Source organism: Cupriavidus sp. P-10, from assembly GCF_003402535.2.
GTDB lineage: Bacteria > Pseudomonadota > Gammaproteobacteria > Burkholderiales > Burkholderiaceae > Cupriavidus.
Map to the genome: position 1 here is coordinate 1,881,757 of NZ_AP025171.1, position 115,343 is coordinate 1,997,099.

The 115,343-nt window shown below is 68.8% G+C and carries 87 protein-coding genes (1 of these 87 running past the window's edge); 40 read left to right on the forward strand and 47 right to left on the reverse strand.

Going from position 1 to position 115,343, the window contains the following annotated elements; translation table 11 throughout:
- The 3 genes from CTP10_RS25480 to CTP10_RS25490 all read right to left on the reverse strand — a co-directional run.
- Positions 1 to 582 carry the 5' portion of a URC4/urg3 family protein gene (locus CTP10_RS25480; protein ID WP_116321481.1) on the reverse strand. 741 nt of this gene lie to the left of the window's left edge, so 582 of the gene's 1,323 nt are visible here — the first part of the coding sequence; its start codon is at positions 580 to 582; its stop codon lies beyond the left edge, outside the window.
- Positions 579 to 1,817 carry a GTP cyclohydrolase II gene (locus CTP10_RS25485; protein WP_116321482.1) on the reverse strand — a complete coding sequence of 413 codons (1,239 nt, stop codon included), beginning with the start codon at positions 1,815 to 1,817 and terminating at the stop codon, positions 579 to 581. The genes CTP10_RS25480 and CTP10_RS25485 overlap by 4 nt, the downstream gene beginning before the upstream one ends.
- A gap of 233 nt (positions 1,818 to 2,050) precedes the next feature.
- The gene (locus CTP10_RS25490) at positions 2,051 to 3,160 is read right to left on the reverse strand and encodes an acyltransferase family protein (protein WP_116321483.1); all 1,110 of its coding nucleotides are present in this window, start codon (positions 3,158 to 3,160) and stop codon (positions 2,051 to 2,053) included.
- A 252-nt stretch (positions 3,161 to 3,412) separates the two neighbouring features.
- Here CTP10_RS25490 and CTP10_RS25495 point away from each other — a divergent pair, with 252 nt between their 5' ends.
- A complete protein-coding gene (locus CTP10_RS25495; RefSeq protein WP_116321484.1) occupies positions 3,413 to 4,354 on the forward strand; it encodes an amino acid ABC transporter substrate-binding protein in 942 nt (313 codons plus the stop codon).
- 193 nt (positions 4,355 to 4,547) lie between these two features.
- Positions 4,548 to 4,853, forward strand: a complete 306-nt coding sequence (locus tag CTP10_RS25500) for an amino acid ABC transporter permease (RefSeq protein WP_116321485.1) — start codon at positions 4,548 to 4,550, stop codon at positions 4,851 to 4,853.
- A gap of 70 nt (positions 4,854 to 4,923) precedes the next feature.
- On the opposite strand, the gene CTP10_RS25505 is transcribed toward CTP10_RS25500, so the two are convergent.
- Positions 4,924 to 5,826 carry a hypothetical protein gene (locus CTP10_RS25505; protein ID WP_116321486.1) on the reverse strand — a complete coding sequence of 301 codons (903 nt, stop codon included), beginning with the start codon at positions 5,824 to 5,826 and terminating at the stop codon, positions 4,924 to 4,926.
- 565 nt (positions 5,827 to 6,391) lie between these two features.
- On the opposite strand from CTP10_RS25505, the gene CTP10_RS25510 reads away from it, so the two are divergent.
- The 8 genes from CTP10_RS25510 to CTP10_RS25545 all read left to right on the forward strand — a co-directional run bounded on the left by CTP10_RS25510 (position 6,392) and on the right by CTP10_RS25545 (position 15,161).
- A complete protein-coding gene (locus tag CTP10_RS25510; protein ID WP_116321487.1) occupies positions 6,392 to 8,128 on the forward strand; it encodes an ArnT family glycosyltransferase in 1,737 nt (578 codons plus the stop codon).
- A gap of 19 nt (positions 8,129 to 8,147) precedes the next feature.
- Entirely contained in the window at positions 8,148 to 8,519 is a 372-nt protein-coding gene (locus CTP10_RS25515) for an EamA family transporter (RefSeq protein ID WP_029049238.1), read from the forward strand.
- 63 nt (positions 8,520 to 8,582) lie between these two features.
- On the forward strand, positions 8,583 to 9,767 hold the full coding sequence (locus tag CTP10_RS25520; RefSeq protein ID WP_116321488.1) for a DegT/DnrJ/EryC1/StrS family aminotransferase: 1,185 nt from the start codon (positions 8,583 to 8,585) through the stop codon (positions 9,765 to 9,767).
- Positions 9,746 to 10,741 (forward strand): glycosyltransferase, encoded by a 996-nt coding sequence (locus CTP10_RS25525; RefSeq protein WP_116321489.1) that lies wholly within the window; start codon positions 9,746 to 9,748, stop codon positions 10,739 to 10,741. The genes CTP10_RS25520 and CTP10_RS25525 overlap by 22 nt, the downstream gene beginning before the upstream one ends.
- A complete protein-coding gene (locus CTP10_RS25530; RefSeq protein WP_116321490.1) occupies positions 10,741 to 11,676 on the forward strand; it encodes a formyltransferase in 936 nt (311 codons plus the stop codon). Before CTP10_RS25525 ends, CTP10_RS25530 begins: the two co-directional genes overlap by 1 nt.
- Positions 11,673 to 12,725 carry a bifunctional UDP-4-keto-pentose/UDP-xylose synthase gene (locus CTP10_RS25535; protein WP_271815730.1) on the forward strand — a complete coding sequence of 351 codons (1,053 nt, stop codon included), beginning with the start codon at positions 11,673 to 11,675 and terminating at the stop codon, positions 12,723 to 12,725. Before CTP10_RS25530 ends, CTP10_RS25535 begins: the two co-directional genes overlap by 4 nt.
- A gap of 13 nt (positions 12,726 to 12,738) precedes the next feature.
- The gene (locus CTP10_RS25540; protein WP_116324085.1) at positions 12,739 to 13,644 is read left to right on the forward strand and encodes a polysaccharide deacetylase family protein; all 906 of its coding nucleotides are present in this window, start codon (positions 12,739 to 12,741) and stop codon (positions 13,642 to 13,644) included.
- A gap of 146 nt (positions 13,645 to 13,790) precedes the next feature.
- Positions 13,791 to 15,161, forward strand: coding sequence for an IS4 family transposase (locus tag CTP10_RS25545; protein WP_271815731.1), 1,371 nt, complete (start codon positions 13,791 to 13,793; stop codon positions 15,159 to 15,161).
- 64 nt (positions 15,162 to 15,225) lie between these two features.
- Here the strand turns inward: CTP10_RS25545 and CTP10_RS25550 are convergent, their stop codons facing one another.
- From CTP10_RS25550 to CTP10_RS25565, 4 genes are all read right to left on the reverse strand, one after another.
- Complete coding sequence (locus tag CTP10_RS25550) at positions 15,226 to 17,595, reverse strand: heavy metal translocating P-type ATPase (protein WP_116321829.1); 2,370 nt, start codon at positions 17,593 to 17,595, stop codon at positions 15,226 to 15,228.
- Between the two features lie 114 nt (positions 17,596 to 17,709).
- Positions 17,710 to 18,120 (reverse strand): VOC family protein, encoded by a 411-nt coding sequence (locus CTP10_RS25555; RefSeq protein WP_116321828.1) that lies wholly within the window; start codon positions 18,118 to 18,120, stop codon positions 17,710 to 17,712.
- A 120-nt stretch (positions 18,121 to 18,240) separates the two neighbouring features.
- Positions 18,241 to 19,689, reverse strand: a complete 1,449-nt coding sequence (locus CTP10_RS25560; RefSeq protein ID WP_116321827.1) for a heavy metal sensor histidine kinase — start codon at positions 19,687 to 19,689, stop codon at positions 18,241 to 18,243.
- The gene (locus tag CTP10_RS25565) at positions 19,686 to 20,387 is read right to left on the reverse strand and encodes a heavy metal response regulator transcription factor (protein ID WP_116321826.1); all 702 of its coding nucleotides are present in this window, start codon (positions 20,385 to 20,387) and stop codon (positions 19,686 to 19,688) included. Before CTP10_RS25565 ends, CTP10_RS25560 begins: the two co-directional genes overlap by 4 nt.
- A gap of 207 nt (positions 20,388 to 20,594) precedes the next feature.
- Here CTP10_RS25565 and CTP10_RS25570 point away from each other — a divergent pair, with 207 nt between their 5' ends.
- Positions 20,595 to 21,035, forward strand: coding sequence for a hypothetical protein (locus CTP10_RS25570; protein WP_199414662.1), 441 nt, complete (start codon positions 20,595 to 20,597; stop codon positions 21,033 to 21,035).
- Positions 21,036 to 21,123: 88 nt separating this feature from the next.
- Here CTP10_RS25570 and CTP10_RS25575 read toward each other — a convergent pair whose 3' ends face one another.
- Positions 21,124 to 21,438, reverse strand: coding sequence for an H-NS family nucleoid-associated regulatory protein (locus CTP10_RS25575; protein WP_116321825.1), 315 nt, complete (start codon positions 21,436 to 21,438; stop codon positions 21,124 to 21,126).
- 283 nt (positions 21,439 to 21,721) lie between these two features.
- Here CTP10_RS25575 and CTP10_RS25580 point away from each other — a divergent pair, with 283 nt between their 5' ends.
- Positions 21,722 to 21,997 carry a hydroxyquinol 1,2-dioxygenase gene (locus CTP10_RS25580; RefSeq protein WP_116321824.1) on the forward strand — a complete coding sequence of 92 codons (276 nt, stop codon included), beginning with the start codon at positions 21,722 to 21,724 and terminating at the stop codon, positions 21,995 to 21,997.
- Positions 21,998 to 22,025: 28 nt separating this feature from the next.
- Here the strand turns inward: CTP10_RS25580 and CTP10_RS25585 are convergent, their stop codons facing one another.
- Both CTP10_RS25585 and CTP10_RS25590 read right to left on the reverse strand, forming a co-directional pair.
- Positions 22,026 to 22,913: a 3-keto-5-aminohexanoate cleavage protein gene (locus CTP10_RS25585; protein WP_116321823.1), complete on the reverse strand. Its 888-nt coding sequence runs from the start codon at positions 22,911 to 22,913 to the stop codon at positions 22,026 to 22,028.
- Positions 22,910 to 23,887: a 3-hydroxyacyl-CoA dehydrogenase family protein gene (locus tag CTP10_RS25590; protein WP_116321822.1), complete on the reverse strand. Its 978-nt coding sequence runs from the start codon at positions 23,885 to 23,887 to the stop codon at positions 22,910 to 22,912. The genes CTP10_RS25585 and CTP10_RS25590 overlap by 4 nt, the downstream gene beginning before the upstream one ends.
- Positions 23,888 to 24,111: 224 nt before the next feature.
- On the opposite strand from CTP10_RS25590, the gene CTP10_RS25595 reads away from it, so the two are divergent.
- Both CTP10_RS25595 and CTP10_RS25600 read left to right on the forward strand, forming a co-directional pair.
- Complete coding sequence (locus CTP10_RS25595; protein ID WP_116321821.1) at positions 24,112 to 25,050, forward strand: LysR family transcriptional regulator; 939 nt, start codon at positions 24,112 to 24,114, stop codon at positions 25,048 to 25,050.
- A complete protein-coding gene (locus CTP10_RS25600) occupies positions 25,047 to 27,290 on the forward strand; it encodes a cation:proton antiporter (protein ID WP_116321820.1) in 2,244 nt (747 codons plus the stop codon). Before CTP10_RS25595 ends, CTP10_RS25600 begins: the two co-directional genes overlap by 4 nt.
- A gap of 230 nt (positions 27,291 to 27,520) precedes the next feature.
- Here the strand turns inward: CTP10_RS25600 and CTP10_RS25605 are convergent, their stop codons facing one another.
- Complete coding sequence (locus tag CTP10_RS25605; RefSeq protein ID WP_116321819.1) at positions 27,521 to 28,192, reverse strand: GntR family transcriptional regulator; 672 nt, start codon at positions 28,190 to 28,192, stop codon at positions 27,521 to 27,523.
- A gap of 3 nt (positions 28,193 to 28,195) precedes the next feature.
- A complete protein-coding gene (locus CTP10_RS25610; protein ID WP_116321818.1) occupies positions 28,196 to 29,950 on the reverse strand; it encodes an IlvD/Edd family dehydratase in 1,755 nt (584 codons plus the stop codon).
- A 259-nt stretch (positions 29,951 to 30,209) separates the two neighbouring features.
- Here CTP10_RS25610 and CTP10_RS25615 point away from each other — a divergent pair, with 259 nt between their 5' ends.
- The 3 genes from CTP10_RS25615 to CTP10_RS25625 all read left to right on the forward strand — a co-directional run bounded on the left by CTP10_RS25615 (position 30,210) and on the right by CTP10_RS25625 (position 32,637).
- The gene (locus CTP10_RS25615) at positions 30,210 to 31,256 is read left to right on the forward strand and encodes a Bug family tripartite tricarboxylate transporter substrate binding protein (RefSeq protein ID WP_116321817.1); all 1,047 of its coding nucleotides are present in this window, start codon (positions 30,210 to 30,212) and stop codon (positions 31,254 to 31,256) included.
- Positions 31,257 to 31,438: 182 nt separating this feature from the next.
- Positions 31,439 to 32,317, forward strand: coding sequence for an NAD(P)-dependent oxidoreductase (locus CTP10_RS25620; protein WP_116321816.1), 879 nt, complete (start codon positions 31,439 to 31,441; stop codon positions 32,315 to 32,317).
- Positions 32,318 to 32,460: 143 nt separating this feature from the next.
- Entirely contained in the window at positions 32,461 to 32,637 is a 177-nt protein-coding gene (locus tag CTP10_RS25625; protein WP_029046952.1) for a glycine zipper 2TM domain-containing protein, read from the forward strand.
- 102 nt (positions 32,638 to 32,739) lie between these two features.
- Here the strand turns inward: CTP10_RS25625 and CTP10_RS25630 are convergent, their stop codons facing one another.
- Together CTP10_RS25630 and CTP10_RS25635 are read right to left on the reverse strand one after the other, a co-directional pair.
- Positions 32,740 to 33,576 (reverse strand): glycosyltransferase family 2 protein, encoded by an 837-nt coding sequence (locus tag CTP10_RS25630; protein ID WP_116321815.1) that lies wholly within the window; start codon positions 33,574 to 33,576, stop codon positions 32,740 to 32,742.
- 28 nt (positions 33,577 to 33,604) lie between these two features.
- Entirely contained in the window at positions 33,605 to 33,865 is a 261-nt protein-coding gene (locus tag CTP10_RS25635; protein ID WP_116321814.1) for a phosphopantetheine-binding protein, read from the reverse strand.
- A 487-nt stretch (positions 33,866 to 34,352) separates the two neighbouring features.
- Between CTP10_RS25635 and CTP10_RS25640 the strand changes: the two genes are divergently transcribed.
- From CTP10_RS25640 to CTP10_RS25680, 9 genes are all read left to right on the forward strand, one after another.
- Positions 34,353 to 34,952 carry an acyl carrier protein gene (locus CTP10_RS25640; protein WP_442875141.1) on the forward strand — a complete coding sequence of 200 codons (600 nt, stop codon included), beginning with the start codon at positions 34,353 to 34,355 and terminating at the stop codon, positions 34,950 to 34,952.
- Between the two features lie 22 nt (positions 34,953 to 34,974).
- Complete coding sequence (locus CTP10_RS25645) at positions 34,975 to 36,696, forward strand: AMP-binding protein (protein WP_116321812.1); 1,722 nt, start codon at positions 34,975 to 34,977, stop codon at positions 36,694 to 36,696.
- A complete protein-coding gene (locus CTP10_RS25650) occupies positions 36,690 to 37,667 on the forward strand; it encodes an LpxL/LpxP family acyltransferase (RefSeq protein WP_116321811.1) in 978 nt (325 codons plus the stop codon). Before CTP10_RS25645 ends, CTP10_RS25650 begins: the two co-directional genes overlap by 7 nt.
- A 101-nt stretch (positions 37,668 to 37,768) precedes the next feature.
- Positions 37,769 to 38,365, forward strand: a complete 597-nt coding sequence (locus tag CTP10_RS25655; protein WP_116321835.1) for an outer membrane lipoprotein carrier protein LolA — start codon at positions 37,769 to 37,771, stop codon at positions 38,363 to 38,365.
- A complete protein-coding gene (locus CTP10_RS25660) occupies positions 38,362 to 40,845 on the forward strand; it encodes an MMPL family transporter (RefSeq protein WP_116321810.1) in 2,484 nt (827 codons plus the stop codon). Before CTP10_RS25655 ends, CTP10_RS25660 begins: the two co-directional genes overlap by 4 nt.
- Positions 40,842 to 41,726: a polysaccharide deacetylase family protein gene (locus CTP10_RS25665; RefSeq protein ID WP_116321809.1), complete on the forward strand. Its 885-nt coding sequence runs from the start codon at positions 40,842 to 40,844 to the stop codon at positions 41,724 to 41,726. The genes CTP10_RS25660 and CTP10_RS25665 overlap by 4 nt, the downstream gene beginning before the upstream one ends.
- 50 nt (positions 41,727 to 41,776) lie before the next feature.
- Complete coding sequence (locus CTP10_RS25670; RefSeq protein ID WP_116321808.1) at positions 41,777 to 42,979, forward strand: beta-ketoacyl-[acyl-carrier-protein] synthase family protein; 1,203 nt, start codon at positions 41,777 to 41,779, stop codon at positions 42,977 to 42,979.
- Between the two features lie 9 nt (positions 42,980 to 42,988).
- Positions 42,989 to 43,789: a beta-ketoacyl synthase chain length factor gene (locus CTP10_RS25675; protein ID WP_116321807.1), complete on the forward strand. Its 801-nt coding sequence runs from the start codon at positions 42,989 to 42,991 to the stop codon at positions 43,787 to 43,789.
- A gap of 2 nt (positions 43,790 to 43,791) precedes the next feature.
- Complete coding sequence (locus CTP10_RS25680) at positions 43,792 to 44,286, forward strand: hydroxymyristoyl-ACP dehydratase (RefSeq protein ID WP_116321834.1); 495 nt, start codon at positions 43,792 to 43,794, stop codon at positions 44,284 to 44,286.
- Positions 44,287 to 44,304: 18 nt separating this feature from the next.
- Here the strand turns inward: CTP10_RS25680 and fahA are convergent, their stop codons facing one another.
- From fahA to CTP10_RS25700, 4 genes are all read right to left on the reverse strand, one after another.
- Positions 44,305 to 45,567, reverse strand: coding sequence for a fumarylacetoacetase (fahA, locus tag CTP10_RS25685; RefSeq protein WP_116321806.1), 1,263 nt, complete (start codon positions 45,565 to 45,567; stop codon positions 44,305 to 44,307).
- Between the two features lie 25 nt (positions 45,568 to 45,592).
- Positions 45,593 to 46,912 carry a homogentisate 1,2-dioxygenase gene (hmgA, locus tag CTP10_RS25690; protein WP_116321805.1) on the reverse strand — a complete coding sequence of 440 codons (1,320 nt, stop codon included), beginning with the start codon at positions 46,910 to 46,912 and terminating at the stop codon, positions 45,593 to 45,595.
- A 46-nt stretch (positions 46,913 to 46,958) separates the two neighbouring features.
- Positions 46,959 to 48,662, reverse strand: a complete 1,704-nt coding sequence (locus tag CTP10_RS25695; RefSeq protein WP_116321804.1) for an FAD-dependent oxidoreductase — start codon at positions 48,660 to 48,662, stop codon at positions 46,959 to 46,961.
- Positions 48,663 to 49,118: 456 nt separating this feature from the next.
- The gene (locus tag CTP10_RS25700; protein ID WP_116321803.1) at positions 49,119 to 49,502 is read right to left on the reverse strand and encodes a helix-turn-helix domain-containing protein; all 384 of its coding nucleotides are present in this window, start codon (positions 49,500 to 49,502) and stop codon (positions 49,119 to 49,121) included.
- Positions 49,503 to 49,839: 337 nt separating this feature from the next.
- Between CTP10_RS25700 and CTP10_RS25705 the strand changes: the two genes are divergently transcribed.
- The 3 genes from CTP10_RS25705 to CTP10_RS25715 all read left to right on the forward strand — a co-directional run bounded on the left by CTP10_RS25705 (position 49,840) and on the right by CTP10_RS25715 (position 51,967).
- Positions 49,840 to 50,445, forward strand: a complete 606-nt coding sequence (locus CTP10_RS25705) for a TetR/AcrR family transcriptional regulator (protein WP_116321802.1) — start codon at positions 49,840 to 49,842, stop codon at positions 50,443 to 50,445.
- Positions 50,446 to 50,588: 143 nt separating this feature from the next.
- Positions 50,589 to 51,623 (forward strand): alpha/beta fold hydrolase, encoded by a 1,035-nt coding sequence (locus tag CTP10_RS25710; protein ID WP_116321801.1) that lies wholly within the window; start codon positions 50,589 to 50,591, stop codon positions 51,621 to 51,623.
- A 14-nt stretch (positions 51,624 to 51,637) separates the two neighbouring features.
- Complete coding sequence (locus CTP10_RS25715; protein ID WP_116321800.1) at positions 51,638 to 51,967, forward strand: DUF2917 domain-containing protein; 330 nt, start codon at positions 51,638 to 51,640, stop codon at positions 51,965 to 51,967.
- A gap of 139 nt (positions 51,968 to 52,106) precedes the next feature.
- On the opposite strand, the gene CTP10_RS25720 is transcribed toward CTP10_RS25715, so the two are convergent.
- From CTP10_RS25720 to CTP10_RS25755, 8 genes are all read right to left on the reverse strand, one after another.
- The gene (locus CTP10_RS25720) at positions 52,107 to 52,448 is read right to left on the reverse strand and encodes a DUF3325 domain-containing protein (RefSeq protein WP_116321799.1); all 342 of its coding nucleotides are present in this window, start codon (positions 52,446 to 52,448) and stop codon (positions 52,107 to 52,109) included.
- Positions 52,432 to 54,057 carry a PepSY-associated TM helix domain-containing protein gene (locus CTP10_RS25725; RefSeq protein WP_233528274.1) on the reverse strand — a complete coding sequence of 542 codons (1,626 nt, stop codon included), beginning with the start codon at positions 54,055 to 54,057 and terminating at the stop codon, positions 52,432 to 52,434. Before CTP10_RS25725 ends, CTP10_RS25720 begins: the two co-directional genes overlap by 17 nt.
- Entirely contained in the window at positions 54,054 to 54,377 is a 324-nt protein-coding gene (locus CTP10_RS25730; protein ID WP_147316254.1) for a hypothetical protein, read from the reverse strand. The genes CTP10_RS25725 and CTP10_RS25730 overlap by 4 nt, the downstream gene beginning before the upstream one ends.
- 69 nt (positions 54,378 to 54,446) lie before the next feature.
- Positions 54,447 to 56,642 (reverse strand): TonB-dependent siderophore receptor, encoded by a 2,196-nt coding sequence (locus CTP10_RS25735; protein WP_158577704.1) that lies wholly within the window; start codon positions 56,640 to 56,642, stop codon positions 54,447 to 54,449.
- 179 nt (positions 56,643 to 56,821) lie between these two features.
- Positions 56,822 to 58,240, reverse strand: a complete 1,419-nt coding sequence (locus tag CTP10_RS25740; RefSeq protein WP_116321796.1) for a lysine N(6)-hydroxylase/L-ornithine N(5)-oxygenase family protein — start codon at positions 58,238 to 58,240, stop codon at positions 56,822 to 56,824.
- Between the two features lie 24 nt (positions 58,241 to 58,264).
- Positions 58,265 to 59,368 (reverse strand): GNAT family N-acetyltransferase, encoded by a 1,104-nt coding sequence (locus CTP10_RS25745; protein ID WP_116321795.1) that lies wholly within the window; start codon positions 59,366 to 59,368, stop codon positions 58,265 to 58,267.
- Positions 59,369 to 59,400: 32 nt separating this feature from the next.
- Positions 59,401 to 61,092, reverse strand: a complete 1,692-nt coding sequence (locus CTP10_RS25750) for a cyclic peptide export ABC transporter (protein ID WP_233528273.1) — start codon at positions 61,090 to 61,092, stop codon at positions 59,401 to 59,403.
- On the reverse strand, positions 61,089 to 64,295 hold the full coding sequence (locus CTP10_RS25755; protein WP_158577703.1) for a non-ribosomal peptide synthetase: 3,207 nt from the start codon (positions 64,293 to 64,295) through the stop codon (positions 61,089 to 61,091). The genes CTP10_RS25750 and CTP10_RS25755 overlap by 4 nt, the downstream gene beginning before the upstream one ends.
- A gap of 261 nt (positions 64,296 to 64,556) precedes the next feature.
- Between CTP10_RS25755 and fhuF the strand changes: the two genes are divergently transcribed.
- Positions 64,557 to 65,315, forward strand: a complete 759-nt coding sequence (gene fhuF, locus CTP10_RS25760) for a siderophore-iron reductase FhuF (RefSeq protein WP_158577702.1) — start codon at positions 64,557 to 64,559, stop codon at positions 65,313 to 65,315.
- A 21-nt stretch (positions 65,316 to 65,336) separates the two neighbouring features.
- Here the strand turns inward: fhuF and CTP10_RS25765 are convergent, their stop codons facing one another.
- The 4 genes from CTP10_RS25765 to CTP10_RS25780 all read right to left on the reverse strand — a co-directional run bounded on the left by CTP10_RS25765 (position 65,337) and on the right by CTP10_RS25780 (position 85,020).
- Positions 65,337 to 71,390: a non-ribosomal peptide synthetase gene (locus CTP10_RS25765; RefSeq protein ID WP_116321792.1), complete on the reverse strand. Its 6,054-nt coding sequence runs from the start codon at positions 71,388 to 71,390 to the stop codon at positions 65,337 to 65,339.
- Positions 71,391 to 71,425: 35 nt separating this feature from the next.
- Positions 71,426 to 74,539 (reverse strand): non-ribosomal peptide synthetase, encoded by a 3,114-nt coding sequence (locus CTP10_RS25770; RefSeq protein ID WP_158577701.1) that lies wholly within the window; start codon positions 74,537 to 74,539, stop codon positions 71,426 to 71,428.
- Positions 74,532 to 83,810: a non-ribosomal peptide synthetase gene (locus CTP10_RS25775; RefSeq protein WP_199414660.1), complete on the reverse strand. Its 9,279-nt coding sequence runs from the start codon at positions 83,808 to 83,810 to the stop codon at positions 74,532 to 74,534. Before CTP10_RS25775 ends, CTP10_RS25770 begins: the two co-directional genes overlap by 8 nt.
- 127 nt (positions 83,811 to 83,937) lie before the next feature.
- Positions 83,938 to 85,020, reverse strand: a complete 1,083-nt coding sequence (locus CTP10_RS25780; protein WP_199414659.1) for a TauD/TfdA family dioxygenase — start codon at positions 85,018 to 85,020, stop codon at positions 83,938 to 83,940.
- A gap of 263 nt (positions 85,021 to 85,283) precedes the next feature.
- Here CTP10_RS25780 and CTP10_RS25785 point away from each other — a divergent pair, with 263 nt between their 5' ends.
- The 4 genes from CTP10_RS25785 to CTP10_RS25800 are packed head-to-tail and all read left to right on the forward strand — an operon-like array spanning position 85,284 to position 88,542.
- On the forward strand, positions 85,284 to 85,490 hold the full coding sequence (locus CTP10_RS25785) for an MbtH family protein (RefSeq protein ID WP_116321790.1): 207 nt from the start codon (positions 85,284 to 85,286) through the stop codon (positions 85,488 to 85,490).
- A complete protein-coding gene (locus CTP10_RS25790; protein WP_158577700.1) occupies positions 85,487 to 86,329 on the forward strand; it encodes a thioesterase II family protein in 843 nt (280 codons plus the stop codon). Before CTP10_RS25785 ends, CTP10_RS25790 begins: the two co-directional genes overlap by 4 nt.
- Positions 86,316 to 87,107 carry a 4'-phosphopantetheinyl transferase family protein gene (locus CTP10_RS25795; protein WP_116321788.1) on the forward strand — a complete coding sequence of 264 codons (792 nt, stop codon included), beginning with the start codon at positions 86,316 to 86,318 and terminating at the stop codon, positions 87,105 to 87,107. Before CTP10_RS25790 ends, CTP10_RS25795 begins: the two co-directional genes overlap by 14 nt.
- Before the next feature lie 10 nt (positions 87,108 to 87,117).
- Positions 87,118 to 88,542 carry a diaminobutyrate--2-oxoglutarate transaminase gene (locus CTP10_RS25800; RefSeq protein WP_116321787.1) on the forward strand — a complete coding sequence of 475 codons (1,425 nt, stop codon included), beginning with the start codon at positions 87,118 to 87,120 and terminating at the stop codon, positions 88,540 to 88,542.
- A 167-nt stretch (positions 88,543 to 88,709) separates the two neighbouring features.
- Here CTP10_RS25800 and aliA read toward each other — a convergent pair whose 3' ends face one another.
- The 4 genes from aliA to badH all read right to left on the reverse strand — a co-directional run bounded on the left by aliA (position 88,710) and on the right by badH (position 93,188).
- The gene (aliA, locus tag CTP10_RS25805; protein WP_116321786.1) at positions 88,710 to 90,350 is read right to left on the reverse strand and encodes a cyclohexanecarboxylate-CoA ligase; all 1,641 of its coding nucleotides are present in this window, start codon (positions 90,348 to 90,350) and stop codon (positions 88,710 to 88,712) included.
- A 67-nt stretch (positions 90,351 to 90,417) separates the two neighbouring features.
- Positions 90,418 to 91,566: a cyclohexanecarboxyl-CoA dehydrogenase gene (gene aliB / locus CTP10_RS25810; RefSeq protein WP_116321785.1), complete on the reverse strand. Its 1,149-nt coding sequence runs from the start codon at positions 91,564 to 91,566 to the stop codon at positions 90,418 to 90,420.
- Positions 91,567 to 91,593: 27 nt separating this feature from the next.
- Entirely contained in the window at positions 91,594 to 92,376 is a 783-nt protein-coding gene (gene badI, locus CTP10_RS25815; RefSeq protein WP_116321784.1) for a 2-ketocyclohexanecarboxyl-CoA hydrolase, read from the reverse strand.
- 44 nt (positions 92,377 to 92,420) lie between these two features.
- Positions 92,421 to 93,188, reverse strand: a complete 768-nt coding sequence (badH, locus tag CTP10_RS25820) for a 2-hydroxycyclohexanecarboxyl-CoA dehydrogenase (RefSeq protein WP_116321783.1) — start codon at positions 93,186 to 93,188, stop codon at positions 92,421 to 92,423.
- 139 nt (positions 93,189 to 93,327) lie between these two features.
- Between badH and CTP10_RS25825 the strand changes: the two genes are divergently transcribed.
- Together CTP10_RS25825 and CTP10_RS25830 are read left to right on the forward strand one after the other, a co-directional pair.
- The gene (locus CTP10_RS25825) at positions 93,328 to 93,849 is read left to right on the forward strand and encodes a MarR family winged helix-turn-helix transcriptional regulator (protein ID WP_116321782.1); all 522 of its coding nucleotides are present in this window, start codon (positions 93,328 to 93,330) and stop codon (positions 93,847 to 93,849) included.
- A 252-nt stretch (positions 93,850 to 94,101) separates the two neighbouring features.
- Positions 94,102 to 94,395 (forward strand): GYD domain-containing protein, encoded by a 294-nt coding sequence (locus tag CTP10_RS25830; RefSeq protein ID WP_116321781.1) that lies wholly within the window; start codon positions 94,102 to 94,104, stop codon positions 94,393 to 94,395.
- Between the two features lie 93 nt (positions 94,396 to 94,488).
- Here the strand turns inward: CTP10_RS25830 and CTP10_RS25835 are convergent, their stop codons facing one another.
- The 7 genes from CTP10_RS25835 to oxlT (CTP10_RS25865) form a co-directional block, all read right to left on the reverse strand.
- Positions 94,489 to 95,505: a zinc-binding alcohol dehydrogenase family protein gene (locus CTP10_RS25835; protein ID WP_116321780.1), complete on the reverse strand. Its 1,017-nt coding sequence runs from the start codon at positions 95,503 to 95,505 to the stop codon at positions 94,489 to 94,491.
- 234 nt (positions 95,506 to 95,739) lie between these two features.
- Positions 95,740 to 98,556, reverse strand: coding sequence for a formate dehydrogenase subunit alpha (fdhF, locus tag CTP10_RS25840; RefSeq protein WP_116321779.1), 2,817 nt, complete (start codon positions 98,554 to 98,556; stop codon positions 95,740 to 95,742).
- A gap of 9 nt (positions 98,557 to 98,565) precedes the next feature.
- Positions 98,566 to 100,275 carry an NADH-ubiquinone oxidoreductase-F iron-sulfur binding region domain-containing protein gene (locus CTP10_RS25845; RefSeq protein ID WP_116321778.1) on the reverse strand — a complete coding sequence of 570 codons (1,710 nt, stop codon included), beginning with the start codon at positions 100,273 to 100,275 and terminating at the stop codon, positions 98,566 to 98,568.
- A gap of 181 nt (positions 100,276 to 100,456) precedes the next feature.
- A complete protein-coding gene (gene oxlT / locus CTP10_RS25850; protein ID WP_116321777.1) occupies positions 100,457 to 101,776 on the reverse strand; it encodes an oxalate/formate MFS antiporter in 1,320 nt (439 codons plus the stop codon).
- A 641-nt stretch (positions 101,777 to 102,417) separates the two neighbouring features.
- A complete protein-coding gene (locus CTP10_RS25855; protein ID WP_116321776.1) occupies positions 102,418 to 102,636 on the reverse strand; it encodes a hypothetical protein in 219 nt (72 codons plus the stop codon).
- Between the two features lie 137 nt (positions 102,637 to 102,773).
- Entirely contained in the window at positions 102,774 to 103,697 is a 924-nt protein-coding gene (locus CTP10_RS25860) for a LysR family transcriptional regulator (protein ID WP_116321775.1), read from the reverse strand.
- A gap of 233 nt (positions 103,698 to 103,930) precedes the next feature.
- The gene (gene oxlT, locus CTP10_RS25865) at positions 103,931 to 105,271 is read right to left on the reverse strand and encodes an oxalate/formate MFS antiporter (RefSeq protein ID WP_116321774.1); all 1,341 of its coding nucleotides are present in this window, start codon (positions 105,269 to 105,271) and stop codon (positions 103,931 to 103,933) included.
- Between the two features lie 212 nt (positions 105,272 to 105,483).
- Between oxlT (CTP10_RS25865) and CTP10_RS25870 the strand changes: the two genes are divergently transcribed.
- The 4 genes from CTP10_RS25870 to CTP10_RS25885 all read left to right on the forward strand — a co-directional run bounded on the left by CTP10_RS25870 (position 105,484) and on the right by CTP10_RS25885 (position 108,330).
- Entirely contained in the window at positions 105,484 to 106,425 is a 942-nt protein-coding gene (locus CTP10_RS25870; protein WP_116321773.1) for a LysR family transcriptional regulator, read from the forward strand.
- Positions 106,426 to 106,544: 119 nt separating this feature from the next.
- A complete protein-coding gene (locus CTP10_RS25875) occupies positions 106,545 to 106,850 on the forward strand; it encodes a LysR family transcriptional regulator (protein WP_116321772.1) in 306 nt (101 codons plus the stop codon).
- Positions 106,851 to 107,088: 238 nt separating this feature from the next.
- A complete protein-coding gene (locus CTP10_RS25880; RefSeq protein ID WP_233528272.1) occupies positions 107,089 to 107,685 on the forward strand; it encodes a hypothetical protein in 597 nt (198 codons plus the stop codon).
- Positions 107,686 to 107,742: 57 nt separating this feature from the next.
- Positions 107,743 to 108,330 carry a TetR/AcrR family transcriptional regulator gene (locus tag CTP10_RS25885; RefSeq protein WP_116321771.1) on the forward strand — a complete coding sequence of 196 codons (588 nt, stop codon included), beginning with the start codon at positions 107,743 to 107,745 and terminating at the stop codon, positions 108,328 to 108,330.
- A gap of 15 nt (positions 108,331 to 108,345) precedes the next feature.
- On the opposite strand, the gene CTP10_RS25890 is transcribed toward CTP10_RS25885, so the two are convergent.
- The 5 genes from CTP10_RS25890 to oxc form a co-directional block, all read right to left on the reverse strand.
- Positions 108,346 to 109,350, reverse strand: coding sequence for a Bug family tripartite tricarboxylate transporter substrate binding protein (locus tag CTP10_RS25890; RefSeq protein ID WP_116321830.1), 1,005 nt, complete (start codon positions 109,348 to 109,350; stop codon positions 108,346 to 108,348).
- Positions 109,351 to 109,425: 75 nt separating this feature from the next.
- Positions 109,426 to 111,012 carry an AMP-binding protein gene (locus tag CTP10_RS25895; protein ID WP_116321770.1) on the reverse strand — a complete coding sequence of 529 codons (1,587 nt, stop codon included), beginning with the start codon at positions 111,010 to 111,012 and terminating at the stop codon, positions 109,426 to 109,428.
- A gap of 271 nt (positions 111,013 to 111,283) precedes the next feature.
- Positions 111,284 to 111,721, reverse strand: a complete 438-nt coding sequence (locus CTP10_RS25900) for a PAS domain-containing protein (RefSeq protein ID WP_116321769.1) — start codon at positions 111,719 to 111,721, stop codon at positions 111,284 to 111,286.
- A 150-nt stretch (positions 111,722 to 111,871) separates the two neighbouring features.
- Positions 111,872 to 113,122, reverse strand: coding sequence for a formyl-CoA transferase (gene frc, locus CTP10_RS25905; RefSeq protein WP_116321768.1), 1,251 nt, complete (start codon positions 113,120 to 113,122; stop codon positions 111,872 to 111,874).
- Between the two features lie 55 nt (positions 113,123 to 113,177).
- Positions 113,178 to 114,917, reverse strand: a complete 1,740-nt coding sequence (gene oxc / locus CTP10_RS25910) for an oxalyl-CoA decarboxylase (protein WP_116321767.1) — start codon at positions 114,915 to 114,917, stop codon at positions 113,178 to 113,180.
- Positions 114,918 to 115,343: the final 426 nt, after the last annotated feature.

Consider the following 115,343-nt stretch of genomic DNA (forward strand, 5'->3'; position numbering starts at 1 on the left):
ATCGGCGCGCAGCGGGTCGCCGGGCGCCGCGGAGAAGCCGCCACGTGCGAACAGGTCGAAGCTGGCCACGCCCAGCCCTTCGGAGCGGGTCAGCACCAGGTCGCTGGCCGGGTCGCGGTAGCGCCAGTCGGGTCCCGCGCCGGCGTCGAGCAGTACGCTCGGGATCACCAGGTCGATGCCGATGCGCGCACGCTCTTCGCGGTGCTCTGGCCCGCTCATGGCGGCGCGCTCGCACAACACATGCCAGCGGTCGACGCGCTGGTCGACGCAGCCGCTCTCGAAGTGGCGCCAGCGGCTGTGGTAAGGCACCTGCAGGTCCGGATAGCGCTGCCGGATGGTGCTGGCCACGTAATCGGCGATCGCATGGACGCGATCGGGGTGCCAGGTAAACAACTCGGACGCGCCGCTGGCCACGTGCTCGGTGACCGCCGCGCAATGCGTGCGCACGGCTTCAGCGCACAGCAGCGCGGAAGCGGGGTGCCCTTCCGGCACAGGGCTGAGCCAGCCCCCGCCCGGACGCATTTCCTCGCCTGCTCCCCGACGGTCCATGCCGCCACGATCCTCTTCGGGATACATTGTCATTCGTTCAACCCCCTGCCCTTTGCCAGGGCGAGTTCATCGGCATCCGGCGGCGTGTAGTGCGTAAAGTAGCCGGCCGCCACCTTGGCGTCGATCTCGACACGGGCGTCCGCCGGGATCAGGGCTTCGGGAATCGCCACCTGCTCGACCACCTCGATGCCCTGCGCCACCAGCGCGCCATGCTTCATGTTACTCATCGACGCCCAACGGTCGATGCGGCGGATGCCCAGCCAGTGGAACACATCCGGCATCAGTTCCTGGAAACGCATGTCCTGCACGCCTGCCACGCATTCGGTGCGGGCGAAGTAAGTCTCGGCGCGATCGCCGCCCGCCTGCCGCTTGCGGGCGTTATAGACCAGGAACTTGGTCACCTCGCCCAGCGCGCGGCCTTCCTTGCGGTTGTAGACGACCAGCCCGACGCCGCCCTGCTGCGCCATCTCGATGCACACCTCGATGCCATGTGCCAGGTACGGGCGGCAGGTACAGATGTCTGACCCGAATACGTCGGATCCGTTGCATTCATCGTGCACGCGGCAAGCCACTTTGGTCTCGGTCTTGCCGAGTTGGCTGACGTCCCCGAAGAAGTACAGCGTCATGCCGCCGATGGGCGGCAGGAACACTTTCAGGTCGGGCCGCGTGACCAGTTCCGGGAACATGCCGCCGGTCTGCTCGAACAGGCCGCGCCGCAACGCGCTTTCCTTGATGCCGAACCGCGCCGCCAGCCCCGGCAGGTGCCAGACCGGATCGACCGCCGCCTTGGTCACGCGCACGTCGCCATTGGCGTAGAGGATGCTGCCGTCCGGCTTCAGCCGGCCGGCAGCCATCGCCGATATCAGCTCGGGCATATTGATATGCGCGCGCGTGACGGCGATGGTCGGGCGGATATCCACGCCCGCCGCGATACGGTCCGCGAAGACGGAGGAAACGAGGTGGCCCCAGGGATCGAGCGAGACGATCTTTTCCGGATCGGCCCACTGCGGGTGCGGGCCGATGGCCTCGGCGGGTGCCGTATCGGTCAGGTCGGGGCGATGGTCGCGCTGCAGCGAGCCGGAGGCAACCGCCAGTGCGCGGTAGATGGCATAGGCGCCGGCGTGGGTGCCGATCACGTTACGTTGCGCGGGGTTCGCCAGGCTGGCAATCACGGGGCCGCGTTCGGCGGCGGTGGGTGCACCCCAGTGAATCGGCTCGGCGGGCTTGTCGCGGCGCGCGTGCGAGGTGAGGACGATATGGTCGGACATGGCACCCTCGGTTCCCGGTGGAATCCTGACCAAATGGTCAGGTTTACGATTCCATACTAGGCAACGTTCATGCCATCGCCCAATGCCGGTTTACGCGAGTTTTGCCGCGCACTGTATGGCGCCGTACGCAAGCGGGGCGGCGCGCATGCACGCATGGCGTGCCGGGGACATGACGCCGACGGTGCGCGCGCACCAGCACGAGGCAATCTGCCGGGCGCGCAGGCTTGCAAGGCTTACATAGTAGGACGGCTCGCCGAGCCGCGTGCGTCCGACAGCCAGACCCACGCCGCGCGCAGCGCTGCCAGCGGGCTTGCGCTTTCCACGTAGCGATGAAAGAGCGCGCCGGCAACGTTGCTCAGCGCCCACGCCGTCGCCATGCCCAGCGCGTTCAGCACCGGCTGCCCCGGCGCAAGGTTCGACACCAGCGCATTCACCAGCAGGCACACCGGGAAATGCACCAGGAAGACCGAATAGGAAATGCGGCCGAAGAATCCGACCACATGGCCGCGCGGCCAGCGCTCCATCCAGCCACCGCGGCGTGCGACCGCCAGCAGCAGCGCGGTAGCCAGCGCCACGGCGATTCGCAGCCGGAAATCGACGATCAGCGCCGCCAGCGCCACCGCGCCGAGCACCAGCAGCGGCATGGCCGAACGGCCCGGGTTCGAGGCCCACCACGCCAGCGTGCCCATGCCATAGGCGCCAAAGAAGTACACCGCCCAGATATCCCAGGCGGCATCACGGTTGAACCAGAACAGCGACGCGACCGCCAGCAGCGCAACCACGCCGATGCCGGCCGCGGCGCCCGCCTGCGCCTCGCGCGGCGCAAAGGTGCGAGCCGCCCACAGCGCCATCAGCAGCAGGCCGAACAGTTGCAGGTCGATCGCGACGTACCAGACACCGGCCGACAGCGCATCGACATCGAGCACGTTATGCAGCAGCGTGAGGTGCGCCAGGAACTGCATCAGGTGCGGCGGGGCCGGAATCGATTCATGGATCATCCATTGCCGCGCCAGCGCGGCGCCGGCAATGCTCAGCAGCAGCGCCGCGGCGAAGGGCACGATCAGCTTGAGGTAACGGCGCCACAGCATCGCCAGCGGATGCTCGCGGATTTCCAGCCGGCCGTGCGGCGCTAGGCTGCGCGCGGCCAGGAAGCCGCTGATCACCAGGAACACCTGGACCGCGATGCGGGCGTAGTCATACAGCCAGTCCACCAGACCCGGCGCGAGACGGTAGGCCGTGTCGGACATCGGGCCGTAGAAGGCGAGATGGTGCAGCACGATCAGCTGGGAACTGACCGCCTTGAGCGCGTCGATGCAGGGCAGGCGTGACGGACGGGGGCTCATTATTCTTGGAGTCTGACAAAGCGCACGAAAGGCGCGATTCTACCTGTTTGCTCTGATTGACATGTGGCGTCACATCCACAAATTGCGGATTGGTTACACACTTGCCGCGATTGTTGCCGACTCTGCTCACTCTGAAAGTCATGTCTCAACAAGGAAGCATTTGCTTATGACGACTTTGTCCTTCACCCATCGAAGGACCGGGTATACCCTAGCGACTTTGCCGCACCATCGGCCAGCTACCCGGTTTCCCGAATGTCCGTCTCCGTCCTGTCTTCCCTGCTAACCCGCTTGTCCCGCGCCCGTCGCCCGCTGGCGGCGCTCGCCTTCGGCGTCATCGCCTCCGCGCTGATGCCGGCTGCCGCCAATGCCCAGTCGCAAACGCCCGTGCTCGACAAGATCCGCGATTCCGGCACCATCGTGCTGGGCTATCGAGAATCGGCGCTGCCCTTTTCCTTTGCCGACGACAAGGGCCAGCCGGCTGGCTACGCGGTCGAGCTGTGCCTGCGCGCGGCGGAAGCGGCGCGCCAGAAGCTGGGCCTGAAAGACCTGAAAGTGCGCTGGATGCCACTGACGCCGCAGAATCGCATTCCCGCGGTGGTCAACGGGCTGGTCGACCTCGACTGCGCTCCCAACACCAATTCGCTCGAGCGCCAGAAGCAGGTGGCCTTCAGCGTCTCGCACTACGTCTCGACCGTGCGCATGCTGGTCCGCGCCGACTCGGGCATCCGCTCGTTGGGCGACCTGCGCGGCAAGAACGTGGTCACCAGCGCGGGCTCGACCGGCGACCGCCACGTGCGCCGCCTGAAGGACCAGTACGGCTACCACGACGTCTACGCCAAGGATCATGGCGAGTCGTTCCTGCTGCTCGAGTCCGGCCGCGCCCAGGCCTTCGTGATGGATGACGTGCTGCTGGCCGGCCTGCGTGCCCGCGCCAAGGATCCGTCGCAGTACGTGATCGTCGGCCCGTCGCTGTCAATCGAGCAGAACGCGCTGATGCTGTCCAAGGCCGATCCGGAATGGAAACGCCTGGTCGACCAGACGCTCGCCACGGCCTTCACCGGGCCGGACGTGATCGCGCTGCAGAAGCGCTGGTTCCAGCAGCCGATCGGCAGCCGCGGCATCAACCTGGCGCTGGCACCGTCCGGCGAGGTGCGCGCGGCCTGGAAGCATCCGTCGGACGCCGTCACCGAGTAGCCCGGATTTCGCCAAAAAGGCCCCGGCCGCAAGTGGTCTGGGGCCGCAATTCAGGGTTTCCATGAGAGTGCCGCGCCGGGCAAGCCCCAAGTTGACAGCGACAAACGATGTTGGCGACACTGGCCTGAGCCATCCCTGCGTGGGACAGGCCACATACACGACCGCCCGACGGCGGCATTTCTCAGGAGAAACCATGAACAAGTTTGTCGCCACCGCGATCGCGCTCTGCCTTGGTGCAGCCTCGCTGGCCGTTCACGCGCAGGCAACCGGCAAGAAGCAGTTCGATACGTATTCCCAGGGTGCCAAGTCGGGCGAGAAGTTCGACCCGTACTCGCAGGGTGCCAAGGCCGGCGACAAGTTCGACCCGTACAGCCAGGGCGCGAACAAGAGCACGCGCAGCGACCTGAACCCCGCCGCGCCGGCCGCGGAGCCCAAGCCGGCCAAGAAGTCCTCCAAGCAGAAGGCCAAGAAGAAGACCCCGGCGCCGGCTGCCAGCTGAACCGCAACGGCTGTCCAGAAAAAAACCCGCCTCGGCGGGTTTTTTCCATCCTGGCCAGGCCAACCGCTGCCTAGGGAGCCTGCGTATCGCGTTCCAGCGCGGTGACGTCGATGCGCTGCACATTGCCATCCTGCCGGACCTCCGTGCGCAGCACGAAGGCGTCGGACGGACAGTACCAGTCGGTCACATGCATCACCGACGGTTCGACCTGCACGACTTCCTCGCCCACGATCACCGGCCCCAGCGACGTCCGCTTCTCATAGGTGATAGGCAAGCATTCCTTGCGCCCCATGACGGTCTCGATCATCTGGCGGCGGCCAACCTGGCGCGAGCCGATATGGATCGACGCATGCAGCGCGCGCATGGTGCTGACCACTTCATCGGAGCCAAGGGGGTAGACCCTGAGCGAGACGCTGGACTGAAACGTCTCGCCGTCGAGCATGCTGCCTTCGCGCAGGTCCATGCCGGCGTAGTTGAAAACGCCCTTACCCCGGAACGAGGCTTCGCCGTACATGCGCGCATAGCGCGCGCGGGCATTGATGACGGCATGCTGGCTTTCGATGCTGGTCTGGTCATTCGGCGTGCGCCGGTCGATCACGACCTCATGCACCTGCTCCATGATCACCGGCGGCCCCATCAGCGCCGACATTGCGGACTTGGAGCTGACCGTCAGCTGCGCGCGGCAACCGGATGCGCTGCGACCGACGTCGCGCAGCGTCATGCGGATCGACATCGGCAACGCGCCGTCGCCCTCCATCTGCACATGCGAGCCGGAGCGGAACCAGGGGGCGTTGCACAGCACGGCTGCCGCCGACGCTGCCATCTGGGTGGCAGCCACCTGCGCGGCGGCGCTGACTGCGGTCGCTGCCGCACCGCCGGTTGCGGCCGGCTGTGCCCCCGCCGGCATGGCCAGTACCATGCCCGCGACCGCGGCGAAGCTTGCCAGCCGGTATTGCTGCGCCTTTGTCTTCACATGAATCCCTGTCTAGAATGACCTGGCGCCCCCGAAATCGCGCCCGGCCTGCCAGGCCCGCCTGGCCACTCAGATTATTCGTGTTTTTCGGGTAAGTGGCTATCTCGCTGACCCTTGGCGTAGCTTGCGCCACCATCCGTGACCGCCGGGTTTTTCTCGTGTACCGGCCCGCACGTGGGCCCAGAGGGAGGTTCCATGCTGATCGGCGTTGCGTTCCGCCTGCGCCGCGCGCGTCCGGCCGCCGCCGGCATGCGGGCGGCCTGAACGCCACCCGGCAGCCCGGCTGGCCCTGCCGGCGGCGGACTGCCGCCCAAGCCCTCGCGCCTGACGGAGCACCCCTGCCGCCGTGCTACCATTGCCCGCCGCGCGTGCCCCCGCGGCGGCTGTGGCGTCCCAGGCGCCTGGCAGCGGCCATCGGCGCAGTCATCCCGCAGCGCTGCCGCCTGGATCTGACAAAGCCGCCAGCGGCTGTCCACCAACGGACGGCGCAAAGCGTTGTGATGGCTTCCCGTCATCGTGCACCCACGCAAGACCATCCCAAATCGTGATGTTTTCCAGGAGCTCTATGCGTAGTTCATCGACCTCGCGGTATGCCGGGCTGTCCGTTGGTACCACCACCAGTGCTGTCGTGCTGGTCAGCCTCGCGATCCTGCTGGTCTGGTTCGGCACGCTCGACATGCGCCACCTACTGCGCTCGGACGAGGGCCGCTACGCCGAAATCGCCCGCGAGATGTTTGTCACCGGCGACTGGGTGACGATCCGCTACCACGAACTCAAGTATTTCGAGAAACCTCCCTTCCACCTGTGGGTGACCACGCTGGCCTATACGCTGTTCGGCGTTGGCGACTGGCAGGCGCGCCTGTGCGTGGCGCTGTCCGGCATGGTCGGCCTGGCCATGACCATGCTGGCCGCGGCGCGCTGGTATGGGCAGCGCGTGGCGCTGCTGGCCGGACTGGCACTGGTGGCGGCGCCGATGTGGAATGTCGCCGGGCATTTCAATTCGCTGGACATGACCCTGGCCGGCGCGATGGCGTGCGTGCTGGCCTGCATGCTGCTGGCGCAGCACCCCGACGCCACGCCCGCGGCGCGGCGCAACTGGATGCTGGCGTGCTGGGCCGCCATGGGTGTGGCGGTGCTGGTCAAGGGACTGGTCGGGCTGGCGTTGCCGGGCCTGGTGCTGGTGGTCTACACGCTCGTCACGCGCGATTTCGGCCTGTGGCGCAGGCTGCATCTGCTGGCCGGCGCGGTAGCGCTGCTGGCCGTCACCGTGCCCTGGTTCTGGCTGGTGTCGGTGCGCAACCCTGAATTCCCGCATTTCTTCTTTATCCACGAGCACTGGCAGCGCTACACCTCGCACGTGCACCAGCGCGAAGGCGCGATCTGGTTCTTCGTGCCGCTGCTGCTGGCGGGCTTCATGCCCTGGCTCGGGCTGGTGCCGCAGATGTGGCAGGCGGTGCGCGAGCGCGCCGGCGTCGCGCGCGGCACTTCGCCGCGGCCGTTCCAGCCCGCGCTGATGGCGGCGCTGTGGGCCGTGGCGATCTTCGTGTTCTTCAGCCTGTCGGGTTCCAAGCTGCCGGGCTATATCGTGCCGATCTTCCCGGCGCTGGCGCTGCTGGCCGGCGTGGCGCTGGACACGGTCACGGAACGCACATGGCGCTGGCAGGTCAATGCCATGATTGCGCTGGGCGTGGTCGGGCTGCTGGCATGCCCCTTTGTCGCCATGCTGGACAAGCCGAGCACGCCCAACGCTGTCTACCGCGAATTCACGCTGTGGATCGGCATTGCCTTTGCCATCATGCTGGCCGGGGCCGTGGCTGCGCGGCGGGTGCTGCGCACGCGCGGCGTGTTCCCCAGCATCGTGGTGTACGCGCTGGCAATGTTCGCCTGCTGCACGGTGGCGCTGCGTGGCCATGAAGCAATGGGCCGGCCCAGTTCCGGCGCGGACCTGGTGCCGGCGATCAATGCCGTGCTGACGCCGGCTACCCCGCTTTACAGCGTGGGCATGCTGGACCACACGCTGCCGTTCTACCTGCGCCGCACCGCCATCATGGTCGCGCATCGAGACGAACTCGAATTCGGCATCGGCCAGGAGCCGCGGAAGTGGATCCCGACCATCGACGGCTTTATCTCGCGCTGGCAGGACGGCCAGCGCGCGGTGGCGATCATGATGCCCGATACCTACGAGGCCCTGGCCGCGCGCGGCGTGCCGATGCACCGGATCGCCGGCGACCGCCGACGCGTGGCGGTCGCCAACTTTGCACTGCCGGGCGAAGCCCCGCACGCGCCATCCCAAGGACACTAACCCTGCACGACCCGGCGCCATGACGCTTTCGACTTTCCTGTTTATCGTTACCGGCGTGCTGCTCAATGCAGCCGCCCAACTGCTGCTCAAGGCCGGCGTCAACGCCATCGGCGCGATCACGCTGGACCGCGGCACGCTGCTGGTCACGGCGCTGCGCGTGCTGACGCAATGGCCGGTGCTGGCCGGCCTGACGCTATATGTCGTCAGCGTTGGCGTGTGGATCGTCGGGCTGTCGCGCGTGGACGTTTCGGTCGCCTACCCGATGCTGTCGCTCGGCTACGTGGTCAACGCGCTTGCCGCCTGGTGGCTGTTCGGCGAGATGATCGGCCCCTTGCGCGTGGCCGGCATCCTGCTGATACTGGCTGGCGTCTTCCTGATCGCCCGCTCCTGACCTGGCCGCCCGGCGCCTTTGCCCTATTCCCTCCGATCGGGACCGATTTTTCTTTTCACGCCCATGACTGCTTCCGCTGCCGCCAACCAGCCCGAATTCCTGCCTTTTGTCCGGCCCGAGATCGATGCCGCGGCCATTGCCGATGTCGGCAAGGTGCTGGCCTCCGGCTGGATCACCTCCGGGCCGAAAATGCAGGCCTTCGAGGCCGCGCTGTCGGACCTGTTCGGCGGGCGCCCCGTGCGCACCTTCGCCAACGGCTCGGCGACGATGGAAATCGCGCTGCGCATTGCGGATATCGGTCCCGGCGATGAAGTCATCACCACGCCGCTTACCTGGGTCGCCACCGCCAACGTGGTGGTCGCGGTCGGTGCGCGCCCGGTGTTCGTCGACATCGACCCGCGCACGCGCAACCTCGACCTGGACGCGGTCGAGGCCGCGATCACGCCGCGCACGCGCGCGATCATGCCGGTGTACCTGTCGGGCCTGCCGGTCGACATGGATCGCCTCTACGCGATCGCCCGCAAGCACGGCCTGCGCGTGATCGAAGACGCGGCGCAGGCGATCGACTCGCGCTGGCAGGGCCAGCGCATCGGCGCCATCGGCGACCTGGTCAGCTTCAGCTTCCAGGCCAACAAGAACATCACCACCATCGAGGGCGGCTGCCTGGTGATGAACACGCCGGAAGAAGCGGTGCGTGCCGAACGCCTGCGGCTGCAGGGCGTGATCCGCACCGGCATGGACGGCATGGACGTGGAAGAGCCGGGCGGCAAGTTCAACCTGACCGACGTCAATGCCGCGGTGGGCCTGGCGCAGCTTGCCAGGCTCGATGCCATTACCGCGCGCCGCGCCGAACTGGCCGAGGCCTACTTCCGCTGCGCTGCCGACCACGGGCTAGCCGGACTGGGCATCGAACTGCCGCAGCCGCTCGACGCGCAGGCAGCCACCACCAACTGGCACATGTTCCAGGTGGTGCTGCCGACCGGGCGCATCGAAGGCGGGCCGGCACAAGCGCGCCAGAAGGTCATGGAAGCCATGCGCGAGCGCGGCATCGGCACCGGCGTGCACTACCCGCCCATCCATCTTTTCACCTACTACCGCTCGCTTGGCTGGCGCGAAGGCATGCTGCCGCACGCCGAACGCATCGGGCGCGGCATCGTCACGCTGCCGCTGTTTCCCGCGATGCAAGCCACCGACGTCGAGCGGGTCTGCGCAACCCTCAGCGAAACATGCAAACGTCTCTCCAAATGAGCCCGGTCGAAGTTTCGGTCGTCATTCCGGTCTACAACGAAGAAGACGGGCTGCAAGCCCTGTTCGACCGCCTTTATCCGGCGCTGGATGGCCTTGGCGCCTCGTACGAAATCATCTTCATCAACGATGGCAGCGTCGACCGCTCGGCGGCGCTGCTGGCCGCGCAGTTCCACAAGCGCCCGGAAGTGACCCGGGTGGTGCTGTTCAACGGCAATTTCGGCCAGCACATGGCCATCCTGGCGGGCTTCGAGCATACCCGCGGCAAAATCGTGATCACGCTGGACGCAGACCTGCAGAACCCGCCGGAGGAAATCCCGCGCCTGGTCGACGCGATGCGCGCCGGCCACGACTACGTCGGCACCATCCGCCGCCAGCGCAACGACACGGCGTTCCGCCGCTACGCGTCGCGCGCGATGAACCGGTTGCGCGAGCGCATCACCAAGATCCGCATGACGGACCAGGGCTGCATGCTGCGCGCCTATGACCGCAACGTGATCGACACCATCAACGCCTGCCGCGAGGTCAACACCTTTATCCCGGCGCTGGCCTACACCTTCGCTTCGAATCCCATCGAGATCGAGGTCGGCCACGAGCCGCGCCATGCGGGCGAATCGAAGTATTCGCTGTACCAGCTGATCCGCCTGAATTTCGACCTGGTGACCGGCTTCTCGATCGTGCCGCTGCAGTGGTTCTCGGCAATCGGCACGATCCTGTCGCTGTTCTCCGGCGTGCTGTTCGTGATGCTGCTGCTGCGCCGCTTTGTACTGGGCTCGGAAGTGCAGGGTGTGTTCACGCTGTTCGCCATGAACTTCTTCCTGATCGGCATCCTGCTGTTTGGCGTGGGCCTGCTGGGCGAGTACGTCGGCCGCATCTACCAGGAAGTGCGCGGCCGCCCGCGCTACCGCATCCAGGCGGTGCTGGAAAAAGCTGGCCCGGCTCACGCCGCACCGGCCCGCACGGGCCTGGAGCCATGATGCGCGCCGTCGTCTTTGGCTACCACAATGTCGGCGACCGCTGCCTGCGCGTGCTCCATGCGCGCGGCGTGGAAGTGGCGCTGGTCATCACGCACCGCGACCGTGCCGACGAGAACATCTGGTTCCGCCGTGTTGCGGACACCGCCGCGGAGCTGGGCCTTCCTGTTATCTACGGCGAGGACCCTGCCGATCCCGCGGTCGCGCAGGCAGTGCGCGATGCGCGTCCGGACGTGATCTTTTCCTTCTACTATCGCGCGATGATTCCGCCGGCGGTGCTGGCGCTGGCCCCTGGCGGCGCCTTCAACATGCACGGCTCGCTGCTGCCGAAGTATCGCGGCCGCGTGCCGGTGAACTGGGCGGTACTGCACGGCGAGACCGAGACCGGCGCCACGCTGCATGCGATGGAGGCCAGGCCCGACGCCGGCTATATCGTCGACCAGACCTCGGTGCCGATCCTGCCGGACGACACCGCCGGCGAAGTCTTTGAAAAGGTCACGGTGGCCGCCGAGCAGACCCTGTGGCGCGCGTTGCCGGCGATGCTCGCCGGGCAGACGCCGCAACGTCCCAACTTGCTCGCCGAAGGCAGCTATTTTTCCGGGCGCAAGCCGGAAGACGGCCGCATCGACTGGAGCCAGCCGGCCGCCACTGTCTACAACCTGATCCGCGCGGTCGCGCCGCCCTATCCCGGCGCGTTCACCGAGGTGGCCGGAGAGCGCTTTGTCGTGGCGCAGGCGCGCCGCCTTCAGGCTGGCCCCGCGAACGCCGCCTGCGGGTTGCCGCCCGGCCTGCACGTGCATGACGGCAAGATCGTGGGCCTGTGCGGAGATGGCGGCATGGTGCTCGTGACCGGATTGCTGGCGCATGACGGATCGCCCGTCACGCCCGATGCCTTTTTCCAGATTCTCAAAAAACAAACCAACGAGGAAAACCGATGAAAAAGGTCCTGATTCTCGGCGTCAACGGCTTCATCGGCCATCACCTGACGCGCCGCATCCTGGAAACCACGCCGTGGGAGGTCTACGGCATGGACATGAACACGGACCGCCTCGGTGACCTCGTCGACCACCCTCGCATGCACTTCTTTGAAGGTGACATCACCATCAACAAGGAGTGGATCGAGTACAACATCCGCAAGTGCGATGTGGTGCTGCCGCTGGTCGCCATCGCCACGCCGGCCACCTACGTGCGCCAGCCGCTGCGCGTGTTCGAGCTGGATTTCGAGGCCAACCTGCCGATCGTGCGCGCCGCGGTCAAGTACGGCAAGCACCTGGTGTTCCCGTCGACCTCCGAGGTCTACGGCATGTGCAGCGATGAGGAGTTTGACCCGGAAGCCTCGCCGCTGGTCTACGGCCCGATCAACAAGCCGCGCTGGATCTACGCCTGCTCCAAGCAGCTGATGGACCGCGTGATCCACGCCTACGGCATGGAGCAAGGCCTGAACTACACGCTGTTCCGGCCCTTCAACTGGATCGGCGCGGGTCTGGACTCGATCTTCGAATCGAAGGAAGGTTCATCGCGCGTGGTGACGCAGTTCCTCGGCCATATCGTGCGCGGCGAGCCGATCAAGCTGGTCGACGGCGGCGCGCAGCAGCGTGCGTTCGCCGATATCTCGGACGGCATCAGCGCGCTGATGCGCATCATCGAGAACCCCAACGGCATCGCCAGCGGCAAGATCTTCAATATCGGCAATCCGGCCAACATCCACTCGGTGCGCGAGCTGGCCGAGATGATGCTGAAGATGGCGGGGGACTATCCCGAATACGCCGAGGAGGCGCGCAAGACCCAGATCGTCGAGACCTCGTCGGGCGACTTCTACGGCAAGGGCTACCAGGATGTGCAGCACCGCGTGCCGAAGATCGACAACACCATCGACGAGCTGAGCTGGAAACCCGAGGTGAACATGGAAGCATCGCTGCGCCGCATCTTCGAGGCCTATCGCGGCAAGGTGGTCGAAGCCCGCACGCTGGTCGACTCGGCCAACTGAGCGCGCACCGCAGATGGCACGCATTGCCCTCAAGGTCGACGTCGACACGCTGCGCGGCACGCGCGAAGGCGTGCCGAAACTGCTGTCGATGCTGGCCGCCGCGCAGGCACAGGCCACGTTCCTGTTCAGCCTCGGGCCCGACCATACCGGCTGGGCGCTGCGGCGCGTGTTCCGGCCCGGCTTCCTGAAAAAGGTGTCGCGGACCTCGGTGGTGTCCAACTACGGATTGCGCACGCTGATGTACGGCGTGCTGTTGCCGGGCCCGGACATCGGGCGCAAGGGCGCGGCGGAAATGCGGGCGGCCCGCGCCGCCGGCCACGAGTGCGGCATCCACACCTGGGACCACGTCTACTGGCAGGACAACGTGCGCGAGCGCGATGCGGCATGGACCCGGCGCCAGATGCAGCAGGCCTTTGCGCGCTACACCGAGGTCTTCGGTGAGCCGCCTGCGACCCACGGCGCCGCCGGCTGGCAGATGAACGAGGATGCGTTCCGGCAGATCGACGACTGGGGCATGGCCTATGCGTCTGACGGGCGCGGCACGGCGCCTTATATCCCCACCATCGACGGCGTGCCGTGCCGCCACGTGCAGATGCCAACCACGCTGCCGACGCTGGACGAACTGATCGGCACCGACGGGCTGACCGAAGACAATGTCCATACCGCGCTGCTGAAGCTGACCGAAGGCCCGGGCGACCATGTCTTCACGCTGCATACCGAGCTGGAAGGCGGGAAGCTTGCGCCGGTGTTCGAGCGACTGCTGGCGGGATGGCGCGCGCAAGGGCACGAACTGGTGTCGATGGCGGCGTGGTATCGGGGGCTGGAGCGGAGCGGGTTGCCGCAGTTGCCGGTGACCTGGGGGGAGATTCCGGGGCGCAGCGGGGAGTTGATTATTCAGCCCCAAGTGGTATCGCGCTGAGCCCCAGCGAACGCCGTCGGAACCAGGCTCCCCTCTCCCGCCTGCGCTTACCTTTACCCACATCTCGATAGGAGAGGTTGTAAACCGGATTGGACGGTGTTAACTTCAGGCGAAGTTGTTAATCATTGGTGGCGACTTTGCCTGATATGGAAGACCTAGAAGACTGGGCCGGCGACGAATTCGGTGGCGCACAATTGGGCGATGCGCGTCGCACGCAGCGCCTTGTGGCATTGGCGCGCGGACTGGCGCAAAAAGCCCATGTTTCGTTCCCGCAGGCCTTGAGTGGTGCCCAACTCAAGGCGGCATATCGCTTCTTTGATAATGAGGCGGTCGACCCGGACGGAATCCTGGCGAGCCACGTCACGCAAACCGTGGGTCGCATGCAGCAGGTACCTGCCGTATTGGCGGTGCAGGACACCACGGAATTCAATCTGGCAAATTTGCCCGCGACTGAGAGGCTTGGTCACGGCACGGGCGGCAATTTGCACGGATTCATGTTGCACAGCGTGCTGGCGGTGACGCCTGAGGGCCTGCCACTGGGCGTGTTGAGCATGAAGACGTGGGTGCGTGCGCCGCAAGCATCGGGCAAGGCCGGGCAGCGCCGGGCGCTGTCCATTCGTGACAAGGAAAGCGTGAAGTGGCTGGAGGGGCTGGAATGCCTTGAGCCGCTCAAGATGCAGTGTCCGGACACGCACCTTGTTGCCGTCAGCGATCGCGAGGGCGATGTGTACGACGTGTTCCTGGCGCCGCGCCCAGCGGGGGTGGACTGGTTGGTGCGGGCCGCCTGGAATCGAGGCGTGGACCACCCAGAGAAGTATCTGTGGGAGACGGTTGCTGCGGCTCCTGTACTTGGAGAGACCGTATTGCACGTGCCCAGGAGCGGCGCCAGGCAGGCGCGTAGCGCCCGACTGGCTTTGCGTTGTGTGCCCGTCCAACTGCGACCACCGCGCAGCCGCGGTGCAGAGGATCTACCGAGTCTCGAAGTGTTTGCCATTCACGCGCTGGAGATCGAGCCGCCCCAAGGCGTTGAGCCGCTCGAATGGATGTTGCTCAGTTCGATGCCCACCCAAACGCTGGAAGATGTGCTCGAGCGGCTGAGCTGGTATGCCCGGCGCTGGACCATTGAATCCTGGCATCGTGTCCTGAAAAGTGGCTGCCAGATCGAAGCCCGGCAGTTCGGGACGCTGGAGCGGTTCCTGCGGGCCACGGCGCTGTTCGCCGTGATCGGCTGGCGCATTATGTACGCGACCATGCTGGGCCGGCTCGAAGCCGATATCCCTTGCTCGGTGCTACTGCAACCGCTCGAATGGCGGGCCTTGTACTGCCGCACGCACGGCACAACCAAGCCACCGGAAGAGGCGCCAAAACTCAGCGACGCGGTCCTTTGGATCGCCAAGCTCGGTGGCTACCTGGGTCGCAAAAACGACGATCCCCCGGGAGCCACCGTCCTCTGGCGCGGCTTCCTCGCCCTGCACGAAATCACCGAAATGTATCGGATCTTCCAGAAAGACGAGTAAGCCGCCAGAAGTTGTGGGTAAAGCTCAGCGCCTGCGGGAGAGGGGAGCAAACCCGCGGGAGCACTTAGTCCCTGCTGCTGGCTGCCCCCACCCGCAGCCCATTGAACACCACCAGCAAGCTCGCGCCCATATCGGCGAACACCGCCATCCACATCGTCCCCATCCCCATCACCGTCAGCGCCAGGAACACCGCCTTGATGCCCAGCGCGAGCGTGATGTTCTGCACCAGGATGCGCGAAGTGCGGCGTGACAAGCGGACGAATTCAGGGATCTTGCGCAGATCGTCGTCCATCAGCGCCACGTCGGCCGTCTCGATGGCAGTGTCGGTGCCGGCCGCGCCCATGGCGAATCCAATATCGGCACGCGCCAGCGCCGGCGCGTCGTTGATGCCGTCGCCGACCATGCCGATGCGGCCACCGCGCGCGTGCGCGGCGTCGGCCAGCGCGGCGATGCCGTCGGCCTTGTCCTGCGGCAGCTGGTTGCCGCGCGCCTCGTCGATGCCGACCTCTGCCGCAATGGCCTGCGCGGTATGCGGATTGTCGCCCGACAGCATCAGCGTCTTCACGCCGAGCGCATGCAGTTCGGCAAGCGCCTGCCGGCTGGTCTGGCGCACGGTGTCGGCCACCGCAAAGAGCGCCAGCGCGGTGGCGGCGCCGTTGTCTTCGACGCGCGCCAGCAGCACCACGGTCTTGCCTTCGCGCTCGATCGCTTCCAGACGTGCCTCCAGCGCCGGCGAGCAGGCGCCCAGGTCATGCACCAGCCGGTGGTTGCCGAGCTGGTACTCCACGCCCTGCACCTTGCCGCGCGTGCCGCGCCCGGGGAGCGCCTCGAAATCGTCCACCGGCATCGTTGCGATGCCCTCCCCGGCCGCCGCGGCGGCGACCGCGCGCGACACCGGGTGGTCCGAGCGCGCAGCCAGGCTGGCCGCAATCGCGCGCGCCTGCAGCGGCGCGTCGCCCAGCAGCGCGTGGTCGGTCTGCACCGGCTTGCCGTGCGTGATCGTGCCGGTCTTGTCCAGCGCCACCCAGGCCAGGTGCCGGCCCTGCTCCAGGTAGACCCCGCCCTTGACCAGGATGCCCCGGCGCGCGGCGGCGGCCAGGCCGCTGACGATGGTCACTGGTGTGGAGATGACCAGCGCGCACGGGCAGGCAATCACCAGCAGCACCAGCGCCTTGTAGATCCAGTCGGCCCAGCCTCCGCCCGCCAGCAGCGGCGGCACCACCGCGACGGCCAGCGCGATCGCGAACACGGTGGGGGTATAGATGCGCGCAAACTGGTCGACAAAGCGTTGCGTCGGCGCGCGGCTGCCCTGCGCGGCTTCCACGGCGTGGATGATGCGCGCCAGCGTGGAGTCACTGGCGGGCGCGGTGACGGCGTATTCCAGCTCGCCCGACTGGTTGATCGAGCCGGCGAAGAGCGGATCTCCCTCGGCCTTGTCGACCGGCACGCTTTCGCCGGTGATGGGCGCCTGGTCCAGCGCGGACTGGCCGCGCACGACCTTGCCGTCCAGCGCCACGCGCTCGCCGGGGCGCAGCCGCACCAGCGCGCCAACGGCCACGCTGGCCGCCGACACCGTTTCCCAGCTGCCATCGTCGCGGCGCACCGTCGCCTGCTCCGGCGCCATCGCCATCAGCCCGCGGATCGCATTGCGCGCGCGGTCCAGCGAGGCGGCCTCGATGCGCTCGGCCAGCGCGAACAGCACCATCACCATCGCCGCTTCGGGCCACTGGCGCAGCAGCAGCGCGCCGGTGACGGCGATGCTCATCAACGCATTGATATTGAGGTTGCCGTTGCGCAGCGCGATCCAGCCCTTGCGGTAAGTGGTCAGGCCGCCCAGAGCCACCGCCGCCAGCGCCAGCGCGGCCGGCAGCCACGGCAGGCCGAGCGCCAGCCATTCGGTCACCTCCGCGCCGACCGCGGCCACGCCGGCCAGCGCCAGCGGCCACCACGGCTTGCGCGCGGTGGTCTCCGGCAGCACCTCCTGCGCGGCCCCGGCGTCGAGCGGCACCGCCTGCATGCCGAGACTGCGGATAGCCGCGACCACCGGCTCCGGCGATGCCAGCGTGTGGTGGACCGTCAGGATCCGCTGGATCAGGTTGAACTCCAGCGCCGCCACGCCGGCCATATTGCCCAGCTTGTTGCGGATCAGGGATTCCTCGGTCGGGCAGTCCATCGCGTCGATGCGATAGGCGGCGCTGCGGGCGCCGGCCGGTACCTCGACCGGCGCGGCTGTCGCGGGCGGTGTCAGGGCGATCGTCGACGCGCAGCCGCCACCGCAGCAGGCGGGCGCCGTGGCGGCCGGAGCCGCGTGCGCGTGTCCGTGCCCATGGCCGTGATCGTGATCGTGGCCATGCTCATGGCGGTGTGCGGAGTGATCGTGCCCCGGGCCGGAATGATCCCGGGGCAGTGCGTCTTCAGGTGACGTGCGAGCCATTTCTTGTTGTTCGCGCTGGTTTAACCTGATGACATTGAAGACCCTGTAGCGGCTACAGAGTCAAGCGCGCCAAGGCGCGCAGGGGGCGCGCAAGTGCTCGCCTCAATGCTCGCCTCAGTGCTCGCAATTGACCATCCACGACATGCCGAATCGGTCGACGAGCATGCCAAAGCCTTCGGCCCAGAAGGTCTTCTGGTACGGCACCACCACCTGCCCGCCCTCGGCAAGCCCGTTGAAGATGCGCTCGCCCTCTTCCTTGCTGACCGCGCCGACCGACAGGCTGAAGCCGCTGAAGGCCGGGCGCTCACCCGGGCGGCCATCGGAAGCCATCAGCTGGGTCTCGCCGAACTGGATATTGGCGTGCATTACCTTGTCCTTCCAGTCTTCCGGGATCTGCATGCCCTGGTCCGGCGGCGCCTCCTTGTAGCGCATCGCGAATGTCACCTGCGCGCCCAGCACCTTGCTGTAGAACGCCACCGCTTCGTCGAAGCGGCCGCCAAAATCCAGATAGGGTTGCACCTGCATGTCACTCTCCTTGTGGGTTGCCATCCTGGTTGCCTACCGATGCGCCGGCCGGGGTTGCCGCTGCCGGCACGCGCGCCATTATGCGCGCGTGCCGGGCGCATGCAAGCGCAGCGGGCCGCCTCAGGCCACCGTGGCAGGAGCCTGCGCCGCAGCCGCCGCGCCTTCCGCCGGGAATTGCAGCGAGAACACCGTTTCGCCGTCGACGCTGCGCACGGTCACGCTGCCGCCATGCAGCCGCATGATGGTGTCGACGATCGCCAGCCCGAGACCGGTCGAGGTGGCAGAATTGCGGCGCGACGGGTCGGCGCGGTAGAAGCGACCGAAGATATGCGGCAGCGTTTCCGGCGGGATCGCCGGGCCCGCATTGCTGACGCGGATGCAGGTGGTGGCGCCTTCCGGCGCGGGGACGCGCGTGGCATCCACCTGCACCGTGCTGCCCGCGGGCGCGTGGCGCAGCGCGTTGTCGAGCAGGTTGGTGACGGCGCGCCGCAGCAGCGTCTGGTCGGCCTGCACCGGCGCGTGTCCGCTAACCGCCAGCGCGACGTCGCGGTCGGCCGCAACCGCCTCGAAATACTCGGCCATCTTGTCGAGCTCTTCACGCGCGTCCAGCGTGCGCACGCCCAGGGCCACCTGCGCATGGTCGGCACGCGCCAGGAACAGCATGTTCTCGATCATGCGCGCCAGCCGCTCGTACTCTTCCAGGTTCGATTCAAGCAGCGTCTCGTATTCCGCCACGCCGCGGCTTTGCGCCAGCGTCACCTGGGTCTGGCCGATCAGGTTGCTGATGGGCGTGCGGAAATCGTGCGCCAGGTCGGCCGAGAATTCGGACAGCCGCGAAAAGCTGTCCTGCAGCCGCGCCAGCATGTCGTTGAGCGCGGCTGCCAGCTCGCGCAGCTCGGCGGGCGCGCTGCCCACATCGAGCCGCGTGGCGAGCCGGCTGGTGGTCACCGCGGCCGCATCCGTTGCCATGCGCCGCAGCGGCCGCAGTCCGCGTCGCGCCAGCACGAAACCGAGACCGGCGGCCACCGCCGCGCCGCATAGCGTCGCCCACAGCAAGCGGTAGCGGTATTCGCGGATCAGCGCCACGCGGTAGCCGGCATCGCGCAGCACCACGATCTCGACCGCCTTGTCGGAATCGCCCAGCTGGCCCAGCGCGGCAATGCCGCGCGAAGGCACGCCATTGCGCGGATGCCAGGTCTGCAGCATGTCTTTCTCGGGCTGCGTGGTGGCCGGCAGCACCCGCAGCGGCGGCACGGATTCATTGCGCGGGTTGAGCGTGACCAGCGGCTCGCCCTGGCGCGAGCGCACCACCAGGATCAGCCCTTCATGGCCCATGGCGATATCGGCGAAGCGGTGCGTATCGGCGCGGATCTCGGCCTCGCTGCGCACTTCGCGCAACAGGTGGCGTACCAGCAGCACTTCCCCCACCAGCTCGCTTTCATCGCGGCTTTCGAGCTGCGCGGACAGCGCGCTGGACAGGTAGGCGGCCACGCCGACCAGGATCACGGCCGTGGCCAGCCCGTACGCCAGCGCCAGCCGCGTGGTGATGGACGACGGCAGCCGCATCATGCCTCGGCCGGCCGGTAGCCATCGCTGTCCTCGCCATCGTCGAGCACATAGCCCATGCCGCGTCGGGTGTGGATCAGCTTGCGCGGGAAGGGGTCGTCGACCTTGGCGCGCAGGCGCCGGATCGAGACATCGACCACATTGGTATTGCTGTCGAAATTGACATCCCATACCTGCGAAGCGATCAGCGAGCGCGACAACACCTCGCCGCGGCGGCGCGCCAGCAGGTACAGCAGAGCAAACTCCTTGGAGGTCAGGTCGATCTTCTGGCCGGCGCGCACCACGCGGCGGCGGATGGCATCGATCTGCAGGTCGGCCACTTCGATGAATTCGCTTTCGCGCAGCGGTCCGCGGCGCAGGATGGTGCGGATGCGCAGCACCAGTTCCGCGAACGCGAACGGCTTGACCATGTAGTCGTCGGCGCCCAGCTCCAGCCCCTTGAGGCGGTCGGACAGCTCGTCGCGCGCGGTCAGGAACAGCACCGGCGTGTCGCGCTCGCGGCGCAGCTCGCGCAGTACCTGCCAGCCGTCGAGGTTCGGCAGCATGACGTCCAGCACGATCAGGTCATAGGGATGCTCGCGTGCGTGGGCCAGGCCGTCGACGCCGTCGCGCGCCAGGTCCACCACGAAGCCGGATTCGGTGAGGCCCTTGAGCAGGTAATCGCCCGCCTTGGGTTCGTCCTCGACAATCAGGATACGCATGTGTCAGTCACTTTCCGGCGGCACCAGTGCCGCCATGGCGTAACGCTAGCCGAGGATGGCCGAAAATGGTCAAAGATTTCAGAAATGTCATCGGAAACGCGGCATTTATCGGGTAATTGCCAGTAAAATGCGCGTTGACCGCCGACCCTCCCCGATGGTTCCCCTGCGCACACGCGCTTTCCCGTCCGCTTTGCCTTCGCCCGCCTGATGAAACGCCTGCCGCGCCTGCCGAATTCCCTGCTGCTGTCGCTTGCCCTGATCGCGCTGCCCCTGTCCGGCGCCGCCGCGGCCGTGACGACCGTATGCAGCGCGGTGCAGGCCGCGGGATTGTCGCTGCCGGAACGGCATGTGGCGGCCAAGATGGAAGCCGAAGCGGCACTGGGCGGTGGCGGCGATGGCAGCTGCCGCGGTGCTGCCGTGCAGGTGATGGTCGAACCCGGCGGGCACGGCGCGCCGCTGCAACTGCAGGACGCCGGCTCGCCCCAGCCATCGGAAGACGACGCCGCGACGCTGCCCGCCCCGCCTGCCGCCGCAATGGGCGAGCTGCCGGAACTGCCGCCCGAGGTGATGGCCCACTGGGCGCATGTGGCGCCGATGGCAACGCCGGCCGTAATCAACGACCTGCTGCATTTCGCCACGCGCTGCTGACGCGCTGGCCGCGCCGCATCGCGCGCGGCGTTCCTGTTTTCTCCCCGATTTGACTGCCACGCAGCGCCACTGGCGCTGCGCATGCGGCCTATTCGACGCGGAAAAAATCGATCGACTGCCCCGCGTTGACCGCGCGCTGCAGCCAGTCGGGGTATTCGCCCTCGCCATCCCAGCTCTGCCCCATGGCATTGCGGTAGAGCGGGCGCGGTGCGCCATTGGTTTTGGCGCGGACAACATCGGCGCCGGCCTCGGGCGCGGCCTTAACTGGAGATTCCACTGCAGGCGCCGGAACGTTGTCAAAGCATCCCGCGGCGACCAGGTCGTCAAGCGTCAATGCATGACGATCCATTTGCTCGTGGATCCAGGCCACCGCAGCGAGTTTGGCTGAATCAGACTCGGACATGACTATCGTGAGAGGCCCGCTGCATTTCCGCGGGCAATGAAGACCGGCGATGGAACCGCGGGCCGGTCGGATAGCCATGATTCTACAACCTTTGCCGGCGCTGCCGCGATTTGCGCGTACGGCGCAGTGCATTTCCTCGAAATTGCCATGCGCTTGCCGAGCAGGAAAATGCTGCATGACGGCAATGTCATGTAGGCGTCATGCTGGCGTGGATGGCGAGTGCCTAGACTTCTCTCTACCGCCGCTCCACCCCGGGGCCGGCACTCTTATGGAGAAGCGATCCATGCAAGCACTCAGGCAAGTCTTTGTCGCCACCGCTTTGGTTGCGACCGTGGTCGGCACCGCGCAAGCTGCACCGCGCAGCGTCGATCCGTTCAGCGACGGCGCACGCAGCGTCCACGGCACGCGCAGTTCGTTCACCGACGGCGCACACACGGCCACCGGCACCCGCAGCAGCTTTACCGACGGCGCGCACACCGCCACCGGCCCGCGCAGCACGTTCACCGACGGCGCGCACAACCCGAACGGCCCGCGCGACAGCTTCAGCGACGGAGCCTGATTCCCGCCGCCCGCCACGCGGGATTGCATCAGCGCACCGCGCCGTAGATACGGCGCGCATCCGCGGCGTCGGCGATCGGCCGGCCCAGCGTGAGCCCGCCCTGCACGGCCTGCGCCACCAGCGCGGCGTTGCCGGGCGCGCGGCTGCCATCGCGCAGCAGCAGGTTGTTCTCGAAGCCCACCCGCACATGGCCGCCAAACGCGGCGGCCGCGGTCACGCAGGCATTCTCTTCGCGGCCGAAGGCACAGATCGCCCACGGCAGCGCATCCTCGCTTTCCGCGGCCACCTGCAGGAACGGCAGCAGGTCGTGCGGCGATGAAACCTGCCCCGCCGAATAGCGCCCCAGCACATACAGCAGCGACCACGCCCCCGCCGGCACCAGCCCGCGCTCACGCAGCGCATGCCAGCGCCGCACGTCGGCCGCGTCGTACAGGATGACCTGCGTCATCACGCGTTCGCGCGCCAGCCAGGCAAAGAACGCGGCCAGCTCGCTTTCCGGGATCTCCGGCACGGCCACTTCACGCAGGCCCACCGACACGGCTTCGGGCCGCAGTTCGCGCACCATCGCCATCTGTGCGGGTGCCTTGTACACGCCGGCGGCTTCGCTGGTCACCTGCACCAGCAACGAATCGCCGACAGCCTGCTTCACGGCGGCCAGCGCATCGCGGTAGGCCTGCGCGTCGAGCGAATGGCGGCCCTGCGCGTCACGCACATGCATATGCATCATGGCTGCGCCGGCATCGACACAGGCGCGCGCTTCCTGCGCCAGCGCCGCGGCGGTCAGCGGTACGGCGGGATGGTCGGCGGCCTGCTTGTAGGCGCCGTTGGGCGCGACCGTGACGATCAGCGGCGAATCGGCCAGCGCCACGCGGGCGGCGGCCGAAGGTGTCGAGGCGGACGGGTTGGCTTGGGTCATGGCTGGATCTCGGGCAATTCAGGGGCGATCAGGTCAAGGCCGGCGCGCAGCAGGCGGTCGTAGCGCGCGCGCTCGGCGGCAATGGCTTCGGGGCTCCAGACATAGAAGCCCTCGCCGCGCTTCATGCCGTGGCGGCCGTCGGCGGCGCGCTCGGCCAGGCAACGCGCCGGATGGTCGTCGTTGCAGAAACTCGGGTACATGGTGGCACCGGCGGCGGCATGCACGTCGATGCCGGCATGGTCGCGCTGCAGCACCGGGCCCGCGGCCAGGAAGCGGAAGCCGAAGCCAAAGCGCACCGCCGCATCCACGTCCTCGGGCGAGGCAATGCCGCGGTCGATCAGGCTGAAGGCCTCGCGCGACAGCGCGTGCTGCAGGCGGTTGGCGAGGAAGCCCGGCAGGTCCTTGCGCACTTTCACCGGCACCATCGCGCAGCGGCGCATGAACGCGATCAGGGCGTCGGCGCAGGCTTCGTCGCTGTCCTCGCCCATCACCACTTCGACCAGCGGCACCAGGTGAGCCGGCATGAAGAAATGCAGGCCGAGCATGCGCTCGCGCGTATCCAGCCCGGCGCCGATCGCGCTGATCGGGAAGCTGGAGCTGTTGCTGGCGAGCACCGTGTCCGGCCGCGCGCGCCGGACCAGTTTGGCGAACAGTTGCTGCTTGGATTCCAGCCGCTCGGGGATGCATTCGATCACAAGGTCGACCGTGGCCCAGTCGACTTCGTCGAGCGAGGCGGCCACGGACAGGCCGCCGGCGCCTTCGGCGCGGCCAATGGTGGCCAGGTTGTCGCGCACCCGCTCGGGCAGCGCGGCGCCGCGCGTGGCGTCGGGCTCGATCACGGTGGTGCGGCACAGGGCACGGGTCAGCACCACGGCGACATCGGCGCCCATGGTGCCGCCGCCCACCACCACCGCATGGGCGGCGCCAGGGCGGCCCGGCAGGCTGGCGGTGACCGGTTCGGTCGGATTCGGCATAGGTTCTCCGGGGAAATCCTGCGGGATGGATGGGCTGCCCGGCGGCCACAGTTGCGCGCCGGACAACGGAATCCCGGCAGTGTAGAGAACTCGCTTTGATTGATGAAGTCGATTCTATGGATAAAATGATCCACAAATCAGATCAATTGCACGACACGGCACGATCCGACCTGTCGTGATCTCATGTTCTCCGCGGCGCACACCGCGCCCGTCACTGCCCGACCATGAAAATCAACCTGTCGATGCGAGACATCGAGACCATGCTGGTGCTCGGCCGCACGCTCAACTACCGCCAGGCCGCCAGCCAGATGCACCTGTCGCAGTCCGCCCTGTCCACGCAGATCCTGCGCATCGAAGAATCCCTCGGCGTGCGCCTGTTCGACCGCACCACCCGCACCGTACGCCTGACCGCCGCGGGCCAGGTCTTCATGCAGCAGGCCGCGCTGCTGCAGGCGGCCTTTCGCGGCGCCATCGACGCCGTCACCGGCATTGCCAGCGCCGAGCGTGGCCAGGTGGCCGTGGCCGCGCTGCCGTCGCTGGCGGCCCGCCTGCTGCCGCGCGTGCTGATGGCCTACCACCGGGCACGCCCGGAAGTGGCGCTGAAGGTCATCGACACGCTGTCCGGCCCCGCCTTTGACCTGGTGCGCGCCGGCGAGGTGGACTTTGCCCTGACCGCGGCCGATCCCCAGCAGGCCGACCTGCACTACGAACCGTTGTTGTCCGACCGCTTCGTGCTGCTGATCCCCTTGGCGCACCCGATGGCGCGCAGCAGCGGCCCGCTGCGCTGGGCCGATACCGCCGCTGCGCCGCATGTGTCGATGACGCACCCCAGCAGCGTGCGCCAGTACGCTGAATGGGCCTTCCTCCAGAACAAGATCCGTTTCCAGCCTGTGTTCGAGGCCGAGCACCTTGCCACCATCGCGGCCATGGTCGAATGCGGCTTCGGCGTGGCGGCGCTGCCAGAAATCGCGGCCGGCACCGTGCGCCAGCCCGGCATTGTCGAGCGGCTGCTGACCGCGCCGGTGACTGAGCGCTCGATCGGGCTGGTGACCTCGCGCAACCGCACGCTGTCGCCCGCGGCCGCCGAACTGGCGGCCGCGGTTCGGGCGCAGCTGGCGCATCCCGACGCGACCAGCGCCGCTGCCGCGGAGGCCGGCGCATGAGCATCATCGTCGACATCCTGATCCTGGCCGGCGCGCTGCTGGCCATCGTCGCGGTGGTGCAGGTCGCCGCCGCGCGGCTGGTGCTGCCGGAATCGACGCTGCTGTCGGCGATCGGCATCGCCATCGGCGCGGGCTACGTCGCCATCGACGCCGCCCATCCGGACTTCGCGCGCCACTTCCTGCATCCGCTGATCGACCCGGCGCTGCCGCCCGAGGCCTACCTGTGGATCTTCCTGCCGCCGCTGCTGTTCCACGCGGCGCTGACCGCCGACGTGCGCAGCATGCTGCCCGATGCGGCGCCGATCCTGCTGCTCGCCGTGGTGGCGGTGGTGGTGGCCACCGTGATGATCGGCGTAGCCACTGCCGCGGCCAGCGGCATGCCGCTGGCGGTGTGCCTGCTGCTGGGCGCGGTGGTCGCCACCACCGACCCCGCCGCGGTGATCGCGATCTTCCGCGACGTGGGCGCGCCCGCGCGGCTGATCCGGCTGGTCGAAGGCGAGAGCCTGCTGAACGACGCCGCCGCCATCGCCATCGTCGGCGTGCTGGTGGCGATGCTGACCGGCCACGGCGCGCAGGCGACGCTGGGCGCGGGGCTGCGCGAACTGGCGTGGTCGTTCGTCGGCGGCGTGCTGTGCGGCGTGCTGGCCGGGCGGTTGCTGTCTGACCTGCTGCCGCGGCTGGCCGGGCTGGCCATGGCGGAAAGCGCGCTGACGCTGGCACTGCCCTACCCGCTGTACCTGCTGGCCGAACAGGCGCTGGGCGTGTCGGGCGTGGTCGCGGTGGTCTGCGCCGGCCTGATGGTCAGCGCGCTCGGGCCGACGCGCCTGAACCCGCCGAACTGGCGCCACCTGCGCATGATGTGGGAGCAATTCGCGGGCATTGCCGGCGCCATGGTGTTCCTGCTGGCCGCCGTGCGGGTGCCGTCGCTGCTGGCGGGCGTGACGCGCCACCACGGGTTGTTGCTGCTGATCCTGGTGGCCGCCGCGCTGGCAGCGAGGCTGGTCACGCTGTTCGGGCTGCTGCCGCTGCTGTCATGGATGCGCGCGAGCGCGCCCATCGACAATGCTTTCAAGCTGGCCATCGCCTGGGGCGGCCTGCGTGGCGCGGTCACGCTGGTGCTGGCGCTGGGCATTGCCGAAAACACCAGCCTCACGTATGAAGCACGCCACTTCGTCGCCATCCTGGCCACCGGCTTCGTGCTGGTGAGCCTGCTGCTGAACGGCACCACGCTGCGCAGCCTGATCCACCGGCTGGGGCTGGACCAGCTGTCGCCACAGGAGCGCGCGCTGCAGCAGCAGGCAATCCGGCTTTCGACCGAGGAAGTGGAGGCCATGCTGGCGCGCGTTGCCGACTCGTTCGACCTGCCGCCGGCCGCCGCGCGCGACGCCGCGCAGCATTACCGGCACGGCATCGAGCTGGGCTCGGCCGAGTTTGATTTCAATACCGCGCTGTCCGAACGCGACCGCCTCACCATCGGCCTGGTCACGCTGGCCACGCGCGAACGCGAGCTGATCCCGGAGTACGGCGACGGCGTGATCTCGGTGGCCAACCTCGACGCCATGATGCGCAACACCACGCAGATGATAGATGCCGCGCGCGAGCAGGGGCGCATTGGCTACAACCGCGCGGCGCGCCACATCCTCGACTATCACGTGGGTTTCCGCGTGGCGCTGTTCCTGCATCGCCGGCTGTCGATCGACCGTCCGCTGGCGCGCGCGCTGGCTGACCGCTTCGAGTTGCTGATCTGCCGCCAGACGGTGCTGGACCGCCTGCGCCGCTACAACCGCTCGATGCTGACGCCGGTGTTCGGCGCACGCATGGCGACGGTGCTCGACGGTGTGCTGGAGGACCGCTTCCAGGCCGCCGGCGAAGGGCTGGCCGACATGCGCGAGAAATTCGGCGATTACACCGAAGCGCTGGAACGGCGGCTGCTGATGCTGTTCGCGCTGCGCAAGGGCCGGCTCTCGCTGGAAACGATGCGTGAAGAAGCGGTGATTTCCAAGCAGGCGTTCAACCAGATCGCCCAGGCGATACAGCAGGCATGGCAAGCCAACCTGGTACGTCCGCCGCTGCGCGGCGTTCAGTCCGGAAGCCGCCAGGTCAGGCCCGGCACGCAGCCGGGCCCCCAGGCTTCAGGAAGGGTCTTTGGTACGGGTACGCGAAACGGCCATCATGATGCCGAGGCCGAGCACGATCAGGCAGGCAATGCCGATATAGACGGTCGCGAGGCCGGCCGTTGACATCGCCCACGCGATGCCGCCGACCAGGACCAGCAAGCCAATGATGTATAGCGCGAATGACATGAATCGGCTCCTTGCGGTGGTGACGCTGCTTCCAATGTAGGCAGCGCCACGCGCGCAAGGGATAGGACGATGGCGGACGACGGCGTAGGCGGGTTCTGACGTCGCTGTGATGCCGTTGCCACGCGGCGGTGGCGGCGACGCGGTCCGGCTGCGCTGTCGGGCTCCATTCAGGCAGCGCCCCGGGCCTGCTCTGCGGCGAGATAGGCATCGCGCGACGGCAGCAAGTGGCGGCGGCACAGGTCGACCAGCGCGTCGCGGTCGCCCTGCTGCAGCGCCTCGATCATGGCCCAGTGTTCCTGCCGCGCCCGCTCGCGGTAGGCCGCGGCCGCCAGCGTGCCGAAGCGGATCGGGTGGGTGCGGCGCGCATAGTCGCCGATGGCCTGCTGCAGCACGGCATTGCCAGTCAGCGCGAACAATTCGCGGTGGAAAGCCTGGTTGACGCGAAACACCGCACGCGCCTCGCCGGCGGCCACGGCCGCGTCATGCTGCTTCTGCACCGCGACCAGCGGCGCCAGCCGCGCGGCCGGCACCGGCAGGTCGATCTGCGCGGCGGCATGGCATTCCAGCATTTCGCGCAGTGCGTACAGTTCCAGCACCTCGCGCGCGGAGAACGCGCGCACCACCGCGCCGACGTTGCGCTTGCGCTCGACCACGCCGATCGCCTCCAGTCCGGCCAGCACCTGCCGCACCACATGCCGCTTGAGGCCGAAGCGCGCCATCAGGTCGTCCTCGGTCAGCCGCTCGCGCGGATGCAGTCGGCCGAAGACGATGTCTTCCTCCAGCGTGTCGACCGCCTGCTGCACGGCCCCGGCGTCGGCCTGTGGGGAGATGTCGTGCATGGCTCAGCGCTGGTGCGGCACGGAATCGATTGTCTGCGTCGCGCGCAGGAAATCGAAGTCGACGCCCTGGTCGGCCTGCGTCACGGTTTCCAGGAACAGCTTGCGGTAGCCGCGCTCGGCGCGCGGGCGCTCCACGGGCTGTGCCGCGGCGCGGCGGGCCAGTTCGGCGTCATCGACCAGCAGCGTCACTTCGCGCTCGCGCACCGACAGGCGGATGCGGTCGCCGCTCTGCACCAGCGCCAGCGGACCGCCGATGGCCGCTTCCGGCGTCACGTGCAGCACGATGGTGCCGGCCGCGGTGCCGCTCATGCGGCCATCGGAGATGCGCACCATGTCCTTGACGCCGGCGCGCGCCAGCTTGCGCGGGATCGGCATGTAGCCCGCTTCCGGCATGCCGGGCGCGCCGGTGGGCCCGATGCGCTTGAGCACCAGGATATCGTCGGCCTTGACGTCGAGGGCTTCGTCGTCGATGCGCAGCGCCATGTCCTCGGCGTTCTCGAACACCACGGCGCGGCCCTCGTGCTCCATCAGCACCGGATCGGCGGCGGACTGCTTGATGATGGCGCCGCCCGGCGCCAGGTTGCCGCGCAGCACGGCCAGGCCGCCGGCCGGGTAGATAGGGTCCGCCGCGGTGCGGATCACGTCCTGCGCGAAGGGCGGCGGCGCCGCGTCGAGTTCTTCGCCGAGCGTGCGGCCGGATACGGTCAGCGTGTCCAGGTGCAGCAGCGGGCGCAGCTCGCGCAGCAGCGTCGCCATGCCGCCCGCCTTGTGGAAATCCTCCATGTAGTGCTGGCCCGAGGGCTTGAGGTCCACCAGCACCGGCGTCTCGCGGCTCATCCGGTCCAGGCCCGCCAGGTCGATATCGATGCCGAGGCGGCCCGCGATGGCGGTCAGGTGGACGATGCCGTTGGTCGAGCCGCCGATCGCCAGCAGCACGCGCAGTGCGTTCTCGAACGCCTTGCCGGTCAGGATGCGGTCCGGCGTCAGGCGCGCCTTGGCCATCGCCACGGCCGTGGTGCCGGTGCGCTCGGCCACGCGGATGCGGTCGGCTGTCACCGCGGGCGCCGACGCCCCGCCCGCCACCATCATGCCGAGCGCCTCGGTCACGCACGCCATGGTGCTGGCCGTGCCCATCACCGAACAGGTGCCGACACTGGCCACCAGCTGGTTGTTGACATCGGCGATCTCGGCGGCATCGATCTCCTCCGCACGAAAACGGCCCCAGTAACGGCGGCAGTCCGTGCATGCGCCCACGCGCTCGCCGCGATGCGCGCCGGTAAGCATCGAGCCGGTCACCAGCTGGATCGCCGGCACCCCGGCGGAGGCCGCGCCCATCAACTGCGCCGGCACGGTCTTGTCGCAGCCGCCGATCAGCACCACCGCGTCCATGGGCTGCGCGCGGATCATTTCCTCGGTGTCCATCGACATCAGGTTGCGCAGGTACATGCTGGTCGGCGCGGAAAAACTCTCATGCACCGAGATGGTCGGGAAATCCACCGGCAGGCCACCCGCGAGCATCACGCCGCGCCGGACCGCATCGATCAGCTGCGGCGCGTTGCCATGGCAAGGGTTGTAGCTGCTGCCGGTGTTGACGATGCCGATCACCGGCCGCGACAGCGCGTCGTCGGTATAGCCCGCGCCCTTGATGAAGGCCTTGCGCAGGAACAGCGAGAAGCCGGTGTCGCCATAGTTGGTCAGGCCCTTGGCCAGGCCTTGCGGCCGGGCTGCGTCGGGCTTGCTGGGATCGTTGGCGGACATGGTCTCTATCTCCAATAAGATTATTGATAATCGATGGCCAGAAGCTTAGCGGCCAATGCAGGCGCGGCGCAAGCCCGGCACCGCGGTGGCTTAATTAATTTGAATTTCAGATCAGTCGATAGAAAAACACGACTTCATCAATCAAGAGGCGCGGCCTACACTTGGCCCCGATAACGAGCCGGGCGTCATCCGCCGGCGGCCACCCGCCGCCCGCCGATCCCATCCCATTCCAACGATTCCCCGGCACAGGAGACCCCACATGCCTGGCATTTCGCCCACGGCCTCTCGCGCCATCACTGCGCCGCGCCACACCCTTCACCGCACCCCTCGCCGCTCCATCCTGGCCGCTTCGCTTGCGTTTGCCGGCATGCTGCTCGCCCCGTTGTCGGGCTTGGCCGCGGACGCCTATCCCGCCAAGCCGATCCGGCTGGTCGTGCCCTACCCGCCCGGCGGCGCCACCGACGTGATCGGCCGCACGCTGGCCCAGCGCCTGTCCGCCTCGCTCGGCCAGCAGGTCGTGGTCGACAACCGTGCCGGCGCCGCGGGCAATATCGGCGCCGAACTGGTCGCCAAGTCGCCAGCCGACGGCTATACCCTGCTGATGGGCGCGCTCACCAGCCACGCCATCAACGCCGCGCTGTACAAGAGCCGTGTGCCGTACGACCTGGAGAAAAGCTTCGCGCCGGTGTCGATCGTCGGTACGGTGCCGCTGGTCTTCGTGGTCAATCCTTCGGTTAGCGCCAGCACTCTGCCGCAACTGGTCTCGCTGGCGAAATCCAAACCCGGCGCCATCACCTTCGCCTCGGCAGGCAACGGTTCGCCGCAGCATCTGGCCGGCGAAATGTTCAAGCGCATGGCCGGCGTGGAAATGCTGCATGTACCGTACAAAGGCAGCGGCCCGGCCATGACCGACCTGATCGGCGGGCAGGTGCTGAGCATGGTCGAGACCGTTCCCGCGGCCCAGGCCTACGTCAAGAGCGGCAAGATCCGCGCCCTGGCGGTGGCTTCGTCCGAGCGCGTCAACGCGCTGCCCGACGTGCCGACCGCCACCGAAGCCGGGCTGAAGGACTTCGAAGTCAGCTCGATGTTCGGCATCGTCGCACCGGCCGGCACGCCGGCGCCGGTGATCGACCGGCTCAGCGCCGACCTGAAGAAGATCCTGGCCGAGCCGGAGGTGCAGGCCACGCTGCTCAAGCAAGGGGCGATTGCCTCCTGGACGACGCCGGCGCAGGCGAGCACGCGGATCAAGGCGGAGGTGGGCAAGTGGAATACGGTGATCCGGGAGGCGGGGGTGAAGCCGGAGTAGGGATTCCGATTCACCAGTGATACAGGGGCATAGATGCCTCCTTAGTCACCCTGTTATGCCCCCTGTTCCGCCCTGCTGTATCTGTGCCCCGCCTGCTCTCGCCCGTATACTCTGGGGCCGGGCGCGGCCTAGCCCCGCGCCCTCACCGATTCCCCAAACAAATCAAGCAACGGAGCAGCAGCATGCGTGTCGCATTTCTCGGCCTGGGCGTCATGGGTTTCCACATGGCCGGCCACCTCGCCGCCAAGGGGCACGAGGTCACGGTCTACAACCGCACCGCCGCCAAGGCGCAGGCCTGGGTCGAAAAGTTCGGCGGCAAGGCGGCAGCCACCCCGGCACTGGCCGTGCGCGACGCGCAGGTGGTGTGCTCCTGCGTCGGCAACGACGACGACCTGCGCGCGGTGCTGACCGGCCCTGACGGCGCCTTCTTTGGCGCGCCCAGCGGCTGCATCTTCGTAGACCACACCACCGCCAGCGCCAATGTCGCGCGCGAACTCTACGCAGTCGCCAGCGAGCGCGGGCTGCATTTTGTCGACGGCCCCGTCTCCGGCGGCGAAGTCGGCGCGGAGAAAGGCATCCTGACCATCATGTGCGGCGGTGATGCCGACGTCTACGCGCGCGCCGAGCCGGTCATCGCCGCCTACGCCCGCGCGGTGACCCGCATCGGCGAGGCGGGCGCCGGGCAACTGGCCAAGATGGTCAACCAGATCAGCATTGCCGGCCTGATCCAGGGCCTGTCCGAGGCCATCGCCTTCGGTGAGCGCGCCGGACTGGACATGCCGCTGGTGCTTGACGTCATCAGCAAGGGTGCCGCCGGCTCCTGGCAACTGGAAAACCGCGGCCCCACCATGATCGACAACAAGTTCGATTTCGGCTTCGCGGTGGACTGGATGCGCAAGGACCTTGGCCTGTGCCTGGACGAGTCGCGCCGCAACGGCGCCGCGCTGCCGGTGACGGCGCTGGTCGACCAGTTCTATGCCGACTTGCAGCAGATGGGATGCGGCCGCGCCGACACATCCTCGCTGATCAAGCGCCTGCGCCAGCACGCCAGGGAAGCCTGATGTAGCGGCCGCGTCTCCTGCCGTCGTCCGATTCCTACAGCGATTTCGGCGCGTGCCGGAAGGGCCGCGGGCCGGCCCGTGCCTAAGCTGGACGCATGGGCCCGTCCATCGGGGCCGGCCCGGCAACGATGCAGGAGACCATCATGTGGAAACTCGCAGGCGCGCTCCTGATAGGCGCAAGCATGGCGTTGGCTGGCTGTACCGCGGCGGGCGCAGTGGCCGGCGGTGTGGCAGGCCATGAACTGACTGACGGCAGTACGGCCGGTACCATCGGCGGTGCCGTGGTTGGCGGTGTGATCGGGCACGAGCTGGGCAAGTAACAGCGTCGCGCTGATGGGAAACTGATGGGAAAGCAAGAAGGCCGCATTGCGCGGCCTTCTTTGCTGGCCGCCGGTACGTTGCTGGCCATCCGTACGCCGGATTCAGCGCAGGTGCCGGGGAGCAGCCTTGCCGGAAACCCGCAAGCGCCGCCACAGCAGCACCGGCAGCCGCACCAGGCAACCCGCCAGCAGCCGCAGGTGCATTCCCGTCAGCAGCAGGTTGTCACGCAGGTAGCGGAAGTGCGAGACGCCGCCTTCGCCCCGCGCAAAATAGCGGACCGGCGCGGCCACGTTGATCGGGCGGACACCACGCCAGCACAGGCGGACCGCCGCTTCGGGATCGAAGTCGAAGCGGCGCATCCAGTGCGTCTCGCGCATTACCGCGCGCAGTGGCGCGATGGGGTAGACGCGGAAACCATAGAGCGAATCGCCGATCCCGGCCCACAGTGTCTCGACATCGGTCCAGAAATTGGACATGCGCCGCCAGTAGACCCGTTCGCGGGGAGCACTGGCGTCAAATACCGGGCGGCCCAGCACCATCGCGTCCGGCTCGCGCTGCGAGATGGCCATGAACTCGGCGATCAGGTGGGCGGGGTGCTGGCCGTCCGAATCCATGACCAGCACATGGGTGAAGCCTTCGGCCGCCGCGGCTTCGATGCCGTGCAGCACAGCCGCTCCCTTGCCCTGGTTGGTGGGCAATGCCAGCACGCGCAGCGCGGGGTCGGCGGCGGCTTCGGCCTGCAACCAGTGTTCGCTGCCGTCGGTGCTGCCATCGACCACAACCCACACTGGAGCCCAGGCGGCGCGCGCCGCCTGCAGCGTGCCGCGCAGGCGCGTGCCGGGGTTGTAACTGGGGATCAGAACCAGATGGGAACGCTGCGCTGCATCGGCGTCGGCGTCGGGAGCGGACGCCGGGTGCGGCGTGGCATGCTGGGGCATGTCGCGCTCGGGTTCCCGGATAGCGTGCTCAGCTGGCGCGCTGCGCCGCGACGTAGGCGGCGAGGCTGCCGAGCGACGCGAAAATGGTCTTGTTGTCGGGGTTGTCCGAACGCAGTTCGACCCCGTACTTGCGCGACACCAGCAGGGCAATCTCCAGGATGTCGATGGAGTCCAGCCCGAAGCCTTCGCCATAAAGCGGCGTCTCGGCAGTGACGTCCTCCAGCCGCAGGTCTGCGATGTCAAGTTCGTCGATGATCAGGCGGGCGAGTTCGGTTTCGAGTTCGGTCATGTTGCAAGAGAGGGGCCGCCGCGGCACGCTGCCGGGCCGGATCGTCCCGGCGCGCCGTGGGGGCCAGCCGATGCTACCAAAGGCCCCGGTGGCGGGCTAGCCGAGAGAACTTTGGTAACAACATCAGCAGGGCTTTGGGGAATCCTGGCACCGCGTACAGGGTCTTTTAAGGTATAAAGCGTTCGCTTCGCAGCCCGACGCACGGTCAGCGGGCCCAGGTCCCGCTGACGTAAAGGGGCCGTAAAGGTACCGCGCGAAGCGCCGTTTGCTACACATGATAACGACACCAATGATGTCCTCGAGCCAACCTTCTTCACACCACGCCCGCGCCCGGCCCGTCAAGGACGCGCGGACCACTGCGACTGGCACGCCGCAGGCTCCGGCCGTGGGCCGCGGCCGCGGTTGGCTCGCGGGGGTCGCCGGGTTCGTCGCCTACGAATGCGGGCTGCATTATGCCGCCCATCGGCCGGGAGCAGAAGTCGCCGCATTGTTCCTGGGTGTCCTCCCGTTCCTTGCGCTTGGTTTCCTGGCCGCGCTACGCACGGCCGGGCGCAAGCCGGCGCTGTTTGCCCTGGTCGCCGCGTGCGCGGCGCTCTGGCTCTGGCGTGCCCCGCTGTCGCACCATTTCGGCTGGACTTACCTGCTGCAGCACGCCGGCGTCAACGTCGCGCTTGGCGTGATGTTCGGCCTGACCTTGCGCGACGGCCGCACGCCGCTGTGTGCACAGATCGCCGCGGCGCTGCATGGCGACCTGACGCCGGCGCACGCCCGCTATGCACGGCGCGTGACGCAGGGCTGGACCCTGTTCTTCGCCGCCATGGCCGGCGCGTCCACGCTGCTGTTCGTGCTGGCCCCGGTGGCAACGTGGTCGAACTTCGCCAACCTCGGCACGCCTTTGCTGATCGCCGCGATGTTCGCTGCCGAGGCGGCATGCCGCCGCATCGCCTTCCCCGACATGCGCCATGGCGGCCTGCTCGATGCGGTGCATGGCTACCGCGCCGTAATGGCGGCCCGGGCGGCCCGGGCAGCCCGGGCGGCCCGGGCCTCCCGCGCCGTGACCCCGGCCGCCACCGGGATGCCGCGCTGACGCGCGCCGCACCGCATCCGCCATGACTGCGATCCCGCTCGTCGCGCACACCTCCCCTGCCGCCATCCTCGCGTGGGTGCAGGGCCGGCCCGTCACCATGGGCAGGTTCCTGGCCGACGTGGCACAGCTTGCCGCCGCGCTGCCGGCCGGCGGCCATGTCTTCAACGCCTGCACCGACCGCTACCATTTCACCGTCGGCCTGTGCGCCGCGCTGCTGCGGGGCAAGGCCACGCTGCTGCCGTCGTCGCAAACCCCCGAGACGGTACGCCAGCTAAGCGCATTCGCGCCGGACGTCTTTTGCCTGCAGGACCAGCCGGCCGCACCGATGGCGATGCCGGTGTTCGACTACCACGAGGGCCTTCCCGTGGCAGCGGTCTCGGATGCCGACGCACGCGCCGATGTGCCGCTGATTCCTGCCGACCGGGTGCTGGCCTACGTCTTCACGTCCGGCTCGACCGGCACGCCGGTGCCCCACCGCAAGACCTGGGGCGCGATGGCCCGGGGCGCGCGTGCCGCGGCGCAACGGCTGGGCCTGGGCGACGGGCGCGAATGGACCCTGGTCGGCACAGTGCCGCCACAGCATATGTTCGGCCTCGAGGCCACCGTCATGCTGGCGCTGCAGGGCGGTGCCGCGCTGGCATCGGCACCGGCGTTCTATCCGGCTGACGTCCGCGACGCACTGGCCGCGGTGCCCGCGCCGCGCGCGCTGGTCAGCTCGCCGGTACACCTGCGCACTCTGGTGCAGGCGGACATGGCCATGCCGGCCGCCGACCTGATGCTGTGCGCCACCGCGCCGCTCGGCCGCGAGCTTGCGGCCGCGGCGGAAGCCCTGTTCCACGGCCCGCTGCGTGAAATCTACGGCAGCACCGAGACCGGCCAGCTTGCCACCCGCCGCACCGCGCAGGAAGACATCTGGACGCTGGTGCCCGGTGTCCGCCTGCTGCCGCGTGCGGCGGATGGCGGAGAAGACAATATGACATGGGCCGATGGCGGGCATATCGAACAACCGGTGCCGCTGGGCGATGCCATCGAACCGCTGGATGCCGGGCACTTCCTGCTGCACGGCCGCAAGGGCGACCTGCTCAATATCGCCGGCAAGCGCACCTCGCTGGGCTACCTTGACCACCAGCTCAATGCCATCGACGGCGTGCAGGACGGCGCTTTCTTCATGCCCGGCGACAGCCACGAAGGCGATGCACAGGGCCACGTGGTACGGCTGGTGGCAGCCGTCGTCGCGCCGGGCGTGGCGTCGGCCACGATCCTGCAGGCCCTGCGCGAGCGCATCGACCCGGCCTTCCTGCCGCGGCCACTGCTGTTCGCCGAACGCCTGCCGCGCAATGCCGCCGGCAAGCTGCCGCGCGACGCGCTGGCAGCGCTGGTGGCGCAGCTGTGCGGCGCCCGCGACGGCGCGCCCGCGCTGCCCGCCTTTGTCATCGACGCCGCCCACCCCGCCATGGCCGGCCATTTCCCCGGCAATCCGATCGTGCCCGGCGTGGTGCTGCTCGACCATGCCTTGCTGGCCCTCGGCTCAGCGCTGGGGCGGCCGCTGGTGCCCACACAGGCCGGGACCATCAAGTTCCTGAGCCCGGTGCGCCCCGGAGAACGGGTGGAGATCGAACACGACACCGAGCCAGCCACGGACGGCAGCGAACGCTTGCGCCTCACGCTGCGCAGCGCGGGACGCGAAGTGGCCAGCGGCACGCTGCAACTGCGCGGCTCCACGCCGGAGGGCGCGCCATGCTGACCTGGCTGTGGAAACGGCAGGCGCCGGTGGCGACCACGGACTGGTCCCGGCGCGAAGAACGCAGCAACATCCCGCTGCTGCGCATCATGACGTGGATCTCGCTGGCGCTGGGCCGGCCGTTCGGGCGCGTGGTGCTGCGCTTTATCGCAGCCTATTTCACGCTGTTCTCGCCAGCGGCGCGCCATGCCTCGCGCGCCTACCTGGACCGGGCGCTGGGCCGCGAGGCCAACTGGATCGACGGCTACCGGCATGTGTTCACCTTTGCCTCGACCATCCACGACCGCATCTACCTGCTCAACAGCCGCTTCGACCTGTTCGACATCCGCCTGCATGGCGAAGGCTTGCTTGAAGCCGCCATGGCGCGCGGCCGCGGCGCGATCCTGCTGGGCGCGCACCTGGGCAGCTTCGAGGTCGTGCGCGCACTCGGCCGGCAGCATCCGGACATGGAAGTCGCCATCACCATGTACGAGGAAAACGCGCACAAGCTCAACGACGTGCTGCAGTCGATCAACCCCGCCATGCGCCAGGACGTGATCGCGCTGGGCCGCTTCGACACCATGCTGCGCGTGCGCGACTACCTCGACCGCGGCTACATGATCGGCATGCTGGCCGACCGCACCTTGTCGCAGCGCGCCACCGATCCGGTGCAGCAATGCGACTTCCTCGGCGCGCCCACCGGCTTTCCGACCGGGCCGCTGCGCATGGCCGCCATGCTGCGCCGGCCGGTATTCTTCATCACCGGGCTGTATCGCGGCGGCAACCGCTACGATGTCCATTTCGTGCCGCTGGCGGACTTCTCGCAAACCGGGCGCGGCCAGCGCGAAGCCGCGGTGCAGTCGGCACTGGACGGCTACGTGCGCCTGCTGGAGAAATTCAGCCGCAAGGCGCCGTACAACTGGTTCAACTTCTATGACTTCTGGCACGCCGGCCCGCCGCTGTCCGAGCAGCCGCCGCCGGGCAACGAGCCATGAGCCATGACTTCCCGAGCGTTTTGAAAGCCTTCAACCCTGACCCGATCTTTTCCGCCAGGCGCCTGGCACGTCCGCTGCTGCCTTTGCTGCTGCCCTTGCTGATGGCAGGCGCTGCGTTCGGCATCGCGATGCCAGCCAGCGCCGCGGCACCCTCGCCAGCCGCGCCTGCCGCGGGACAGGCAGCACCCGCCTTCGGCGTCGACCAGCTGATGTCCACGCTGGCGCAGCGCAAATCGGGCCGGGTCCGCTTCACCGAGACCAAGTACATAGCGATGCTGGCCAAGCCGGTGCAGTCTTCCGGCGAACTGCTCTTCACCGCACCAGACCACCTGGAGAAGCGCACTCTATCGCCCAAGGCCGAAAACATGGTGCTCGACGGCGACATGCTGACGGTGGAACGCGACGGCAAGCGTTTCACCATGCCGCTGCAGAACTACCCAGAGCTGGCGGCCTTTATCGAAAGCATCCGCGGCACGCTCGCCGGCAACCGCCACACGCTGGAGCGCTACTACAAGCTCGGCCTCGAAGGCCGTGCCAGCCGCTGGACCTTGACGCTGACGCCGGCGGACTCGCGCATGGCGGCGGTCGTCAGCCAGGTGCGCATCGACGGCACCCAGGATGCGCTGGACCGCGTCGAGATCCGCCAGGCCGACGGCGACCGCTCCGTGATGACGATCCGCCCCGCCGGCCGCCCATGAGCGCAGCCCCCAACACCCCTCCCTCGCCCCCCTCGCCCCCCTCGGCACCGCGGCGCTTCACGCTGCCCGGCGCGCGCCTGGCGCTGGCGCTGTGGCTGGTCGCGCTGCTGGCGTGCGCGGCGGTCATCAGCCGCACCAGCTTCACCGCCGACCTGTCCGCCTTCCTGCCGCGGCTGCCCAGCGCCGAGCAGCAGTTGCTGGTCAGCCAGCTGCGCGACGGGCTGGTGTCGCGGCTGATCCTGGTCGGTATCGAAGGCGGCGACGCCGATGGCCGCGCCGCGGTCTCGCGCTCGATGGCGGCGCAGTTGCGGCGCGATCCGCGCTTCACCGCGATCCAGAACGGCGAGCCGTTGAACCAGGACGCCGACCGCAAGTACGTCTACGGACACCGTTACCTGCTCAGCCCGGCGGTCACGCCGGAGCGCTTCAGCGAGCACGGCCTGGCGCGCGCCGTGAATGATTCATTCGAGCTGCTGGCCTCGTCGGCCGGCCTCTTCACCAAGGCGCTGCTGCCGCGCGATCCCACCGGCGAGGTCGCGGCGATGCTGACGCAGCTCGACGCCGGCCAGCGCCCGCCGCTGCATGCCGGCGCCTGGGCCTCGCGCGACGGCAAGCGCGCGGTGCTGCTGGCGCAGAGCGCGGCCGCGGGTTCGGACACGGATGCACAGGCGCAGGCCATCGACGCGATCCGCGATGCCTTTGCCAAGGCCGCGGCTAACGGCCCTTACCAGCTCGCGATGACCGGCCCCGGCGTCTTCTCCGTCCAGTCGCGCGACACCATCCGGCACGACGTCGAGCGCCTGTCGACCATCGGCGTGGCCATCATCGTCACGCTGCTGCTGGCGGTCTACCGTTCGGTGCCGCTGCTGGTGCTGGGACTGGTGCCGGTGCTGAGCGGCGCGCTGGCCGGCATCGCCGCGGTCAGCCTGGGTTTTGGCGGCACCGTGCACGGGCTCACGCTGGGTTTCGGCACCACGCTGATCGGCGAGGCGGTCGATTATTCGATCTACCTGTTCGTGCAGTCGGCGCAATACACGCGCAACGGCCAGCGCGACAACCGCGCCTGGCTGGGCGGGTTCTGGCCCACGGTGCGGCTGGGCGTGCTGACCTCGGTCTGCGGCTTTGCCTCGCTGCTGCTGTCGGGCTTTCCGGGACTGGCGCAGCTCGGGCTGTATTCGATTGCCGGCCTCGCGACCGCCGCACTGGTGACGCGCTTCGTGCTGCCGCAGCTGGTGCCTGCCACGCTGCACCTGCGCGACGTGACACCGCTGGGGCGCCGCCTGGCGTGGCTGGCCGACCGCGCCCATCGGCTGCGCTGGCTGGTGCTGCTGCTGGTGGTCGCCGCGAGCGCCGTGCTGGCAACACATCGCGGCACCCTGTGGGGCCGCGAACTCGCCGCGCTGAGCCCGGTGCCGGCAAGCGACCAGGCTCTCGACGCCTCGCTGCGCGCCGACCTGGGCGCGCCCGACGTGCGCTTCCTGGTGGTGCTGTCCGGCCCCGACCAGGAAAGCGTGCTGCAAGGCGCGGAGCGCGTGGCCCGCGAACTCGACCCGCTGGTCGCGCAGAACTTTATCGGCGGCTACGAAACCCCGGCGCGCTACCTGCCCAGCGATGCCACCCAGCGCGCGCGCCAGGCCAGCCTGCCGCCGCCCACCGAACTGGCGCAGCGGCTGCGCGCGGCGATCGCCAGCCAGCCGGTGCGTGCCGACCTGTTCGCACCGTTCCTGGCCGAAGCCGAGCAGGCGCGCACCGGCCCTCTGCTGCGGCGTGAAGACCTGCGCGGCACCTCGATGGCACTGGCGGTCGATGCGCTGCTGGCGCATCGCGACGGGCGCTGGAGCGCGACGCTGCCACTGCGGGCCCCGGCCACGGCGGCGGCGCATGCCGGGCATGCCGGCGACGGCGTCGACAGCGCCGCGGTGCGCGCCGCGGTCGCCCGCGCCGACGTGCCCGATACGCTCTTCGTCGATCTGAAAGGCGAGTCCGATCGCCTCTACGGCGGCTACCTGCGCGAGGCACTGCTACTGTCGCTGGCGGGCCTGCTGGCCATCGTGGCGCTGCTGGCGATCGCGCTGCGCTCGCCGCGCCGCGTGGCGGCCACGGTACTGCCGCTGGCGGCCGCCGCGGTGGTGGTGCTGGGCGGGCTGGCGGCGCTCGGCCAGCCGCTGACGCTGCTGCACCTGGTGGGGCTTTTGCTGCTGGTGGCGGTGGGCTCGAATTACGCGCTATTCTTCAACGGCGCGGCAGCGGGCCAGTCCGGCGCGGTCAATTCCCCGCACACGCTGGTCTCCCTGCTGCTCGCGAACCTGACGACGGTGGCTGCCTTCGGGCTGCTGGCGCTGTCGAGCCTGCCGCTGCTGCAGGCATTCGGCCTGACGGTCGGGCCTGGCGCCATCCTGGCTCTGTGGTTCTCGGCCATCCTGGCGCGCCCCTCGGCCGCCGGGACCGCTGCGACTGGACAGGCCGGGAGTACGTCATGAACCGATTCTCCGCATCCGCCGGGGCCTTGCGCGACACACCGCCAAGCCGCCCCTGGCGCCCCACCCCGCTGCTCTATGGTGCCGCCGCGGTCCACGTGGCCGGCATCGGCGCCATGCTGGCGCATCCGGGCAGCATGATTCCAGCACTCGCAGGCATTGCAGCCACGCACGCGGCGCTGTGCGCCGGCGGCCTGTGGCCGCGCAGCACCTGGCTGGGGCCCAACCTGCTGCAGTTGCCGCCGACGGCACAGGATTGCGTGGCGCTGACCTTCGACGATGGCCCCAATCCGGCGCTGACGCCGCGCGTGCTCGACCTGCTCGACCAGCACGGCGCGCGCGCCACCTTCTTCTGCGTCGGCGAACGCGCAGCGGCGCATCCGGCGCTGGTGCGGGAGATCGTGCGCCGCGGCCATGCCGTGGAGAACCACAGCATGCATCACCGGCTGCACTTCTCCATCTTCGGGCCGGGCCGGATGCTGCGCGACATCAGCGCCGCCCAGCAGGTGCTGGGCGACATCACCGGGCAGGCGCCGCGCTTCTTCCGCGCGCCGGCGGGGCTGCGCAACCCGTTCCTGGAACCGGTGCTGTGCCGGCTCGGGCTGCAACTGGCGGCGTGGACGCGGCGCGGCTTCGATACCCGTTCCGGCGACATCGCGGCGCAAGTGTCCCGGCGCCTGACCGGCAAGCTCGCGGGCCGCGACATCCTGCTGCTGCACGACGGCAATCCCGGCGTCGATCCCGCCGGCAATCCGCACTGCACCGCGGCACTGCCAGGCCTGCTTGCCGCCATCGACCGAGCGGGGCTGCGCTGCGTGACGCTGCGCGCAGCGGTGGAATCAGGGCATGCCGACAGCCGTACAGGACAGTCGCCGACAAGCTGACCGGCCCCGGCTTGTTACAATTGGCCCACCCCACAAGATCGCCCAAAGCCTTGTCTCCGCTACTGCTTTCCCACTTCACGGCCACCAGCTGCATCGGTACCGGCGCCGACGCCACTTTGTCCGCACTGCGCGAGCGGCGTGGCGGCCTGGCGCCCTGCCACTTTGGCGACGTGCGCCTGGACACCTATGTCGGTGAAGTGCCGGGACTGGATGCGGTGGCGCTGCCCGCGCCCCTGTCGGATTTCGACTGCCGCAACAACCGCCTGGCATTGCTGGGGCTGGAAGCGGACAATTTCGCCGAACGCGTACGCGAAGCCGCGGCGCGCTATGGGGCGGAGCGCGTCGGTGTCTTCCTCGGCACCAGCACCGCCGGCGTGCTGCAGACGGAACTGGGCTACCGGCAACGCGATCCCGATACCGGCGCGCTGCCGGCAAGCTTCCACTACGGCGGCACGCACAACCCCTATTCCCTGCCCGGCTTCGTGCGCGAATATCTCGGCCTTGCCGGTCCCGCGGCAGCGGTTTCGTCGGCGTGCTCGTCCGGCGCCAAGGTCTTCAGCTCGGCCAGGCGCATGATCGAGGCGGGATGGATCGATGCAGCCGTCGTCGGCGGCGTCGATTCGCTGTGCCACACCACGTTATACGGTTTCAATTCGCTGGAGCTGCTGTCAAGCCAGCCATGCCGCCCGTACGACGTGGCCCGTGACGGTATCTCGATCGGCGAAGGCGCGGCATTCGGGCTGCTGGAACGCGCCCCGGCCAGACCGGAGGGCGATGCCATCCTGCTGGTCGGCATCGGCGAGTCCAGCGATGCGCACCATATGTCGACCCCACACCCGGATGGACTCGGCGCCCGCCTGGCGATGGAACAGGCCCTGGCCAGTGCCGGCATCCCGGCCGCACAGGTCGACTATGTCAACCTGCATGGCACCGCCACGCGCAGCAACGACGCCGCCGAGGCACTGGCCATGGCCGCGGTGCTGTCCGGTACGCCATGCAGTTCGACCAAGGGCGCTACCGGTCACGCGCTCGGCGCGGCCGGCGCACTGGAAGCCGTGGTCTGCGCACTGGCCTTGCGCCATGGCCTGCTGCCGGCCGGCATCAACACCACGCAGCCGGACCCGGCGCTGGGCGTGAACTACCAGCTCGTGAACCGCGACGCGCCGCTGCGCTATGCCATGAGCAATGCGTTCGGCTTCGGCGGTTCCAACTGCAGCCTGCTGTTCGCGCGTGCGGACGCGGCGCCCCACTGAGCCAGCGCCATGCCGCAACCCGTATATATCGAAAGCATCGGCCTGCTCGGCCCCGGCATGAATGGATGGGACGCATCCCGCGAGGTGCTGGCGGGCCGCGCCCCCTACGCGCATGCCCCGACCGAGCTGCCGCCGCCCGCCGGCCTGCCGCCCGCGGAGCGCCGCCGCACCGGCCCGACCGTGCGCCTGGCACTGGGCGTGGGCCAGCAGGCCGTCGCCGCCAGTGGCTGCGATGCCGCCCGGTTGCCGACGATCTTCACCTCGTCGAGCGCCGACGGCCAGAATTTCCACGCGATCTGCGAAGCGCTGGCCGAGCCGGACCCGCTGATGTCGCCGACGCGCTTCCACAACTCCGTCCACAACGCCACCGCTGGCTACTGGGCGATCGCGGCCGGCGCGATGCGCACCTCCAACGTGCTGTGCGCGATGGACGGCAGCTTCGGCGCCGGCCTGCTCGAATGCGCGCTGCAGGTGGCGGCCGATGCCGAGCCTTGCCTGCTGATTGCCTACGACACCGGCTACCCCGAGCCGCTGCACAGCCATCGGCCCATCCCCGACCCGTTCGGCGTGGCGCTGCTGATGACGCCGCGGCCGACACGGCAGGCGCTGGCACAACTCGAGGTCTCGCTGACGCAGGCGAGCGCCGACACCATGCCGGATGCCGAGCTGGAAGCGCTGCGCAAGTCGGCCCCGGCCGCGCGCGCGCTGCCCCTGCTGGCCGCCATCGCACGTGGCGACACCGGCACGGTGGTGCTCGATTACCTGGACAGGCTGCAGATCCGGGCCGACCTTGCCCGCCCGGCGCCGTGAAGCTGCCCGCGACCGTGCGCGACCGCGACTGGATCGCGGCGCGCATTCCCCACCAGGGCACGATGTGCCTGCTAGACGGTGTGCTGGACTGGGATGAAAGCGTGGTGCGTTGCGTGTCCGGCACGCATGCGCAGGCGGACAATCCGCTGCGGGCACAGGGACGCCTGGCGGCGGTCTGCGGGATCGAATACGCGGCACAGGCGATGGCCGTGCACGGCGCGCTGCTGGCTGCGCAGGAAGACAGCCCTTCGCGCCCGCGCTCCGGCTACCTGGCGTCGGTACGCAAGCTCGAAGTGCTGGTGGAGAGGCTGGACGATATCGACGCGCCGCTGCTGGTCGAAGCGCGGCGAGTCAGCGGAGAAGGCGCCAGCGTGCTGTACGCCTTCACCGTCAGCGCGGATGGCCGCACCTTGCTGTCAGGCCGGGCAGCGGTGATTCTCGATGCCGCCCGGCATGGCTCGCACGCTGGTGGAAGCGCCGGTGGAAGCGCCGGCTGATGCGCCGGCTCACGCACCTTAGCGCGCGGGCAGGATCTTGCCCGAAACCGTGCCGAAACCGACGCGGTAGCCATCGCCCTGGCAGTAGCCGGTCATGATCACGCTGTCGCCGTCCTGCAGGAAGCCGCGCTGGCTGCCATCGGTCAGCGTCACCGGCTCGGCGCCGTTGCGCGTCAGCTCCAGCATGCTGCCGTAGGAGTCCGGCGTAGTGCCCGAGATCGTGCCCGAGCCCATCAGGTCGCCCACTCGCACATTGCAGCCGGACACCGTGTGGTGCGCCAGCTGCTGCGCCATGGTCCAGTACATCGCCTTGAAATTGGTGCGGCAGATCGTGCTCGGCGCCGGCGCGCCTTCCGGCTGCAGCGCGACTTCCAGTGCGATGTCATAGGCATTCCTGGCCTGCTGCTGCAGGTACGGCAGCGGCTGCGGCGATTGCTCGGGATTGTCGCGGCGGAACGGTTCGAGCGCATCCATCGTCACCACCCACGGCGAGATCGAGGTGCCGAAGCCCTTACTGTTGAACGGCCCCAGCGGCACGTATTCCCACTGCTGGATATCGCGCGCGCTCCAGTCGTTGAGCAGCACCAGGCCGAACATATGCGCCGGCGCATCGGCGGTGCTGACGGGTTCGCCCAGCGCCGATTCCTTGCCGACGATAAAGCCCATCTCCAGTTCGAAATCCAGCTTGCGGCAGGCGCTGAACACCGGGCGCGCTTCGTTCGGCAGCTTGATCTGGCCGTTCGGGCGATGCAGCGACGTGCCGCTCACCACCACCGAGCTGGCGCGGCCGTTGTAGCCGATCGGGATTTCCAGCCAGTTCGGCAGCAGCGCGTTGTCCGGGTCGCGGAACATGCGGCCGACGTTGGTAGCGTGTTCCTTCGACGAATAGAAGTCGGTGTATCCGGGGATGTCCACCGGCAGGTGCAGCGTGGCGGCGGACATCGGCACCAGCGCCTTGTCGCGCAGCGCGGCGTTGTCGCGCAGCGCGGCGTCTTCGCCGGACAACAGCGCGCTCAGGCGCTTGCGGGTCTCGGTCCAGGCCGGCTTGCCGAGCGAGATGAAGCGGTTCAACGTCGCTGCGGCGAACGTGCCCTTGGCCGCGGCGGGCAGCAGGCCGGCGTCATCGAGCGCGGCCAGGTCGAGGACCTGGTCGCCGATGGCAACGCCGACGCGCGGCGACTGGCCTTTGACGGAGAACACGCCGTAGGGCAGGTTCTGCAGCGGGAAGTGGGTCTGGCCGTCGTTGGCGCTGTCGATCCAGCTGGTTTGGGGGGCGGTCATGGGGTGGCTCCAGAATTTATCGGGTTCAGCGGACGTTCGGGTTGAAATGCTTCTTCAGGCCTTGCCAGCAGGTGTAGTACTCCTGCTGCAGCGAGGCCGACTGCGCCGCGTACGGCGTCGGGCGGATCACGCCCGGCGTCTCGAACATGAAGGCCATCGTGTTTTCGATGTGGTGCGGCGTCGAGGTATCGGCGGCGCTGGCCTTCTCGAAGGTCTCGGCATCGGGGCCGTGGCCGCTCATGCAGTTATGCAGGCTGGCGCCGCCCGGCGCGAAGCCCTCGGCCTTGGCGTCGTACACGCCGGCGATCAGGCCCATGAATTCGCTGGCGATATTGCGGTGGAACCAGGGCGGACGGAACGAGTCCTGCATCGCCAGCCAGCGCGGCCCGAAGATGACGAAGTCGATGGTATCCACGCCCGGCGTGTCCGACGGCGATTGCAGCACCAGGAAGATCGACGGGTCCGGGTGGTCGAAGCTGATCGAGCCGATGGTGTTGAAGCGGCGCAGGTCGTACTTGTACGGCACGTAGTTGCCGTGCCAGGCCACCACGTCCAGCGGCGAATGGCCGATCTCCGCGCGCCACAGGTTGCCCTGGAACTTGGCCACCAGCTCGAAATCGCCCTCGCGGTCTTCATAGCTGGCCACCGGCGACAGGAAGTCGCGCGGGTTGGCCAGGCCGTTGGAGCCGATCACGCCCAGGTCGGGCAGCTTGAACAGCGCGCCGTAGTTCTCGCAGATATAGCCACGCGCCTCGCCGTCCGGCAGCTCGACGCGGAAACGCACGCCGCGCGGGATCACGACGATTTCCTGCGGTTCGACTTCCAGGCGGCCCAGCTCGGTCACCATCAGCAGGCGCCCTTGCTGCGGCACGATCAGCATCTCGCCATCGGCGTTGTAGAAGAAGCGGTCGTGCATCGACTGGTTGGCCAGGTACAGGTGGATGCCGCAGCCGCTCATTGCTTCCGGGCCGCCGTTGCCGGCCATGGTGACGATGCCGTCGATGAAATCGGTCGGCACCGACGGCATCGCCGGCGGGCTCCAGCGCATCTGGTTCGGTGACGCCGGCACCTGGTCGAAGCGGCTCAGGAAGCGCGACTGCTCGACCTGCGTGAACGGCATGTGCATCGACGCCGGGCGGATGCGGTACAGCCACGAGCGCCGGTTATGCGCGCGCGGCGCAGTGAAGGCGGTGCCGGACAACTGCTCGGCATAGAGGCCATAAGGCGCGCGCTGCGGCGAGTTCTGGCCCACGGGCAGCGCACCGGGCAGCGCCTCGGTGGCGAATTCGTTGGCGAAGCCGGACATGTAGCCGTGCTCGGCGAGCTGGGTGTGCGTGAGGTTCATGGTGTCGTCAGCGTTGCGGGTGTCGGTCGGGGGTTCGGGAACTCGTTCAGTGCATCTGGCCATCGTGCGGCAGGCACAGCGCACGCAGCAGTGCGGCGTGTACGGCTTCGGCGTCGAAGGCGCGCCAGCGGGCGCAGACGTGCTGGTCGGGGCGGATCAGGTAGCAGGTGCCGGGGCGGCCGTCGTAGCGGTGCGCGGCCAGCCCTTCGGCATCGGTCAGGTAGCGCAGGCCATCGGGCATTGCGGCCGTCTGGCCCGGCGGCACCACGCACAGCAGGCGCAGCGGCACCGCGCCCGTTGCGAGGCGGCGGCGCGCATCGGCCGGGATCGCGCTGCCACCTCCGAAGACCAGCAGCGTGAAACCGTCGCCCACTTCACCGAGCAACCAGCCCGGTCTTGCATCGCCCTGGCGCTGCAGCGGCGCATCCACGCACGGCGCACCGGGCACCATGGCGCCTGCAAAGACGTCGTGGTCGGGCATATTGAGCGGTGAATCAGCCAGCACCGTCGGCAGCGACAGCCGCCCGCTGTTGACCAGTTGGCGCGCGAAGGCATGGCGGCGCGCCAGGCGCAGCACGGCATCGCGGAAGGTGCGGCTTACGGCGCTCTTGGGCGTGATGAAATCGGTGGAACGCGTCGAGTGGCGGATGTTCTCGTCTGCGGCAGCCTCACGCTCGCTGGCATAGCTGTCGAGCAAGGCGTCTCCTGCACGGCCGGCCAGCACCAGTGCCAGTTTCCAGGCGAGGTTCTCGGCATCCTGCACGCCGCTGTTGGCGCCGCGCGCGCCGAACGGCGAGACGCGGTGCGCTGCGTCGCCGGCGAACAGCACGCGGCCATGGCGGAAGGCGTCCATGCGCTGGCAGCAGAAGGTATAGACGCTGACCCACTCCAGCGTGAAGGCAACCTCGCCGCCAAGCATGGCACGGATGCGCGGGATCACGCGCTCTGGCTGCTTCTCGGCGTCCGGATCGGCATCCCAGCCCAGCTGGAAATCGAGGCGCCAGACATCGTCGGGCTGCCGGTGCAGCAGCGCCGAGCGGTGGCGGTTGAACGGCGGGTCGAACCAGAACCAGCGCTCGGCCGGGAATGGCGCCGCCATCTTCACATCGGCGATCAGAAAACGGTCGCGGAACACGCGTCCCTTGCTTTCCAGCCCCAGGCTCTGGCGCACCGCGCTGTGGGCGCCATCGGCGGCCACCACGTAGCGCGCATGCAGCGCGTAGTCGCCGTCGGGCGTCGACACCGTCAGCGCTACCTCGTCATGGCCCGGCGCGACACCGGTGACGCGATGCCGCCAGCGCAGTTCGATGCCGGGCAATTCAGCGGCGCGCTCGATCAGGAAGCCTTCCAGGTAGTACTGCTGCAGGTTGACGAAGGCAGGCCGGCGATGACCGGCCTCGGGCAGCAAATCGAAGCGGTACACCTGCTCGTCGCCGAAGAACACCTTGCCGACATGCCAGCTGACGCCCTTGGCCGCGACACGATCGCCGCAGCCGAGGCGGTCGAGGATATCCAGCGTGCGCTTGGCGAAACAGATAGCGCGCGAACCAGTGGCCAGCGTGTCGTCGTCATCCAGCACGACCACGGGAACGCCACGCTGTGCCAGGTCGATTGCCGCGGCCAGCCCGACCGGGCCGGCGCCGACCACTGCCACCGGACGGACCGCGCGCGCGGCCCCGCCCACGGGCTGCGAGCGTTGCTCGGCGCAGGGCTGGTACGCGAAGGTGCGTTGCGGGTTGATGGTGTCCACGGCGTCTCCATGCGGCGCTGCGCCGGCGCCCCGACGGACCACTGCTGGCCCTGCCGGTCTGGTTTCAGTTCGGAATTACGTATTCCGTAATTGATTTACCATATCGTAATCGCGCAAGACAAAGGTGTCAAACGCCAGCGCAGCGCATGCGCAAGGCGGCGCACTCACTGGAGTTGTAGGCCGGAACAGGAAAAAAAGGGGAAAAGCGGGCAATCCACCGCGAGCCCGGGTGTGGGCAGGTGGCGCCTTGTCAGGAGGAGCGTAGAAGGGAGCGCAGGCGGTCACCCCGCGTGATGGGGCCGCGGCGTAACGAAGGCGCCGGGCGGCGCACGCAGCGCCCGGTCGACAACGACCGGCGCAGCGCCAAGTTGCGCCGCACCGGTCGTAAATGGTGGTCTGGGACGCCGTCCACCTGCGCCGGCCCGTGGAGACGTGGCCGGCCAGGCAGCGGCCGGGTCAGACCGGCTTGTGGCCCTCGCCGGTGCCGGAGCCGAAGCCGCCCGAAGCCGGTGCTGCCGCAGGTGCCTGGGCACCGCCGGCGGCCGGCTGGCCAGCCATCGAGGCTGCCGTCACGCCGCCGTTGCGGCTGGCGATAAAGGCGTTGACGTCTGCTGCGAGATGCTGCGGGGCCAGCACCACTTCAAGGCCCAGCGCCTCGCAGGCAGCGAGGAATGTCGACATGCGGGGATCGGCCTGCCCCGATTCTGCCCGCAGGTAGGCTTCCCGCGAGATGCCCGCTTTTCGGGCTACGTCCTCTTGCTTGAGCTTGCGCGCGCGGCGCAGCGCCCGCAGTTGCCGGAACGGTTCGCTAGCGCCTCTCGGCACGGCTGTACTGTTCATGTCGGTCTCCAGTCACCAGTGAAAAAAAGTGCGCGGACGTGCATTCGAGTATAGAGCACGCGAAGCGTTCCGTATGTAACCGCCGAAACACTTTGTGCAGATTTCTTCCAAGTCCGCAACTCGCCCCTTGCCCCGGCCGGCAAACGGAAGGCAACGGGCCGCATTCTGCACATCGTCGTCGCGCCGCCAAGAGACTAACGACCCTGGGCGGTTTGCGTTGACGTCACATGTCCTGCGTATGACGTTATGGCCTTCGCTGCACAACTTCGCAAGTCGGGGCAACTACCATGCATCCGGTTTCGTTGACAAACCGACCGGTCGTGCTATTCTGCACAACATGCAAAAGGGACAACTCACCCGCCACGCCATTATCCAGCAGGCGCTCGACACCGCCACCAAGGTCGGCTTCGAGCAACTGTCGCTGGCCACTCTCGCCGCGGACACCAATATGTCCAAGAGCGGCCTGTACGCGCACTTCAAGTCCAAGGAGGCGTTGCAGCAGGCAGTGCTGGACCTCGCCATCGAACGCTTCGGCGAAATCGTGGTGCGGCCGGCGATGCGCCAGCCACGTGGCATGCCCCGGCTGCAGGCGCTGTTCGAGGGCTACCTGGAATGGCTGGGCGGGACGGTGACGCAAGGCCGGTGCCTGTTCATGGCGTTGGGGCAGGAATACCGGGACCGGCCAGGCACGATCCGGGACCTGGTGGTGCAGTCGCTGAAGGACTGGCACAGCACCGTGGCGCGGGTGGTCGGCGATGCGATCGACGAAGGCCAGTTCGGCACGGGCGTCGAGCCGCGGCAGTTTGCCTTCGAGCTGTCGGGCATCGGCATGGCGTTCCAGCAGTCGTTCAAGCTGCTGGGACGCGCCGACGCCGAGGCCATGGCACGCCGCGCGTTTGCCGCGCTGGCGGCACGGGCCGCCGAGGGCGCGACGCAGCGCTGACGGAAACACGAAATGACATTGGCGCCGGCGCTATCCCGCCGGTGGGCAGCAACCGTCCGGCAGCTTTTTTTTGCACTAAAAAAAGCACGACTGGTCGGTCTTAAAAAATGCGCGCGGAGAGCCGCCGGCTAATGCCGGCTCCGATGAGGCCGCGCCAGTCCAGCAACCGATTGGAGGTGCAGGCCGTGCCGCAAGCAGTCTCTTCCCCTTCCCCGGCGGGTTCCGCCGTTCCCTCGCCCGCCGCAACCCCACCGGGCAACCGGCCCGCCGCGTTGGCCGCCTTGCCCCCATGGCAGCGGCTGCGTTGGCAGGCGGGCAGCCTGCTGTCGCCATCCGCCACCGCCCGTGCACTCGAACGCCTCTGGTTCACGCCGCCGCGCGCCGACGCGACGTCGGCCGCCCGCCGCTTCCTGGACAGCGCGCGCAGCGACTGGGCCCTGGTAACCGGCCACGGACCCAGCCGCCGGGTGCGTGTCTACCGCTGGGGCGATACCGGCCCCGCGGTATTGCTCGCCCACGGCTGGGGCGGCCACGCCGGGCAATGGCATGCGGTAGCCGACAGCCTCGTGGCGGCCGGCATGCGCGTGGTGGCCTTCGATGCGCTGTCGCATGGCGCTTCCGATGCGGGCACGCGTGGCGCGGCGCAGACCTCGGTGCCGGAGATGTCGCGTTCGCTGCTGGCCGCCGCCTGGCACGCCGGCCCGGTCCACGCCGTGGTGGCGCATTCGCTCGGCGGCGCGGCCACGGCGCTGGCGCTGCGCGAGGGGCTGCCGGCACGCGCGGCAGTGCTGGTCGGGTCACCGGCGGACATGCACGCCGCGTGCGCCGCGCTCGCCTGGCAGCTCGGCATCGCGCCGGCGGTCCTGGCCCGCATGCAGCGGCAGAGCGAGCGCTGGCTCGGCATGCCGTGGTCGGCCTTCAACGTACCGGAGATCGGGCGCTCGCGTCCGGTGCCGCCCACGCTGGTGATCCATGACCGCGGCGACAAGGAGGTGCGCTGGGAAGACGGGGCCGCGATCGCCGGCGCGTGGCCCGGCGCGCAGCTCGTGACCACCGACGGGCTGGGTCATCGCCGCATCCTGCAGGATCCCGGCGTGATCGGCCGGATCGCCGCCTTTATCCGGCCGCAGGCCGCCGGCACTGTGCCGGCCACGACAGCAGCCCTGGCAGTGAACTGACCCCGGAGGACATCATGTTCCTGGTAAGCAACGATATGACCGCCACCCTGCCCGCGCGCAGTTCGCTGCGGCTGGTGGCCGATCCGGGCGAGCACGTCGCGGTGCGCTGTACCGAGGGCGAGCTGTGGCTGATCCGTGACGGCGACCCGAAAGACACGTCGATCGCCGCCAGCGAGTCGTTCACGGTGCCGGAAGCCGGTTCCGTGGAGCTTTATGCCGTCACCCGGGCCAGCGTGCGTGTCACGCGTTGCAGGACCGGTGCGCCAGGCCCACGCGGCTGGCGCCAGTGGCTTGCCCGCTTCTTGTCGGCACAGCGCGCCGGCTATGTCGGTACGCACCACTAAGCCATACGGCGCTCTCACCGCGAGACCACTCTCTTGCAGGCCTCTACGCGCTCGCGCGCTGGTGGATGTGGTGGACTTCTGGCGGTTAATTGCGTTATTACGGAAGAGCGACGTGCCACCCTGCCTGCTGAGTTCCGGCTCAGATGCGCAGCGCCGTCAGCATCCCGCGTGCGATCGGCTGCAGCCAGCCGCGCCGCCATGTTAGCGTGAAGGCGACCGCCATGGCGCCGGCCATCATCGCCAGCGCCCACAACAGCACGCCAAACCCGGCGCCGTTGCCCGGCAGCGCCGCCGCGGCGCCGATCGCCACCAGCACCCATGCAGCGCCACGCACGCGCCGGCGCGATCCGTCCGGCAAATCGCCACCCTGCCCCGACAGTTCGTTCCAGTGCCGCTCGGTGGCGCAGGCAAACAACACGAAGGCGCCATACGCGCACAGCGCCAGCGCGATCAGCAACAAGTGGTCAAGCGCGTTCGGCATGGTCTGCCTCCTCCAGGTTCGGCGCGGTAGCCGCGCGGGCCGCGTCCACGCGCCGCACCCGGCGCGCCGTCGTCAGGGCCAGGGCGCCGGTCAGCAGCAGCGCGATATCGACACCCGCCACGGCAAACTGCCCGCGGGCCATCGCGAGCGGCAGCCAGTCGCCGGTGGTCAGGCCATTGCACACCGGCGCTGCCAGCGCCAGCGTGGCGATCGCCAGGCATTGCTGCCGCCACGGCACCAGCGTGCGGCTGCCTGGGCGCATCGCCACGCGTGCGTGGATGGCCGTGGCCAGCCAGACCAGGAAGAACAGCCCGGCCTCGATGAACTCGCGCGACGGCAGCGTCATTGGCAGCAATCGATTGGCCACCATCATCGCCAGCGTCGCGATCACCAGCCCGGTAGTCATGGCCGCTGTGACCGCGGCGGCCAGGCGCACGCCGCGCTCGCCATGGCGCGCATGGCGCTTGTCGAGCCAGTACAGTTGCCCCGTGCCGATCAGCACGCAACCGGCCAGCCCGCCGAGGAAATACAGCCAGCGCAGCGGCCAGTGGTTGAACGCGATGAAATGCATGCCTGTCAGGAAACGCTGCGTGGTCGCCGCCGGCTGCAGCGGCACATGGTGCAGCAGCGCCCCGGTGGCGCCGTCGAAGTAGGCGGCGTCGTCGGCCAGGCTGACGCGGTCGCCCACCGAGCGGCTGACCTTGACCACCGCGTTGGCGTCGCCCGGGTTCCAGACGCGGATCGCGGCGGGCGCCGCCCCGCCCCAGCGCGCGCGCGCGGCCTCGACCATCGGGCCGAGCGGCGCCATCGGCGCGGCCACGCCCGCAGCCGCCCGCGAGTAGCCCGACAAGGCCTGGTCGTAGAAGGCATTGGGCTGCTGGTACAGCGCGTTGATGCCTGCCGGGATCAGGATCATGTAGACGATGCAGATGCCGGAAAACGAAATCACCGCGTGGAACGGCAGCGCCAGCACTCCGGTCAGGTTATGCAGGTCTAGCAGGCTGCGCTGCAGTTGCTTGCGCGGCCGGAAGGTGAAGAAATCACGGAAGATGCGCACATGCACGATCACCCCCGACACGATCGCCGCCAGCATCGCCATCGCCGCCAGCCCCACCAGCCAGTAGCCGATGTTCCATACGCGCAGGTGCAGGTTGTAGTGCAGCGGGTAAAAGAAGGACGATGCCCCCAGCGTGCCGGCATCCGGCAGCAGCGCGCCGGTGCGCGGGTCGGCCAGCCGGATCTGCCCGCCGGCCGCGGCATAGCGCACGCGCGCGATCATCACCGGCGTGCGCGCCTCCGGCAGCGTTATGGCCCATTCGCGCAGCGGCTTGCCGGCAGCCAGCGTCTCCACCGCGCGCGGTACTACGTTGTCGATATCGATGCTCGGTGGTGCGGCCTCGATGCGGGTCGCCGGCATCATCCAGCGGTCGACCTCGCGGTCGAACACCGCGACTGACCCCATGAAGAAGGCCACCATCAGCACGCCGCCGAGCAGCACGCCGATCCAGGTGTGCGCCCAGGTCATGGCCTGGCGCAGCCCGCCTTCGTGGGCGGAAGCCTTGTTCGCCGCAGTGGCGCGGCTATTGTTCTTGCGCACGGTCTTGCTCACGCCAGCCGCTCCCCGAGCCATTGCGCCACGCCGGCGCCGATGGCCGCACCGGCCACCAGGACCAGCCACACGCGCCACAGCCGCCGCGTCACCAGCGCCCACAGCGACATCATCGGGAACAGCAGAAAGGACAGCATTGAAAGCCAGAGCACCGCTTCGCTGCGCGGCAAACCCAGGCGCCAGCCAAGCACGGCACCGCCGGCGGTGACGCCCCAGGTGAAAGCGTAGCTGCCGGCCAGCGCGGCCAGCGCGCGGGCGGTCATCGCCAGCGCCGGCCCCATGGCACCGCGCGGCGGCAGGGATGAGGGACTATTGTTCATCGGAATATCCAGCAACACGCGGCCGTCGTGGCGGTGCGCTTTTGCCGCACCGCCACGACGGCATCGCGCTTACATCTTCATGCGTACGGTGAACATCGCCGCGCGCGGCTGGCCATAGATATTGCCTTCGCGCGGGTTGTTGATCCGCGCATAGTAGCTGCGGTCGAACAGGTTGGTCAGGTTCAGGTCGGCCGAGACATGCTTGTTGAAGTCATAGCCGATCGCCGCATCGAAGGTCGCATAGCCGCCACGACGCAGCGTGACCGCGCCGATCGGTGCCGGGAACAGCGCGGTGTTCTGCACGTGGCTGACCGCCGTCATGCCGCCGCCGATGCGCCAGCGCTTGAAGTCGCCGGGCAGGCGGTACTGCGTCCACAGCTTGAACAGGTGCTTGGGCGCGATCGCCGAAAACGCCGTGTTGAGCTGGCCGCTGCGGTCCTGCAGGTCGGTCGTGACGTTAAAGGTATAGCCGGCGTAGACGGTCCAGTTCGGCGTGATGCGGCCGCTTGCCTCCAGCTCGAAGCCCTGGCTCTTGGTCTCGCCCTGCGACACGTAGAACGGGTTGCTCGGGTTGGTGGTGTTGACGTAGTCGACCGTGGCGCGGCCGGTCTCGCGCACCTGGAACAGCGCCACCGAGGTGTTCAGCGCGCCTTCGAAGAATTCACCCTTCACGCCCACTTCATACTGCTTGCCCTTGATCGGGTCGACCAGGTTGCCGCTGGCGGTGAAATACTCGTCCTGCGGCTGGAAGATCTCTGCGTAGCTCGCGTAGGCCGACCAGTGCTCGGTGAAGTCGTAGATCAGCCCGGCGAACGGGGTGAACTTGGCGTTGATGTTGTCTTCCCTGGTCACGCTGGCGGTCGGCGTGTACTGGCGCGCATTGATATCCCACCAGCTCAGGCGCCCGCCCAGCACCAGCGTCACCGGATCCAGCAGCGAGAAGCGTGCATCGCCGTAGACGCCATATTGCCGGGTGCTGGTCTTGGTGCCCGAGCCATTGAGCGTGAAGACCGGCTTGGCGAAGTCGCTGCGCGGGTTGAAGATGTTCACGACCTGCGAGAAGGGGGTCGACGAGTACCGCGGATCGCGCCGCTCCGAATCCGAGAAATTGAAGCCGATCAGCGCCTTGTGCCGGCGCCCGAACAGCGAGAACGGACCGTTGGCATAGACATCGAAGCTGGTCTGCTCCTGCGTATAGGTCTGCTTGGCCGCAAACAGCGTGGTGGTGTTCACGCCCGGGACGACCGGCGAGTAGGCGTACGCCTGCTCGCGGTGCATCTGGTTGTTGAGGTAGCGCAGCGCGCCCTTGACCTGCCAGCCGCTGTCGAACTTGTGCTCCAGCTCGGCAAAGGCCGAGGTGGTATAGAAGTGGTCGCTGTTCCAGTCGGCACCGAGGTAGGTCGAACGCGGCACGTCCAGCAGGCTCGCCTGGCGCGTGACCGGGTTGTAGTAGGCCGGCAGCGTCCACGGCTGGCGGCCTTCCGAGTCCTGGTAGCTCGCGCCCACCGTCACCATGGTGCTGGGCGTGATGTCGTACTCGACCACGCCATAGAGCGCGCCGGTGCGCATATTGGCCTTGTCGATGAACGAGTCCTTGTCCTGGAATGCGCCCGTCAGGCGCGCGCGCAGCGTGCCGTCGGCGTTCAGCGCGCCGCCGGCGTCGATCTCGGCGCGGTAGTTGTTCCACGACCCCACCGACAGCGCGCCCTGCACCTGCGTCTCGCGCGTGGGCTTCTTGCGCACCAGGTTGATCGCGCCGCCGGTCTTGCCGGCTCCGGACAGCAGGCCGGACGGACCCTTCAGCACTTCGATGCGGTCGATCATCGACAGGTCGGGCTGCACGGTGTTGCGCCAGTCATACTTGGTCGGCACGCCGTCCAGCAGGAAGGTGTCGATCTCCAGGCCGCGCGAATAGTAGATGGTGCGTTCCTGGTCGCGCTTTTCCACGAACACGCCGGTGGCCTGCGCCAGGGCGTCTTCCAGCGTCACCAGGTTCTGTTCCCTGATGCGCTCGCTGTTGACCACGGTCACCGATTGCGGAACCTCGCGCGCGGTCAGCGGCACCTTGCTGCCGGCCGTGGTCGGCGGGTTGATCGGGTTCTCGCGCACGCCGTTGACCGTCACCGCGGGCAGCGCATGCTCCGACGGCCTGGCGGCGCTGCCGGTGGCGGCCGCGCTCGTTGCCGGCGTCGTTCCCGTAGTGGCTTCCTGTCCAAAAGCCGATGCGCTGAAGACCAGGCCGACCGCGGCCGGGATCCAGCGCATGGCGGTGCGGCACGACGTTGCGGCCCCGTTCCGTGCTGCCCGCGCGCGTGCGTTCGCGCGTCTGTTACTGTGTTTCATGCCCTTCTTGCTCCCCTGCTCTGTTGTTGAAAAAATGGCCATAAGGACCGGCTGGCGCCGATGCGGCCGCCAGCCGGTCCTCGCATTGGTTTTTCTTGTGTTTAGTGCGTGCCGGCGTGCGCCATCCGAGGCGCACGGCTGCGCGCGGGCTCGGGCGCGGCCGTGCGCACCTCGGCGAGGCCCTGGCTTTCGCCGTTACCCAGCACCGCCGCCGCAATCTCCTGCGCGCGCACCGCCAGCACCGACAGCAGCGTGTCCGACAGCCCGTGCGTCGCTTCGCAGCAGCCTTGCAGGAACACGCCGGCCTGGCAGCCTGGCGCCATCTGCAGGCGGTAGTCGCGGTCGGCCTGGAAGCCCTTGGCGTCGTCCAGGTACGACGCCAGCGGCGCCAGCAGCGACTGGTGCAGCTCGCGCCGGTAACCCGTGGCGAGGATCACCGCGTCATAGCGCTGCAGCTGGTGCGCGCCGTCATCGCGGCGTGCGATGTCGAGCCGCACGCCGTCGGCGTCGGCTTCGGCGTGGCGCGCCTCGCAGCCGGCCAGCAGGCGGTGGCGCACCTTGCCGGTGACCTTCTGCTGGTACAGCACTTCATAGATGGCTTCGATCAGATCGGTATCGACTACCGCATAGTTGGTGTTGCCGAATTCGCTCAGCAGTTGCTCGCGCTCGTTGGGCGCGCGCGAGAACAGGTAGTCGATATAGCGCGGGTTGAAGATCTCGTTGACGAACGGGCTGTCGTCGGCCGGCTTCAGCGCCGGCGCCCGGCTGACCAGGTCGACCTCGATATTGCCTTCACGGCCGTGCAGGTCGAGGAAGATCTCGGCGGCGCTCTGCCCCGAGCCAATCACCGCGACCCGGCGCACCGGGCCCGAGTGGCCGAGGCGCTCCAGCGACGCCAGGTAGTTCGACGAATGGAACACGCGGCCATGCCCGCGCAGCGGCACGAAGGTGTCGGGGATGCTGGGCGCGCCGCCCACGCTGACCACCACATTGCGCGCGCGGCGCACCGCCAGCGCTCCATCGGCGGCACGCGACGTCACGCGCAGGCATGCCAGCGCGCCATTGCCACCGGCGGTCTCGGGCTCGACCGAGACCACTTCCTCGCCGTAGTGGCAGGTGTCGGCAAAATCCGCCGCCACCCACGACAGGTAGTCGTTGAACTCGTAGCGGCTCGGGTAAAAGGTGCGGGTGTTGATGAAATCCAGCAGCCGCTCGCGCTCATGCAGGTAGTTGATGAAGGTGTAGCGGCTGGCCGGGTTGCGCATGGTGACCAGGTCCTTCAGGAACGAGATCTGCATGCGGCTGTTGTCGAGCAGCATGTTGCCGTGCCAGACGAAGCCGGGTTTCTTCTCGATAAAGCCGAAGCGGAACGGCGCCTGCTGCGGCAGCATCTCGCGCAGCGCCACGGCCAGCGCGAGGTTGGACGGGCCGAAGCCGATGCCGAGCAGGTCGAGCACGGGCGGTGCGCCGGTACCCGTGCGGGCACCATTCGCGGCGAAGGTGGAAGCTGAGTAGAGCATTGGGGTCTCCTTTCGCGGCGGGGTTCAGGCGGCAAGCGCAGCAAGCGTGGCGAGTTCCGCGGGGGCTTGCGCCGGCGCGTCTTCCTGCGGCACCCACAGGCGCTCGCCGAAGAAGCGTTCGCGCAGCAGCATCACCAGCATGGCGCGCTTGTGCGGGAAGTCGAAGGCCTTGACCTTGGCAAAGCCGGAGCGGTCCAGGTTGCGGATCTGCTGTACGTGGTCGATGCGCGGCTCGCCGACGATGCGCTGCGTGCGCGGATCGTCGAGGAAGATGTAGTGCATCAGCGACGGCAGCCAGGCGCTGATATACGCCTTGCCGCGGATCTGGCCGTCGCCGATCAGCACGTGCCAGCCGCGGTCGAAGTCGTCGGCGTCGTAGTACGGGCCGATGCGGTTTTCCCTGGCCCAGTACACCTCGAAGTAGGCGAAGGGCTTGCCGTCCAGGCAGCCGATCAGCGGGATGGTGTGCGGGTCATCAAGCTGCGCCTGCAGGTAGTCGCGGTGCTTGGCCAGCTCGCCCTCCTCCTGCCAGAACACCGCCACGCGCGGGTCGTTCATCCAGCCGTGGAAGCACTGCAGGTCGGCATCGAGGTCGGCAACCCGCATCGAGAACACCTGGTCCAGCCAGGGGATATGGCGCGCATAGACCTGCCCCGTCGGCTTGGGCGCGCGCAGCGGATGGCGCTTGCCCGCACTCATGGCGTATTGCAGCGGGAAGTCGTGGCCCGAGGTGCCGGTATGCCACAGCGCCGGCAGTTGCCACAGCTGCCCGACGCGCGACACCAGCTGTCCCTTCGCATCGCGCACGGCGCTGCCTTCCCGCAGCATGGCGGCGGCGATGGCGTCAGGTACGTCCAGGGCGATGGCTTCGGCGGCCGGCGTGCGCGCCAGCGCCGCTTCGCAAGCGGCAAACGTGGCGGCGCGTGCCAGCGGGTGGCCTGACGGTGCGCCGGCAAGTGCCAGGCGCGGCTGCGCGCCCGGCGTGAACTGCCAAGCCTGCAGCGGCGCGCCATCCAGGCTGAGCTCCAGCCTGGGACCTTCCCAGCGGCTTTGCAGGGTGGTGGTGGATGCGGACGACCAGGGCTGGGCGGCGACGGCATGGGTCATCGAAGACGCGATATTTTGCATTTGAGCTGACTCCCTCTGAATGTTGGCGCGCGTCATGCGGCGGCCTGTTGTTCGTTGTGTTCGTTGTGTTCGTTGGCGCCGGCATCGGTGCCGCCATTGGCGCTGTCTGCGCGGATCACGCCGCTGTCGCAGCGGATCACGCGGTCGGCCACGTGGAAATAGCGGTCGTCGTGGCTGACCGCGACAATGGTCTTGCCGCTGCGCTTGAGTTCCGGCAGCAGCGATTCATAGAAGTAGGCGCGGAACACCGGATCCTGGTCGGCAGCCCATTCGTCGAGCAGCAGCACCGGCCGCGCTTCGACATACGCCGCCAGCAGCGCCAGCCGCTTGCGCTGGCCCTGCGACAGCTGCGTGGTCGACAGCAGATCGTCGCGGATCGCGACCTTGTGGTCCATGTGCAGCCGCTTCAGGAAGGCATTGGCTACCGCCGCGTCGAACTTGCCGTCCGGCCCCACCAGCCGCGCGAACAGGTGCGCGTTGGAGAACACCGTGGCGAAGTGGCTGCGATACCAGGGCAGCTGCGCGGCGCCTACTGACGTGCCGGCCAGCGAGACGCTGCCGTCCGTCGGCTGGTACAGGCCCGCCAGCAGCTTCATCAGCGTCGATTTGCCGCTGCCGTTGCCGCCGACGATGAATACGGTCTCGCCAGCGGCCAGCGTCAGCGACACCGGGCCCAGCCGGAAGCCGCGCTCGTCGCCCTGCCCCGGGTAGTCGTAGCGCACGTCCTGCAGCGCCAGCAGCGGCGTGCCCGGCGCGGGGGCCGTGGCGGTGGCGTTGTGGCTGGCATGCAGCGCGAAATCCCCGGTGTACGGCGCCAGCCGCAGCGTGTCGATCTTGCGCAGCGCGACGTTGCCGGTCATCAGGATCGGCAGCGTGCCGACCAGGTCGTTCAGCGGCATGCGCAGGAACATCAGCACCAGCACGAAGGCGGTGATGCGCTCGCGCGCGATACCCAGCGCATCGCCGGCGATAAAGATCGCGCAGGCCAGCCCCAGGATCACCGCCGCGGTGAACGACAGGCTCAGCACCCAGTAGCGGTCGGCGCGGACTTCATGCGCGCGTGCGAACTCGGCGGCGGGCTCGAAGTCGCGCTGGTAGAAGCTTTGCTTGCGCCAGGCGTTCAGCGCGAGTTCGTAGCGGCCGTCGATGGCGCCCTGGTAGCCGGCGTAGAGGCGGTCATCGGTGTCGCGCACGGCCTTCATCAGGCCGCGCATGCGCAGCACCCAGCGCTGCGCCAGCAGCACGCCACCGCCCAGCACCACGGCGCCAAGCACGAACAACTGCCACGACAGCCAACCCAGGTAGAGCAAGCCGCCCACAACCAGCACGCCGTTGTAGAACACGAACGGCACGCGGTTGAAGGCCATGCCGATCGAGGCGATGTCCTTGGTCAGCGTGGCATAGACGGTCGGGCCGCCAATCGCTTCCAGGCGCTCGACGTCGGTATCGAGCACGCGCTTGAGCATGCGCATGCGCATGTCGAACACCACGCGGTGGCCCAGCGCCGTCAGCAGCGCCTGCGAGCCGAAGCCGCAGCCGAACAGCACTGCCAGCAGGCCCAGCAGGATGCCGATGCGGCTGGCTTCCAGCGCCGCCGGGGCGGCGATCATGCTGTTGATCGCGGCGATCAGGGCGATGCCGGCGAGCGCGCTGCAGGTACCCGCGGCCAGCGCCAGCAACAGCAGGCCGCCAAAGCGGTGGCGCAATGACAGGAACAGGTTCACAGGGTCTCCAGCAGTTCGTTCATGAAGGCCAGGTCCGCGTCGGCGTCACGCCGCCCGGCCTGGTCGATCGCCGCGGCCATGTCGCGCAGCACCGGCGCGCCGAACAGCGCCGGCAGCGCCAGTTCGCACGCCATCTGCTCGCGGATGCGGGTCTGCAGCCGCACCAGCAGCAGCGAATGGCCGCCCAGCAGGAAGAAGTCATCGTCGGCGCCGGCCTCGGCCACGCCCAGCACCGCGCACCACAGCGCGGCCAGCGCGTGCTCGGTCGGCGTCGACAGTGCGGCCGCTGCGCGCCGTGCTGCCGGTTCCGGCAGCGCCTGGCGGTCGACCTTGCCGTTGGCGTTGAGCGGCAGCGCGTCGAGGCGCGTGAGGCTGGACGGCACCATGTAGCCAGGCAGCTGCTCGCGCAGGCGCGCCAGGATGTCGTCGTCGGTCGCCTCGGCACCGGCCACGTAGTAGGCGCACAGCCGCGCCATGCCGTCGGGACCGGGGCGCGCCACGCACACGGCGTGCTGCACGCCCGGGCAGGCGGCCAGCACGGCCTCGACCTCGCCCGGCTCGACGCGGAAGCCCCGCACCTTGACCTGGTGGTCGCGCCGGCCGAGGAACTCGACGATGCCGTCGGCACGCTTGCGTGCGAGGTCGCCGGTCCGGTAGAGTCGGTCGCCCGCCATGGCACCGGGCGTGTCTTGCGGGAACGGGTTGGGCACGAAGGCCGCGGCGGTGCGCGACGGGTCGGCGGCATAGCCGCGCGCCAGTCCGGCACCGCCGATAAAGAGCTCGCCGGCCACGCCCGCGGGCACCGGCTCCAGGCGCGCGTCCAGCACGTAAAGCTGGTTGTTGGCGATCGGATGCCCGACCGGCGCCACCGCCCACGCGGGCGTGCCTTCGCCCTCGCCCGCCAGCGCATGCGCGGCGGACCAGACCGTGGTTTCGGTCGGGCCGTAGACGTTGCAGACGTCGGCGCCGCGCGCCAGCAGCGCCGTCGCCAGCTCGCGCCCCAGCGCCTCTCCGCCGCATAGCACGCGCAGGCCCTGCCATGCCGGCGTGGCCTGCGTGACCAGCATCTGCCAGGTGGCCGGCGTGGCCTGCATCACAGTGATGGCGTGGGCGGTCATCAGCGCCGCCATCCGCGCCGGATCGCGCGCGTCGTCACGCGTGGCGATCACCACCCGGGCGCCGCAGGCCAGCGGCAGGAACAGTTCCAGCCCCGCGATATCAAAGCCCAGCGTGGTCACCGCCAGCAGGCGGTCATGGCCGTCCATCGGCACCACCGGCGTCATCGCGCGCAGGAAATTGGCCAAGGCTGCGCGCGAGATCTGCACGCCCTTGGGCGTGCCGGTCGAGCCGGAGGTGTAGAGCGTGTAGGCGAGCTGCGCCGGATGGCAGTCCCGCACGGGGGCGGTCGCGGGCGCCGCATGCCACGGCGGCGAGCCGCCGTCGACCAGCACCACGCCGGCGCTGTCGCCCAGCGCGGCAAGGGTGCCCGCCGCCGCAAGGAGCAGGCGCGGGCTGGCATGGCGCAGGATATGCGCGTTGCGCGCGGGCGGGTGATGCGCGTCGATCGGCAGGTAGGCGGCGCCTGCCTTGAGGATACCCAGCAGCACCGCCACCATTTCCGGCGTGCGTGGCAGGCAGACGCCGACCAGCGTGTCGGTGCCCACCTGCTGCGCGGCCAGCCAGTGCGCGATGCGGTTGGCACTGGCTTCCAGCTCGGCATAGGTCAGGCTGGCGCTGCCGTCGCTCACCGCAATGGCGTCAGGGGTGGCCGCGGCGGCGCGGGCGATGCGGGCCACCACGTCGTCTTCAGCGTCGATGGCCAGGCCGGTGTCGTTGGCACTCGCCAGCGTCCGGGTGCGCTCGCTTGCGTCCATCAGCGGCAGCGCGTCGAGCGGCACGTCGGGCGATGCCAGCATCGCGCCGAGCAGTTGCTCGTAGTGCCGTGCCATGCGTTGCGCCGTCGCTGCGGCGAACAGCGCTGCGTCGTATTCGAGCGTGGCGGCCACGCGCGTGGCGCTGGCCTGCAGGTCCAGCGTGACGTCGAACTTGGCGCTGTCGTCGGGCACCGGCAGTGCGATCGCCTGCAGGCCGGGCAGCGCAAACGACGTGGCTTCGCCCATCTGCAGGTTGAACATCGCCTGGAATACCGGCGTGCGGCTCGGGTCGCGCGCCGGCGCGAGCCGGTCGACCAGCAATTCGAACGGCAGGTCGGCATGGTCGAGCGCAGCGCGGGCGTCGTCGCGCACCTGCTGGCACAGCGCGCGGCCGGTCAGGCCCGGCGCCAGCCGTGCGCGATAGACCTGGGTGTTGATAAAGCAGCCGACCAGGTCGTCGAGTTCTTCATGGGTGCGCGCGGCGTTGGGCACCCCGACCGCAAAATCGGACTGGCCGCTGTAGCGTGCCAGCAGCGCTTGCCAGGCCGCCAGCAGCACGGCGAACGGCGTGGTGCGGCCGCCGCCGCAGTAGTCGCGCAGCGCCGCGGCCACGCCGTCGGACAGCGTCCAGCGGATGCGCCCGCCCTTGCCCGCCGGGCGCGCCGGGCGCGGCGCGTCAAGCGGCAGTTCCAGCGCGGGAATGCCGGTGCCCAGGCGCTGCGCGCAGCGCGCCAGCGCGGCGTCGAGCGCGGGGCCGGCCAGCCGTTCGCGCTGCCAGGCGGCATAGTCCGCATACTGTACCGGCAACGGCGTCCAGCCCGGCCCGGTGCCGTCGATGGCCGCCGCATAGGCCTGCGCCAGGTCGCGCGCCAGGATCGGGTTGGACCAGCCGTCCGAAACGATGTGGTGCATGGCGAGCACCAGCACGTGGGCGCCGTCATCCAGCCGGGCCACGGTGACCTGGAAAGGCGCGGCGGCGTGCAGGTCGAACACGCGCGCGGCTTCGCCGCGCAGCAGCGCGTCGACCTCGCCTGCCGGCAGGTCGGCCCATTGCACGGCAGGCGCCGCATCGCCGACCAGCTGGCACGGCTCGCCGTCGCCGGCCGAGAAGCGGGTACGCAGCACGGCGTGGCGCGAGGTCACCAGCGCCATCGCCCGCTCCAGCGCAGGCGCCGACAGCGGCCCCTGCAGGCGCCAAGCTCGCACCAGGTTGTAGGCGGTGCTGTCCGGCGCGTAGCGCTGCAGGAACCACAACCGCTGCTGGGCGAAGGAAAGCGGCGCTGGGCCGTGCGCGGCGCGCGCGCGGATCGTCAAATCGGGCTGCGTCATCGGGTCTTCTCCGGAGCGGCGACGCAGGCGTTGCTGGCCTGGCTGCCTCGACCCACGCGGGCCCGCCGTCGACTCGGCATGGCCGCAAGCGCTTCGCCGCCGCGGCATTGCCACGGCCGGCGGTCAGGAAAGCGCCCGGGTGCGGGATTGTCTCTACAAATGCAATTGCGAATATACCTGATAATCATTCTCATGTTCAACTTGAAAGATGGCGTTGGATGCACAAATACAACGCCGTTCAGGGTGTCTCCGGGGTGTCTCTTGTCTGCTCTACTACCGCTACCGCTGTTGCTTGAACTGTTTCCGGGCCCGCTGCGCCACTACGCCGAAGCCGTGGTGGCCGGCACGCCCATGCCGGCGGACATCGCTATCGGCGCGCTCGGCGCGACTCCGGCAAGTCCGCTGGCCAGCGCGCTGCAGGCCAGCGCCGCGCACCACCGCAGCGACGATGCACGCGTGACCGGCTCGGTCTGGGCGCGGCATGGTTTCTCGTCGCTGCTGCCCGGCGTGGTGGCCGCCGCTGCCCTGGCGCACCACGTGCTCCCGCTGCGCTGCGCCGCGATCCGGTCCGATGGGCACGGCCGCGCCGTGGCGCTGTTGTTGCCGCATGGCGGCGCGGCGCTGCACGACGCGCCGCCCCAGCAGCGCTACGGCGCCCTGCTGGACGACCTGCTGGCGCCGGTGGTGCAGGCGCTGGCCGCGGCCAGCGGCGCGTCGCCGCGACTGCTGTGGGCCAATGCCGGCGCCGTCGTCGCCGAGGTGTTCCGCCACGCGCCCGCCCTGCTCCAGCCGGGGTTGCCGGCCACCGAGGCCACGCTGGCGCAGGATGCCGCGTGGCTGATGGACACGCGCACCCGCCCCGACGGCCGCGACAACCCGCTGCATGCGCCGATGCGCGCGCACCGCGTGACCCGCGACGGCACCACCACTACGCTGTGGCTGCGCCGGCTGTGCTGCCTGCGCTACCGGCTGCACGGCTTTCCGTTGTGCGGTGACTGCCCGCGCCATCTGCTGCGCTGAAGCCATCGCGCCCTGCTCCTCCTACGCCGCCAGAGCGCTGGCGTGGCCTTCACTGCCGCCGGCGATGCGTGCCGGCAGCTCGGCCAGCGTGGCATCGGCCAGTGCCGGCAGGGCCAGCAAAAGCGACATGCATTGTCGCGCGAGATCCCGCGCCGCTGCGTGGTCGAGCGCCGCCGTGTCGAATTCCACGCGCAGCGTCAGCGTTTCGCGCGGGATCACGATGGCGGTCACCGGGTAGCTCATCTGGCCGCGGTTGTCGACATCGCTGAAGCGCAGCGCGCCGCGTTCGGTTTCGCGCAGCGTGCTGTCGACCGGGTAGTTCTCGTAGATCAGCATGGTGTCGAACGGCGCCTGCGACGTATCGTCGCTGCCCGCGGCCCAGGATTGCAGCCACGCCGGCGGCGCGTGCTCGGTCTCGCGCAGCGCCAGGTTGTCGGCCTGCAGGGCGGGCAGCCAGTCGGCCACGCGCAGCATGTCGGGCAGGTCCTGCACCAGCGGCAGCGTGCTGGCCAGCAGGCCCATGATGTCTTCGATGCCGGGCAGCTCCGCCGAGCGTCCCGAGCCCACCACCGCCATGCCCACGGTGCGGGCGCCGGTGGCCTGGCGCAGCGCCAGCAGCCAGGCGGCCTGCACCAGTGTGTTGACGGTGACGTGCTGGCGGCTGGCAAAGGCGGCAAGCGTACGCAGTGTGTCGGCTGGCACCACGTGCTCGACGGCGCCCATTTGCTGACCACGCTGCGCGGGCGTCGCGACATCGCGCGTGATCCGGACCGGCTGCTGCTGCAGCGGCGCCAGTCGCGCCTTCCAATGCTCGTCCGCGCCGGGCTGTGCCTGCTGCCACGCCACGTAGCGGCGCAGCGACAAAGCCGCTTGCGCAGGCTGTTCGCCGTCGTAGCCGCGCAGCACTTCGCCCAGCAGCCTTGACATGCTCCAGCCATCCAGCAGCAAGTGGTGCCAGGTCCAGAGGAAGCGCCACGCGTCGTCGGCGATGCGCACCAGCGTCAGCCGCATCAGCGGCGCGTGGCACAGGTCGAAGGGCTGGCGGAACTCGGCCTCGCACAGCGCCTGCCATTGCGCATCGTCGGCGGCGGACTGCGGCCGGTTGCCGCGGTCGCGCCAGTCGTGGTGGGTGACCGGCATTTGCGCCTGCGCCGGCACCACCAGCAGCGGCTCGGCCCCCTCGGGCGCCGGCAGCCACGCAACGCGCGCGCGCAGCACCGGATGGCGCCGCACAGCGCCCTGCCATGCCGCGACCATGCGCTCGACGTCGAGCCCGTCCATGGTCGCCTGCACCTGCACCATGTACGCCGGCGAGTCCGGATGGCGCGCGCCATGGCGCACCATGCCGCGCTGCATCGGCGTGGGCGGCCAGATGTCGTCGATGTCGTCGATCTCGTCGATCTCGTCGAGTTCGTCGGCAGGCAGCGCCAGTGCGTCCAGCTGCGCCTGCGACAGGCCGCTGGCCGGCACGTCCGACGGCGTCAGCCGCGTGGCGGGTTGCGCCACGCAATGCGCCACCACGTCGCGCAATGCCTGGGCGATGCGTGCCAGCAGCGTGTCGACGGTGGCCTCGCGGAACTGGCCGCCGCGATAGGTGCAGCGGAACTGCAGGCAGCCATGCTGGACGCGGCCGTCGAAGGCCAGCGGTGCCGGCAACGGAATCCCGGCGGACATGCCGCTGCCGGTGTCCTCCGTTGCAACCTGCCAGCTGCCTGCCTCGGCGCGCAGGCTGCCGTCGAACTGGCCGAGGTAGTTGAACAGCACCTGCGGGGCCGCGCCGGCGGCGCCGAGCACACCGTAGCCCAGGCCCTGCCGCGGCACGGCGCGCAGCGCTTCCTTGACGCCGGCGATGGTGTCGCCAAGGTCATCGACGCAGGCAAGGCGCACCGGCCAGATGCTGGTGAACCAGCCGACCGTGCGGCTGAGGTCGAGCGCACTACCGGCCGCCTCGGCTTCGCGCCCGTGGCCTTCGACATGGATGCGGATCTCGTCGCGGCCCGTGAACGCGCACAGCGCGCGCGCAAAGGCCGCCAGCAGCAGGTCGTTGACGCCGGTACGGTAGGCGGCGTGGGCGCGCCGGAGCAAGGCATCGGTCGTGGCCGCGTCGAGGGCGAAGCTGGCCGTGCGGGCGCCATCGGGGTGCGGCTGAGACGCGTCAGGCGCATCGCCCGGCAGGTCCAGGTCGCCTTCCGCAACCGCTTGCCAATAGGCGTCTTCAGCGGCAAACACGGCGCGCGCCGGGCCGGCCAGCGCGCGGCTCCAGGCGGCGTAGCTGGCGCCGACCGGTGCCAGCGCCGGGGCCTGCCCGCCCACCCTGGCGGCGTACGCCGCCTGCAGGTCTTCCAGCACAATGCGCCACGACACGCCGTCCACCACCAGGTGGTGGCAGACCAGGAACAAGCGCTCGGTGCCATCGCCGACGCGCAGTTGCAATGCGCGCAGCAGCGGACCCTGCTCGATATCCAGCTTTCCCTGCTCGGCGTCGCAGGCAGCGGTGATCGCCGCCGCGTCGGGCGCGTCGGCCGTCGTCAGCACGAATGCATCGGCGGCCTCCGCAACGGCCTGCTGGTGCCAGCCGTCCTCGGCATGGCGGAAGCGAAAGCGCAGCGCCGCGTGATGGCCGACCACATCCGCCAGCGCGGCACGCAATGCCGCCGTGTCGATGGCCGGCTGCGACTGCAGCAATACCGACTGGTTGAAGCGGTTGCGGGCGGCCGCGGCCAGCGGCTGGGCGAGGAACGCGCGCTGAACCGGCGTCAGCGGCGCCGCGCCGTGTTCCGCCGCGTCGTTGGCGGCATCCTCCGCCGCCACGTCCACGCGCTGCGCCACCTGCGCCAGCGCCGCCACGGTCTGGTGCTCGAACACCTGCCGCGGCGTCAGGCGCCAGCCCTGCAGGCGGGCGCGCGCGACGATCTGCAGGCTGAGGATCGAGTCGCCGCCGAGCGCGAAGAAGTTGTCATGCAAGCCCACCTGCGCGATGCCGAGCACGTCCGCCCATACCGCCGCCAGCATCCGTTCCGGCACCGACACCGGCGCGGCGAAGGCGGTCTCGGCCTGCCACTGCGGTTCGGGCAGCGCGCGCCGGTCGAGCTTGCCGTTGGGCGTGACCGGCAGGCTGTCGAGCCGCAGCATTGCGGCGGGCACCATGTAGTCGGGCAAGGCCGCGGCAAGCGCGCTGCGCAGCGCTTCGGCCTGCACCGATGCCGGTGCCGCCACGTACCCGACCAGGCGCGTGCCGGCCGGCGTCTCGTGCGGCAGCACCACCGCCTGGCGCACCTCGGGCTGGGCCAGCAGGTGGGCCTCGATCTCGCCGAGTTCGATGCGGAAGCCGCGAATCTTGACCTGGTGGTCCTGCCGGCCGAGATATTCGATACAGCCATCGGGGCGCCAGCGCACCAGGTCGCCGGTGCGGTACAGGCGCGCCCCGGGTGCGCCGTAGGGATCCGGAATAAAGCGGTCGGCAGTCATGCCGGCGCGGCCCAGGTAGCCGCGCGCCAGCCCTTCTCCGCCGAGATACAGCTCGCCCGGCACGCCGACGGGCACCGGCTCCAGCCGGCTGTCCAGCACGTGCGCGCTGCGCGAGCCGACCGGCCTGCCGATCGGCGCATAGGCGCCGGTCACCTGCGCGGCGGCTTCGGCGGCGGCGGCCTTCCACACCAGTGGCGTCACCACGGTCTCGGTCGGGCCATAGCCGTTGATGATGTGCTGCGGCCGCAGCGCCTGCGTCAGCCGTTCCACGCCGGCGCGAGGCATGGCCTCGCCGCCGAACGAATAAAGCCACAGCGGCGGCGGGTTGCCTTGCGATTCGGCCCACGCGGCCAGCTGGTGCAGGTAGCGCGGCGGGAAGCCCGCGTGCGTGACCGCGTGGCAGCGCAGCGCGGCGTAGGTCTGCTCGACGCTCCACAGCGCGTCGTCGCGCAGCACGATGCTGGCGCCGCTGGCGAGCGGCACCATCCAGCGCTCATGCGCGCCGTCGAAGGTGAACGACAGGAAATGCAGCTCGCGGCTGGCCGCCGTGATGTCGTAGCACTCGGCAGTGGTAACCACGTGCATCGCCAGCGGGCCGTGTGCCACGGCCACGCCCTTGGGCCGGCCGGTCGAGCCTGAGGTATAGATCACGTAGGCCAGTTGCTCCCGATGGATGGGAACGCCTGGATCGTGGTCGGGCCAGGAGGCGCCGTTGTCATCGTCGGCAAGCAGCACCGGCAGGCCGGGCATCACCGGGAAGGCATCGCGCAGCGCGCGCTCGGTCAGCAGCAGTTGCGGCGCCGCGTCTTCCTGCATGTCGAGCAGGCGGCGTGCCGGATAGGCGGGATCGAACGGCACGAAGCAGGCGCCGGCCTTGAGCACCGCGAGCAGCGCCACCAGCATGCGCGGCGAACGGTTCAGCGCCACGCCGACGCGGCACTCGGCGCCGATGCCTTGCGCGATCAGCCAATGCGCCAGCCGGTTGGCCTGGCGCTCCAGCTCGCCATAAGCGAGGCTATGGTCGCCATACAGCACTGCCGGCGCAGCGGGCGCGCGGCGCGCATGCGCGGACACCCGCGAGTGCACGGCCACGAACGGTGTTGCCGCGCAGTCGGGCTGGCTCCAGCGTGCCAGTGCTGCGCGCTCGGCGTCGGCGAACAGCACCGCGGTGCCGGGCGTGGTCGCCGGGTCGGCCGCGAAGGCCTGCAGCAGGCGCACATAATGCCCGGCCATGCGCGCCACGGTGGCGGCATCGAACAGGTCGGCAGCATAGGCGATGCGGCCGCACAGGCTGCCATCGGGAAGCTCGGCCGTGGCCAGGCTCAACTCGAAGCGCGCGGTGGTGACCGGCAGTTCCAGCGGCGTGACGCGCAGCCCCGCCAGTTGCGGCAGCGTCGCGGCGCCCGCAGTGCGATGATCAAAGGTGACGTTGAATAGCGCCGGCTGGCCGAGGCTGCGGTCGGGCTGCAGCGCCTCGACCAGCAGGTCGAACGGCAGCGACTGGTGCTCCTGGTCCGCTGCGGCCTGCGTGGCCAGCCGCGCCAGCAGGTCGGCGAACGGCTGGTCCGGGTCGACCTCTGCCCGCATCACCTGGATGTTGACGAAGCAGCCGATCAGCGCCTCGGTCTCGCTGCGCTGGCGGTTGGCCACCGGCACGCCAATGCGCAGATCGGCCTGGCCGGTATAGCGGCCCAGCAGCACCGCGTAGGCGGCCAGCAGCGCCATGTTCAGCGTTGCATGGCGCGTGGCGGCAAGCGTGCGCAATGCTTCCGCCACGGCGGCGGGAATGGTGAATACATGCTCGGCGCCCTCGCCGCTGCGCGCGGCGCGGCGCGGGCGGTCGGCGGGCAGGTCGAGCGTGGCGCCCGTGCAGTCGCCCAGGCGTTCGCGCCAATAGCCGAGCTGGCGCTGGGCCTCGCCAGCCTCCATCCAGTTGCGCTGCCAGGCGGCATAGTCGGCGTACTGGAGCGGCAGCGGCGCAAGCCCGGCCCGCGTGCCGTCGGCTTCAGCCGCGTAGCAGGCGGCCAGTTCGGCGACGAGGCGGACGATCGATGCACCGTCGGCGACGATGTGGTGCAGCACCACGACGAGTACGTGCGACTGCGCGCCCTCGCGGATCAGCGCCACGCGCCACAGCGGTCCGGCGGCGAGATCGAACGGTTCATGGACCACGCGCGCGATGGCTGCATCGAGACCGTCCGGATTGGCGTCGATGACGGCAAAGGCCGGCGGCAGGTCTTCGTGCACGTGCTGGCAGGCAACGCCGGCAGCGTCGGTCGGATAGGTGGTGCGCAGCACTTCATGGCGCGCACCGATCTGCGCGAACGCGCGGCGCAGCGCGTCGGCGTCCAGCCGGCCTTCAAGCCGGTACACGCCCGGCATGTGGTAGGCGGTGCTGGCGGGCTCCAGTTGCTGCAGGAACCATAGGCGCTGCTGCGCATACGACAGCGGCAGCGCGGCAGCGCGCGGGTCCGGCACGATGGGCAGCGTGGCAAACGCCACGCCTTTGCCGTGCAGCGCGGACAGGAAGGCGGTGCGCTGCGCCGGGTCGAGCCGTGCAAAGCGCGCGGCGACTTGTGCGTGCGCGGTACTCAATGCGTCTGACATGGGGGCGGGATCGGTCAATGGATTTCAGGGGGCGCTTACACCGGCGCCGCAGCCGGCACCGCAGCCGGCACCGCGGCCGGCGCTTGCGGCACGGCGGCCAGGGCCGTGTGCGCCAGCGCGTCGAGGTCACTGTCCGCGGCTTCCTGCCTGACGGCAGCGGCCAGCGCATGCGCGGTCGGATGGTCGAACACCACGCCCGGCGCGATCTCCACCTGCAGCCGGCGGCGCAGCCGCGCCACCAGCTTGATCACCAGCAGCGAATGGCCGCCGAGGGCAAAGAAGTCGGCGTGGGCGTCGACCTGGCTCTGTTCGAGCAGCTCGGCCATCAGCGCGCACACCAGGGCTTCCACCGCATCGGCCGCGGGCGCTGCGGCCGGGGCTGGCGCCCTGTCGGCAGGAACCAGTTCGCGCAGCGCGACGCGGTCGGTCTTGCCGTTGGGCAGGCGCGGCAATGCAGGCAGCGGGACGAAGCGCGCCGGCACCATCGCATCGGGCAGCATCGCGGCAAGCGTATGGCGCAGCGCGGCGGCGTCGATGGTGCAGCCTGCCGCAGGCACGAGGAAGGCACACAGTACGGCCTCGCCAGCGGGCCCCGCCACCGCGCTCACGGCGGCCTGCGCAACCGCTGGCTGGGCCAGCAGCGCGGCTTCGACTTCGGCGGGCTCGACGCGGATGCCGCGGATCTTGACCTGCTGGTCGGCACGGCCGAGCAGTTGCAGGCCGGCGGGCGTGGCGCGCGCGAGATCGCCGGTGCGGTACAGGCGCTCTCCGGCAACGAAGGGATCGTCGACAAAGGCCGCGGCATCCAGGTCCGCACGGCCAAGGTAGCCGTGCGCGAGCTGCGGGCCGCCGACGTAGAGCTGCCCGGCCACGCCGGCCGGCACCGGCCGCAACGCGTCGTCCAGCACGCGCACACGGGTCGCACCCAGCGCCCGGCTCAGCGGTGCCATGCCGGCGGGCCACGCCGGCACATCCGCGCCCAGTGCATGGACCATGACGCCGACGGTGGTTTCGGTCGGGCCATAGTGGTTAAAGATGCGGCACGCCGGCGCATGGCTGCGCAACGTGTCGACCAGACTGGCCGGCAACGGCTCGCCGCCCAGGATGACGGTTGACGGCACCGCGGGCGACTCCGTTTCCAGCAGCGCCGCCAGGTGCGACGGCACGATCTTGATGGCATCCACCGCGCGGCCGCGCAGGTAGCGCGCAAAGGCCGCGGGATGGGCCATATCGTCATCGCTGGCCACGACCAGGCAGCCGCCCTGCCACAGCGCGGCGAACAGCGTGGTGTTGCCGAGGTCGGCGGCCACGGACGAGGTCAGTCCGAAGCGCTGGCACGACGACAACGACAGCGCGTCGCAAACCGCCGCGGTGTAATGGCTGATCTGCGCGTGGCCGATCACCACGCCCTTGGGTTCCCCGGTGGAGCCGGAGGTAAACAGCACGTAGGCGGCAGCATCGGGCGTGACGGTCACTGCATCCTCCGCCGCGGCCACCGTCGCCAGCAATGCATCGGCACTGACGAGAGAGTCGTCGTCCGGCGAAGCCTGTTGCGCGATCGTCACCACCGGCGCGGCCTGCGCCAGCACGCTGCGGCGCCGCGCCTGCGGCCAGGCCGGGTCGAGCGGCACATAGGCGCCGCCCGCGGCCCATACCGCCAGCAGGCTGGCAACCAGACCGCCGCTGCGCGGCAATGCCAGCGCCACACGCGTGCCGGGGCCCACGCCAAGCGCGCGCAGCCGTTGCGCGGCGGCGTGCACGGTACGCTGCAGCCCCGCGAAGTCGAGCACCAGGTCGGCGGCATCCAGCGCAGGCGCCGTCGGTGTGCGGTGCGCGTGCATCGCGATGCGATCCAGCAGCGAATCGCCCGCGTTTGCCGGCTTCTCGCTGGTCCAGCACTGCGGCACGCGCAAGGTATCGTCGGCGGGCCACCACAGCGACGGCAGCGACGCGTCCAGTGCGGCCGGCAACGTGCCGATCAGCGCGGCGAGGTGCGACAGCAGCCACGGCGCCACGCGCGGATGGAGCGCGCCAGCGTGCGCGTGCAGGGCCAGCGCGGCCATGCCCTGCCCGTCGTCCAGAGCCTCGCATACCAGGTCGAAACCGGGCCAGGCCGGGCTGGCCAGCGCAATCCCGTCGGCCGGTAGCGGCGCTACCGCAAACCCGATACGGGGACCTGCGTCGCCGGGCAGCCACGCTTCCTGCCACGCGGCGTGGCCGTCCAGCGTCGGCAGCCACGCCTGCCAGTGGCTGCGCAGGCTGGTTTCGTCTTCCCATTGCACCCGAAGCGGCAGCGCCTTGACGAATACGCCGGCGGCGCCGGCCATCACGTCGTAGTCGCGGCGGCAGTCGTGCAGCCACGTGGCACTGAATGCCGGCTGCGCGCACAGGCGCGCCAGCAGGGTCCACCACGCGGCCTGCAGCACGCGCTCGGGCGTGGCGCCGAGCTCGCGCGCGGCAACGGCCAGCGCATGGCGATGGGCCGCGTGTAACGTGTGGCGCCAGCTGTCGGCTGGCGTGGCGGTGGCGGGGGCGGAAGCCGCAGCGAGCGCGTCGGGCATGCGCAGCGGCGTGGGCAGGCCGGCCGCCTGCGCCTGCCAGTAATCGCGGCCGGCGTTGCCGGTGCCGTCCTCACCCAGGCGCGCGCCCTGCTGCCAGTCGGCGTACTGGGCGTATTGCAGCGGGAGTTCGGCATCGTCCGCGGCCGGGGCCTCCAACGCGGCGCGCACGGTTTCTGCGAGGCGCAGCACGCTGTTGCGATCGGCTGCCAACGGGCTTACCAGCAGCCACAGCGTGGCGCCGCCGGTGGCCAGCGGGCACAGGCAGGCGCGCAATACATCGCCCTCCGCCGGATTTAGCGCAGGCAGCACCAGCGCATCGCCTTCAGCGACGAAGACCGTGGCCGCGCCGCCGTTGCCGCTCTGCGGCACGCATGCCACCAGTTGGCTGCCATCGTCGACGTAGGCCATGCACAGCACGTCGTGGCGCCCGCGCAGCACGGCCAGCGCGGCGTCTACCGCCGCAGGCTCGGGCTGGCACCGCAACGCGATGCGCGCCGCATGCGCATGCGGCACCGGCGCGCTGCGCCATTGCAGCCAGGCGGCCTGTTGCTCGGGGGTCGGGGTCCAGGCGTCGTGCATCTCAGGCATCGGCGTTCTCCTGTGGGGGCACGGCCAGGGGCTGGCCTTCCAGCTGAGCGCGGTCGAGCATATCGCCCATCGCCACCACGATCTTGCGCGGCCCCTCATAGGGATCGCGCGCGTGCGCGGCCAGCATGTTGTCGAGCATCACTACGTCGCCGCGCTGCCAGTCGAAGCGCACGGCGCAGGCTTCATACAGCTCGCCGATCAGCGCCATGGCCTCGTCGGGAATCGGCGTGCCGTCGCCGAACATCACGTGGCGCGGCATGCGCTCCAGGCCGGCCATCTCCAGCAGGTCTTCGCGCACGTCGGCCTCCAGGCACGAGACGTGGTGCAGCTGCACCTGGTTGAAGAAGCTGCGCTCGCCGGTGACCGGGTGGCTGACGATGGCCGGGCACACGGTGCGGGTCTGCAGCACGTCGCCGTCCAGCCAGCGGCAGTCGATGCCGGCGGCACGGCAGCGCGCCTCGACCTCGGCGCGGTCGTCGGTCTTGTAGAAGTCGCGCCAGTCCACGTCCAGCCGCGGGGTGAAGGTGCGCACGTACATCAGCTGCTTGCGGGCAAACTCTTCGGCCAGCGCGGGCGGCAGGCGGCGCAGCAGCTCGCGGCAGTCGACGATCGGGGTGGCGCCGCCCACGGCGGAGGGTAGTTCGCAGAAGAACCACTGCTTGCGCGGCCAGCGCTCCAGGTGCGCGCTTTCATTGTGGTACAGGATCATCTGGCGCTCGGGGTACGGCGTGGAGCGATACGTGTTGCGCCCGCCCTCCTTCTTGGGCAGGTCGCCGTAGCTGCCGTACAGGCCGGGGTGCATGGCTTCGGCGAAGGCTTCGAAGGCCTGCGGGTTGGGCAGGTCGAAGCCGCGGAAGACAATGCCGGCGTGCCGGTGCAGCGTCGCGGCGACCAGCTCGCGCGAGCGCGCAGCCCACGCAACCGGGTCCAGGCCCGGCACCGCCGGCTCGATCACGATGGGGAAGACTTCGCCGGCGCGCAGCGGGCGCAGCCGCACCTGGCTGGCCGGGTCGGCAGCGGCAGCCGGCGGCACGGCGGCGGCGGCCGGGGCGGAAGCGGCGCCAGCGGCCGGGCGCGGCCGGGCCAGCGATTTCAGCTGGTCGAGCTTGGCCGCCATGCGTTGGCTGGTTTCCATGGTTCGGAACTCCTCGAGTTTCGGTTGGGACGGGCGCGCGGCGCCCGGGACGGGTGCGGTGGCGCGGTCGGCGGGCTGGTCCGGGGCACGCAGCAGCGCCTCCAGCGTGGCCAGCCATTCGGCGGCGAAACGCGCCACGGTGGCGGATTCGAACAGCGCGCTGGCAAAGACCCAGTCGCCGCGCAGCGGCGCCGCTTCCTGTTCGCTCTCAGGCTCCAGGAACAGCGCCATGTCGAACTTGGACGTGCGCTCGATGGGCGGCAGCATCGCGGCCTGCACGCCGGGCATGTCAAGCTGCCCCGCCGGGGTGTTCTGCAGCACGAACAGCGCCTGCACCAGCGGATTGCGGCTACGGTCGCGCGGCACGCCCGCCGCCTCGACGATGCGGTCGAACGGCAGGCCGTCATGCTCGAAGGCCGCCAGCACGTCGCGCCGGCAAGCGGCCAGCACCTCGCGGAAGCTGGCGCCGGCAATGCGGCGCGAGCGCAGCGGCAGCACGTTGACGAAGAAGCCAATCAGCGGCTCGAGTGCGGCGTCGGGGCGGCCGGCGACGTCGGTGCCGAGCACCAGGTCGTCCATGCCGGTGGCGCGGTGCAGCCAGCACTGGAAGCTGGCCAGCAGCACGATAAAGGGCGTGACCTGCCCGGCGCGCGCCAGCGCATGCACCTGCGCCATGCGCTCGCCGTCGATCCGCAGCGCCACGGCGTCGCCTTCCATGCGCGCGACAGGTGGGCGGGCGCGGTCAGCCGGCAACGCCAGCGCCGCCGGTGCACCGGCAAGCGCGCCGCGCCAATAGGCGGTGAGCCGCTCCAGTGCCGCACCGCGCAACCCGTCGCGTTGCCACGCGGCATAGTCGGCGTATTGCAATGTCAGCGGCGGCGGCGGCGCGACCTGCTCCGGCGCCAGCGCGCGGCGGTAGCCGTGGGTGATCTCGTTGACCAGCAGGCCGACCGACCAGCCGTCCGACACCAGGTGGTGCATGGCAACCAGCAGCACATGTTCCTGCGGCGCGCAGCGCAGCAGCGTGGTGCGCCACAGCGGCGCGTGGCCGAGGTCGAACGGGCGCGAGGCGTGCTCGTGCATGGCCTCCCGCAGCGCCGCTTCGCGCGCTTCAGGTGCCAGCGCCTGCAGGTCGATCACCGGCAGGCCGATGTCGGCGGCGGCATCGATGTGCGCGTAGGGCTCGCCGTCGTCGTCGGGATAGGCAGTACGCAGGATCTCGTGACGCGCCGCCACCGCCGCCAGCGCCTGGCGCAGCGCGGCGAGTTCCAGCGGACCGCGCAGGCGCAGCGCGCCGGCCATGTTGTAGGCGGCTCCGGTGTTGCCCTGCAGGCGTTCGACCAGCCACAGCCGCTGCTGCGCCAGCGATACTGGCATGCGCGCGGTACGCGGCACCGGGACCAGCGCGGGCATCGCCACGACAGGTGCCGCGTTATCCAGCCGGGCAGCGAAGTCGCGCAGCACCGGCGCCTCGAAGACATCGCGCAGCGTGGCCTGTGCATGGCCAGCTCCACGCAGCCTTGCCACCACGCGCGTGGCGATCAGCGAATGGCCGCCGAGGCGGAAGAAATGACTGTCGCGGCCGACGCGAACGCCCGGCAACTGGGTTTCCCAGATGCCGGCCACGGCCTGCTCGGTTGGCGTGTCGGGCGGTGCCCCCTCCTCCGCCACGACCTGCGGCGCCGGCAGCGCCTTGCGGTCGATCTTGCCGTTGGCATTGAGCGGCCACGACGGCATGCACACCCATGCGGCAGGCACCATGTACGCAGGCAGCCGCGCGGCGACGCTGGCGGAGAGTTCGGCTTCCAGTGAGTCAGGCGCGTGCTGCGCGTGGCCGGCTTGCGGCTGCCAGTACGCGGTCAGCCATTCGGTGCCGGCGGCGCGGTGCACTGTCACCAGCGCCTGCCGCACTGCGGGATGCGCGGCCAGCACGGCTTCGATCTCGCCCAGCTCGATGCGGTAGCCGCGCAGCTTGACCTGGAAGTCCTTGCGGCCGATGTATTCGAGCACCCCGTCTTCGCGCCAGCGGCCGAGGTCGCCGGTCAGGTAGCGGCGGCTGCCCGGCGCGCCGGTCGGGTCCGGCACGAAGGCTGCCGCGGTGCGGCGCGAGTCGGCCAGGTAGCCCCGGCCGACGCCGGCGCCGGCCACCGCGATCTCGCCCACCACGCCGGGCGCGGCCAGATTGCCGTCGGCATCGAGCACCTGCAGCACGGCATTGGCGGTCGGGCGGCCGATCGGCACGGTGTCCGCCGCTTGCGCCAGCGCGTCGGCGTGCAGGGGGTGGAACGCCACGTCGTCCGAGCATTCCGCCGGCCCGTAGGCGTTCATCAGCGGCACGCGCGGATAGCGGTCCAGCCAGGCGTGCGCGGTGGCGGGCGGCAGCGCCTCGCCGGTGGGCAATACCCAGCGCAGCGCCGGCAGCGGCGCGTCGTGGCCTTCGGCGTCCTGGCAGTCGAGCATGGCCTGCAGCAGCGACGGCACCGGCTCGAAGAGCGTCACGCCGCGCTGCGCCAGCAGCGCGGTGAGCATGGCGGGATCGCGCACCACGTCGTCGCCAACGATCTCCACGCACGCGCCGAAGACCGGCGCGGCGAGTGCCTGCCAGACCGAGATGTCAAAGCAAGGCGGCGCGGTCTGGGCGATCACGTCGCCCTCGCCCAGCCCCAGCGGCACCACCTTGGCCAGCATGTTGTTGAGCATGCCGGTGCGCGTGACCATCGCGCCCTTCGGCACGCCGGTCGAGCCGGAGGTGAACAGCACGTAGGCGAGCTGTGCGGGATGCGTGGGCGCGTCTGCCGCAGGCGCCCCCCCGGCTTCCAATGCAGCCAGCGTCGTAGCACCGGCAATGCCGGCAGCGTGCAAAGCCGCCACGCCCGCCGCATCGGCCAGGACCTGCGCGGGCCGCGCCTGCGCCAGCACCTGCTGCCAGCGCGCCGCGGGATGGCTGACGTCGAGCGGCACCCATGCCGCGCCGGCGCGCAGGATGCCAGCCAGCGCTACCAGCCAGTCCAGCCCGCGCGGCAGCAGCACCGCAACCAGATCGTCCGGGCGCACGCCGGCGGCGCGCAGGCCGCCGGCGACGTGGCCGGCGCGCTCCCACCAGTCAGCATAGGTCAGCGCTTCGGCGCCGCAGTGCGCCAGCACCCGCCGCGGATGCGTGGCCACCTGGCGCGCGACCCGCTGCACGTAGTCGTCCTGCAAGGCTGCGGGCGCCACGCTGGAGTCGTCGCTCGCGCTCCATGCCTGCAGCCTGGCGCGCGTGGGGCCATCGAGCATGTCTACGGCGCCCACGTGGGCCGCGCCGGCGGCCAGCGACGCCAGCACGGCGGCGTAGGCGTCCATCCATTGCGCCAGCCGGTGCGGCTGCACACGCGAGGCATCGCAGGTGAAGCGAATGGTGAAGCGGCTGTCGGGCATGACCTCCAGCGTCAGGCCGTAGTGGGTCTGCTCGATGTTGTCGTGCTGGCGCAGGCGCAGGCCGGCCACCTCGCGCGCGCGGTCGCCAAGGTCGGGGAGGTTCTGGAACACCATCAGCGTGTCGAACAGGGCGCCGCCGATGCCGGACTGGGCCTGGATCTCGGCGAGTGCGGCGTGCTCGAACTCGCGCATCGCGACGGCCGCGTGCTGGGTTGCCTGCAGGTAGTCCGCCACCGCCTGCGCGCCTTGCGGACGCAGCCGCAGCGGCAGCGTATTGATGAACACGCCCAGCATGCGCTCGGCGCCTTCCAGTCCCGTGGGGCGGCCCGCCGAGGTCACGCCGAAGACGATATCGTCGCCGCCGGCATGGCGCGCCAGCACGATGCCCCACGCCGCCTGCATTACGGTGTTGAGCGTGACGCGGTGCGCCGCCGCCAGCGCGCGCAGGCTCGCGTCGAGGCCGGCCGGCAGGACCAGGTCGCGGCACAGCGGCGCGGACTGGCCGTGCGCGCTGGCCGGCGCAATGCCCGGCAGCACGGTCGGGCCGGCCAGGCCGGCAAATGCCTCGCGCCAGAAGGCTTGCCGCGCGCAAGCGGGCTGTGCCGCGAGCCAGGCAATGTAGTCGCGATACGGGCGGCGCGGCGTCGGGGCATGCGCCGGGTCGGCATAGCGGGCCAGCGCCTCGTCGAGCAGTTGCACCGAGCCCCAGCCATCGACGATCAGGTGGTGCCGGCTCCAGACCAGCCACCAGCCCGCGTCGCGGGTGCGCAGCAGCGCCAGCCGCATCAGCGGCAGCCCGGCGGGGTCGAACCCACGCGTGCGATCGGCGCGGCACCAGTCCGCCAGTTGAACCGCTTGCGCGTCAGCATTGGCACCGCGCCAGTCTTCCACCGTCACCGGCAGCGTGGCACGCGCATGCACGCATTGCAGTGCGCGGTCGCCGCCCGCTTCGCCCGCCGCGGCAAAGGTGGTGCGCAGGATCGGGTGCTCGTCCAGCAGCGCCTGCCAGGCGGCGGCCATGCGTTCGGTGTCGAGCGGGCCGTCGACCTGCAGCACCAGCTGGTTGACGTAGGCACCGTTGCCGCCGTCGCGCAGGTGGTGGAAGAGCAGGCCTTCCTGCAGCGGCGACAGCGGATAAGCATCTTCGACATTGCCCGGTTCGCCACGCAGACGCTCCAGCGCCTGCGCGTCGCAGCCGCTCAGTGCAAAAGGCTGCGGAGCGACCGGCGTGACCGGCGTAGCGTTTGCGCTGGCTGGCGTTGCGCGCGCGGCGAGATGAACCGACAGGCGTGCCAGCGTCGGGTGCGCGAACAGGTCCTTCGGCGCAAGCACCAGTTGCTGCGCGCGCGCCTTGGCGACTATCTGCAGCGCCAGGATGGAATCGCCGCCGAGCGCAAAGAAGTCCGCTTCGCGGTCGATCTGATCGCGTTGCAGGATCTCGCGCCACAGTCCCGCCAGCACCTGTTCGATGGCGCCCACCCGCGTGTCGGCCGGCACCACGTTCAAACGCAGCACGGCAGCCAGTGCCGCAGGGGTGGGATGCGCGAACAGCAGCCTGGGCGTCAGCGGCAGGCCTGCCTTGCGCGCCTGCGCGACCAGTTGCAGCCCGAGGATGGAGTCGCCGCCGAGGGCGAAGAAGTTGTCGTCGGCGCCCACGCTTTCACGTCCGAGCACGCCGGCCCACAGGCTCGCCAGCGTGGACTCGGTCTCGTCGCGCGGAGCCGCCTGCGACGGTGCGGTGGCCTCGCCGGGCACCGGCGGCAACGCCTTGCGGTCGACCTTGCCGTTGCGCAGCCGCGCAAAGGCCTCGCACGGCACGAACACTGCAGGGAGCATCGGCGCCGGCAACGCAGCAGCCATGGCGGTGCGCAGCGTATCGAGATCCAGGCCGTCTTCCGGCACCAGGTAAGCGACCAGCCGCAGCCCTTCACCTGCCGGCGACGGCTGCGCCAGCACCACGGCATCGCGCACCCCCGCCGCCTGTCGCAGCCAGGCTTCGACCTCGCCGGGCTCCACGCGGAAGCCGCGGATCTTGACCTGCGCATCGGCACGGCCGAGGAAGACGATCGCGCCGGCATCGTCCATGCGTACGCGGTCGCCGGTGCGGTACAGGCGCCCACCCGGATGGAACGGATCCGGCACGAAACGCTCGGCGGTCAGCGCGGGGCGGCGCAAATAGCCGCTGGCGACGCCCGCGCCGCCAATATAGAGCTCGCCCACGGCGCCGCGCGGCACGCGGTTCAGGTGGCGATCCAGCACGTAGGCCCCGACGCCAGGGAGCGGCTGGCCGACGGGAATTGCACCCGTGGCCACGGCGCCAGGCACCGCATGCGTCAGGCATCCGACCGTGGTTTCCGTCGGGCCGTAGTGGTTGACCACGCGGCATGCCGGGCGCAGCGCCTGCACGCGCGCCGCCAGCGCCCCGTCGAGCGCCTCGCCGCCGAACACCAGGCACTGGCGCGGCAGCAGCCGCGCCGGATCGGCCACGGCCAGCAGCGCGCGCAGGTGCGACGGGACGATCTTCAGGCAATCGATTGGCCGTGCTGCCAGGGCGTCGGCAAGCGCTTCAGGGTCTTCGCCCAGTGCGTCGTCCAGCACGCGCAGCGTATGCCCGCCGAGCAGTGCGCCGAACCACGCGGTGTGACCGAGGTCGGCCGTTACCGAGGACAACGAGGCTAGCGACGATCCTGCCGGCAGCGCCAGCGCATGCAGCACACCGGCGGCGTAATGCGCGAGGTTGCCCTGCGTGACCACCACGGCCTTGGGCGTGCCGGTCGAGCCGGAGGTGTAGATCAGGTAGGCGGGCTGTGCCGGCGCGGCGGCAGGCCAGGTAATGGCGGTAGTTGCCTCAATAGAGGCGGCATGCCAGGCAGCGCCCGGCACGGCTTGCGCCAGCCACTGCGGCCGCTCGCCCTCGCCCACCACGGCTGCGAGCCCCGCATCGGCCGCCAGTTGCGCCAGCCGCGCGGCGGGCATGCCGGCGTCCAGGCACAGAAAGGCGGCACCGGCCTTCCATGCGCCAAGCATGGCGGCAGCCATGCGCGCGCCGCGCGGCAGCAGCAGGCCGACCACGCCGCCGGGCCGGACACCACCGTCGCAGAGGCTTGCGGCAAGCGCGCTAGCGGCGCGATCGAGCGCGGCATAGCTGCATTGCGCGTCGGCGGCATCGACGGCGAGCCGCTCCGGATGCGCGCGTACCCCGGCCTCGAAGGCCGCCAGTGCAGTGGCATGCCGTCCGATGCCGTCCGCACGCATATCGGACAGCAACGCCGACCCGTACAGCGGCAGGTCGCCGACACGGGCGTCGGCGTTGTCGAGCACCGCATCCACCGCGGCGCGCAGCGTGGCAACCAGGCGCTGCACGCCCTGCGCCTCGAAGCGATCGGCGTCATAGCGCCACTGGCCGCGCAGGCGTTCGCCTTCGTCCTGCCAGCGCAGGTTCATGTCGTTGGCCGCGCCGCGCTGCGTGGCGAGGTATTCGCGCATCAGGTAGCGGCCCAGCACGTTGCGCGGCCCCACCGGCACAAAGGTGGTCATATGCCGGAACAGCGGCCCCTCCCCGCCCATGCGCGCCAGCGGATACTGCTGATGGCGCAATGCGCCGCGCATCTGCCGGGCGCAGTCGCGCACCACCGCGGCAAAGGCCGGATTGGCGGAGAAGTTTGCGCGCAGCGGCACCGTGTTCAGCGTAAAGCCGATCAGGTCGGCGGACTGCGCGCCGGAGCGGCCTGCCGTCGGCGTGCCGACCAGGAAGTCGTCTTCGCCGCTGGCGCGATGCAGCACGGTCTTGAACAGTGCCAGCATCACCACGAAGACACTGGCCTCCAGCCGCGTTGCCAGTTCGCGCAGTCCGTTGGTCTGCTGCGGCGTGAGATGGAATTCGATTTCAGCGCCGCGGTGGCGCGGTTCGGCATACAGGGTGCCGGGCAATGCCGGCGCGGCGGGCGCGTCTTCGAGCACGCCTTCCCAGTGCGCACGCAGCGAGGCGCCGCGCGGTCCGGCCAGCAGCTGGCGCTGGCGCACCAGCCAGTCGCGGTAGCGGCCCACCTGCGAGGCCATCGGCGGCCGGTTGGCGCACAACGCTTCGTAGGTGGCGAAGATCTGGTCGCAGACCAGTTCGAAACCGAGATAGTCGCCGGCGATATGGTGCATGCCGGCACACATCCACATGCGGTCGTTGCCGTCGGCCTGGCGCGATACCAGGAAGCGGAATCGGCAAACCTGTCCGGCGTCAGGATCGAACGGCTCGTCAGCCTCGCGCTCGAACCAGGCTTGCAGACCGGCTTCATCGAGGTCGTCGGCGCGCGTCAGCGAGATCTCCGCGGCAAAACCCGCGGGGCGCGCCATCACGATTTCGCCGTCTTCTTCGATAAAGCCGCTGTGCAGCGCCTCATGGCAGTCCACCACGTGCCGCACCGCCTGCTTGAGCAGCCCGAAGCGCAGGCCAGCTGGCAACTCGATCGCGAACACCATGTTATAGGCCGCGCTGTGCGGATGGCGGCGATGGAATGCCAGCAGCGCGAGCTGGCCGGGGCCGGCGGGATAGCGGTCGAAGTAGCCGGGATGCGCGGCCAGCCAGGCATCGGCCTCGGCGGCGCGGGTGGCCAGCAGCCGGGCCGCGGCGTCCTGCGCTGCGGTGCCGGCCGCGCTGTCGCCGGCCACGCGCCAGCGCCCGTCCCGCAGGCGCAGGCGCACGCCTTCGGCGCGCAGGGTTCGCATCAGGGCGCCAGTTTCGGCCGGCAAGGAAGCTTCGGAAGACGACATGGCGAAAACGTTAGAGATGACAGGTCCCCGCGGGGCAGGCGCAACCTGCCCCGCAAGGGAGAGATCAGGACGGAAACGGGGCTTAGCCGAGTCCGGGCGGCGCGGGTTCGGCCATGGCGACGATCACGCGGCGCGGGCCGGTGAAGGTGCCGCGCCCGTGGGCGGCGAGCATGTTGTCGAGCATCAGCACGTCGCCCTGCTGCCAGGGGAAGCGCACCGTGCATTGGTCCAGCGTGGCGCGGATCGATGCGAGCGCATCGTCTTCCACCGGCGCGCCGTCGCCATAGACGACATTGCGCGGCAGTTCGTCGACGCTGCCGACCACGGCCAGCAAAGCCTCGCGCACGTGTGGCGCAAGGTTCGACACATGAAACAGGTGGGCCTGGTTGAACCACACCATCTCGCCAGTCACCGGATGGCGGGCAACCGCCTGGCACAGCTGGCGGGTGCGCAGTTCGCCATCGGGCTTCCATTCGAAATCGATCCGCTGCGCGCGGCAGAAGCGCTCCACCTGAGCGCGGTCCTCGGTGTTGAAGGCGCGCTGCCAGCTCAGGTCGAGGCCGTTGCCGTAGTTGCGCACGTACATCAGCCGGCGTTGCGCAAAGCGCTCGCGGATGACGGGATCGAGACGCTGGTAGACCAGGCGGCTGTCGGCGATTGGCGTCTCGCCGCCGGTTTCGCTCGGCTGCACGCAGTGGAACCAGATCTTCATCGGCCACTGCAGCGTGTACGACTGCTCGTTATGCAGCGGGATTACCTGGTGCGCCGGGTATTCGGTCGAGGTATAGACGCCCTCCTTGACCTGCGAGCGCGGCGTGGAACCGAACTCGTAGCTCAGCAGCGGATGGCCGAAGGCGCTGGCGAAGGCGCGGAACGCGGCGTCGTCATCGAAATGGAAGCCGCGGAACAGCACGCCGCCAACGCGTGGCAGCTGTTCGGCGGCAATCGCCGCCATGGCGTTGAACTGGCTGCGCCAGTCGGACTCGCCCTCCGGCGTGACCAGCAGCGGCAGCGCGCCATGCGCGGACAGCGGGGCGGTGCGCAGCCCGGTTGCCCTGGCGGTGGCGGCGGCGGTGGCTGAAGCGGCTGTGGTTGCGGCGGTAGCCGCGCCGGCCGCGGCGCGATGGTCCGCCCGGAGGTCGGCGATGGTACTGGTCGTGTCCATATCCCTGTTGCCTCTACGGGTGCGTTCGCGTGGCCGGTAGCGGCCTGAGAGTCAATGCAGGCCAACGGGGGCAGCCAAGCGAACAATGTCTGCACATTGAAAGTGTGAAGCGAGTGTAGCGGAATTATTTACGAATGGAAATACAAATCATTATCATTTACGATGCTGCCTTACGAATTACCTCGATTGTTCGCAACGCCGTCGCGGCGGCCCGCGCCGCCTGCAACGCGATGGCGTTCCACACCACCTGAAGGAGCATTGCCATGAGCTGGGACCATCCCGACACGCGTTTCCATGTCGTCCGCAATGAAGAAGGCCAGTACTCGATCTGGCCCGACTACAAGCCCGTCCCGGCAGGATGGGAAAGCACCGGCTTCCAGGGCAGCCGCGACGAATGCCTGGCCCATATCGACACGGTCTGGACCGACATGCGCCCGCTCAGCCTGCAGCGCGCGCTGGCCGGCGCATGAGCGCGCCGCAGCCGGCGCGCGAGCGCTGGTATGCCGTCATGCCGGGCCGCGCCGGCGGTGTCGAAAACGCCGACAACGCTGACGGTGCCGCCGACAGGCGCGTGCGCCTGTACTGCCTGCCGTACGCGGGTGGCGGTCATACCGCGTACCACGGCTGGCGCGACGCGCTGCCCGCCCAGGTAGAACTGGCGCCGGTATGCCTGCCCGGGCGCGGCATGCGCACGGCCGAGGCGCATGCCGCGTCGATCGGCGAACTGGCCACGGCGCTGGCCGCGTCGATCGCGCGCGCGGCGCGCAGCGAGGCGCCGCGCTTTGCGCTGTTCGGGCACAGCATGGGCGCCCTGCTCGGCTTCGAAACCGCGCGCGTGCTCGAGGCCGTGCACGGCCTTTCCCCCACGGCGCTGGTCGTGTCCGGGCGCGGCGCGCCGGCGCTGCCGTCGGCGCGGCCGCCGTTCAGTACGCTGCCTGACGGGGCGTTTGCCGACGTCATCGCGGCGATGGGCGGCATGCCGGCGGAGATCCGCGAAACCCCGGAAGCGCTGGCATTTTTCCTGCCGGTGCTGCGTGCCGACATTGCGCTGTGCGAGCGCTGGCGCTACCGCGCCGGCCCGCGCCTGGGCTGTCCGATCACCGTGCTGGGCGGCCAGGACGATGTCCACGCCCCGCCGCCCACGCTGGCGGCCTGGCGCGACGAGACCCTGCACGACTGCCGCCAGCAAGTGTTCGCGGGCGGGCATTTCTTCCTGCACGAAGCTGCGCCGGCGGTGCTGGACGCCATTGCGCAGGCCGTGCTTGGCACCTCGGCGCTCAGCGGAGAACCCGGCCATGCGCTTGCCTGACCTCGCCACGCCATCGCACGGCGACATCCACGTCTGGCACGTGGCGGCCGACGCGCCGGTGGATCCGGCGGTGCTGTCGGCCGTGCTGTCGGCCGACGAGCACGCCCGCGCGGCCGCGTTTCGCCAGGCCGCCGACCGCAACCGCTTCGCCGCGGCGCGCACGGCCTTGCGCACGTTGCTGGGCGGCTGCCTGGGCCTGCCGCCCGCCGACGTGCCGCTGGCCGCCAACGCCTTCGGCAAACCCGTGCTCGCCACGGGCTCGCAGGAACCGCCCTTGCACTTCAACGTCAGCCACAGCGGCGCGCGCGCGGTGATTGCGCTGTCTCGCGTGCCGGTCGGCATCGACATCGAAGCCTGGCGCGCCGGCATGGCCTGGGCGGACTGGCGCGACAGCGCCGCTGTGGCCTGCGCGCCCGATGAAATGCACTGGCTCGCCGGGCTGGCGCAGCGGCAGCCGGAGCACGCCATGCTGGGCTTCCTGCGGCTATGGACCGCCAAGGAAGCGTGCAGCAAGGCGGTCGGCACCGGCCTGTCGGCACCGCCGCACGCGGTGCGCGTGGCGCTGCCCGGCAGCGCCGAATGCGTGCCGCCGCTGGCACGCGCCGGCACCGGCGTCTGGTATCTGCACGATGCCGGCGGCGGTCCGCGCTATGTGGCGTGCCTGGCCACGCCGCTGGCGGCCGTGCGCGTCATGCAACGGCAATACCCTTCGCGCTCCGTTAGCCAGCCCTCAATCCAGTCCTTGCAGTCAACGCCCCTGTACAACGCCCTCCGCTAGGAATGACACCATGACGCCTCCCTCGCTCGCCACGCTCGCCCACGGCCAACCCGCGCCGTTCTCGGCAGGCGCCTTTGCCCGGCAAGCGCCGATCCGGCTCGACGACAACGCCTACCTGCAGCGCCAGTGCGCCCGCGAATCCAACGCGCGCTCCTATCCGCGCCGCATCCCGCTGGCGCTGGAGCAGGGCTATGGCGTGTACCTGCGCGACACCAGCGGCCAGCTCTTTATCGACTGCCTGGCCGGTGCCGGCACGCTCGCGCTCGGCCACAACCACCCGGCGGTGGTGCGCGCGCTGCGCGACACGCTCGACAGCGGGCTGCCGCTGCATACGCTGGACCTGGCCACGCCGGTCAAGGACCGCTTTATCGACGACCTGTTCGGCCTGCTGCCGGCGGAGTTCGCCGCGCGCGCCCGCATCCAGTTCTGCGGCCCGACCGGGGCCGACGGCATCGAAGCCGCGCTCAAGCTGGCCAAGACCGCCACCGGGCGGCACACCGTGCTGAGCTTTGCGGGCGGCTACCACGGCATGACGCATGGCACGCTGGCGCTGATGGGCAACCTGGGGCCCAAGGCGCCGCTGGGCGCGCTCGGCGCCAGCGTGCAGTTCCTGCCGTACCCGTATGACTACCGCTGCCCGTTCGGCCTGCGCGGCGACGCCGGCATCGATGCCGGGCTGCGCTATATCGAGCAGATGCTGTCCGATCCCGAGTCCGGCGTGCTGCCTCCGGCGGCGGTTGTGGTGGAAGCGGTGCAAGGCGAAGGCGGCGTGATTCCCGCGCCGGCACGCTGGCTGCGCGAGCTGCGCCGCATCACGCGCGAACGCGGCATCGCGCTGGTGCTGGACGAAGTGCAGACCGGGCTGGGCCGCACCGGCCGCACGTTCGCGTTCGAGCATGCCGGCATCGTGCCGGACGTGCTGGTGTTGTCCAAGGCGATTGGCGGCGGGCTGCCGATGTCGGTGGTGATCTACGACAGCGCGCTTGACGCGTGGCAGCCGGGCGCGCATGCCGGCACCTTCCGCGGCAACCAGCTGGCAATGGCGGCGGGGTCGGCCACGATCCGCACCATCGCCACGCAGGGCCTGGTCGCGCATGCCGAGAGCATGGGCCAGCGGCTGGCAACGCAGTTGCGGCAGCTGCAGTCGGACTTCGCTGCAATGGGCGAGGTGCGCGGGCGCGGGCTGATGCTTGGCGTGGAACTGGTGGATGAACGTGCCGAGCCTGACGTGGGGGGCGCCTACCCCGCCGATGGCGACTTTGCCCGCACGGTCCAGCGCGAATGCCTGCAGCGCGGGCTGATCGTGGAGCTGGGCGGGCGCCATGGGGCGACGGTGCGGTTCCTGCCGCCGCTGGTCATTGACGAGGCTGAGGTGGACCTGGTGGGTGAGTTGTTTGGTGAGGCGCTTGGGGCGGCCAGCAGGCAGTTGCGCTGACATCGTCAAGGCTGGGGTGTTGTCTGCCCTTTTCTATTTATGGGAGAGGGAACAGCATGAGCATCACCGCAACGTGAAGCGTTGTCGTGCTTGCCGAGCGCCGGCCCTCTCCCCCGCCCCTCTCCCGCATGCGGGAGAGGGGAGCAAACCAGCGGTCAGCGCATGGACTACAGCGCATCCCGCAACAGATCGCGCAGCCGGAACTTCTGGATCTTCCCTGCCGGCGTCGCCGGCAAGGCGTCGCGCACCACTAGCTTTTCCGGGATGTACTGCAGCGCCATCTTCTGGCCCTTGAGCCAGTCCACCATCGCCGCGTGGTCGAAGTCATGCCCGGCGCGCGGCACCACGAACGCACACGCACGCTCGCCCAGGCGTTCGTCCGGATAGGCGACGATAGCCACCTGCGCCACGGCGGGATGACGGTACAGCAGGGTCTCGACCTCCAGCACGGGGATGTTCTCGCCGCCGCGGATGATCACGTCCTTGCTGCGGCCGGCGATGCGCAGGTAGCCGTCGGCATCGAGCCGGGCCAGGTCGCCGGTGTCGAACCAGCCGTCGGCATCGGTGCCGTTCAATTGCGGGCGCTTCAGGTAGCCGCCGAAATTGGAGCAGGCGCGCACCAGCAGCCGGCCGGTCTCGCCGGTCGGCACGTCCGCGTCGGTGCCGTCGACCACCCGGATCGCCACGCCCGGCAGCGGGCGGCCGTCGGTGGTGGACGCGCGTTCGTCGCTGTCTTCCGGCAGCGTCGTGGTGACCGCGCCGTTCTCCGTCATGCCCCATGCCGACACGATCTTCGCGCCGAGCGCGTGGTGCGCCTGCTCGACCAGCGCGCCAGGGATCGGCGCGCCCGCGCACAGGAAGATGCGCAGGCTCGGCACCGGCGCGCCGGACTCGGCCACCACGCGCGCGAGATCGGTCAGGAACGGCGTGGAACCCATGGTGAAGGTCACGCCCTCGTCGCGGATCAGCGCGGCGGCGCGGGCCGGGTCCCAGATGTCCTGCAGCACCGCATGCGCGCGCAGCACCACCGGCATCATCAGGCCGTACATGAAGCCGGTCTGGTGCGCCATCGGCGAGGCCATCAGCACCACGTCGTCGCCGGTGAGATGGAGCCGGTCCGCATAGGCGACGATGTTGGAAAACAGCGTGTTCGCGGTATGCATCACGCCCTTGGGCTCGCCGGTGGTGCCGGAGGTGTAGATCAGCTGCGTGACGTCGTCCGGCCCAGGGCGGCTGCGCAGCAGGATGGTGGCGGCATCGGGTGCATCTTCCCAGGACGGGCCGCTGAGCAGCGCCTCGAAGCTGTCGTCGCCATCGCCATCCGCCACGACGATATGGCGCAGTGCCGGCAACGCTTCACGCAGACCCCGCAGCATCTGCGCATGATCGAAGCCGCGGAACATCTTCGGCACCACCACCACCTTGCTTTGCGCATGCGCCAGCATGAACGACAGCTCGCGCTCGCGGAAGATCGGCATCACCGGGTTGAGCACGGCACCCAGCCGCGCACAGGCCAGGTACAGCACGCTCAGGTGCCAGCCATTGGGCAGCTGGCATGAGACCACGTCGCCCGCGACGATGCCGAGGCGGGAGAGGCCCACCGCCACGCGGTCGGCCATGCGCGCCAGTTCCTGCCAGGTGAAGCGCGTCACGCACTGGCGGTCGATGCCGAGCGCGGTCAGCGCGGGCGCGTCGGGCCGGTCCCGCACGCAGGCGGCAAGATAGTCGTTGATGGTACGGTCCTGCCAGTGCCCGGCGGCAATGCTGGCGGCACGGCGCGGCGCAATCAGTACGGCGTCGAAATCCATGGCGGTCTCCTCGTTGTTGTGTGCGGCCAGTCGTGCGGCCAGTCGTGCAATGGGCGCGCGCGCCGCGTCAGGCCGGTACCGCTTCGCGCCCTGCCCGCGTGCGCGCGATGATGGTCTTCATGATCTGCGCGGTGCCGTCGCCGATCTGGAAGCCGAGCACGTCGCGCAGGCGCTGTTCCATCACGCCCCGGTCATAGCCCCCGTGGCCGAAGGACAGCAGGCACTGGTGCACCACGTCGTAGGCCAGCTTGGGTGCCCACCACTTGCACATCGCCGCCTCGGCGGTGTGCGGCAGCCCGCGGTCCTTGAGCCACAGCGTCTGCAGGCACAGCAGGCGCGCGCCGTGCACCTGGGTCTCGAAGTCGGCCAGCGGGTGCGACACGCCCTGGAACGCCGACAGCGGCTTGCCGAAGGCCTGGCGCTCGGCCACGTAGGCCCAGGTCTCGTCCAGCGCCACCTGCGCCACGGCCAGCACCTGCAGGCCGATCAGTGCGCGCGAAAAATCGAAGCCCTGCATCACCTGCACGAAGCCCTCGCCTTCCTTGCCGAGCAGGTGGCTCGCCGGCACGCGCACGTTCTCGAAGAAGATCGAGCCGCGCCCGATGGCGCGCTGGCCATGGCAGTCGAAGCGGTTGCGGGTAATGCCCGGCAGGTCCATCGGCACCAGCAGCGCCGACACGCCGCGCGCGCCCGCCTCGACCGGGCCGCTGCGCGCGAATACCACCGCGGCATCGGCCTGGTCGGCGGCGGAGATCGAGGTCTTCTCGCCGTTGAGCACATAGTGGTCGCCATCGCGCTCCATGCGCAGGCGCAGGCTGGCCGCGTCGGAGCCGCCGCGCGGCTCGGTCAGCGCGATCGCCAGCAGCGCTTCGCCGCGCGTCAGGCGTTGCAGCCACGGGCCAGCGATCTCCGGCTGCGCGTGCGCCAGGATCTGCCCGTTCAGCGACGCCAGCAGGTTGATGTACGACAGGCTCAGGTCGGCGCGCGCCACCGCTTCGTGGATCACGCCGGCGGCGAGCGAGCCCATGCCCTGGCCGCCATACTGTTCCGGCAGCTCGGGCGCGATAAAGCCCATCTCGCCCATTTCGCGCATCAACGCGCGGTCGAGCACACGGGTGCGGTCGCGCTCCAGGTAGCCGGGCGCGACGCGCGCGTCGGCAAAGCGGCGGGCATGTTCGGCCAGCGCCGAAAGGTCTTCGTCAAGGTAGGGATTCATGGCTGTCTCCGCGCGGTCCGGTCGGGCTTACTTGGCGTACTTGCGGAACTCGGGCTTGCGCTTTTCCTGGAAGGCGCGCACGCCCTCGCGCGATTCCTCGGTGTCGTAGTAGAGCTTGAGCGCATACATGCCCATGCCGGCGATGCCGCTCTGGTGCGCGGTGTCCATGTTGAACGAGCGCTTGGCGATGGCAATCGCGGTCGGGCTCTTCTCCAGGATCTCGTCGCACCACTTCTGCACTTCGGCGTCGAGCTGCTCGTGCGGCACCACGGCATTGACCAGCCCCATCGCCAGCGCCTCGGCGGCGGGATAGCGGCGGCACAGGTACCAGATCTCGCGCGCCTTCTTCTCGCCGACCACGCGTGCGAGGAACGCCGTGCCATAGCCAGGATCGACCGAGCCGACGCGCGGGCCGACCTGCCCGAACACGGCCTTGTCCGAGGCGATGGTGAAATCGCAGATCGTGCACAGCACGTTGCCACCGCCGATGGCATAGCCCTGCACGCGCGCGATCACCGGCTTGGGCACGTCGCGGATGGCGTTGTGCAGTTCTTCCATCGGCAGGCCGATGGTGCCGCGGCCGTCGTACTGGCCTTCATGCGCGGACTGGTCGCCGCCGGTGCAGAAGGCCTTCTCGCCGGCGCCTGCCAGCACGATGGCGCCGATCTCGCGGTCATAGCCAGCACGGTTGATGGCGTGGATCAGCTCGTCGCAGGTGCGGCCGCGGAAGGCGTTCATCTTTTCCGGGCGGTTGATGATGATCCAGGCCGCGCCGTTGCGCACTTCATAGCGGATGTCTTCGTATTGCATGGTCGTCTCCGTTGTCTGGTTGGATGGGCGATTGGTGCTGGAGGTCAGCCGTTCATGGTCAGGCCGCCCGACACGCTCAGCACCTGGCCGGTGATGAAGGCAGCGTCGTCGCCGGCGAAGAACAGCACCGCGCCGGGCAGGTCGTCGGGCTGGCCGATGCGGCCCAGCGGGATCGAGCGGGTGAAGGCTTCCACCAGCTTCTCGGGGTTGCCCGCGCCCTGCTTGTAGTCTTCGAACAGCGCGGTCTCGGTCGGACCCGGGCACACCACGTTCACGGTGATGCCGTGGCGGGCATGCTCGCGTGCGATGGTCTTGGAGAACGACACCAGCCCGCCCTTGCATGCGGCATACACCGCCTCGCCGGACGACCCCACGCGCGCGGCATCGGAGGCGATATTGACGATGCGCCCGCGCTTGCGCGCCGCCATGCCCGGCAGCACCGCGTGGTGCATATGCAGGGCGCCGGTCAGATTGATGGCGATCAGCCGCTCCCACTGCGCCGGCTCGGTCTTGACGAAGGGACGGAACACGTCCCAGCCGGCGTTGTTGACCAGCACGTCGATGGGGCCCAGCTCCTGCTCCACCGCCGCCACCGCGGCATCGACGCTGGCGCGATCGGTAATGTCGCAGCGCACTGACAACGCGCGGCCGCCGGCGTCGCGGATCTGCGCCGCCACGCGTTCGCCGGCCTCCGGATTCAGGTCGAGCACGCCGACCGCCGCCCCTGCCCGCGCAAAGCGCAAACACGTTGCACCGCCGATACCACCGCCACCACCGGTCACGATGACCGTCTTGCCTTCGAGTCCTTGCACAGCCGTTCTCCTTTCAGGGTTCCGGTGCTATCGTGCCGGCGGTGCCGCCGCCACATGCCCCGTCAATTACGTAAATATGTTGACGTATAATAGGTGCGGCCGGCACCGTGCGCAAGGCATCAATCCTTTGGAAACGACTATGGTTAACCCCGACCTGGGAGGCGAACTCCCCATTAACGCACGCATGGAACTGGCCAACCGGCTGTTCTTCCGCCTCTACCAATGCGCAAACATGTTGCATAAAACGGGATCGCGGGCGGTGGAAGCCGAAGGCCTGACGACGCAGCAGTGGGCGGTGCTGGGCGCCCTGTCACGCCCCGACGCGGCCGGCGGCATGAGCGTCGGCGACCTGGCGCGCTACCTGATGGTGAGCCGGCAGAACCTGTCCGGGCTGGTCAGCCGGATGGAGCGGGATGGCCACGTGACGCTGGCGCCCGACGGGCGCGACCGCCGCTCGCGGCTGGTGCGGATGAGCGAGCCGGGCCGCGAGGTGTGGCTGCACCAGGCGCAGCCGAAGATCCGCGAGTACTACGAGCACGCACTGGACGGGTTCTCGACCAACGACCTGACGCATACGCTGCACTACCTGCTGAAGCTGCTGGACAACATGCGCGCGCTGGATACGCCGGACGGTGCCGACGGCGGACCGGTACAAGACTGAGGCGGCGCGCTGTATCACGGCTGATACAGCCGGGCCTGCAATGCGCCGGCCCGGGACGGAGGCAACGGATGCGCCAGCCGCGAACCCGCCTGTCGCGCCGACTGGCGCGCGATATGCGTGGGTACGAGGTTGCTCAGGCACACCGGTGCCGCACCGGCAAGCCCTGAACCACTGCCCCGGCTGACTGCGGCGCTGCCGACCAAGCGCTGCGCCGGGACGGCGTCCGATCCATCCTTTACCGGAGATCCCGCCATGACCCGCTACATCGTGCTAGCCAGCTTCACCGACCAGGGCATCCGCGCCGTCAAGGACACCACCAAGCGCGCCGCCGCGGTGCGCGAGATGGGTGCGCGCTTCGGGGTGCAGATGAAAGACATCTTCTGGACACTGGGCAAATACGACATCGTGCTGACCGTCGAAGCGCAGGACGATGCCAGCATGACTGCCTTCGGCCTCGCGGTCGGCGCGCTGGGGAACGTGCGCACGCAGACGCTGCGGGCCTTCAATGCCGACGAGATGCAGGCGATCCTCGGCAAGATGAGTTGAACCGCCCTCGCACCGTCCCCGCAATGACGAACGCCCGCCAGGGTTCCTCGCGGGCGTTCTCGCTTCTGCTTGTTCTGCTTGTCGCGTGCGGGCTCAGAACCCTTCCAGCACCAGCTTGCCGATGGTGCGGCCACCCTCCAGCATGGCGTGGGCGCGGCGCAGGTTCTCGGCGTTGATGCGGCCCAGGTTTTCACCGAGCGTGGTTTGCAGGCGCCCGGCGTCAACCAGGCGCGCCACCTCGTTGAGCAGCCGGTGCTGCGCGATCATGTCCGGCGTGTGGAACATTGCGCGGGTGAACATGAATTCCCAGACGAATGTAGCGCTCTTGCTCTTGAGCAGTTCCACCGGCAGCGGGCGGGCGTTCTCGACGATCGTGCAGATCTTGCCCTGCGGTGCGACCAGTTCGGCCAGGGCCGGGAAGTGGCCGTCGGTGTCGTTGAAGCAGAGGATGTAGTCGACGTGCGCGAAGCCCAGCGCCTTCAGTTGCGCCGGCAGGTCGCCTCGGTGGTTGACGGTATGGTCGGCGCCCAGCTTGCGGCACCAGTCCTGCGACTCCTGGCGTGATGCCGTGGCGATCACGGTGAGGCCGGCCAGCACCTTGGCCAGCTGGATGCCGATCGAGCCTACGCCGCCGGCGCCGCCGACGATCAGCACGGAGCGGCCGGCGTGCTCGCCCTTGGGCGAGATGCCGAGGCGGTCGAACAGTGCTTCCCACGCGGTGATCGCGGTCAGCGGCAATGCGGCGGCGTTGGCAAAGTCGAGCGAGGCAGGCTTGTGGCCGGCGATGCGTTCGTCCACCAAGTGATACTCGGCGTTGGTACCGGGGCGGGTGATGCTGCCGGCGTAGTAGACCGGGTCGCCTGGTTTGAACAGGGTGACATCGGGGCCGACGGCTTCCACCACGCCAGCGGCGTCCCAGCCCAGTATGCGGGGAGCGGGTTCGGCCTGGGGCTTGGGGGCACGGACTTTGGTGTCGACCGGGTTGACGGCGATGGCTTCGATCTTGACGAGCAGGTCGTGGGCTGATGGCGTGGGCTTGTCGATTTCCACGTCCTGGAGCGAACGGGGATCGGAAATGGGGAGGTACTGGGTCAGGCCGATGGCTTTCATTTGCTTGGGCTCCGGGGTGGAGAGGATGTGGCTCAAGCGTAGCGCATCGGGATTGGAATGATTAGCGGGATGATCCGGCAATCAATTTCCTGGTAACCAGGACAATCTTGTCCTTCTGCGGGATGGGCTGGTCGCAGCGCTCGCCAAGCGCCGTCGCCGGTGAACCCTTGTTTGCGCCCCTCTCCCGCGCCGCGGGAGAGGGGCCGGCGCATCACTCGCCGCAAGCCCAAACCCCTAGACAGCGTCCAATATCTGCCCGCCCCCATAACTGGACTGCACCGGCGCCTCCCCGCCCAGCGTCATGCGAATCGCGCAGTATTTGAATTCCGGAATCTTGCCGAACGGGTCCAGCGCCGCGTTGGTCAGCTTGTTGATCGCCGCCTCGTAATAGCAGAACGGCACGAACACCGCCCCGCGTGGCGTGCCGGCGTCGGCGCGCGCATACAGCGTGACTTCGCCGCGCCTTGACGACAACGTGACCACACTCCCCGGCTTGCCGCCCAGCGCATCGAGATCCAACGGATGCACCAATGCCACCGGGTCCGGCTCGATCGCATCGAGCACGCCGGCGCGACGCGTCATGCTGCCGGTATGCCAGTGCTCCAGCTGGCGCCCGGTGATCAGCACCATCGGGTAGTCGGCATCGGGCCGCTCGGCAGCCGGGATGATGTCGGCCGGCACGAAGCGGCCACGGCCAGTGTCGGTCGGGAAGCCATCCGTGAAAATCACCGGCTCGCCCGGATCGCCCTCTTCCTTGCACGGATACGTCACCGCATGCTCGCGTTCGAGCCGCTCCCAGGTCACGCCACCGATGCTCGGCATCGCCCTGCGCATCTCGTTGAACACGTCCTCCACGCCGTCGTAGTGCCAGTCCAGCCCGAGCTGTGCCGCCATCTGCCGGATGATCCACAGGTCCTGCCGCGCCTGGCCCGGCGGATCGAGCGCCTGCCGGCCAAGCTGCACGGTGCGGTCGGTGTTGGTGAAGGTGCCGGTCTTTTCCGGGAACGCCGACGCCGGCAGCACCACGTCCGCCAGGTAAGCCGTCTCGGTCAGGAAGATGTCCTGCACCACCAGGTGATCCAGCGAAGCCAGCGCCTCGCGCGCATGCTCGGCGTCAGGGTCCGACATCGCGGGGTTCTCGCCCATGATGTACATGCCCCGCACTTCGCCGCGCTCGATCGCCTGCATGACCTCCACCACGGTCAGGCCCGGCTGGCGGTCGAGCGGCATGCCCCATAGCGCCTCGAAGCTGGCGATCGCCACCGGATCGTCGACGCGCCGGTAGTCCGGATACATCATCGGGATCAGTCCCGCGTCGGACGCGCCCTGCACGTTGTTCTGCCCGCGCAGCGGATGCAGCCCGGTGCCGGGCCGGCCGATCTGCCCGGTCATCAGCGCCAGCGCGATCAGGCAGCGCGCGTTGTCGGTGCCATGCACGTGCTGCGACACGCCCATGCCCCACAGGATCATCGATCCCTTCGAGGTGGCATAGAGCCGCGCGACTTCGCGGATGGTCTCGGCGTCGATGCCGCAGATCGGCGCCATCAGCTCGGGACTGTACGCGGCGACGTTGCGCTGCAGTTCGTCGAAGCCGATGGTGCGGCTGTCGATGAACTCGCGGTCGACCAGCCCCTCGTTGACGATCACATGCATCATCGCGTTGAGCAGCGCCACGTCGGCATCGGGCTTGAACTGCAGGAAGCGCCAGGCGAAGCGCGCGAGGTCGGAGCGGCGCGGGTCGGCAACGATCAGCCTGGTGCCGTTCTTGACGGCATTCTTGATCCAGCTGGCCGCCACGGGGTGGTTCACGGTCGGGTTGGCGCCGATCACGATCACGACCTCGGCCTTGTCGACGTCCATCACCGGATTCGACACCGCGCCCGAGCCGATGCCTTCCAGCAGCGCCGCCACCGACGAGGCATGGCACAGCCGCGTGCAGTGGTCGACGTTATTGCTGCCGAAGCCGGTGCGCACCAGCTTCTGGAACAGGTAGGCCTCTTCGTTGCTGCCCTTGGCCGAGCCGAAGCCCGCCAGCGCGCGCTTGCCATGCGTGTCGCGGATCTGCGCAAGCTTGCCGCCGGCGAGCGCCAGCGCCTCTTCCCAGGTGGCTTCACGGAACACGTCCATCACGTGGTCCGGGTCCATGACGAAATCCCCGCGCTTGGGCGCGCCTTCGCGGCGCACCAGCGGCACGGTCAGCCGCTGCGGGTGCTGCACGTAGTCAAAGCCGTAACGGCCCTTCACGCACAGCCGCTGGTGGTTGGCGGGGCCATCGCGGCCTTCCACGAACAGGATGCGGTTGTCCTTGACGTTATAGGTCAGCTGGCAGCCCACGCCGCAATACGGGCACACCGATTCGACCTGTTTGTCGGGCACGGCCAGGGCCACGTCGCGCGCGGGCATCAGCGCGCCCGTCGGGCAGGCCTGCACGCATTCGCCGCAGGCGACGCAGGTGGATGCGCCCATCGGGTCGTCCATGTCGAACACGATGCGGGCTTCGTCGCCGCGCAAGGCCAGTCCGATCACGTCGTTGACCTGCTCGTCACGGCAGGCGCGCAGGCAGCGGGTGCACTGGATGCAGGCATCGAGGTTGACGGCGATGGCCGGGTGCGACAGGTCCGCCGCCACGCGCTCGCGCGGGGCAAAACGCGGCTTGCCCACCTCCAGCTTCGCCGCCCACTGGTCGAGTTCGTTGTGGCGGGTGTATTCCGTTTCCGGCATGTCCGACTGCAGCAGCTCCAGCACGGTGCGCTGGGCACGGCGGGCACGCTCGGACTCGGTCTGCACCTGCATGCCCGCGGCGGGATAGCGGCAGCAGGACGGAGCCAGCACGCGCTCGCCCTGGATCTCGACCATGCAGGCGCGGCAGTTTCCGGCCGGCTCGAGGCCGTCCTTGTAGCACAGGTGCGGAACGTCGAAGCCCTCGCGCTGCGCCACCTTGAGCAGGCTTTCGCCGGGCTGCGCGGTGACTTCGCGGCCGTTGAGCGAGAAGGAGACGGCCGGCTCGGCGGATTCGACAAGCGCGCATTCGGCGCGGGTCAGTGCGTTCATGTCAGTCTCTCACGCGAGTTCGTGCGGGAAGTACTTGATCACGCAGTCGACGGGATTGGGCGCGGCCTGCCCCAGCCCGCAGATCGATGCATCGCGCATCACCGCGGACAGGTCGTCCAGCGCGGCCAGGTCCCACTTCTGCTGCCGGATCAGGTCGAGTGCCTTGGCCGTGCCGGTGCGGCATGGCGTGCATTGCCCGCACGACTCATGCTTGAAGAAGTGCATCAGGTTGCGCGCCGCCTGCGTGGCGCTGTCATGGTCGGACAGGATCACCACCGCGGCCGAGCCGATGAAGCAGCCATAGGGCTGCAGCGTGTCGAAATCGAGCGGGATATTGCCCATCGACGCGGGCAGGATGCCGCCCGACGCGCCGCCCGGCAGGTACGCGTAGAACGCGTGGCCGTCGAGCATGCCACCGCAGTATTCGTCGATCAGCTCGCGCACGGTGATGCCCGCGGGGGCCAGATGCACGCCCGGCTTCTTCACGCGTCCGGATACCGAGAACGAACGCAAGCCCTTGCGCCCGTTGCGTCCCTGCGCGGCGAACCACTCCGCGCCCTTCTCGATGATGTCGCGCACCCAGTACAGGGTCTCGAAGTTGTGCTCGAGCGTGGGCCGCCCGAACAGGCCCACCTGCGCCACATACGGCGGGCGCAGCCGCGGCATGCCGCGCTTGCCTTCGATCGACTCGATCATGGCCGACTCTTCGCCGCAGATGTACGCGCCGGCGCCCCGGCGCAGCTCGATGACCGGCAGGCCGGGAATGGGCGGATCGTCGCGCAGTTGCCGCAAGGCCTCGGCCAGCAGCGCACGGCAGCCGGCGTATTCGTCGCGCAGGTAGATGTAGATCGCCGACACGTTGACCACCGTCGCCGCGATCAGCATGCCCTCCAGGAAGCGGTGCGGATCGCGCTCCAGGTAGACGCGGTCCTTGAAGGTGCCCGGCTCGCCTTCGTCGATATTCACGGCCATCAGGCGCGGTGCCGGCTCCTTCTGCACGATGCGCCATTTGCGGCCGGTGGGGAAGCCCGCGCCGCCCAGGCCGCGCAGGCCGGAATCTTCCATCGTGCACAGCACGGCGGCGGGATCGAGCGTACCGTCGGCAAGCGACTGCAGCAGGTCGTAGCCGCCTGCTGCACGGTACGCGCCGTAATCGATATGAGGCTCAGGCTCATGACGCACGGCCCTGGCCTGCACCGCGGCGGCTACCGTATCGGCCGTCGCCCCGTCCACGGGGTTCTGCCCGACCAGCGCCGCGGGCGCTTTCTCGCAACGGCCGATGCAGGGCGCGGCGATCACGCGCACGTCTGTGCCGAGCAACGCCGGCAGCTTGTCGATCAGCGCCTGCGCGCCTGCCAGTTCGCAGGCGATGCCCTCGCACACGCGCACCGTCAGCGCGGGCGGCGCGGCAATCTGTCCGTCCGCATCCTCGCGGACCACGTCGAAATGGTGGTAGAAGCTTGCGACCTCATAGACCTCCGTCATCGACAGCTTCAACTCGCTGGCGAGCGCCACCAGGTGCGGCATCGCCAGCTGGCCGTAACGGTCGTTGATGCAGTGCAGGTGTTCGATCAGCAGGTCGCGGCGGCGCGGCATGTCGCCCAGCGCCACGCGCACTTCGGCCAGCGCGGCCGCGTCGACCTGCCGGCCCTTGGGCTGGCGGCGCTTGCGCTGCCGGCCGAGCCCTGTCGCATCGAGGGGGATGACAACCTGGTTCATGGCGGTGCCTGGATCTTTTGTGGATGTCGGATGGCCGATCAGGAAGGTGCCCGGCGGGCCACCTTCCTGTCGTGCTTCATTGTTTTTTGTATTGTGCTACCGGGGCGGGTGCCCGTGCAGGCATCGAGGCCGCCTGCCCCGGATACTACCGGCGCCCGCAGGCGCCGTACTGCTTTCTTCATCAGGTCAGGTCTTCGGGCACGGTACGGTAGCCCATTGGTGCCGAGGTATTGGCGTGGACATACTTGCGGGCATGGGCTTCGCGCATCGGCTTGAGCACGAACAGCGCCATGATCGCAGTCAATGCCGCCATGCCCGAGGCCACCATGAAGACCGCATGCCAGCTACCCGTGGCGGTCGTGATCACGCTGGAGAACGGCACCAGCAGCGCTGCGGTGCCCTTGGCGGTGTAGAGCAGGCCCGCATTGGTCGCGGCAAATTTCGGCCCGAAAGTGTCGCCACAGGTGGCCGGGAACAGGCTGTAGATCTCACCCCAGGCGAAGAACACCACGCCTGTCAGGATCACGAAGGCAACCGGATGATGGCCGTACTTCGACAGCAGCAGGATGCCGATGGCCTCGACGCCGAAGGCAAAGAACATGGTGCGTTCACGGCCGATATGATCGGAGATCCAGCCGAAGAACGGGCGCGTCAAGCCGTTGAGCACGCGATCGATGGTCAGTGCGAAGGTCAGCGCGGGCAAGGTCAGGCCAAGGATCGAGATCGGCGCGTCGTGCAGGCCAAAGTCCTTGGCGATCGGACCGAGCTGGGCGGTGGCCATCAGGCCGCCGGCGGCCATCATCACGAACATCGCATACATGACCCAGAAGATCGGCGACTTCAGCACCTGGCGCGGCGAAGCGTTGTAGGTGGCGGCAGCCTTCAGCGTGGTCTTGACCTCGCTCAGGATCTTGGCGGAAGGCGGGAACAGGGCCATGCCCAGGATGAACACGATCAGGCCCTGGCCAAGACCGAACCACAGGAACGCGGCTTCATAGCCCGACGTCTTGATCATGTTGGCGATAGGCACCACGGTCAGCGCGGAGCCCGCGCCGAACCCGGCCGCCGTGATCCCTGCCGCCAGTCCGCGGCGATTGGGGAACCACTTCAGCGCGTTGCCCACGCAGGTGCCATACACAGCGCCTGCGCCCAGGCCGCCGATTGCCGCCGCGACGTAGAGCATCGGCAGCGAGGACGCCACCGAGTTCAGCGCCCAGGCAATGGCGCACAGCAAGCCGCCACCCACCACCACCGGGCGCGGGCCGTACTTGTCGACGAGGTAGCCCTCGATCGGGACCAGCCAGGTTTCCGTCACGACGAAGATGGTGAATGCCACCTGGATCGCGGTGCGGCCCCAGTGGTATTTATCGTCGATCGGGTTGACGAACAGCGTCCAGCCATACTGCATGTTGGCGATCATCGCCATGCAGATCACGCCGAAGACCAATTGCACCCACGGCGACGCAAAGCGCGACGTGGACTCCCTTTGCTGCAGTTCCATGATGTCTCCTTATAGCGGCTAGCCGCCAAGGTGGAAGATTGGGCGCCTGAAGACGCCTCTGCGTGACTCTCGGTCTCGAACAGCTTAGCCGTTCTAGTGCTATACGGTATGTGATATATCAACCAAGTCAAGCGTATTCGTTGCGGCTCTGCAGCATGCCCTGTCCGCAACTGGCGCCCGCATGGCCGATGGTGCCGCGCGACTGGTGCGCGCAATGCATCAACGGCCGTACCGCTGGTACCGGGAATCCTTGGAAATCAAGCAGTTGCCTTAAGTCGGCGCATCAATCCGCGCGTCGTTGGCAGCCATCAGAATGCCGGGGATCGCCCCGCTGGAAAACCCGGGAAAACGGTCGGTTCGGGAAAGTCCCTAGATAGATACAATAAGACATGGCCTGCTTGTCTGGCCACGAAATCGGCGGAATTTGGGGGGAATGACGGGGTAGGAGGATGGTGGCGGCCGTGGGTTCGCCTGGAACCCGCCCTGCCTGCCAGCGCGTGTGGCATCCAGGGAAGTGCACCGGGGGACTACCTTACTGCTTGCTGCGCCACAAGGGTTGCCGGCCGCTACAGCCCTTGTCATCTGCGGTCAGCAGCCGGTCCATGCACGAATGCGCGGACGGCAGCCGGCGCCGCCTGGCTTCAGGCGTACGCCAGTTCGCCGGCGGCGGGCACTACGCGCGACGGGCGAGCGCGGCCAACACCATGGCTTTCCTGGTTCGAGCCCAGTCCGGCAAAGCGGCCGTGTTCCTGCGCGGTCACCAGCACGTCCATCGGCAGGCGGGTGGCGAGCAGGATGGTCATGGCGACACCGCCGGCAAGAGCGGCCAGGCCAAGGACGAAGAGCAGTGCGACTTCCATTTGAAAACTCCAGTTACGTTGTGGTCAGGAGTTTTCATTATATGCTGCGCCGCACTATGTGTAAATATCCTGTATGTAATATATCAGTAGAAGTTTTGCTCCTATACAACAGGGCCGGCGCGCTATCCCGCCCCCCGTCACACCTTGGTGGTTTCCTGCCGCGTGGCAGTCGGTTGTTCATACTCGAGCCCGCGCAATGCATCCCAGATGGCTGCGGCATTGGGCTTGAGTGAGCGGCTCTTGCGCCGCACCAGCATGACGGTGGATGTCACCTGCGGCCGCAATGGCCGCATCACCGCGGCCGGGTTCAGGCCACCCGCCTGCGCGCGCGACGGCACCACGCCGATGCCGAGCCCCAGCGCAACCATGCCAAACACCGCGGCAAAGTGCCCGAGCAACTGCAGCGAACTGGTCCGCACGTGGTAGCTGCTGAGCGCCTTCTCCACCGCCGGCTGCATGCCGCACTGCTGGTCCAGTGTCAGCACGCTGGCATCGCTGAGCTCGCCCCACCCTACCGAGTCGCGCGCGGCCAGCGGATGCTGCGCCGGCAGCACGGCGTGATAAGGGTCGGTGCACAGCGGCTCGCAATACAGGTCATCCGCGGCGTGCGGATCGGTGGCGATGCCGAAATCGACCTCGCCGCTGCGCACGCTCTGCAGCACAGATTCCTGCGAGCGGTCCTTCAGGTGGATCGAGATCGCGGGCCACGCCTGCCGGCAGCCTGCCAGCCACGCCGGCAGCGACATCGAGCTGAGCACCGGGTCAGACGCGATCTGCACCAGGCCCTGGCATGGGCGGCTGGCGCTCTGGCTGTCGCGCAAAGTCTGCTCGACTTCCTCGATCAGGTGGCAGATGCGCTGCGACAGGTGCAGGCCGGCTTCGGTCAGTTCCACCTGGCGCGTGGTGCGGTCGAACAGCCGCTGGTCGATTTCCTCTTCCAGCTCGCGCACGCTGCGGCTCACCGCGGACTGCGTCAGGCCGAGTTCGGCGGCGGCGCGGGTAAAGCTCTTGTGCCGCGCCACCGCGGCGAAGGCCTTCAGCTGGGGGAGCGAGATGTTCATGGCCGCCCTCCCTGGCACGCGACGGCGAGGCTCAGGCGCAACCCGTGGTCGGGCGCGGCGGGATGTCGCGGTGCGGGCACCGATGCATGCGGTCCGGTCATGGCAGTCTCCTTGATGGGGCGTGGCTGTGTGCAGCCATCGTTGCTGTGGGTATGGATTTGCTTGTGTCGCGCGGTCGTTAGCCTTGCGTCACGGCAACGGCCCGCGCGCAGGCAGGCCGTTTTCCGGGGTACTTAGTCTCCTTCTCTCTGGATCCGGGGCAGGTACGCGGCATCGGATGCCGGCAGGCCCTCGGCCTGCCCGGTAATAAATCGCCTGCGCATGGGCGCCAGCAAGACCTTGGCCGAGATCCCCGCGGCGATCGTCACGACCGCCGCCACGGTAAATACCGCTTCCCAGCCACCGCGCGCCGACAGCACCGACGCCAGCGGCACCAGCATCGCCGCCGTCCCCTTCGCTGTATAAAGCGTGCCCGCGTTCGCCGCCGCGAACTTGCTGCCAAACGTGTCCGCGCACAGCGCCGGGAAGATCGAGAAGATCTCGCCCCAGAACAGGAACGTCAGCGCCGCGAAGAACATGAACCAGTACGGGTTGTGCCCCAGCTGCATCAGCCCCAGCAGCGCCAGCCCCTCGCCGATGAAGATCACGAACATCGTGTTCTCGCGACCGAACCTGTCCGACAGGAACCCGCACAGCGGACGCGTGAAGCCGTTGCACAGGTTGTCGATCGACAAGGTCATCGTCAGCAGCGGCAAGGTCAGTCCCAGCAGCGTCACCGGCATCGACGCAAAGCCGTAGTCCTTCGCGATCGGCCCCAGCTGCGCCGTCGCCATGATCCCGCCCGCCGCCACCGCGACAAAGCTCGCGTAGATCAGCCAGAACACCGGCGTCTTCACCATCTGGCCCGGCGTGTATTCCACCGGGTTGGTCAGCACCGCCTTCGCCGCGACCGCGCCCTTGGGCGCCCTGGGCTTCACCAGCAGCAGCGCCAGCACGAAGATGCACACCCCTTGCAGGATGCCGAAGAACAGGAACGCTTTCTCATAGCCCGCGCTCTGGATCATGTTCGCGATCGGAATCACCGTGATCGCCGCGCCCGCGCCAAACCCCGCCGCCGTCAGCCCCGCCGCCAGCCCGCGCTTGTCCGGGAACCACTTCAGCGCATTGCCCACGCACGTGCCGTACACCCCGCCCGCACCGATGCCCGCGATCACCGCCGCCGCATACAACTCCGGCAGCGTGGTCGCATACGCGTTCATCACCCACGCCAGCCCCGCGCAGATCGCCCCGCCCGCCACCACCGGGCGCGGACCGAACTTGTCCACCAGCCAGCCCTCCAGCGGCACCAGCCAGGTCTCGGTCACGATGAAAATGGAAAATGCCACCTGGATCGCCGACGCTCCCCAGTGATGCTTGGCGTCCATCGGGGATACAAACAAGGTCCAGCCATACTGCAGGTTCGCTACCAGCCCCATGCACACCACGCCGATTGCAAGCTGCGTCCAACGGTTCTGCAGGCCCCGCCCGTTCACGTCGCCGTGAGCGGGCGTGGCTGCCGCTTCATATTGCGCCATCTGTTTTTGTCTCCTGGTGCTTGTCAGCTGCGTCCCGGACGGGACGCCCTCCCGGGCCTCTGCGGAGTGGGCCCTTGGTCACGATGAGATCGGCGCCTGACATTGCGGCATGCAAATCTGGGATTGATGCTACTTGAAACTAAGATCAACACTGCATAAAGTTTTTTATCGTTTGTATTGACGACCGTTTATATATTGCACGGAACGATTGAATGAAGAACGCCACGCTGCGGCAACTGAAGGTCTTTGAAACCGTCGCCCGCCATATGAGCTTTTCGCGCGCCGCCGAGGAACTGCACCTGACGCAGCCGGCCGTGTCGACCCAGGTCCGGCAACTGGAACACCATGTCGGCCTGCCGCTCTTCGAGCAGCTCGGCAAGAAGATCTACCTGACGCCGGCCGGGCACGAGATGCTGCACTACAGCCGCAGCATCATCCAGCAGTTCCGCGAGGCGGAAGACGCCATGTCGCAGCTGAAGGGCATCTCCGGGGGGCGGCTCAACGTGGCGGTGATCAGCGCCGGCGACTATTTCTTTCCGCGGCTGCTGGCCGAGTTTATGGAGCGCCATGACGGTGTGACGCTGAATCTCGCGGTGCACAACCGTGAGGAATTGCTGCACCAGCTGGCCGGCAACCTGACCGACCTCGCGGTCATGGTGCGCCCCCCCGAAGGCATGGACACCATCAACGAAGTCTTCGCGCCCCACCCTTACGTCATCGTCGCGGCGCCCAGCCACCCGCTGGTCGGCAAGCGCAAGATCCCGCTGGCGGGATTGGCCGACGAGGCCTTCGTATCGCGCGAGAAAGGCTCCGATACGTGGAATTCGATGCAGGAAGGCTTTGCCGGACGACTCTCCAACCTGCGCATCGCGATGGAGATCAAGAGCACTGAAACCATCAAGCAGGCGGTGATCGCCAACATGGGCATCGCGTTCCTGTCAGCGCACACCGTGGGACTGGAACTGCAGGCGGGAAAGCTGGCCGTGCTCGATATCGAGGGCTTCCCGGTGATGCTCAACTGGTATGTGGTGCACCGCAAGAACAAGCGCCTGCCACCGGTGGCGCTGGCGTTCAAGCAGTTCCTGATGGAGGAAGGCGCCGGATTGATCCAGCGGATTACGGGCGTGGAGGGGTTGATCCGTCGGCAAGCGTAGCCACCGCGATACATAAACGATTACTTATGATTAAGCGATGAAACTTTAATTATCGTAAATCGTTCGCCATTCCTATGCTTGTCTCAACCCACCGCTACAGCGCACCGAGGAGACAAGCCATGAACCAGGTCCAGATTGACAGCCGCCCCGCAGCCATCACGGTCGGTACCGACAACCAGCCCATCCCGCGCGAGACGCAGCTCGCGGCCTATAACGCCGCCTTCATCGAACTGGGCCTGCGCTTCCGCTGGGATGCCGAGATGTACGAATGGCTGTGCGGCATCGAATGCGAAAAGGCCCGCGTCGCCCGCTATATCGAAGAGCACCACGCCCACCTGCTCGCCGCCTATGATGCGGCCTTCCTCAGCGGGCTGATCTTCGAGAAAAAGAACGAATACCTGCGCGCGGTCGGCCATCTCAACTGAGCGGTCCGATCGATTACAGGCGAGGCGCTCTGGCGGCCTCGCCTTTTTTATTCCCGCGCTCGCCGCCACTCCCGCATTGGCATGGGAACGCGCTCGCGGAAAGGCTCAACGCGGTTGAATTCCTGACCTTCGCCACGAAGTGGGCGACAGCATAGAATTCGCTTGTCATGGCGGTGGCGCCGCCGTGCGGCGCTTCTGGTGCGGCCGGCGCACGCACGCGCCTTATTCCCGCCACCACATGGAATCCACTTACCACCAGGGCAGCACGGGCATGCCGGCCATTGAAGCCGCCGGCACCGGGCACCAGCACCCGACGAATGCGGCCACCATCCTGCGCCGCGCCGCGGTGTCCGGCGCCTGCGCCAGCCTGCTGTCCTCCGGCATGCTCGCCTGCGGCGGCACCGTCGATTGCGGCAGCGCCTTCGCGCCGGTCAATGCGGTCAGCCACTGGATCTGGGGCGAACGCGCCCTGCATGCGAACCGGCCGTCGGTCCGGCATACCGTGCTGGGTTACGTGATCCATCATGCGATGTCGGTGTTCTGGGCAGTGTTCTATGAAACCGCGGTGGCACGGCATCATGCGCGCGGTGCCCTCGGTACCCTGGCGCTTGGCGGTCTCGGCATCGCAGGCCTGGCCTGCCTGGTGGACCTGAAGTGTACGCCGCACCGCCTGACGCCCGGCTTCGAGCGGCGCTTGTCGGCGCCCATGCTGACGCTGGTCTACCTGGCTTTCGGGCTGGCCCTGCCGCTGGGGTCGCTGCTGGCGCGGCGCGCGGCGCGCTCGCGTGGCAGCCTGCAAGGCCCCTCGGAGCCGATTGCAAGACTTATGCGCTGATCGTCGTAAGATGCGAGGATTCCCTCGACACCCGGCATTCCGCCCTTCCCTGTTTTCATGGCCACCCGACGCACCGACGACGAATTCATCCTGGAACTGACCCGGCTGCTAAGCACCGAAGGCGTGTCGTCGCTGACCATCGGCGAGCTCGCGCAGCGCATGCGCTGCTCGCGGCGGCGGCTGTATGAGATCGCGCCGACCAAGGAAGCGCTGTTCGTAGGCATCTGCGAGCGTGTGCTCGCGGCCAGCCTGGAAAAGGGCTTTGCCGCGGCCCGCCGCGAAAGCGATCCGGCGCACGCGGTTTCCGCCTACCTGCACGCCACGCTGAACACGTCGGGGCTGGGCAAGGCAGCGCTGACCGACCTGGATGCGATCGACAGCGGCAGGGCCGCGTTCGACGCCTACCAGCTGGCCCGTGTGCGCGGCCTGGAGAGCCTGCTGGAGGCCGGCATGCGCGCCGGGCAGATGGCGCAACACAATCCGCGGCTGGTGTCCGAAGCCATCCTTGGCGCCGCGCACCGGCTGCGCAACCAGCAGTTCCTGAAGGAGACCGGCATGAAGATCGGCGACGCCTTCAGCGAGTTCTACGAGATCATCCTGAATGGCCTGCTGTGCCGGCCCGGACAGGACGCGCGCGCATCCTAGCCCGGCCAGCCGGGATCACTGCGGCGGGATGTTCGCGGCGCGGATCACCTTGCCCCACTTGGTGTATTCATCCTGCACAAAGCGGCTAGCCTGTTCCGGCGCGCCCGCCACCGGGATCAGCGCGGCCGCGTCGAGCGTGGTGCGCAGGTCCTGGTTCTTCTGCGCCTGGTTGATGACCTCGTTCAGCCGCGTCACCACCGGCGCCGGCGTGCCCTTGGGCACGAACGCCGCCATCCAGCCGACCACTTCGAATCCCGGCACGCCCGACTCGGCAATGGTCGGCACATCCGGCAATTGCGGTGCGCGCTTCGCGGTCGTCACCGCCAGCGCCCTGACCTTGCCCGATTTGACCTGCGTGACCGCGGCGCCGATGTTGGCGAACAGAAAGTCGACGTGTCCGCCGATCAGCGCCGACATGGCCTCGGACGGACCGCCGTACGGCACGTGCGTATATTCCAGCCCATTCACTTCCTGCTTGAGCAGCTCCGCCGCCAGGTGCGCCGAACTGCCGACGCTGCCGGAGGCATAGTTGATCTTGCCCGGCCGGGCCTTGATATAGGCAAGGAACTCGGCAAAGGTCTTCGCCGGGAAGCTGTTGCTGACCAGCAGCACGTTGCCGTTCAGCCCGAACACGGCCACCGCCTGGAAGTCCTTCAGCGGGTCATACGGCGTCGAGGCCAGCAGCCGCGGATTGATCGCATGGGTGACGTTGGTGCCGAGCAGCAGCGTGTAGCCGTCCGGCGTCGAGCGCGCGACAAAGTTGGCGCCGATGGTCGCGCCCGCGCCGGGCTTGTTCTCGGTCACCAGCGGCTGGCCCAGCGTATCGCCCATGTATTTGGCGAAGGTACGCGCGGTCAGGTCGGTCACGCCACCGGGCGCAAACGGAACGACGAAACGGATCGGCCTGGACGGGTACGGCTCGCTGGCGTGAGCGGCGGGGCTGGCCAGGCAAAGCGCCAGCAAGCAGGCGTGGGCGGCGCGCACGGCGTGGCGCGCATGCCGGATGATGCGGAATGACATGGTCTCCTCCATGGTTGTTGTCCTCGTCTTGCCGCCGGCCCTCTGGCGGAGCCTGGCGGCATGCGTCAGCGGCGCTCAGGCCACCTGCCGTTCCTGCCCGCCCCAGTAGCGGCCGCGGATCGCCTTGCGGTCGATCTTGCCCAGCGCGGTCAGCGGCAGTTCTTCGGCAAACACGACCTGCTTGGGCGCGTTGACCACACCCTTGTGTTGCGTGACATGGCCGATCACGTCGGCCTCGGTCAACGCGGCGCCGGGGCGCGTCACGACGATGGCCGTGACCGACTCGCCCCACTTGGCATCCGGGATGCCGATCACCGCCGACATGGCGATGGCCGGGTGCTGCGCCAGGCAGTGCTCCACCTCGCTCGGGTACACATTGAAGCCGCCGCTGATGATCATGTCCTTGGCGCGGTCGACCAGGTACAGGTAACCCTCGCTGTCGCAGCGCGCCATGTCGCCGGTATGCAGCCAGTCGCCGGCGAAGACTTTCGCGTTTTCTTCCGGCCGATTCAGGTAGCTTTCCATCACCAGCGGCCCGCGCACGCACAGTTCGCCGACCTCGCCCGGCGCGACTTCGCGCAGGTCGGCGTCGAGCAGCCGCACCTGGTTGCCGGCGATGACCTTGCCGCATGAACGCAGCCGTTCCGGACGATCCGGGTCGTGGTCGGCGCGTGGCAGGTAGCTGATGCACATCGGCGCTTCGGCCTGGCCATAGATCTGGCCGAACACCGGGCCAATGCGGCGCAGCGCATCGGCAAGCCGCACCGGCGCGATCGGCGCGGCGCCATAAAGCACCAGTTCCAGGCTGGACAGGTCGGCCGTATCGAGGCCATCGCAGTCGAGCACGCCGTAGATCTGCGTCGGCACCAGGAAAGTCAGGTTGATGCGGTCCTGCGCCACGCGGCGCAGGAAGTCCGCGGGGCTGAACTTGTCGCACAGGTAGACGGTACCGCCGCGCAGCAGCGTCGGCAGGATCATGGCGCCCGACGCGTGCGAGATCGGCGTGGTCACCAGGTAGCGCACCTGCGCCGGCCACTCGTAGGTAGCCAGCATGTACTGCAGCACGGTCACCGTGGTCCGGTGGGTATGCAAGATGCCTTTGGAGCGGCCGGTGGTGCCGCCGGTAAAGGAGATCTTGCTGATTTCCGTGGGATCGTCGCCGGGGATATAGTCGGCGCCATCCATCGCCGCCGCCACGCTGGCCAGCCCGGGGCCGAATTCGCCGTCGTCCAGCGGCAGCACCTGCACCGCGCGGGCACCGGCCAGCGCGCGCGCCCGCTCGGCGAAACGCGCGTTGTCGACCACCAGCGCCGTCACGCCCGCCTCCTGCAGCACGAAGGCGTGATCCGCTTCCGATGCCATCGGATGCAGCGACACGTTCTTCAGCCCGGCCAGCTGCGCGGCGATGATCGCGGCCACCGCTTCGGCGCGGTTGCCGACCAGGAAGGCCACGGCATCCTGCCGCGCCAGCCCTCTGGCGGCGAACAGCCGCGCGAGGCGCGCGCACAGCTGCGCGAGTTCGTCGTAACCCAGCGTGATGTCGTCGCCCACGATGGCCGGCACGCCCGGCCGCGCGCGCAGCGCCGTCGCATAGAGCTGGCCAACGGTCGCGCCGCCGTGCACGCGCGAGACCGCCGGAACGCCTGGGGGCTGAAGGGTCATCTTGTCTCCTCGGTGGCTGTTCTTGTCAGGCCCCAATGTAGGGGCCGTTAGGTACCACGTCAATGCTTTTGGTACCGAAAAGGCGGCGTTCGGGCGCATTGAAGCGGCGCGCAAGGCGCGCGGCCGAAAGGGCTTGGGGTATTCCCGGGGACGAAAGGACGGGGTGCAGCGCCGCGGCACTGTGCGACGGCGCTGGCAACAATCAGAAGGGAAAACGCGAATGTTGTGTCCCCTCTCCCATTTATGGGTCATTTATGGGAGAGGTGGAGAATCAGGCCTGTTCCTTGACCTGGTTCTCCAGCTCGACCAGCCGCTTCTTCAGCGCCCGCTCTTCCTGGAAGCGCACGGTCTCGTCGCGGATCACGGCGACGATGCCGGTGATGGCACCCGCGTCGTCCTTGAGCAGCGCCACCGTAAAGGCGATCGACATGGTCTTGCCGTGCTTGTCGACCGCGGGCACCTTCAGCAGGTCATGGCCGTAGCGCGTGATGCCGGTGGCCATGGTCTTGTCATAGCCCTCCCAATGGCGCCCGCGCAGTCGCTCGGGAATGATCAGGTCGAGCGACTGGCCCATGGCCTCGGCCTGGGTGAAGCCGAACATGCGCTCGGCGGCGGGGTTCCACAGCGTGATGGCGCCCTTGGCGTCGGAGATGATGACGGCGTCGCCAATGGCGGACACCAGTTGCGCGAAATCGATGGGTTCTGGCATGGGGATTCCCTCTCTGTCGGTCATTGCCGGTTGGGGTATGTTGCCATCAAGGTAGCGCGGCCCGGGGCCACGCTGCAAGCAAAAACGCCGGGGCGGCGCGGTTTGCGCGGCCCCGGCGTACGCCCCGGCACATGTGCCGGGCAGGTGGCGTCAGATCACCTGGGACTCGCGCAGGCGCTTGATGTCGTCCGCGCCGTAGCCCAGGCCGGCCAGCACTTCCTCGCTATGCTCGCCCAGCAGCGGCGAACCGGTGATCTCCGGCTTGAGGTCGGAGAACTTGATCGGGCTGCCCACCGTCAGGTAAGTGCCACGCTCCTTGTGCGGCACCTCGGTGATGCTGCCGCTGGCGCGCAGCGACGGATCGTCGGCGATCTCCTTCATCGACAGCACCGGCGAGCACGGGATGTCATGCTTGCGCAGGATGTCCACCGCCTCGTACTTGGTCTTGTCGGCGAGCCATTCCTCGATGGTGTTGAAGATATCGAAGATATGCGGCTGGCGCGCCTTGGCCGTGGCGTAGTTGGGATCGTCGATCCATTCCGGCTTGCCCAGCGCCTTGCAGATCGGCTCCCAGGCATGGCCCTGGATGGTGAAGTAGATGTAAGCGTTGGGGTCGGTCTCCCAGCCCTTGCACTTGAGCACCCAGCCCGGCTGGCCGCCGCCGCCCGCGTTGCCGCCGCGCGGCACCACGTCGCTGAAGCTGCCATGCGGATACTGCGGGTACTCCTCCAGGAAGCCCAGGCGGTCCAGGCGCTGCTGGTCGCGCAGCTTGACGCGGCACAGGTTCAGCACGGCGTCCTGCATCGACACGGCCACCTTCTGGCCCTTGCCAGTCTTGTCGCGGCCGATCAGCGCGGTCAGGATGCCGATGGCCAGGTGCATGCCAGTGTTGGAGTCGCCCAGGGCCGCGGCGGACACCGTCGGCGGGCCGTCCCAGAAACCGGTGGTCGAAGCCGCACCGCCTGCGCACTGCGCCACGTTCTCATAGACCTTCAGGTCTTCGTAGTGGTGGCCGTCGCTGAAGCCCTTGACCGAAGCCACGATCATCTTCGGGTTCAGTTCGTTGATGCGCTCCCACGAAAAGCCCATGCGGTCCAGCGCGCCCGGGCCGAAGTTCTCGACCAGCACGTCCGACTCGCGGATCAGCTGCTCCAGGATCTTCTTGCCGTCCGGCTTCTTGGTGTCCAGCGTCAGGCTGCGCTTGTTGGAGTTGAGCATGGTGAAGTACAGCGCGTCGACATCCGGGATATCGCGCAGCTGGGTGCGCGTCACGTCGCCGGAACCGGGGCGCTCGACCTTGATCACGTCGGCGCCGAACCATGCCAGCAGCTGCGTGCACGCGGGGCCGGCCTGGACGTGCGTGAAGTCAATGATCTTGATGCCGTTGAGCGGGAGGTTCACTTTCGTTCTCCTATTGGATTAGAGCGGTGAAATTCGGGGGTGAAATTCGGGTGAATTACTTCTTGGCCGAGCTTTGCGGATTCAGATTGGTCAGACGACCGCTTTCGGTGCCAGCAGACGGATCGATGACGGCGTTGACCAGCGTGGGCTTGCCCGACCGCAGGGCTTCGTTCACCGCGGCTTCGAGTTCCGCCGGCGTGGTGACGTTGTGACCGACGCCACCGAACGCTTCCATCATCTTGTCGTAGCGCGCGCCCGGGACGAACGTCGTGACCGCCGGGTCCTTGCCGCCGGTCGGATTCACGTCGATACCCTTGTAGACGCCGTTGTTGTTGAAAATGACGATGCAGACCGGCAGGTTGTAGCGGCAGATCGTCTCGACTTCCATGCCCGAGAAACCAAACGCACTGTCACCGCACAGCGCCAGCACCGGCTTGCTGGTCTCGACCGCCGCGGCGACCGCGTAGCCCATGCCCACGCCCATCACGCCCCAGGTGCCCACGTCCAGGCGCTTGCGCGGCTCGTACATGTCGATCACGGCACGGGCGTAGTCCAGCGTATTGGCGCCTTCGTTGACAAACGAGATGCCCGGATTGGCCTTGACGACATCCTTCAGCACGCCCAGCGCGCCGTGGAAGTTCATCGGCGACGCATCCTTGGCCCTGGCCAGGGTCTCGCCCATCTTCGCCAGGTTCGTGTCCCTGCGGTCGGCCACCGCGTTCAGCCAGTCGGCGCCCGGCTTGGTGAAGTCGTTGCCGACCTTGTCGAGGATCGCTGACACGCACGAACCAATGTCACCGACTACCGGCGCGGCGATGGCGACGTTGCTGTCCATCTCGGTCGCCGCGATATCGATCTGGATGAACTGCTTTGGCTTGCCCCAGGTCTTGCCCTTGCCGTGCGACAGCAGCCAGTTCAGGCGGGCACCGACCAGCAACACCACGTCAGCTTCAGCCAGCACATACGAGCGTGCGGCGGAGGCCGATTGCGGGTGCGTATCGGGCAGCAGGCCCTTGGCCATCGACATCGGCAGGTACGGAATGCCCGTCTTCTCGACCAGCGTGCGGATATCCGCTTCGGCGCGTGCGTACGCAGCACCCTTGCCTACCAGGATCAGCGGGCGCTTGGCGCTCTTCAGCAGCGCGACGGCACGGTCGACCGAGTCCGGGGCAGGCAGTTGGCGCGGGGCCGGATCGACCACCTTGATCAGCGACTTGCGGCCCTTCTCGGCTTCCATCGACTGGCCCAGCAGCTTGGCCGGCAGGTCCAGGTACACACCGCCCGGACGGCCCGACACGGCGGCACGAATGGCACGCGCGATACCGACACCAATGTCTTCAGCGTGCAGCACGCGGAAGGCAGCCTTGGCGTGCGGACGGGCGATGGCCAACTGGTCCATCTCTTCGTAGTCACCCTGCTGCAGATCGACGATCTCGCGCTCGCTCGAGCCGCTGATCAGGATCATCGGGAAGCAGTTGGTGGTCGCATGCGCCAGCGCCGTCAGCCCGTTCAGGAAGCCAGGCGCAGAAACGGTCAGGCAAACGCCCGGCTTTTGCGTGAGAAAGCCGGCAATCGCTGCTGCGTTGCCTGCGTTCTGCTCGTGGCGGAAGCTGATGACGCGCATGCCGTTGGCCTGCGCCAGACGCGCCAGATCGGTGACCGGAATACCGGGCAGGCCATAGATGTTTTCGATGCCGTTCAGCTTCAGCGCGTCGATGACCAGATGAAAACCATCGGTTTGTGCCTGATGTTCTTCCGTGGCGTGACGCTGCAGCTCGTTTCCGACTTCTGCCATGGTTGCTTCCTTCTATACAAATTGACTGGGGTTGGAAATCTTCTATTTCAGGGTGGCTGCCGCGGTGGTGCTCCCGGCCCCCTTCGCTACGACTTCGGACATGCTTGGTCTCCTCCTTGGACTCGTGTTCGTAGTGCGCGGGGGCTGTCCCCTTGCTTCACCCTCTGCCGGTCTGTTCGACCGCTCTTGATGACATACGGTATGTGATATATCAGAGAACGGCAAGCTATTTTCCTACTCTGCGACAAACTTTCGTCAGTGCACTGCAGCAAACTGGTCTTTATCTGCGCTCAAATCAGTGCAATTCCTTAATCTGCGCAATCCATTCCCCCTTTGCACAGATCCAGGAGTTCAATCCGCAAACTAATTGCACGGATATCTCAGTCGTCAGATATATTACATGCCACGTTTTCAGGCACTTTGAGG

Bases quoted from the DNA above. Each gene is read 5' to 3' on its own strand.
- CTP10_RS25485 (WP_116321482.1), bottom strand. From the start codon at position 1,817: ATGTCCGACCATATCGTCCTCACCTCGCACGCGCGCCGCGACAAGCCC.
- CTP10_RS25490 (WP_116321483.1), bottom strand. From the start codon at position 3,160: ATGAGCCCCCGTCCGTCACGCCTGCCCTGCATCGACGCGCTCAAGGCG.
- CTP10_RS25495 (WP_116321484.1), top strand. From the start codon at position 3,413: ATGTCCGTCTCCGTCCTGTCTTCCCTGCTAACCCGCTTGTCCCGCGCC.
- CTP10_RS25500 (WP_116321485.1), top strand. From the start codon at position 4,548: ATGAACAAGTTTGTCGCCACCGCGATCGCGCTCTGCCTTGGTGCAGCC.
- CTP10_RS25510 (WP_116321487.1), top strand. From the start codon at position 6,392: ATGCGTAGTTCATCGACCTCGCGGTATGCCGGGCTGTCCGTTGGTACC.
- CTP10_RS25515 (WP_029049238.1), top strand. From the start codon at position 8,148: ATGACGCTTTCGACTTTCCTGTTTATCGTTACCGGCGTGCTGCTCAAT.
- CTP10_RS25520 (WP_116321488.1), top strand. From the start codon at position 8,583: ATGACTGCTTCCGCTGCCGCCAACCAGCCCGAATTCCTGCCTTTTGTC.
- CTP10_RS25525 (WP_116321489.1), top strand. From the start codon at position 9,746: ATGCAAACGTCTCTCCAAATGAGCCCGGTCGAAGTTTCGGTCGTCATT.
- CTP10_RS25530 (WP_116321490.1), top strand. From the start codon at position 10,741: ATGCGCGCCGTCGTCTTTGGCTACCACAATGTCGGCGACCGCTGCCTG.
- CTP10_RS25535 (WP_271815730.1), top strand. From the start codon at position 11,673: ATGAAAAAGGTCCTGATTCTCGGCGTCAACGGCTTCATCGGCCATCAC.
- CTP10_RS25540 (WP_116324085.1), top strand. From the start codon at position 12,739: ATGGCACGCATTGCCCTCAAGGTCGACGTCGACACGCTGCGCGGCACG.
- CTP10_RS25545 (WP_271815731.1), top strand. From the start codon at position 13,791: ATGGAAGACCTAGAAGACTGGGCCGGCGACGAATTCGGTGGCGCACAA.
- CTP10_RS25550 (WP_116321829.1), bottom strand. From the start codon at position 17,595: ATGGCTCGCACGTCACCTGAAGACGCACTGCCCCGGGATCATTCCGGC.
- CTP10_RS25555 (WP_116321828.1), bottom strand. From the start codon at position 18,120: ATGCAGGTGCAACCCTATCTGGATTTTGGCGGCCGCTTCGACGAAGCG.
- CTP10_RS25560 (WP_116321827.1), bottom strand. From the start codon at position 19,689: ATGATGCGGCTGCCGTCGTCCATCACCACGCGGCTGGCGCTGGCGTAC.
- CTP10_RS25565 (WP_116321826.1), bottom strand. From the start codon at position 20,387: ATGCGTATCCTGATTGTCGAGGACGAACCCAAGGCGGGCGATTACCTG.
- CTP10_RS25570 (WP_199414662.1), top strand. From the start codon at position 20,595: ATGAAACGCCTGCCGCGCCTGCCGAATTCCCTGCTGCTGTCGCTTGCC.
- CTP10_RS25575 (WP_116321825.1), bottom strand. From the start codon at position 21,438: ATGTCCGAGTCTGATTCAGCCAAACTCGCTGCGGTGGCCTGGATCCAC.
- CTP10_RS25580 (WP_116321824.1), top strand. From the start codon at position 21,722: ATGCAAGCACTCAGGCAAGTCTTTGTCGCCACCGCTTTGGTTGCGACC.
- CTP10_RS25585 (WP_116321823.1), bottom strand. From the start codon at position 22,913: ATGACCCAAGCCAACCCGTCCGCCTCGACACCTTCGGCCGCCGCCCGC.
- CTP10_RS25590 (WP_116321822.1), bottom strand. From the start codon at position 23,887: ATGCCGAATCCGACCGAACCGGTCACCGCCAGCCTGCCGGGCCGCCCT.
- CTP10_RS25595 (WP_116321821.1), top strand. From the start codon at position 24,112: ATGAAAATCAACCTGTCGATGCGAGACATCGAGACCATGCTGGTGCTC.
- CTP10_RS25600 (WP_116321820.1), top strand. From the start codon at position 25,047: ATGAGCATCATCGTCGACATCCTGATCCTGGCCGGCGCGCTGCTGGCC.
- CTP10_RS25605 (WP_116321819.1), bottom strand. From the start codon at position 28,192: ATGCACGACATCTCCCCACAGGCCGACGCCGGGGCCGTGCAGCAGGCG.
- CTP10_RS25610 (WP_116321818.1), bottom strand. From the start codon at position 29,950: ATGTCCGCCAACGATCCCAGCAAGCCCGACGCAGCCCGGCCGCAAGGC.
- CTP10_RS25615 (WP_116321817.1), top strand. From the start codon at position 30,210: ATGCCTGGCATTTCGCCCACGGCCTCTCGCGCCATCACTGCGCCGCGC.
- CTP10_RS25620 (WP_116321816.1), top strand. From the start codon at position 31,439: ATGCGTGTCGCATTTCTCGGCCTGGGCGTCATGGGTTTCCACATGGCC.
- CTP10_RS25625 (WP_029046952.1), top strand. From the start codon at position 32,461: ATGTGGAAACTCGCAGGCGCGCTCCTGATAGGCGCAAGCATGGCGTTG.
- CTP10_RS25630 (WP_116321815.1), bottom strand. From the start codon at position 33,576: ATGCCCCAGCATGCCACGCCGCACCCGGCGTCCGCTCCCGACGCCGAC.
- CTP10_RS25635 (WP_116321814.1), bottom strand. From the start codon at position 33,865: ATGACCGAACTCGAAACCGAACTCGCCCGCCTGATCATCGACGAACTT.
- CTP10_RS25645 (WP_116321812.1), top strand. From the start codon at position 34,975: ATGACTGCGATCCCGCTCGTCGCGCACACCTCCCCTGCCGCCATCCTC.
- CTP10_RS25650 (WP_116321811.1), top strand. From the start codon at position 36,690: ATGCTGACCTGGCTGTGGAAACGGCAGGCGCCGGTGGCGACCACGGAC.
- CTP10_RS25655 (WP_116321835.1), top strand. From the start codon at position 37,769: ATGGCAGGCGCTGCGTTCGGCATCGCGATGCCAGCCAGCGCCGCGGCA.
- CTP10_RS25660 (WP_116321810.1), top strand. From the start codon at position 38,362: ATGAGCGCAGCCCCCAACACCCCTCCCTCGCCCCCCTCGCCCCCCTCG.
- CTP10_RS25665 (WP_116321809.1), top strand. From the start codon at position 40,842: ATGAACCGATTCTCCGCATCCGCCGGGGCCTTGCGCGACACACCGCCA.
- CTP10_RS25675 (WP_116321807.1), top strand. From the start codon at position 42,989: ATGCCGCAACCCGTATATATCGAAAGCATCGGCCTGCTCGGCCCCGGC.
- fahA (WP_116321806.1), bottom strand. From the start codon at position 45,567: ATGACCGCCCCCCAAACCAGCTGGATCGACAGCGCCAACGACGGCCAG.
- hmgA (WP_116321805.1), bottom strand. From the start codon at position 46,912: ATGAACCTCACGCACACCCAGCTCGCCGAGCACGGCTACATGTCCGGC.
- CTP10_RS25700 (WP_116321803.1), bottom strand. From the start codon at position 49,502: ATGAACAGTACAGCCGTGCCGAGAGGCGCTAGCGAACCGTTCCGGCAA.
- CTP10_RS25705 (WP_116321802.1), top strand. From the start codon at position 49,840: ATGCAAAAGGGACAACTCACCCGCCACGCCATTATCCAGCAGGCGCTC.
- CTP10_RS25710 (WP_116321801.1), top strand. From the start codon at position 50,589: ATGAGGCCGCGCCAGTCCAGCAACCGATTGGAGGTGCAGGCCGTGCCG.
- CTP10_RS25715 (WP_116321800.1), top strand. From the start codon at position 51,638: ATGTTCCTGGTAAGCAACGATATGACCGCCACCCTGCCCGCGCGCAGT.
- CTP10_RS25720 (WP_116321799.1), bottom strand. From the start codon at position 52,448: ATGCCGAACGCGCTTGACCACTTGTTGCTGATCGCGCTGGCGCTGTGC.
- CTP10_RS25730 (WP_147316254.1), bottom strand. From the start codon at position 54,377: ATGAACAATAGTCCCTCATCCCTGCCGCCGCGCGGTGCCATGGGGCCG.
- CTP10_RS25735 (WP_158577704.1), bottom strand. From the start codon at position 56,642: ATGCGCTGGATCCCGGCCGCGGTCGGCCTGGTCTTCAGCGCATCGGCT.
- CTP10_RS25740 (WP_116321796.1), bottom strand. From the start codon at position 58,240: ATGCTCTACTCAGCTTCCACCTTCGCCGCGAATGGTGCCCGCACGGGT.
- CTP10_RS25745 (WP_116321795.1), bottom strand. From the start codon at position 59,368: ATGCAAAATATCGCGTCTTCGATGACCCATGCCGTCGCCGCCCAGCCC.
- CTP10_RS25755 (WP_158577703.1), bottom strand. From the start codon at position 64,295: ATGACGCAGCCCGATTTGACGATCCGCGCGCGCGCCGCGCACGGCCCA.
- CTP10_RS25765 (WP_116321792.1), bottom strand. From the start codon at position 71,390: ATGTCAGACGCATTGAGTACCGCGCACGCACAAGTCGCCGCGCGCTTT.
- CTP10_RS25770 (WP_158577701.1), bottom strand. From the start codon at position 74,539: ATGCCTGAGATGCACGACGCCTGGACCCCGACCCCCGAGCAACAGGCC.
- CTP10_RS25775 (WP_199414660.1), bottom strand. From the start codon at position 83,810: ATGCGAACCCTGCGCGCCGAAGGCGTGCGCCTGCGCCTGCGGGACGGG.
- CTP10_RS25780 (WP_199414659.1), bottom strand. From the start codon at position 85,020: ATGGACACGACCAGTACCATCGCCGACCTCCGGGCGGACCATCGCGCC.
- CTP10_RS25785 (WP_116321790.1), top strand. From the start codon at position 85,284: ATGAGCTGGGACCATCCCGACACGCGTTTCCATGTCGTCCGCAATGAA.
- CTP10_RS25790 (WP_158577700.1), top strand. From the start codon at position 85,487: ATGAGCGCGCCGCAGCCGGCGCGCGAGCGCTGGTATGCCGTCATGCCG.
- CTP10_RS25795 (WP_116321788.1), top strand. From the start codon at position 86,316: ATGCGCTTGCCTGACCTCGCCACGCCATCGCACGGCGACATCCACGTC.
- CTP10_RS25800 (WP_116321787.1), top strand. From the start codon at position 87,118: ATGACGCCTCCCTCGCTCGCCACGCTCGCCCACGGCCAACCCGCGCCG.
- aliA (WP_116321786.1), bottom strand. From the start codon at position 90,350: ATGGATTTCGACGCCGTACTGATTGCGCCGCGCCGTGCCGCCAGCATT.
- aliB (WP_116321785.1), bottom strand. From the start codon at position 91,566: ATGAATCCCTACCTTGACGAAGACCTTTCGGCGCTGGCCGAACATGCC.
- badI (WP_116321784.1), bottom strand. From the start codon at position 92,376: ATGCAATACGAAGACATCCGCTATGAAGTGCGCAACGGCGCGGCCTGG.
- CTP10_RS25825 (WP_116321782.1), top strand. From the start codon at position 93,328: ATGGTTAACCCCGACCTGGGAGGCGAACTCCCCATTAACGCACGCATG.
- CTP10_RS25830 (WP_116321781.1), top strand. From the start codon at position 94,102: ATGACCCGCTACATCGTGCTAGCCAGCTTCACCGACCAGGGCATCCGC.
- CTP10_RS25835 (WP_116321780.1), bottom strand. From the start codon at position 95,505: ATGAAAGCCATCGGCCTGACCCAGTACCTCCCCATTTCCGATCCCCGT.
- fdhF (WP_116321779.1), bottom strand. From the start codon at position 98,556: ATGAACGCACTGACCCGCGCCGAATGCGCGCTTGTCGAATCCGCCGAG.
- CTP10_RS25845 (WP_116321778.1), bottom strand. From the start codon at position 100,275: ATGAACCAGGTTGTCATCCCCCTCGATGCGACAGGGCTCGGCCGGCAG.
- oxlT (WP_116321777.1), bottom strand. From the start codon at position 101,776: ATGGAACTGCAGCAAAGGGAGTCCACGTCGCGCTTTGCGTCGCCGTGG.
- CTP10_RS25855 (WP_116321776.1), bottom strand. From the start codon at position 102,636: ATGGAAGTCGCACTGCTCTTCGTCCTTGGCCTGGCCGCTCTTGCCGGC.
- CTP10_RS25860 (WP_116321775.1), bottom strand. From the start codon at position 103,697: ATGAACATCTCGCTCCCCCAGCTGAAGGCCTTCGCCGCGGTGGCGCGG.
- oxlT (WP_116321774.1), bottom strand. From the start codon at position 105,271: ATGGCGCAATATGAAGCGGCAGCCACGCCCGCTCACGGCGACGTGAAC.
- CTP10_RS25870 (WP_116321773.1), top strand. From the start codon at position 105,484: ATGAAGAACGCCACGCTGCGGCAACTGAAGGTCTTTGAAACCGTCGCC.
- CTP10_RS25875 (WP_116321772.1), top strand. From the start codon at position 106,545: ATGAACCAGGTCCAGATTGACAGCCGCCCCGCAGCCATCACGGTCGGT.
- CTP10_RS25880 (WP_233528272.1), top strand. From the start codon at position 107,089: ATGGAATCCACTTACCACCAGGGCAGCACGGGCATGCCGGCCATTGAA.
- CTP10_RS25885 (WP_116321771.1), top strand. From the start codon at position 107,743: ATGGCCACCCGACGCACCGACGACGAATTCATCCTGGAACTGACCCGG.
- CTP10_RS25890 (WP_116321830.1), bottom strand. From the start codon at position 109,350: ATGTCATTCCGCATCATCCGGCATGCGCGCCACGCCGTGCGCGCCGCC.
- CTP10_RS25895 (WP_116321770.1), bottom strand. From the start codon at position 111,012: ATGACCCTTCAGCCCCCAGGCGTTCCGGCGGTCTCGCGCGTGCACGGC.
- CTP10_RS25900 (WP_116321769.1), bottom strand. From the start codon at position 111,721: ATGCCAGAACCCATCGATTTCGCGCAACTGGTGTCCGCCATTGGCGAC.
- oxc (WP_116321767.1), bottom strand. From the start codon at position 114,917: ATGGCAGAAGTCGGAAACGAGCTGCAGCGTCACGCCACGGAAGAACAT.